The organism is Massilia sp. PWRC2 (assembly GCF_049896725.1).
Classification (GTDB): domain Bacteria; phylum Pseudomonadota; class Gammaproteobacteria; order Burkholderiales; family Burkholderiaceae_D; genus JAFCUW01.
The window spans coordinates 235,435-347,286 of sequence record NZ_JAFCUW010000002.1; the positions used below are offsets into that span (position 1 = coordinate 235,435).

At 61.6% G+C, this 111,852-nt stretch carries 115 protein-coding genes and 1 tRNA gene (1 of these 116 only partly in view); 80 read left to right on the top strand and 36 right to left on the bottom strand.

The annotated features are described in order from the left end of the window. Positions 1–323: 323 nt before the first annotated feature. The 11 genes from ACP7BZ_RS05815 to ACP7BZ_RS05865 form a co-directional block, all read right to left on the bottom strand. On the bottom strand, positions 324–689 hold the full coding sequence (locus tag ACP7BZ_RS05815; protein WP_426110976.1) for a hypothetical protein: 366 nt from the start codon (positions 687–689) through the stop codon (positions 324–326). Next, on the bottom strand, positions 689–886 hold the full coding sequence (locus ACP7BZ_RS05820) for a DUF1382 family protein (RefSeq protein ID WP_426110978.1): 198 nt from the start codon (positions 884–886) through the stop codon (positions 689–691). Before ACP7BZ_RS05820 ends, ACP7BZ_RS05815 begins: the two co-directional genes overlap by 1 nt. Positions 887–911: 25 nt before the next feature. Continuing rightward, the gene (locus tag ACP7BZ_RS05825; RefSeq protein WP_426110980.1) at positions 912–1,166 is read right to left on the bottom strand and encodes a hypothetical protein; all 255 of its coding nucleotides are present in this window, start codon (positions 1,164–1,166) and stop codon (positions 912–914) included. After that, positions 1,163–1,549 carry a recombination protein NinB gene (locus ACP7BZ_RS05830; RefSeq protein ID WP_426110982.1) on the bottom strand — a complete coding sequence of 129 codons (387 nt, stop codon included), beginning with the start codon at positions 1,547–1,549 and terminating at the stop codon, positions 1,163–1,165. Before ACP7BZ_RS05830 ends, ACP7BZ_RS05825 begins: the two co-directional genes overlap by 4 nt. 2 nt (positions 1,550–1,551) lie before the next feature. Further along, a complete protein-coding gene (locus ACP7BZ_RS05835; RefSeq protein ID WP_426110984.1) occupies positions 1,552–1,797 on the bottom strand; it encodes a hypothetical protein in 246 nt (81 codons plus the stop codon). 2 nt (positions 1,798–1,799) lie between these two features. Continuing rightward, on the bottom strand, positions 1,800–2,414 hold the full coding sequence (locus ACP7BZ_RS05840; protein WP_426110986.1) for a lambda exonuclease family protein: 615 nt from the start codon (positions 2,412–2,414) through the stop codon (positions 1,800–1,802). Continuing rightward, on the bottom strand, positions 2,411–3,154 hold the full coding sequence (bet, locus tag ACP7BZ_RS05845) for a phage recombination protein Bet (RefSeq protein WP_426110988.1): 744 nt from the start codon (positions 3,152–3,154) through the stop codon (positions 2,411–2,413). Before bet ends, ACP7BZ_RS05840 begins: the two co-directional genes overlap by 4 nt. Before the next feature lie 273 nt (positions 3,155–3,427). Continuing rightward, positions 3,428–4,417, bottom strand: coding sequence for a DUF7666 domain-containing protein (locus ACP7BZ_RS05850; RefSeq protein ID WP_426110990.1), 990 nt, complete (start codon positions 4,415–4,417; stop codon positions 3,428–3,430). Positions 4,418–4,491: 74 nt separating this feature from the next. After that, entirely contained in the window at positions 4,492–4,773 is a 282-nt protein-coding gene (locus ACP7BZ_RS05855) for a hypothetical protein (RefSeq protein ID WP_426110992.1), read from the bottom strand. Between the two features lie 583 nt (positions 4,774–5,356). Beyond that, positions 5,357–5,578: a hypothetical protein gene (locus ACP7BZ_RS05860; protein WP_426110994.1), complete on the bottom strand. Its 222-nt coding sequence runs from the start codon at positions 5,576–5,578 to the stop codon at positions 5,357–5,359. A gap of 22 nt (positions 5,579–5,600) precedes the next feature. Beyond that, complete coding sequence (locus tag ACP7BZ_RS05865; protein WP_426110996.1) at positions 5,601–6,248, bottom strand: LexA family protein; 648 nt, start codon at positions 6,246–6,248, stop codon at positions 5,601–5,603. 70 nt (positions 6,249–6,318) lie between these two features. Here ACP7BZ_RS05865 and ACP7BZ_RS05870 point away from each other — a divergent pair, with 70 nt between their 5' ends. The 18 genes from ACP7BZ_RS05870 (at position 6,319) to ACP7BZ_RS05955 (ending at position 19,508) form a co-directional block, all read left to right on the top strand. Then, positions 6,319–6,549 carry a transcriptional regulator gene (locus tag ACP7BZ_RS05870; RefSeq protein ID WP_426110998.1) on the top strand — a complete coding sequence of 77 codons (231 nt, stop codon included), beginning with the start codon at positions 6,319–6,321 and terminating at the stop codon, positions 6,547–6,549. 402 nt (positions 6,550–6,951) lie between these two features. Beyond that, entirely contained in the window at positions 6,952–7,155 is a 204-nt protein-coding gene (locus ACP7BZ_RS05875) for a hypothetical protein (RefSeq protein ID WP_426111000.1), read from the top strand. Positions 7,156–7,195: 40 nt separating this feature from the next. Next, positions 7,196–7,933 carry a hypothetical protein gene (locus ACP7BZ_RS05880; protein WP_426111002.1) on the top strand — a complete coding sequence of 246 codons (738 nt, stop codon included), beginning with the start codon at positions 7,196–7,198 and terminating at the stop codon, positions 7,931–7,933. Continuing rightward, positions 7,930–8,376, top strand: a complete 447-nt coding sequence (locus ACP7BZ_RS05885; RefSeq protein WP_426111004.1) for a hypothetical protein — start codon at positions 7,930–7,932, stop codon at positions 8,374–8,376. Before ACP7BZ_RS05880 ends, ACP7BZ_RS05885 begins: the two co-directional genes overlap by 4 nt. A gap of 22 nt (positions 8,377–8,398) precedes the next feature. Next, entirely contained in the window at positions 8,399–9,286 is an 888-nt protein-coding gene (locus ACP7BZ_RS05890; protein ID WP_426111006.1) for an AAA family ATPase, read from the top strand. Between the two features lie 378 nt (positions 9,287–9,664). After that, entirely contained in the window at positions 9,665–9,964 is a 300-nt protein-coding gene (locus tag ACP7BZ_RS05895) for a Ref family recombination enhancement nuclease (protein WP_426111008.1), read from the top strand. Next, entirely contained in the window at positions 9,961–10,314 is a 354-nt protein-coding gene (locus ACP7BZ_RS05900; RefSeq protein ID WP_426111010.1) for a RusA family crossover junction endodeoxyribonuclease, read from the top strand. The genes ACP7BZ_RS05895 and ACP7BZ_RS05900 overlap by 4 nt, the downstream gene beginning before the upstream one ends. After that, a complete protein-coding gene (locus ACP7BZ_RS05905; RefSeq protein WP_426111012.1) occupies positions 10,311–10,982 on the top strand; it encodes a hypothetical protein in 672 nt (223 codons plus the stop codon). Before ACP7BZ_RS05900 ends, ACP7BZ_RS05905 begins: the two co-directional genes overlap by 4 nt. A gap of 21 nt (positions 10,983–11,003) precedes the next feature. Beyond that, positions 11,004–11,354: a hypothetical protein gene (locus ACP7BZ_RS05910; protein ID WP_426111014.1), complete on the top strand. Its 351-nt coding sequence runs from the start codon at positions 11,004–11,006 to the stop codon at positions 11,352–11,354. 113 nt (positions 11,355–11,467) lie between these two features. Beyond that, a complete protein-coding gene (locus ACP7BZ_RS05915; RefSeq protein WP_426111016.1) occupies positions 11,468–11,617 on the top strand; it encodes a hypothetical protein in 150 nt (49 codons plus the stop codon). A gap of 149 nt (positions 11,618–11,766) precedes the next feature. Beyond that, positions 11,767–12,183, top strand: a complete 417-nt coding sequence (locus tag ACP7BZ_RS05920; RefSeq protein WP_426111018.1) for a hypothetical protein — start codon at positions 11,767–11,769, stop codon at positions 12,181–12,183. A gap of 2 nt (positions 12,184–12,185) precedes the next feature. Continuing rightward, positions 12,186–14,372 (top strand): sialate O-acetylesterase, encoded by a 2,187-nt coding sequence (locus tag ACP7BZ_RS05925; RefSeq protein WP_426111020.1) that lies wholly within the window; start codon positions 12,186–12,188, stop codon positions 14,370–14,372. A gap of 123 nt (positions 14,373–14,495) precedes the next feature. After that, positions 14,496–14,687: a hypothetical protein gene (locus ACP7BZ_RS05930; RefSeq protein WP_426111022.1), complete on the top strand. Its 192-nt coding sequence runs from the start codon at positions 14,496–14,498 to the stop codon at positions 14,685–14,687. Then, the gene (locus tag ACP7BZ_RS05935; RefSeq protein WP_426111024.1) at positions 14,684–14,995 is read left to right on the top strand and encodes a hypothetical protein; all 312 of its coding nucleotides are present in this window, start codon (positions 14,684–14,686) and stop codon (positions 14,993–14,995) included. Before ACP7BZ_RS05930 ends, ACP7BZ_RS05935 begins: the two co-directional genes overlap by 4 nt. A gap of 13 nt (positions 14,996–15,008) precedes the next feature. After that, positions 15,009–15,290, top strand: coding sequence for a hypothetical protein (locus tag ACP7BZ_RS05940; RefSeq protein WP_426111026.1), 282 nt, complete (start codon positions 15,009–15,011; stop codon positions 15,288–15,290). After that, complete coding sequence (locus ACP7BZ_RS05945) at positions 15,277–16,629, top strand: phage terminase large subunit (protein WP_426111028.1); 1,353 nt, start codon at positions 15,277–15,279, stop codon at positions 16,627–16,629. The genes ACP7BZ_RS05940 and ACP7BZ_RS05945 overlap by 14 nt, the downstream gene beginning before the upstream one ends. Further along, positions 16,629–18,755, top strand: coding sequence for a portal protein (locus ACP7BZ_RS05950; protein WP_426111030.1), 2,127 nt, complete (start codon positions 16,629–16,631; stop codon positions 18,753–18,755). The genes ACP7BZ_RS05945 and ACP7BZ_RS05950 overlap by 1 nt, the downstream gene beginning before the upstream one ends. A gap of 12 nt (positions 18,756–18,767) precedes the next feature. Then, complete coding sequence (locus tag ACP7BZ_RS05955; RefSeq protein WP_426111032.1) at positions 18,768–19,508, top strand: hypothetical protein; 741 nt, start codon at positions 18,768–18,770, stop codon at positions 19,506–19,508. On the opposite strand, the gene ACP7BZ_RS05960 is transcribed toward ACP7BZ_RS05955, so the two are convergent. After that, positions 19,505–20,137 carry an HNH endonuclease gene (locus ACP7BZ_RS05960; protein ID WP_426111034.1) on the bottom strand — a complete coding sequence of 211 codons (633 nt, stop codon included), beginning with the start codon at positions 20,135–20,137 and terminating at the stop codon, positions 19,505–19,507. The two genes, ACP7BZ_RS05955 and ACP7BZ_RS05960, sit on opposite strands and share 4 nt — an antisense overlap. An 82-nt stretch (positions 20,138–20,219) precedes the next feature. On the opposite strand from ACP7BZ_RS05960, the gene ACP7BZ_RS05965 reads away from it, so the two are divergent. From ACP7BZ_RS05965 to ACP7BZ_RS06040, 16 genes are all read left to right on the top strand, one after another. Continuing rightward, positions 20,220–21,416, top strand: a complete 1,197-nt coding sequence (locus ACP7BZ_RS05965) for a P22 phage major capsid protein family protein (protein WP_426111036.1) — start codon at positions 20,220–20,222, stop codon at positions 21,414–21,416. A gap of 43 nt (positions 21,417–21,459) precedes the next feature. After that, positions 21,460–21,642 (top strand): hypothetical protein, encoded by a 183-nt coding sequence (locus ACP7BZ_RS05970; RefSeq protein ID WP_426111038.1) that lies wholly within the window; start codon positions 21,460–21,462, stop codon positions 21,640–21,642. Further along, positions 21,642–22,322 carry a hypothetical protein gene (locus ACP7BZ_RS05975; protein WP_426111040.1) on the top strand — a complete coding sequence of 227 codons (681 nt, stop codon included), beginning with the start codon at positions 21,642–21,644 and terminating at the stop codon, positions 22,320–22,322. The genes ACP7BZ_RS05970 and ACP7BZ_RS05975 overlap by 1 nt, the downstream gene beginning before the upstream one ends. Beyond that, on the top strand, positions 22,322–23,740 hold the full coding sequence (locus ACP7BZ_RS05980; protein WP_426111042.1) for a hypothetical protein: 1,419 nt from the start codon (positions 22,322–22,324) through the stop codon (positions 23,738–23,740). The genes ACP7BZ_RS05975 and ACP7BZ_RS05980 overlap by 1 nt, the downstream gene beginning before the upstream one ends. Beyond that, positions 23,737–24,168: a hypothetical protein gene (locus tag ACP7BZ_RS05985; RefSeq protein ID WP_426111044.1), complete on the top strand. Its 432-nt coding sequence runs from the start codon at positions 23,737–23,739 to the stop codon at positions 24,166–24,168. The genes ACP7BZ_RS05980 and ACP7BZ_RS05985 overlap by 4 nt, the downstream gene beginning before the upstream one ends. Beyond that, positions 24,169–24,513: a hypothetical protein gene (locus tag ACP7BZ_RS05990; RefSeq protein ID WP_426111046.1), complete on the top strand. Its 345-nt coding sequence runs from the start codon at positions 24,169–24,171 to the stop codon at positions 24,511–24,513. Further along, on the top strand, positions 24,513–24,977 hold the full coding sequence (locus tag ACP7BZ_RS05995; protein WP_426111048.1) for a hypothetical protein: 465 nt from the start codon (positions 24,513–24,515) through the stop codon (positions 24,975–24,977). Before ACP7BZ_RS05990 ends, ACP7BZ_RS05995 begins: the two co-directional genes overlap by 1 nt. Beyond that, on the top strand, positions 24,974–25,768 hold the full coding sequence (locus tag ACP7BZ_RS06000; protein ID WP_426111050.1) for a hypothetical protein: 795 nt from the start codon (positions 24,974–24,976) through the stop codon (positions 25,766–25,768). Before ACP7BZ_RS05995 ends, ACP7BZ_RS06000 begins: the two co-directional genes overlap by 4 nt. 8 nt (positions 25,769–25,776) lie before the next feature. Further along, positions 25,777–27,120 carry a hypothetical protein gene (locus tag ACP7BZ_RS06005; RefSeq protein ID WP_426111052.1) on the top strand — a complete coding sequence of 448 codons (1,344 nt, stop codon included), beginning with the start codon at positions 25,777–25,779 and terminating at the stop codon, positions 27,118–27,120. Continuing rightward, positions 27,120–29,210, top strand: coding sequence for a hypothetical protein (locus ACP7BZ_RS06010; RefSeq protein ID WP_426111054.1), 2,091 nt, complete (start codon positions 27,120–27,122; stop codon positions 29,208–29,210). The genes ACP7BZ_RS06005 and ACP7BZ_RS06010 overlap by 1 nt, the downstream gene beginning before the upstream one ends. A gap of 184 nt (positions 29,211–29,394) precedes the next feature. Next, complete coding sequence (locus ACP7BZ_RS06015) at positions 29,395–31,710, top strand: right-handed parallel beta-helix repeat-containing protein (protein ID WP_426111056.1); 2,316 nt, start codon at positions 29,395–29,397, stop codon at positions 31,708–31,710. Positions 31,711–31,730: 20 nt separating this feature from the next. Further along, positions 31,731–31,898 carry a hypothetical protein gene (locus tag ACP7BZ_RS06020; protein ID WP_426111058.1) on the top strand — a complete coding sequence of 56 codons (168 nt, stop codon included), beginning with the start codon at positions 31,731–31,733 and terminating at the stop codon, positions 31,896–31,898. A 14-nt stretch (positions 31,899–31,912) separates the two neighbouring features. Beyond that, positions 31,913–32,311 (top strand): glycoside hydrolase family protein, encoded by a 399-nt coding sequence (locus ACP7BZ_RS06025; RefSeq protein WP_426111060.1) that lies wholly within the window; start codon positions 31,913–31,915, stop codon positions 32,309–32,311. After that, positions 32,311–32,832, top strand: coding sequence for a hypothetical protein (locus tag ACP7BZ_RS06030; RefSeq protein WP_426111062.1), 522 nt, complete (start codon positions 32,311–32,313; stop codon positions 32,830–32,832). The genes ACP7BZ_RS06025 and ACP7BZ_RS06030 overlap by 1 nt, the downstream gene beginning before the upstream one ends. Before the next feature lie 2 nt (positions 32,833–32,834). Next, positions 32,835–33,086, top strand: coding sequence for a hypothetical protein (locus ACP7BZ_RS06035; protein ID WP_426111064.1), 252 nt, complete (start codon positions 32,835–32,837; stop codon positions 33,084–33,086). Continuing rightward, a complete protein-coding gene (locus tag ACP7BZ_RS06040) occupies positions 33,079–33,846 on the top strand; it encodes a metallophosphoesterase (protein WP_426111066.1) in 768 nt (255 codons plus the stop codon). The genes ACP7BZ_RS06035 and ACP7BZ_RS06040 overlap by 8 nt, the downstream gene beginning before the upstream one ends. A 580-nt stretch (positions 33,847–34,426) precedes the next feature. On the opposite strand, the gene ACP7BZ_RS06045 is transcribed toward ACP7BZ_RS06040, so the two are convergent. Both ACP7BZ_RS06045 and ACP7BZ_RS06050 read right to left on the bottom strand, forming a co-directional pair. Next, positions 34,427–35,431, bottom strand: coding sequence for a tyrosine-type recombinase/integrase (locus tag ACP7BZ_RS06045; RefSeq protein WP_426111068.1), 1,005 nt, complete (start codon positions 35,429–35,431; stop codon positions 34,427–34,429). Between the two features lie 130 nt (positions 35,432–35,561). Further along, positions 35,562–35,636: transfer RNA gene (locus ACP7BZ_RS06050), tRNA-Arg, on the bottom strand. Between the two features lie 251 nt (positions 35,637–35,887). Between ACP7BZ_RS06050 and ACP7BZ_RS06055 the strand changes: the two genes are divergently transcribed. The 23 genes from ACP7BZ_RS06055 to ACP7BZ_RS06165 all read left to right on the top strand — a co-directional run bounded on the left by ACP7BZ_RS06055 (position 35,888) and on the right by ACP7BZ_RS06165 (position 62,614). Beyond that, complete coding sequence (locus ACP7BZ_RS06055; protein WP_426111070.1) at positions 35,888–37,789, top strand: ATP-binding cassette domain-containing protein; 1,902 nt, start codon at positions 35,888–35,890, stop codon at positions 37,787–37,789. 61 nt (positions 37,790–37,850) lie between these two features. Further along, on the top strand, positions 37,851–38,543 hold the full coding sequence (locus ACP7BZ_RS06060) for a CAAX prenyl protease-related protein (RefSeq protein WP_426111072.1): 693 nt from the start codon (positions 37,851–37,853) through the stop codon (positions 38,541–38,543). A 142-nt stretch (positions 38,544–38,685) separates the two neighbouring features. Then, positions 38,686–39,684, top strand: coding sequence for a UDP-glucose 4-epimerase GalE (galE, locus tag ACP7BZ_RS06065; RefSeq protein ID WP_426111074.1), 999 nt, complete (start codon positions 38,686–38,688; stop codon positions 39,682–39,684). Positions 39,685–39,704: 20 nt separating this feature from the next. Further along, complete coding sequence (locus tag ACP7BZ_RS06070) at positions 39,705–40,871, top strand: sugar phosphate nucleotidyltransferase (protein ID WP_426111076.1); 1,167 nt, start codon at positions 39,705–39,707, stop codon at positions 40,869–40,871. Then, complete coding sequence (locus ACP7BZ_RS06075) at positions 40,868–42,286, top strand: mannose-1-phosphate guanylyltransferase/mannose-6-phosphate isomerase (protein ID WP_426111078.1); 1,419 nt, start codon at positions 40,868–40,870, stop codon at positions 42,284–42,286. The genes ACP7BZ_RS06070 and ACP7BZ_RS06075 overlap by 4 nt, the downstream gene beginning before the upstream one ends. Before the next feature lie 263 nt (positions 42,287–42,549). After that, complete coding sequence (locus tag ACP7BZ_RS06080) at positions 42,550–45,570, top strand: ExeM/NucH family extracellular endonuclease (protein ID WP_426111080.1); 3,021 nt, start codon at positions 42,550–42,552, stop codon at positions 45,568–45,570. Positions 45,571–45,581: 11 nt separating this feature from the next. Next, positions 45,582–46,205 (top strand): NF038129 family PEP-CTERM protein, encoded by a 624-nt coding sequence (locus ACP7BZ_RS06085; protein WP_426111082.1) that lies wholly within the window; start codon positions 45,582–45,584, stop codon positions 46,203–46,205. A 202-nt stretch (positions 46,206–46,407) separates the two neighbouring features. Then, positions 46,408–47,109, top strand: a complete 702-nt coding sequence (locus tag ACP7BZ_RS06090) for a winged helix-turn-helix domain-containing protein (RefSeq protein WP_426111084.1) — start codon at positions 46,408–46,410, stop codon at positions 47,107–47,109. Positions 47,110–47,126: 17 nt separating this feature from the next. Next, complete coding sequence (locus tag ACP7BZ_RS06095) at positions 47,127–47,906, top strand: LuxR C-terminal-related transcriptional regulator (RefSeq protein WP_426111086.1); 780 nt, start codon at positions 47,127–47,129, stop codon at positions 47,904–47,906. 262 nt (positions 47,907–48,168) lie between these two features. Then, complete coding sequence (locus ACP7BZ_RS06100) at positions 48,169–48,606, top strand: hypothetical protein (protein WP_426111088.1); 438 nt, start codon at positions 48,169–48,171, stop codon at positions 48,604–48,606. A 311-nt stretch (positions 48,607–48,917) separates the two neighbouring features. Beyond that, a complete protein-coding gene (locus ACP7BZ_RS06105) occupies positions 48,918–49,646 on the top strand; it encodes an NF038120 family PEP-CTERM protein (protein ID WP_426111090.1) in 729 nt (242 codons plus the stop codon). A gap of 37 nt (positions 49,647–49,683) precedes the next feature. After that, positions 49,684–52,860, top strand: a complete 3,177-nt coding sequence (locus tag ACP7BZ_RS06110; RefSeq protein WP_426111092.1) for a S8 family serine peptidase — start codon at positions 49,684–49,686, stop codon at positions 52,858–52,860. 301 nt (positions 52,861–53,161) lie between these two features. Continuing rightward, the gene (gspG, locus tag ACP7BZ_RS06115) at positions 53,162–53,596 is read left to right on the top strand and encodes a type II secretion system major pseudopilin GspG (protein WP_426111094.1); all 435 of its coding nucleotides are present in this window, start codon (positions 53,162–53,164) and stop codon (positions 53,594–53,596) included. 17 nt (positions 53,597–53,613) lie between these two features. Then, positions 53,614–54,795: a type II secretion system F family protein gene (locus ACP7BZ_RS06120; RefSeq protein ID WP_426111096.1), complete on the top strand. Its 1,182-nt coding sequence runs from the start codon at positions 53,614–53,616 to the stop codon at positions 54,793–54,795. A 29-nt stretch (positions 54,796–54,824) separates the two neighbouring features. Further along, positions 54,825–56,483 (top strand): GspE/PulE family protein, encoded by a 1,659-nt coding sequence (locus tag ACP7BZ_RS06125; protein WP_426111674.1) that lies wholly within the window; start codon positions 54,825–54,827, stop codon positions 56,481–56,483. Further along, the gene (locus ACP7BZ_RS06130) at positions 56,476–57,324 is read left to right on the top strand and encodes a hypothetical protein (protein WP_426111098.1); all 849 of its coding nucleotides are present in this window, start codon (positions 56,476–56,478) and stop codon (positions 57,322–57,324) included. Before ACP7BZ_RS06125 ends, ACP7BZ_RS06130 begins: the two co-directional genes overlap by 8 nt. Further along, positions 57,321–57,887, top strand: a complete 567-nt coding sequence (locus tag ACP7BZ_RS06135; RefSeq protein WP_426111100.1) for a hypothetical protein — start codon at positions 57,321–57,323, stop codon at positions 57,885–57,887. Before ACP7BZ_RS06130 ends, ACP7BZ_RS06135 begins: the two co-directional genes overlap by 4 nt. Continuing rightward, the gene (locus ACP7BZ_RS06140; protein ID WP_426111102.1) at positions 57,884–58,456 is read left to right on the top strand and encodes a hypothetical protein; all 573 of its coding nucleotides are present in this window, start codon (positions 57,884–57,886) and stop codon (positions 58,454–58,456) included. Before ACP7BZ_RS06135 ends, ACP7BZ_RS06140 begins: the two co-directional genes overlap by 4 nt. Beyond that, on the top strand, positions 58,453–58,986 hold the full coding sequence (locus ACP7BZ_RS06145; protein ID WP_426111104.1) for a hypothetical protein: 534 nt from the start codon (positions 58,453–58,455) through the stop codon (positions 58,984–58,986). Before ACP7BZ_RS06140 ends, ACP7BZ_RS06145 begins: the two co-directional genes overlap by 4 nt. Then, on the top strand, positions 58,983–61,070 hold the full coding sequence (locus ACP7BZ_RS06150) for a secretin N-terminal domain-containing protein (protein WP_426111105.1): 2,088 nt from the start codon (positions 58,983–58,985) through the stop codon (positions 61,068–61,070). Before ACP7BZ_RS06145 ends, ACP7BZ_RS06150 begins: the two co-directional genes overlap by 4 nt. Next, positions 61,067–61,537, top strand: coding sequence for a type II secretion system protein (locus tag ACP7BZ_RS06155; protein WP_426111107.1), 471 nt, complete (start codon positions 61,067–61,069; stop codon positions 61,535–61,537). Before ACP7BZ_RS06150 ends, ACP7BZ_RS06155 begins: the two co-directional genes overlap by 4 nt. A gap of 5 nt (positions 61,538–61,542) precedes the next feature. Further along, entirely contained in the window at positions 61,543–61,929 is a 387-nt protein-coding gene (locus tag ACP7BZ_RS06160; protein WP_426111109.1) for a type II secretion system protein, read from the top strand. 1 nt (position 61,930) lies between these two features. After that, positions 61,931–62,614: a type II secretion system protein gene (locus ACP7BZ_RS06165; RefSeq protein WP_426111111.1), complete on the top strand. Its 684-nt coding sequence runs from the start codon at positions 61,931–61,933 to the stop codon at positions 62,612–62,614. A gap of 13 nt (positions 62,615–62,627) precedes the next feature. Here ACP7BZ_RS06165 and murJ read toward each other — a convergent pair whose 3' ends face one another. After that, positions 62,628–64,166, bottom strand: coding sequence for a murein biosynthesis integral membrane protein MurJ (gene murJ, locus ACP7BZ_RS06170; RefSeq protein ID WP_426111113.1), 1,539 nt, complete (start codon positions 64,164–64,166; stop codon positions 62,628–62,630). Between murJ and ACP7BZ_RS06175 the strand changes: the two genes are divergently transcribed. From ACP7BZ_RS06175 to ACP7BZ_RS06185, 3 genes are all read left to right on the top strand, one after another. Then, positions 64,123–64,305 (top strand): hypothetical protein, encoded by a 183-nt coding sequence (locus tag ACP7BZ_RS06175; protein WP_426111694.1) that lies wholly within the window; start codon positions 64,123–64,125, stop codon positions 64,303–64,305. The genes murJ and ACP7BZ_RS06175 overlap by 44 nt on opposite strands. Before the next feature lie 103 nt (positions 64,306–64,408). Further along, a complete protein-coding gene (rpsT, locus tag ACP7BZ_RS06180; RefSeq protein WP_426111115.1) occupies positions 64,409–64,675 on the top strand; it encodes a 30S ribosomal protein S20 in 267 nt (88 codons plus the stop codon). 241 nt (positions 64,676–64,916) lie between these two features. Continuing rightward, the gene (locus tag ACP7BZ_RS06185) at positions 64,917–67,145 is read left to right on the top strand and encodes an NADP-dependent isocitrate dehydrogenase (RefSeq protein ID WP_426111117.1); all 2,229 of its coding nucleotides are present in this window, start codon (positions 64,917–64,919) and stop codon (positions 67,143–67,145) included. Between the two features lie 102 nt (positions 67,146–67,247). Here ACP7BZ_RS06185 and ACP7BZ_RS06190 read toward each other — a convergent pair whose 3' ends face one another. Next, complete coding sequence (locus ACP7BZ_RS06190; RefSeq protein ID WP_426111119.1) at positions 67,248–67,799, bottom strand: pseudouridine synthase; 552 nt, start codon at positions 67,797–67,799, stop codon at positions 67,248–67,250. Between the two features lie 187 nt (positions 67,800–67,986). On the opposite strand from ACP7BZ_RS06190, the gene icd reads away from it, so the two are divergent. Together icd and ACP7BZ_RS06200 are read left to right on the top strand one after the other, a co-directional pair. Beyond that, positions 67,987–69,249 (top strand): NADP-dependent isocitrate dehydrogenase, encoded by a 1,263-nt coding sequence (icd, locus tag ACP7BZ_RS06195; protein WP_426111121.1) that lies wholly within the window; start codon positions 67,987–67,989, stop codon positions 69,247–69,249. A gap of 323 nt (positions 69,250–69,572) precedes the next feature. Further along, positions 69,573–70,976 carry a methyl-accepting chemotaxis protein gene (locus ACP7BZ_RS06200; RefSeq protein WP_426111123.1) on the top strand — a complete coding sequence of 468 codons (1,404 nt, stop codon included), beginning with the start codon at positions 69,573–69,575 and terminating at the stop codon, positions 70,974–70,976. A 187-nt stretch (positions 70,977–71,163) separates the two neighbouring features. Here ACP7BZ_RS06200 and ACP7BZ_RS06205 read toward each other — a convergent pair whose 3' ends face one another. Continuing rightward, positions 71,164–71,367, bottom strand: coding sequence for a cold-shock protein (locus tag ACP7BZ_RS06205; RefSeq protein WP_426111676.1), 204 nt, complete (start codon positions 71,365–71,367; stop codon positions 71,164–71,166). A 320-nt stretch (positions 71,368–71,687) separates the two neighbouring features. Between ACP7BZ_RS06205 and clpS the strand changes: the two genes are divergently transcribed. Together clpS and clpA are read left to right on the top strand one after the other, a co-directional pair. Next, the gene (clpS, locus tag ACP7BZ_RS06210; RefSeq protein WP_426111125.1) at positions 71,688–71,990 is read left to right on the top strand and encodes an ATP-dependent Clp protease adapter ClpS; all 303 of its coding nucleotides are present in this window, start codon (positions 71,688–71,690) and stop codon (positions 71,988–71,990) included. Then, positions 71,987–74,290 carry an ATP-dependent Clp protease ATP-binding subunit ClpA gene (clpA, locus tag ACP7BZ_RS06215; RefSeq protein ID WP_426111127.1) on the top strand — a complete coding sequence of 768 codons (2,304 nt, stop codon included), beginning with the start codon at positions 71,987–71,989 and terminating at the stop codon, positions 74,288–74,290. Before clpS ends, clpA begins: the two co-directional genes overlap by 4 nt. Before the next feature lie 263 nt (positions 74,291–74,553). On the opposite strand, the gene ACP7BZ_RS06220 is transcribed toward clpA, so the two are convergent. The 4 genes from ACP7BZ_RS06220 to prpR form a co-directional block, all read right to left on the bottom strand. Next, positions 74,554–75,258, bottom strand: coding sequence for an anti-sigma factor (locus ACP7BZ_RS06220; protein ID WP_426111129.1), 705 nt, complete (start codon positions 75,256–75,258; stop codon positions 74,554–74,556). Then, positions 75,255–75,821 carry a sigma-70 family RNA polymerase sigma factor gene (locus tag ACP7BZ_RS06225; RefSeq protein ID WP_426111131.1) on the bottom strand — a complete coding sequence of 189 codons (567 nt, stop codon included), beginning with the start codon at positions 75,819–75,821 and terminating at the stop codon, positions 75,255–75,257. The genes ACP7BZ_RS06220 and ACP7BZ_RS06225 overlap by 4 nt, the downstream gene beginning before the upstream one ends. 78 nt (positions 75,822–75,899) lie before the next feature. Continuing rightward, on the bottom strand, positions 75,900–76,463 hold the full coding sequence (locus tag ACP7BZ_RS06230; RefSeq protein ID WP_426111133.1) for a DUF3455 domain-containing protein: 564 nt from the start codon (positions 76,461–76,463) through the stop codon (positions 75,900–75,902). Between the two features lie 91 nt (positions 76,464–76,554). Then, entirely contained in the window at positions 76,555–78,171 is a 1,617-nt protein-coding gene (gene prpR, locus ACP7BZ_RS06235) for a propionate catabolism operon regulatory protein PrpR (RefSeq protein ID WP_426111134.1), read from the bottom strand. Positions 78,172–78,396: 225 nt separating this feature from the next. On the opposite strand from prpR, the gene prpB reads away from it, so the two are divergent. The 5 genes from prpB (at position 78,397) to ACP7BZ_RS06260 (ending at position 87,411) form a co-directional block, all read left to right on the top strand. Further along, entirely contained in the window at positions 78,397–79,281 is an 885-nt protein-coding gene (gene prpB / locus ACP7BZ_RS06240) for a methylisocitrate lyase (RefSeq protein WP_426111136.1), read from the top strand. Between the two features lie 56 nt (positions 79,282–79,337). Further along, positions 79,338–80,504, top strand: coding sequence for a bifunctional 2-methylcitrate synthase/citrate synthase (gene prpC, locus ACP7BZ_RS06245; RefSeq protein ID WP_426111138.1), 1,167 nt, complete (start codon positions 79,338–79,340; stop codon positions 80,502–80,504). Between the two features lie 28 nt (positions 80,505–80,532). After that, positions 80,533–83,127 (top strand): Fe/S-dependent 2-methylisocitrate dehydratase AcnD, encoded by a 2,595-nt coding sequence (gene acnD / locus ACP7BZ_RS06250; protein ID WP_426111678.1) that lies wholly within the window; start codon positions 80,533–80,535, stop codon positions 83,125–83,127. Between the two features lie 2 nt (positions 83,128–83,129). Next, complete coding sequence (prpF, locus tag ACP7BZ_RS06255) at positions 83,130–84,338, top strand: 2-methylaconitate cis-trans isomerase PrpF (RefSeq protein WP_426111140.1); 1,209 nt, start codon at positions 83,130–83,132, stop codon at positions 84,336–84,338. Positions 84,339–84,510: 172 nt separating this feature from the next. Next, complete coding sequence (locus ACP7BZ_RS06260; protein ID WP_426111142.1) at positions 84,511–87,411, top strand: EAL domain-containing protein; 2,901 nt, start codon at positions 84,511–84,513, stop codon at positions 87,409–87,411. On the opposite strand, the gene xth is transcribed toward ACP7BZ_RS06260, so the two are convergent. After that, the gene (xth, locus tag ACP7BZ_RS06265) at positions 87,387–88,172 is read right to left on the bottom strand and encodes an exodeoxyribonuclease III (protein WP_426111144.1); all 786 of its coding nucleotides are present in this window, start codon (positions 88,170–88,172) and stop codon (positions 87,387–87,389) included. The two genes, ACP7BZ_RS06260 and xth, sit on opposite strands and share 25 nt — an antisense overlap. Positions 88,173–88,609: 437 nt before the next feature. On the opposite strand from xth, the gene ACP7BZ_RS06270 reads away from it, so the two are divergent. From ACP7BZ_RS06270 to ACP7BZ_RS06285, 4 genes are all read left to right on the top strand, one after another. Next, on the top strand, positions 88,610–88,909 hold the full coding sequence (locus tag ACP7BZ_RS06270; RefSeq protein WP_426111146.1) for a hypothetical protein: 300 nt from the start codon (positions 88,610–88,612) through the stop codon (positions 88,907–88,909). Beyond that, positions 88,909–89,121 (top strand): DUF1653 domain-containing protein, encoded by a 213-nt coding sequence (locus tag ACP7BZ_RS06275; RefSeq protein ID WP_426111148.1) that lies wholly within the window; start codon positions 88,909–88,911, stop codon positions 89,119–89,121. Before ACP7BZ_RS06270 ends, ACP7BZ_RS06275 begins: the two co-directional genes overlap by 1 nt. Positions 89,122–89,273: 152 nt before the next feature. Further along, positions 89,274–89,747 (top strand): CreA family protein, encoded by a 474-nt coding sequence (locus ACP7BZ_RS06280; RefSeq protein WP_426111150.1) that lies wholly within the window; start codon positions 89,274–89,276, stop codon positions 89,745–89,747. Positions 89,748–89,834: 87 nt separating this feature from the next. Continuing rightward, positions 89,835–90,290: a hypothetical protein gene (locus ACP7BZ_RS06285; protein WP_426111152.1), complete on the top strand. Its 456-nt coding sequence runs from the start codon at positions 89,835–89,837 to the stop codon at positions 90,288–90,290. Positions 90,291–90,365: 75 nt separating this feature from the next. On the opposite strand, the gene ACP7BZ_RS06290 is transcribed toward ACP7BZ_RS06285, so the two are convergent. Next, positions 90,366–91,862, bottom strand: coding sequence for a leucyl aminopeptidase (locus ACP7BZ_RS06290; RefSeq protein WP_426111154.1), 1,497 nt, complete (start codon positions 91,860–91,862; stop codon positions 90,366–90,368). Between the two features lie 87 nt (positions 91,863–91,949). Between ACP7BZ_RS06290 and lptF the strand changes: the two genes are divergently transcribed. From lptF to ACP7BZ_RS06305, 3 genes are read left to right on the top strand one after another with little or no spacing between them, the layout of a single operon-like run. Beyond that, entirely contained in the window at positions 91,950–93,053 is a 1,104-nt protein-coding gene (gene lptF / locus ACP7BZ_RS06295) for an LPS export ABC transporter permease LptF (RefSeq protein WP_426111156.1), read from the top strand. Next, on the top strand, positions 93,050–94,219 hold the full coding sequence (gene lptG / locus ACP7BZ_RS06300) for an LPS export ABC transporter permease LptG (protein ID WP_426111158.1): 1,170 nt from the start codon (positions 93,050–93,052) through the stop codon (positions 94,217–94,219). Before lptF ends, lptG begins: the two co-directional genes overlap by 4 nt. Then, on the top strand, positions 94,219–94,608 hold the full coding sequence (locus ACP7BZ_RS06305) for a sirohydrochlorin chelatase (protein WP_426111160.1): 390 nt from the start codon (positions 94,219–94,221) through the stop codon (positions 94,606–94,608). The genes lptG and ACP7BZ_RS06305 overlap by 1 nt, the downstream gene beginning before the upstream one ends. Positions 94,609–94,618: 10 nt before the next feature. On the opposite strand, the gene cobA is transcribed toward ACP7BZ_RS06305, so the two are convergent. From cobA to ACP7BZ_RS06335, 6 genes are read right to left on the bottom strand one after another with little or no spacing between them, the layout of a single operon-like run. Next, positions 94,619–95,353, bottom strand: a complete 735-nt coding sequence (gene cobA, locus ACP7BZ_RS06310; RefSeq protein ID WP_426111162.1) for a uroporphyrinogen-III C-methyltransferase — start codon at positions 95,351–95,353, stop codon at positions 94,619–94,621. A gap of 8 nt (positions 95,354–95,361) precedes the next feature. After that, a complete protein-coding gene (locus tag ACP7BZ_RS06315) occupies positions 95,362–96,690 on the bottom strand; it encodes a sulfate adenylyltransferase subunit 1 (protein WP_426111164.1) in 1,329 nt (442 codons plus the stop codon). Continuing rightward, positions 96,690–97,628, bottom strand: coding sequence for a sulfate adenylyltransferase subunit CysD (cysD, locus tag ACP7BZ_RS06320; protein WP_426111165.1), 939 nt, complete (start codon positions 97,626–97,628; stop codon positions 96,690–96,692). The genes ACP7BZ_RS06315 and cysD overlap by 1 nt, the downstream gene beginning before the upstream one ends. A gap of 24 nt (positions 97,629–97,652) precedes the next feature. Continuing rightward, a complete protein-coding gene (locus ACP7BZ_RS06325) occupies positions 97,653–98,369 on the bottom strand; it encodes a phosphoadenylyl-sulfate reductase (RefSeq protein WP_426111167.1) in 717 nt (238 codons plus the stop codon). Between the two features lie 7 nt (positions 98,370–98,376). Further along, a complete protein-coding gene (locus tag ACP7BZ_RS06330) occupies positions 98,377–98,934 on the bottom strand; it encodes a DUF934 domain-containing protein (protein ID WP_426111169.1) in 558 nt (185 codons plus the stop codon). Continuing rightward, positions 98,927–100,612 (bottom strand): nitrite/sulfite reductase, encoded by a 1,686-nt coding sequence (locus tag ACP7BZ_RS06335; protein ID WP_426111171.1) that lies wholly within the window; start codon positions 100,610–100,612, stop codon positions 98,927–98,929. Before ACP7BZ_RS06335 ends, ACP7BZ_RS06330 begins: the two co-directional genes overlap by 8 nt. Before the next feature lie 202 nt (positions 100,613–100,814). Between ACP7BZ_RS06335 and ACP7BZ_RS06340 the strand changes: the two genes are divergently transcribed. Beyond that, on the top strand, positions 100,815–101,756 hold the full coding sequence (locus tag ACP7BZ_RS06340) for a CysB family HTH-type transcriptional regulator (RefSeq protein WP_426111173.1): 942 nt from the start codon (positions 100,815–100,817) through the stop codon (positions 101,754–101,756). A 9-nt stretch (positions 101,757–101,765) separates the two neighbouring features. Then, a complete protein-coding gene (locus ACP7BZ_RS06345; protein WP_426111175.1) occupies positions 101,766–102,416 on the top strand; it encodes a class I SAM-dependent methyltransferase in 651 nt (216 codons plus the stop codon). A gap of 82 nt (positions 102,417–102,498) precedes the next feature. On the opposite strand, the gene ACP7BZ_RS06350 is transcribed toward ACP7BZ_RS06345, so the two are convergent. The 6 genes from ACP7BZ_RS06350 to ACP7BZ_RS06375 form a co-directional block, all read right to left on the bottom strand. Beyond that, complete coding sequence (locus ACP7BZ_RS06350) at positions 102,499–103,554, bottom strand: porin (RefSeq protein ID WP_426111177.1); 1,056 nt, start codon at positions 103,552–103,554, stop codon at positions 102,499–102,501. Positions 103,555–103,680: 126 nt separating this feature from the next. After that, positions 103,681–104,793, bottom strand: a complete 1,113-nt coding sequence (locus tag ACP7BZ_RS06355) for an ATP-binding protein (protein WP_426111179.1) — start codon at positions 104,791–104,793, stop codon at positions 103,681–103,683. Between the two features lie 174 nt (positions 104,794–104,967). Further along, on the bottom strand, positions 104,968–105,729 hold the full coding sequence (locus ACP7BZ_RS06360; RefSeq protein WP_426111181.1) for a LytR/AlgR family response regulator transcription factor: 762 nt from the start codon (positions 105,727–105,729) through the stop codon (positions 104,968–104,970). An 84-nt stretch (positions 105,730–105,813) separates the two neighbouring features. After that, positions 105,814–107,184: a sensor histidine kinase gene (locus tag ACP7BZ_RS06365; protein WP_426111184.1), complete on the bottom strand. Its 1,371-nt coding sequence runs from the start codon at positions 107,182–107,184 to the stop codon at positions 105,814–105,816. A gap of 191 nt (positions 107,185–107,375) precedes the next feature. Next, complete coding sequence (locus ACP7BZ_RS06370; protein WP_426111186.1) at positions 107,376–108,641, bottom strand: nitronate monooxygenase; 1,266 nt, start codon at positions 108,639–108,641, stop codon at positions 107,376–107,378. A 167-nt stretch (positions 108,642–108,808) separates the two neighbouring features. Continuing rightward, the gene (locus ACP7BZ_RS06375) at positions 108,809–109,294 is read right to left on the bottom strand and encodes a YajQ family cyclic di-GMP-binding protein (protein WP_426111187.1); all 486 of its coding nucleotides are present in this window, start codon (positions 109,292–109,294) and stop codon (positions 108,809–108,811) included. 134 nt (positions 109,295–109,428) lie between these two features. Here ACP7BZ_RS06375 and murB point away from each other — a divergent pair, with 134 nt between their 5' ends. Together murB and ACP7BZ_RS06385 are read left to right on the top strand one after the other, a co-directional pair. Continuing rightward, on the top strand, positions 109,429–110,460 hold the full coding sequence (gene murB, locus ACP7BZ_RS06380; RefSeq protein ID WP_426111189.1) for a UDP-N-acetylmuramate dehydrogenase: 1,032 nt from the start codon (positions 109,429–109,431) through the stop codon (positions 110,458–110,460). A gap of 303 nt (positions 110,461–110,763) precedes the next feature. Next, positions 110,764–111,315, top strand: coding sequence for a DUF4755 domain-containing protein (locus tag ACP7BZ_RS06385; RefSeq protein ID WP_426111191.1), 552 nt, complete (start codon positions 110,764–110,766; stop codon positions 111,313–111,315). A gap of 175 nt (positions 111,316–111,490) precedes the next feature. Here ACP7BZ_RS06385 and ACP7BZ_RS06390 read toward each other — a convergent pair whose 3' ends face one another. Further along, a protein-coding gene (locus tag ACP7BZ_RS06390; protein WP_426111194.1) for an argininosuccinate synthase crosses the window boundary here: on the bottom strand, positions 111,491–111,852 show its 3' portion. 871 nt of this gene lie beyond the right edge of the window; 362 of the gene's 1,233 nt are visible here — the last part of the coding sequence; its start codon lies beyond the right edge, outside the window — the gene reads right to left on this strand; it ends in the stop codon at positions 111,491–111,493.

A 111,852-nucleotide genomic window follows, 5' to 3' on the forward strand; every position in this document is an offset into this window, starting at 1 on the left:
CAAGCGCACCGTCTCGGCTGGCGCGCCAGCAAGGGCAGCGCGGGCTTCCTCCACGCAGCAGTTCACATCGTCAGCCACGTAGTAGCTTTCGCGCTGGCCTTCGCCCGGAATAGCTCGCAGGCGCAGCTTCATCGCGTCGAGTTGGTCGCACAGCTTCAGCAGGACGGATGCCGCTACATCAGCGCCGACAGGGGCGGCATGAGCGATTGCGGCGCGGGCCATCCATGCGTCATGGGGGCTGATATACGCATGCTTCCTAGCCTCGACTCTGTACCAGTCTTTGAAAAGCCTGTGCTCGGCGTCAGCGACAGTTGCGGGGTTTTTCATGTTGATTCCTTATGGCGGCGAGCGCCTTTGTATTGTGGATTTGGCTTTGCCAGCACGCCGGGCTTGGCGAATTCAATTAAGAATTTCCAATTCAGCTTGGTATTCATCACGACCGGGCCGGCGTTGTTGTCGATAGTCCCAAGCGCGGGCGGCACGGCGAGGCTGTCCATTAGCGCGCAAGGAATGGCAAAGCTGTCGTAGCCGTTATGGTAATACTCAAGGTCTGCGGCGACCTCCGCCTCGCTGTACTGGCCCGCCCATGACAACGGCCACGCATAGCCTTTGTTGTCAGGCCGCCAGAAGGTGATGTAGGGCTGTTCGCGCTGCGTATGCTTTACGCTGACCACGTAGAAGGCACTCATCACGCCCCCTCGCCAGTTGGCTTGTTGGCTACATGAGCGGCAGGTTCGTCCGCCATCTGCTCTATTTGCGCCAGCTTGCCGAGCGCTTGCGCCACCAAGTCGCGCTGCTCAGCGTCGTTTGCCACCGGCATCGGCACGAAATTGACGCCCATCTTGCTGAACTGGTGCGCGAGTTCAAGCGCCTTGCGCAATTGCACTGGGGAGGCTCGTTCGATCATTTCGTCACCTCGCTGGCTGGCTGCTGGTAGGGCGGCTGTCAAGGTAGCGGCTTTGCCCCATTGTCAGCCCACAGCTTGAGCAGGCGATTGCGTCATCGCCTACGCTTCCCGCTACCGGGGCAGGCATCGCGCGGATTGCGTCAAACACTCGTGCAGCCTGCCCGATGATCGCGCTATCCTCGCTCGGCTCGATCATGCGCGCCAGGTGGGCCATTTCTTGCACAGCAGCCATGCGGGCGGCTGAATATTGGTCGGTCATGCTATCTCCTTTGTATTTTCAAACTCGACGCCGTGCTGTGCGCCGAAGGCATAAATAAGCTCGATTAATTCTGACAACTGCGCCTTGCTGTACGTTTTCGTACGCTCGCCAAACACGACGAACCCGCCATCAATTCCCGGCGCCGTGCGCTGCTTGCGTAGGCTGGCGGTCAGAATGTCTTTCCAGTCCTCGCTGGTCAGCTTTACGCCGTACCAGACAACTTGCTTTGCGAGGCGGTCCAAAAGGGGCCACATGAGGGCGTTCTGTTCCAGGCTGCGCGTCGGCTCGCAGACGGTCACGCACATGCCAAAGTCAGCTTCTGCGACGCAGCGAAGGGCATTCTGCCTAGCCTGGTTGTGCACAAGGATGAATGTGCGCTTCATAATCAGAATGGCGGCAAGTCGTCGTTAGCCATCGGAGCCGCTGCCGGTGCTGCCTGCTCCTGCTTGTCCATGCGTTTGAACGACACGGACTGCCAGCGGCCTTTTTGGCCGTCCTTCGTCCATGCGTCGAAGAAGTACATCACGCCGTCGATCATTGCCTTGCCAGTCATGTTTGGCTTGTTATCGCCTTCGGTCTTGCGCTCGTTCTTGAAGAGGGAACCGGAGTTATCTTTTTGTTCGTAAGCCATGATTAAGCTGCTTTCTTGAGTGAGTTGATTTGTGCGTCTACTTCGGCCAAAAACTTGACCACTTCGGCTTCCAGGTGCGCGATGTATTTCTCGTCGCGCTCGATTCGCTGCACGTACAGACGAAAGTCGGCTGTAGCACGTGGGTCATACGAGATGAAATCCCACCAGTCGCGGCCAGTGACCCACATGCAGCCTTGGACCTGTGCGATGTGCGCCTTCGGCATCCCGTCGCGCCACGTGGCCATGTGAATCGCGCTATTAGCAGGGCACTTGCTTTCGTAGCCGCCCTTAGTGCCGATCAGACCATCAGGCGAGCAGCCTACATAGGCAATCGTCGGGTGCTTGACGAAATCCGATTCGGTGACAATGTTCGCCGTCTCAACTTCGTAAGCAGCGCGTGCCAGCGGTTCGGCTTCTTTGCCCCATTGCATCGCTTGACTTGATGCCGACTCGGTGGCGCGCCCATAAATGCGCTCTGTCGTCAGCCGCATCAAGTAATCTTCGCGGCTTTTCAGTGGTACGCCTTTGGCGCTTACTGCGAGAATGTCTGCAAAGCACGACGCCGTAGCAAAGCCCAATCGCTCATTGAGCCACTCTTGCGAGCCTTGGTTACTCATGCTGCCCCCTCGATTACTTTGTCGGTACGGTCCTTAAAGGACTGGATTTGCGCTGGCGTGAAAGATTGGCGCTCGGCTTTGGTCAGCTTTGCCCATGCTTCGCTAAACGCGTCATAGCCCCGGTCTGCCTCCGCTTCGATCTTCGCTACCAGCTCGTCGCTGGCCGGCGCTTGTGCTGCCTGCGCCTCTTGTGCAATGTCTACAGGGCTTTGCTTCATCTGGCGGCCCGGTGCGTCAGCGATGCGCTCGGCTTCGTCCTGGTCGAAGATGCCCACATAGCCGAACGCAAGCCGCGCACATTGGATCAGTGCCTTGTGACGCAGCATCCGCTTAGGGTGCGACTGCCACGGCGCTACAGGGCGCTTGCACTCGCTCAGGTACTCTGTGACACGGACTGGGTGCGCACGGTCTTTGCGGAAGATGATGCAGGTGCACGACTCAGCATCCTGCTCAAAGTCCATTCCGTCGAACATTGGGTTTTCGTTGATGATGCGCGCCCAGCCATCGACACCGACGACCGGGACGATTCCGTTGTTACGGTCAGGGAAAGCGTAGATTTCCTTAGTCCATGGGTTCAGGCGGTATTGGTTCGCCACGATCAGCAGCGCCGACATTTGCGCATCCGATACCTGCCCCTTAAAAGCGGTGGCCTTGAGGACGTTGATCAGGTCGGCCGACTCGGGGATATTGAAGATGCCGGCCAGCTTTGACACTTGCTGCGCCACGAGGGAGTTTGACATTTGAAACCTTCCTGCCGGGACTATGCCGGCGTGAGTTTTACTGCTGAGACTGAGTTACATGCTCGCTCTGGTCGCCAAACTCAGCGCACAGCCCTAAAAACAGTGTTACGGCGAGCACGGCGATGACTGCGCGCTGGGCAATGTCGCGGATCACAGCAGCACCAAGATCAGCATGACCACCACGCACACGCCGCAGATGGCGGTGCTGGCCTGGTGGCTGTCGGTGATTTCGATCTTGCCGAGTAAAAGGTTGCGGATCATGGCGCGCTCCAATTAAGCTTCGTATTCGGCAAACTCGCCGGCTTTATCAAGCACGTACCAAACGCCAGCCTTGATGCCGTTGTCTCCTACTTTGCTGGCGCGGATATGGATCAGGTTGTAGTCGTCATCGCGGTAGCACAAGACGATGGCGCCCGTTTCGCCGGCCATTGCGCGGCCCTCATAGCCGCAGGCCATGGCGACGGAGTGCTTGCCGGTGCTGCTGGCCGCGCCTCGGTCGCCGGTGCTGCTGGCCGCGCCCTGGTCGCCGGTGCTGCTGGCTGCGCCTTGGGTGCCGGTGCTGCTAGCCGCGCCTCGGTAGCCGGTGCTGCTGGCCGCGCCTTGGGTGCCGGTGCTGCTAGCCGCGCCTTGGGTGCCGGTGCTGCTAGCCGCGCCTCGGTCGCCGGTGCTGCTGGCCGCGCCCTGGTAGCCGGTGCTGCTGGCCGCGCCTCGGTCGCCGGTGCTGCTGGCCGCGCCCTGGTAGCCGGTGCTGCTGGCCGCGCCTCGGTAGCCGGTGCTGCTGGCTGCGCCTCGGTAGCCGGTGCTGCTGGCTGCGCCTTGGTCGCCGGTGCTGCTGGCCGCGCCTCGGTCGCCGGTGCTGCTGGCCGCGCCCTGGTTAACGCCTGAGAAAGCAGGTGACACCGGGTCAATCGGCAGGCATCGCTTCACCGTGTATTCGATAGCGGCCTTAATCAGCCCCGGCAAGCCGATTTCCATCTTTACTGTCAGCGACTTGCTGGCCACCTTCGTGTCACCGTTTGCTTCGCGGCTAAATGGGCCGCGCTGCTCAACTACGGCGAAGCGATTGCCAGCCGGTGCGTAGTAGTCAAAGACGTTCAGCGGATACGCGCAAGCATGAAAGCCGCCATGGCAGGCTTTTACCTCGCCCTCATGTACAACCGTCTCGCCGACTGCGAATTGGAAATCGCGGCATTTCAGGTCTTTATCGAAGCCCTTGTAAGAAACGATTACTTCGTCGTCGGCAGGCGTGGTTTGATCAGTCATGCAGTTCTCCGTGTCGTTGTAGGGTGCCGGCATCTCACCGGCTCGGGCTGCTAGAGCGGCCTCGCTTGAGGAAATTAGTAGTGCTGCGCCTGCGAGCGGTAGATGCCAGCCCACGTGTGGTTGCCGCAGTCGGTCATCTCGACAAAGTGGCTCAGGTCGTCAAGCTGCTTGCTGCTCAGAAGGACGCTAATGTCTTGCTTGGTGCCGGCGATCATCACAGCGCCGACATACACTTCGCCGTCATCATCGCGGGTGCCGTACAGGTCGAACGACAGGCCGTCGTCGTGGTGGAAGTTGCGAACCAGGCAAACGCCGAGGTCTTTGGTGGTCAGTGCTGCAAGATCGTTTGTGCCCATGCTGCTCTCCTGGTGGTCGCCGCTGTGTGTGGCTGCGGTATGGGAGATACTTTAGCAAACACTAAACAGCAAGTCAAGCGTTCACTAAACAAATAGGGTAAAATAATTTCATCGCACAAATCCTTGGGCGAAAAAAAGCCCCGACTGGCGGGGCGATGGAGGTGTTTATGGTTGTGCTACCAAAAGGAACGCTTGTTAAGGTCGGCGGGATGCCATTCCGCCTGCTGTCCGATGTCCAGACTGAAGGCCTACAAAAGAACTACGACATGGCGATTAGCCAAGGGCAATCTTGCGGTCCCGCTCGACACCAGGCAGTGTGCGCGTCTCGCGGGCCGGCAGAGACTTGCTACTGTCAAACCTCTATGACCGCTTCAACTCTTTGAGAGTGTCGGTTTTAATTGCAATAGGGTCGATTTGCATGCCAAGGGATCGATGACAGTGTGAACAGTCGTAGCTAACGACATTCCATCTCATGCTGGGTGAATCCCCTGTAATGGGCGACACGTTGACATGGCTGAGTTGCTTGTTACAGTAAGGGCAAAAAGTCATATTTTCTCCATTTTCCGCGCCAACATGGGCGGGATTATTGAACTTCCACGCTTGATGGGCACGACGTTTTGAACACGCGCCAGAAGGTCTGCCCGCCATACATGTACTGACAGTTCCAGGCAGACTGATACGTCACCGTTTGCACCATTTCTTGGCGACCGGTCCAGTTAGCGGTGGCCGCGAGTGCGGGGCAAGCAACAGCGGCCAACATCGTAATACCAATTATTTTTTTCAAAACATTCTCCAATTGCGGCATGATGGCGTGCCGTTGCGCCCTTTTAGCCCGCCCTACGATACCGCTTACGATGCTCAATCATCACGCCGATAACTTGTAGCTTCGTCTCGTCGCTGCGCAGGGTAGGGAAGTCATCATTCAGCGGGACTAGCTCAAATATCTCGTTCCCACTGGCATCAACTCCACGCGGCCTGTACTTCTTGAACGTGGCCTGACTTCCGCCATTCTTTGCAACGACGAAGTCACCTGGGTTCGGTGCCAGCTCAGGGTCAATAATTACCCTGTCTCCCGGTCTGAACTCGGACATCATCGACAGACCCTCGATATCTAGCGCAAATGCCCATTTCGATAGCTTATCGTCGGTGTACTCGACCGCATAGCCATCGCCTGGCTCGTATGGTGAGTCCATGTCCCGCATCGCACCCGCCTGTACTGCTGAAATTACTGGGATCGCCCGCGCCCCAACCGATGCTGAAGTAACGTTTTCATCAAAAACAGCGTCCAACCCCTCCGGAATGCGGTCAAGCCAGCCATCCCCCATTCGGTACTGCGCCTCTAGCCTTCGTGCAACCTTCTCTCCGAACGACCCCACACCTTTCAGCTGTGAAAATAAAGACTTTTCCTTGGTAGGCGTCCCGTTTGTAGCAAGCCAGCGACGCAGGTTCGCGCGGCGAATTTCAATAATGTCCATAGCGTAAGTTTAGCTTTTTCTAAATTAGTATTCACTTGACTTTATGTTTAGCATTCACTAAACTGAAGCCATGGACCTCAAAACTTATACATCCGCCGAGCGCGGGCGAGCAACGACTCTGGCCGCTGAGCTAGGCGTATCTCTTTCTTATCTTTCTCAGATGGCAAATGGGCAATGCCCAGTCTCGCCAAACCGATGCGTCGCCATCGAGCGCGTGACAGGCGGGGCAGTGACCCGGCCCGAGCTGCGCGACGACTGGCGCTCCATCTGGCCTGAACTGATCGAGCAATCACCCCCTTGACACCTCAACTGCGCGCCGGTTGCTTCGTCGCGTCCAAATAGTTGCAGTAAATAAATTGATTCACGTAACACCTTTCCACGCAACCCGCCTTACCTGGAGAACGAAATGAACGAAACCAGCCGCACCGAAATCATCCGCGTCCGAGTCCGCCCTGAGCAAAAGTCCAGCTTTGCTAAATGCTCTGCTGCTTTGGGCCTTCCGACAGCCACTCATGCCTACAACCTCATCGTTAGCGCGATGGCACATGTTAGGCCGCGTGACGACCGCCGGAAAGGGGCCACTCGTAGGCCAGTTCACTTTCCAAATCGCGAGACGTTCGCAATCCGGTGCAGCCGGAGGCAGGTTTAAGGGCTTTCGACTACGAGGCCAGCTCACCACAGACAGCGGTTAAAAGGACACAAGATGGAACGAACATCAGAACAAGTAGGCAACGACAAGCCAACGAGCAAATTGGCAGTAATGGCGTTCAAGGTCGCTGACCAGAGCCGGGTTTGCATCAGCTGCTTTGGTGAAGCGCGGCGGCAAGCAGATGGCCGCCTGGTAGCGAATGTCGACAAACTCGTTGAGGCTGTCGATGAGTACCGCAAGTCGAGTGTGCAGCCATGACGCCCGCCATCACTAGCCTGATGGCGCGGGGCGGCGTGTAATGGCCGGCGAGTGGATCAAGGTACGCACCAACCTGTGGGATGACCCGCGAGTGTCGCAGCTTTGCGATATGACCGACTCGCCAGAGGCAATGGTTGTTGGCGGCCTGTACTGGCTTTGGTCGGCAGCAGACGAGCACACCGAAACCGGCTTGATGACTGGCCTTAGCACTTCCGCTATTGACCGCAAGACCGGCATTAAAGGATTTGGCGAGGCACTTGTTGCTGTCGGCTGGCTCGCAGATCATCCCGAAGGCGTCCGCCTTACGCACTTTGAAGAGCATAACGGCGTCTCTGCAAAAACGCGCGCGCAGACTGCAAAGCGTGTTTCTGCACACAAGGGTAACGCAAAGGTAACGCCAGCACCGTTACCAGAACAGCAGGACACCGTTACTAGTGCGTTACCTAGAGAAGAGAAGAGAAGAGAAGAAAAGAAAGAAGCAAAAACGAAGGCGTCGGCTACGCCTCCCGATACTCCTTTCGATCCAATCGAAGAACTGAAAGCCAGAGGCGTATCGGCACAGCTTGCCCAAGACTGGCTCAAGGTCCGCAAGGCTAAGCGCTGCCCACTGACCCTGACCGGGCTACAGGAAACAATCGCCTCCGCTGACTCCGTTGGAATGTCGCTGTCGCGTGCTGTGACCGTGTGCTGTAGACGGGGTTGGGCTGGATTTGAAGCCGCATGGCTTAAACCCGAGGACCGCGCCGAAGCCGGCCCGCCAAAAAAGGACTGGCAATGATCGCCCAAAACGCAGGGCCGGTCATCCGTGCCCGTGAACGTGGAATGAAGCCGGCAGAGATGATTTGCATCTCACTGGTTGGCACGATCTGCACCGCCAATCACCCGACCTACGCAGACCCGGCCAAGGAATACGACTGGCGTTGGGTGCGCGACCTAGACGTGTGCGTGTGGGTTGGCGCTGCCATGGATTGGGTCGAGACCGTCAAGGCGATCGCACTGTGCAAGCCGGAACACCTGAGCATTTGGAACTCGTACGAGCATTGGGGCGCACAAGCCTTCCTCCGCCCGACGATGGCCGATGTGGAAATGTGCAAGCCGGTTTCGCAGTGGGCATATGAGCTGGACTTCCTCCCGTGGATGGATTTTCAGAACGATGATTTTTTAATTGGCCGCTCCTATGCGCGCACTTCGACCGGGATGCCGTATGCACTTGATACCTGACACTATAAATTTCCAGCAGTACATGGAAGAGCCGGAGCATCACAACGTGCGCCCCGCCTCCGACTGGCTGCAAGACACGATAGACGCTTTCCACCTGCCGCCCGACACCACGCCAGTGCCGGGGATGCTGTGGCAGAAAACGCGGGACAAGGTGAAGTTCCGACCGGGCGAGGTTTCGCTGTGGGCTGGCATCAACGGCCACGGTAAATCCATGTTCCTGTCGCAAGTCGAGCTTGACCTTTGCCAGCAGGGCGAGCGGATTATGTCGGCCTCGTTTGAGATGCGTCCCGTAAAGCAGATGCACCGCATGAGCCGCCAGGCCTATGCCGACCGCCTGCCCACTGAGGCATGGTTGCATACGTTTTCCCGCTGGACCGATGGCCGCCTGTGGATGTACGACCACGTTGGCGCCGTCGAGTGGAAAAAAGTCATCGCCGTAATGCGCTACGCCATCGCCCACTTTGGGATCACCCACTTCGTCATTGACAGCCTGATGAAGTGCGTGAAGGGGGAGGACGACTACAACGCGCAGAAGGATTTCGTGAACGAACTGTGCGCATTCGCTGTAGCCCACAACGTGCACATCCACCTCGTCCACCACGTGCGCAAAGGCGAGAGCGAACACAAGGCGCCGGGCAAGTTTGACATCAAGGGCGCCGGCGCAATCACTGACATGGTGGACAACGTGTTCATCGTGTGGCGCAACAAGCTGGCCGAGCAAGAGAACGTCGAAAACAAGGGCAAGGGCAAACCAGACTGTGATTCTCCAACCTGCATCCTCGAATGCGCCAAGCAGCGCAACGGCGAGTTTGAGGGGAAATTCGGCTTTTGGTTCGACGTTGATTCGCAGCAGTACCTGGAAGTGCAGGGCCAAACACCAATCCGCTATCGAATGGAGAAACGATCATGACTCAGCATAAGGAGCCCTGCGGCATGTGCCACCACTTCAGCACCAAAGCCGAACCAGAGTACGCAGCTATTGGCATGGGCATATGTGACGCTCGCACGCAGCTGGGCAAAGGCATCGAGCGATTCCACGCAACCGCGCGCTCCTGCGTGCTGTACGGCGCTGGGCTGAATGTAGCGGCTAGGCGTGCGTTTCTGGTCAAGCATCGGGAGATGGAAGCATGAATAACGCCGGCACTACCCGCTCCCCTCATACCCGCTACACCGGGCCAGATACAACCGTCCGCGTTCGCGCTTGCACGGGTAGTTGCGGTCGCCGCCCATCGGTGGGCCAGTTTATCGGCGCCGGGACCGTGTGCAAGCTCTGCCGCGCGAGGGCGAAATGAAGCGTGCCACTACTGCTGCCGAGCGTCGCCACCTTGGCCGAGTCGCTGCCATGCCGTGCTGCCTGTGCCGACACTTGGGACTCGGCGCTACACCTGCCGAAGTACACCACGTGCGCGCCCGCCACGGCTGGGGCAGATCGTCGCACGAGGACACGATACCGCTTTGCCCGACGCACCACCGGGGCCAGCCAGGCGGCGTGCATGACTTCGGGCAGGACGAGTTCGCCGCGCACTACGGCATCAGCGAAATGGACTTGCTCGATATCGTCAGGCGTGAATTGCAGGTGGCCGCATGATCGCGCTGACCCTGCCCATGCCGCCTACGATCAACACGGCCTACGGACATACCAAGGGGCGAATGTATATCAAGCACGCTGGGCGCGCTTACCGCCTTGCAGTCGCCGAGATCGTCGCCGCAGCGGGCCACCCCAAGCTTACCGGCCGCTTGGCGCTGTTCGTAGCAGTGCACCCAGCCACGCGAGCAAAGCAAGACCTCGACAACCGCAGCAAAGCCCTGCAAGACGCTCTGACGCACGCAGGCGTATGGCTAGACGACGAGCAGATAGACAGCCTCCACCTGGTGCGGCGCGAAGTCGTCAAGGGCGGGATGGTCAAGATTGTGATAACTGAATTGGAGACAGCATGAGCATCCTCGAACCCCCATTGCTTCGCACACTCGGCACCCGCCGCCGCTATGAGCGCCTAATCGCTGCCCTTAGCGAATCGCCATGCGCCCGCGAGGAGCTGGACGCCAAAATCTTCTGCTTAAAGACGGCATCAATCGCCATGCTCGCCAAAGTGATGACGCCACCGCACCGCGAAGTGCGTATTTGCAAGTGGCTGCGCACATCGGGCCAATTCTGCCCCGTCTACGCACTCGGCACCAAAGAGGACGCACCAAAGCTAAAGAAGCGTACGGCAAAGCAGCGCCACTACGATATCAAGGCCAATGCCGAGCTACACGGCAAGCGCTTGGCAACCGCGCTGGAAAAGAAGCGTATCGAGCGGGCGCAGAAATATCCTGGCCTGCTAGACGATATGGTGCTGTACGTGCGCTTGATGAACCGGTGCTGCACCAAAGATGCCGCCAGCCACTTCCGCATTGCCGTCTCGACAGCAGCCGCCACGCTGCGCGAGCTGGAAGAAAGTAAGCAGGTAATGCGTATCTCCGATAAGGAGTCGCGCGGCATCATCTGGGCGGCTTACATCGAACCATCGGCTCGCAACGGCATGGGCACGGTGCAACGCTTCGCGCGACGGTGGAGAGCGCCCAAGGTGGAAAAGCAAGGCATTTTTGCAGCACTTGGACTTTGACGACAACCAAAAAGAGACACTATGACCAAAATTGCCGCCGTTGAAATCCAAGTAGCTCCCGAGCCGATGACGCCGTATCTGCGCATTATGAAGATTTGGACAAGCTGGATATCCCTCGCTGATCGCCAGGAGGCCGGGGGATGGTCTCACCCGCAAGATGCAAAGGAGTTTATGCGCTGTGGGGAGGCAGTCGACGTAATGATTAACGACCTCCCGCGCGTCTGTAAGTGGGCGATCCACAAAGCGCAGGGCATCGCACCGGGAGTGTGGCGCTTTCCCGATACCTCTTTCGCTGATGCGCTGTTGGATGCCGAGGAAAAACTTACGCCCAAGATGAGGAATAATATTGACACAAGGCGCTATTTCCCCTAGGATACCTGTGCTAGATGCATTAATTGCGTCTAAAACGTTACTAAACAGATAGTTTTGAACATTTGAAGCCCCGCGCCGAAAGGTCTGCGGGGCTTTTTGCATTGGAGCCGCACATGAGATACGTCCGCCGCTGCTCCACGCTACCCGATCCCACCAGCTCGACCACTGCCACTGTATGCGCTGCTTGCCTGACGCTGCTGTGCGCTGCTTACACGGCTGCGCTGGTCGTTGTCATTGGCACCGCTTATCTGGTGCGCATCTAACAGCGTCACCCCGTTCACCCCGTGAGAGTCAGCTATCTGATAAGCCGCTTGACAGCGCGCGCTTGCACGGGGCAACTAATCTCCTGCATCGCTTGCGATGTTTCGCCCGCCTCTTGTGCGGGCTTTTTTATTTGTAGCGCCGAGGGCACATGACGATTACCGCAGCATTCCCCAATCAGGCCAAGCTCGACGCGCTGGTCCTCCTGTGCCCGCCCGGCAACACGTACAAGATCGCCCTGTACACGAGCGCTGCCACGATTAGCAAGGCCACGACCGTCTACACCGCAACAGGCGAAGTCGTCGGCACTGGCTACACCGCAGGCGGGCAAGTGCTGACCGGCATCACTCAGTCGCTCGACACCGACACGGCGATCATGGATTTTGCAGACCCATCGTGGGCTAGCTCGACCATCACCGCACGCGGCGCGCTGATCTATGACGCGACGAACGGCAACAAAGTGCGCGCGGTCTTGGACTTTGGCGCAGATATCGTCACCACCGCCACCCTGTTCGCCGTCGCGCTTCCCGCTGCGACTGCTGCAACTGCTGTCATCCGGATTGCTTAAATATGATCGCTGACCGCGTAAAAGACACGTCGACATCGACCGGCACCGGCAATTTTGTGCTGTCCGGCACCCCCGCGACTGGCTTTCAAGCTCTGTCCGCTATCGGCGCTACTGGCTCGACGTTCGGCTACGTCATCGACGGCGGCGCAGAGTGGGAAGTCGGCACAGGAACGATCACCGCCACCAACACTTTCTCTCGCTCGCCCACGGCCAGCTCAAATGCGGGTGCCCTGGTGTCGTTCAGCGCCGGCACGAAGACCGTCTTTCATAGTGTAACGGCCAAGCAATTTGGCGCTGGCATAGTAGACCCAGCCGATGTTGGATTCGATATCATCCTGCTTGCTGGTCAGTCCAACATGGCGGGGCGCGGTACGTACGATGCGCTTGTTGATATTGGCAGCGACCGCATCATGCAGTTCGGCGGGTTCAGCAGTGATGCGCGCTACCGTACTATTTTCTCCGGTGCTGATCCGCTGCACCAAACTGAAGCTGTAGAAACAGGGTTGGTAGGACCAGCAACGATTGCCGCCCGCACCTATTGCGCGGCTCGCCCATCGAATCGTCGCGTGCTGCTGGTCCCTACCGCAGTTGGTGGGACTACCTTGGTTGCGCTTACGCCAGGCTGGGCTCCGGGCAATCCAGGCGGATCGCTTTACGAGGGCGCAATCGCACAGGCAAATTTGGCAGTAACTGCCGCGCTTGCACTGTATCCGAACAGTCGATTCGTCGGCACATTGTGGCATCAAGGCGAGTCTGATGGTGACAATGCGGTATCGCAGGCATCCTACACCGCTGCGCTAAAGCTGCTGGTCGCTGGTTTTCGCTCGCGCATTACCGGCGCAGCTGGGTCGTGGTTCGTCATCGGCGGGCTGTGTCCAGAGGGCATTACAGCAACGCCAGCACGCGCAGGTATCAAGGCTGCACACATTCAGGTAACTACCGATCTGGACCGCTGCGCGTATGTGGATGGCCCCTCTGGCATGGCGGATACGAATCACTACACAGCGCCAGGCATACGTATTCTCGGCGCCCGCATGGGCGTGGCAGTAGATGCCGCTCGCAACTATACTGCCCCAGTCGTAGCTGCAGCGGCCGTCACCCTTGTGGCGAGCGGGACCACTGGCATAGTCGGCACACCCGTGACAATTACGGTTGGCACTGACCGACTCCTGACTGGTGCGCAGTCTGTCAGCGTCGCCGTCAGTCATGTGCTCGCTGGCGCAGTTACAGGCAGCCCAGTTACCCTTAACGCTGCCACGCCAACAGCGGCAGTTTCCGTTGCCGAAAGTGCTGTCGGCTCCGATACAATCACGGCAGTATCAACTGGCACACCGACGCTGGCCGGCGCAAGCGTCGGCTATACGGTCACAGCATCGGCCACTGTACCTGCAACGATGTCCGCGCCAGTAGCTACCGCAGGCGATGCCACGGCGAGTATTGCATTCACCGCGCCATCAAGCGGCGGCAGCGCTATCACCAGCTACACCATCACACCATATATCGGTGCGACCGCTCAGGCAACGCAGACCACAACGACGCTCACTAGTCCGTATGTCGCCACTGGCCTGACGAATTCGACAGCCTATACCTTCAAAATTCATGCGAATAATGCTATCGGCTCTGGTGTTGATTCGCTCGCATCGGGCAGTGTCATGCCTGTTGCTGTAGTCACTTATGCGACCTGGAACCCAGCAGATAAAAACGCGAATGTTGTTTTAAGTAACGGGAACAAAACGGTTGCAGGAACAGTGGGGGCTGGTGGTGCATTTGAATCTATTCGCTCTACAGTATCTAAGACTGCGGGTAAATGGTACTGGGAGACGACCATCGGCGCTGTACCCACGCTCATTGGTATTGGCCGTGCTACCGCAACCTTGAGCGACTTCGCCGGTAACAATGCTGATAGCTGGGGTTATTACCATACCGGCAGCGTTTATAACGCAGCATCGCCAACAACGGTCGATGCTTATGTTGCAGGCGATGTGATTGCAATTGCCCTTGATATGGGCGCTGGGACTGTTGCGTTCTATAAAAATAACGTGCTGCAAGCGACAAAAACTGGCGTCACCGGTACGCTGTTTGCTATGGCAACCGTCAAGGATGGCGCCCCACCAGGCTCATTCACGACCAACTTTGGCGCATCGGCATTCGCTTATACGCCTCCTAGTGGATTTGTTGGGCTGCAATAACCGATGCCATCATTCGGCCCAATCTCAAGCGCGCCGGTAGGCAGTAGGCCAGATTCGCCATCAGCAGCCACCGCATATCCTGCCGGCGTTTCCGCTTTCGCAGCAGTCGGCACAGCTACCGCAATGGGTGGCGCTGCTGCACCTGGTATCGCTTACCCGCTGGGCGTGGTGGCTTATGCGCAAGTCGGCACGTTCTACCCGATAACGGTGACGCTAGCCAATTTCAACATGAGCACCATCATGCGCTTTGCCCCTATCAACCGTCACGCAACGATGTCAAACGCGGCGCTCAACCTCACAGGCAACCTTTTATGAACGTTGGCGAATACGGCATCAGCTTCAATTTCAATCAAAACTTCACCATCAGCGGCTTCACGACCCTGAGCCTGGCAATCACGCGCCCTGATGGCAGCGTCATCACCAAGACCAATCCGGCTGTCTCTGTAGGCAGCGTCGCGCTGGTCACGCCCAACGATGGCACGTACGCAGCAGGACAGTATGCGGTGTACGTGTTCGCTGATGGCGACCTGAGCTTGCCCGGCGACTACAAAGCACGGCTCACGTACACGGACGCAAGCAAGCGGCTGATTGGTGAGCTTGTCGTGTTCACGGTGAATGCGTAAGCAGGAAAGAATCATGCCAGACGAAAAACAAAGGGCCAAAAAGGTTATGCCCGTGTCTCCCGGTCGCCCCAAGGGAGTGCCCAACAAGACCACGCAGACAGCCAAGGATGCGATTGCCGCCGCTGCTGAAGCATTGGGCGGCGCTGCACGCTTGACCGCTTGGGCGCAGGAAGATCCATCGAACGAGCGCGTGTTTTGGGGAACGATCTATCCCAAGCTCCTGCCATTGCAGGTAACGGGTGAGGGTGGCGGGCCGGTAGTTATTCAAGCGTCGGCATTGGATGAGCGCATTTAAGCTCAACGCCAAGCAGCAGGAGGCACAGCATATCCTCGCGGGTGACGCTACTCACCTGATGCTGTTTGGTGGAAGCCGCAGCGGTAAGACATTCCTGCTCGTTCGCAACGTGGTCATGCGCGCATTGAAAGCGCCAGGCTCGCGCCATGCAATTCTGCGCTTCCGCTTCAATGCGGTAAAAGCGTCGGTCGTGATGGACACCTTCCCGAAGGTGATGGCAATTGCCTTCCCCGGCGTGAAGTGGGAGCTGAACAAGACGGATTGGTTCGCAACGGTAGACGGCGGCTCGCAAATCTGGTTTGGTGGCTTGGACGACAAGGAGCGCACCGAGAAGATTTTGGGTATGGAGTTTGCAACGATCTACCTTAACGAGTCGTCACAGATTCCGTGGGGGTCGGTCGGCGTCGCAGTCACTCGCTTGGCGCAGCTTGCCACGCAGGTGATTAACGGGCGAGACAACGTGCCACTCAAGCCGCGCATGTACTACGACTGCAACCCGCCGTCGAAAGTGCATTGGTCATACATGCAGTTCATTGAGAAGCGCGACCCCGAGTCAAAGAAGCCGATTGCTCGACCTGGTGACTACGCGTTCTTTCAAATCAACCCGATGGATAACGCCGAGAACCTTTCGGCGGGCTATCTTGAAACGCTGCAAAACCTGTCGCCACGGCTACAAAAGCGATTCCTCAAAGGGGAGTTTGCCGACGCTAACCCACACGCGCTGTTTCACGACGAAACGATTGATAAGTGGCGCGTAACTGATGGCGTGATACCCGATATGGTGCGCGTCGTGGTCGCTGTTGACCCTTCAGGATCGGGCGACTCGGACAACGCGGACAACGACGCAATCGGTATCTGCGTGGTGGGGCTTGGCACAGATGGCAATGCCTACTTGCTTGAGGACTGCACTGTAAAGGCTGGCCCTGCAACATGGGGCAAGGTTGCAACGGACGCATTCGACCGGCACGCAGCCGACATTGTTGTTGGTGAGATTAACTACGGCGGCGCAATGGTGCACCACGTAATCAAGACAGCAAGACCACGCACGCCATACAAGCAGGTCACAGCAACACGGGGCAAGGCAGTACGAGCGGAACCATTCTCGGCGCTGTATGAGCAAGGCAAAGTACGCCACGTTGGTGAGTTCCGCGATATGGAGGATGAGCTTGTAGCGTTCTCCACCTCTGGCTACATGGGCGAGTCGTCGCCTAACCGTGCTGATGCGCTGATATGGGCGCTCACCGAGATATTCCCGGGGATGGTCAAGGACAAGCGCGAGAAGGTCAAGTTAAAGCCGCTCGCCAGCCTGGCAGTCGGTAATCAATCATGGATGGCCTAATGGCAAAGCAAAACGATAAGACCGATGAACTGATTGCCAAGGCCAAGCGCCGCTTTGCGCGCTGCGAGGACCGCGAGTCGACCACGCGCCTGCTGTGGAAAGCTGACCTCAAGTTTGCCAATGGCGATCCAGACAACGGCTATCAGTGGGATGAGGCGATGGCACGCCAGCGCACGCAAGATCGCCGCCCGTTCCTGACCGTCAACAAAGTCAAGCAGCACAATCGCCAGATTACCAACGACGCACGCCAGAATAAGCCAGCGGTTCGCGTGTATCCAGTGGACGATGGTGCCGACAAGGACACCGCCGAGGTTTTTAACGGCGTGATCCGCCACATCGAGTCGAACAGCAGCGCCGATACCGCCTATGACACTGCCGGCGAGTTTGCCGTCGATGCTGGGCTTGGCTACTGGCGCATCATTACTGACTACGCCGACGAGAAGTCGTTTGACCAAGAGATTTACATCAAGACGGTGAAGAATCCGCTCAACGTGTATTTGGACCCTGACATTCAGGAGGCAGACGGCAGCGATATGCGCTTTGCCTTCGTGTTTGAGGATATGCCAAAGGAAGTATTCGAGGAAAAGTACCCTGACGCTGAGCCGGTGTCGTGGACTTCGCCTGCTGGTGATTCGTGGATGAGCAAGGAAACGATCCGCGTTGCCGAGTACTACGAGATTGTCGAGGTCAAGGATACGCTGTGCCTCGATGCGAACAGCGGCGAGACGTTCATGCTCTCCGAGGTCGAAGACAAGGCGATGGCAAAGCAGATCAAAGCCGATCAGTCCTTCCGCAAGCGAGCAGTGTCGAAGCGCACATGCAAGTGGTATCTGATCGCAGGCGACCAAATCCTCGACCAAACCGACTGGCTCGGAAAATATATCCCCATCGTCCGCGTGGTAGGCGACGAGGTAGAGATTGACGGCAAGGTTGACCGCAAGGGCCACACGCGCGCCATGAAGGATGCGCAACGCATGTACAACTACAACAGCAGCGCAGCCATCGAGTATGGCGCATTGCAGACCAAGACACCGATCATTGCCGCAGCAGAGGCGATTGAAGGCTACGAACATGTATGGGATCGCGCTAACACTGAGAACCTAGCCTACTTGCCGTGGAATGCTCACAGCGAGAATGGCGAGCCTATCCCGATGCCGCAGCGCATGGTGGCGCCTGCGCCCGCACAGTTGTTCTTGCAAGGTATGCAGACCGCCAGTGAAGAAATGAAAATGGCTAGCGGCCAGTACGACGCCAGCATGGGCGCCAAGTCGAACGAGACCAGCGGACGCGCCATCGTTGCTCGCCAGCGTGAAGGGGACACCGCGACATTCCACTTCATCGATAACATTGCCCGCGCTATCAAGTACACCGGCAAGATTCTCGTTGACTTGATCCCGAAGATTTACGACACCGAGTCGATCAAGCGGATGCTTGGCGAGGACGGCACGCAGGACGAGGTAAAGCTTGATCCGAACCAGCAGCAAGCCATGACCGAGAAGCAGGGGCAGGACGGCAAGATTGAGAAGATTTATAACCTCGCAGTCGGCCGTTATGACGTAACAGTATCGGTCGGCCCATCCTACGGTAGCAAGCGCGCCGAGGCGTTCCAGGCTATGACCGAGATGGCAAGCCGCAGCCCTAACCTGATGGCGCAAGCTGGCGACCTGATCTTCAAGGCCGCAGACTTCCCGATGGCTGACAAGATTGCCGAGCGCTTGGAGAAAGCATTGCCGCCTGAGCTGCGCGACGAGGACGAGGGCAAGCCGCAGATCCCGCCAGAAGTTCAGCAGCAGATGCGGCAAATGCAGCAGCATAACCAAGAGCTTGAAAAGAACATGCAGCAGCTTGGTGAGCAGTACAACGAACTGAAAAGCAATGCTGGCGCAGCAGCAGAGGACCGCCGCATTAAAGCGTACATGGCGCACACCGCACGCCTTGCTGTCATCAAGGACAAGCTCACGCCTGAACTGGCCGCGCAACTGGCCTACGAGGTCGGGCTTGATGTCCGGCAGGACGACATAGACGGCATGACCGAACAAACCGAACAGCCCGCTAACGCGGGTTTTTTTTCGCCTGAACAAGGTGCGCAAGAACCGACTTCGCCCGGCACTGGCGATGCTCTCTAACTTGGTAAATCCATGACCCTAGAAACAGAAACTGCGACCCCGGCAGACGCGCAAGCGGAACAGGTGCAACAGGTCGAGCAAGTGATTGGCGAGGAAGCGACCACCGAGCAAGCGCAGGAAGAAACGCCAGAGCAGAAGGAGGAAGCGGCAAAGAAGGAGCCGTGGTTCCAGAAGCGCATCGGTGAATTGACCCGCGAGAAGTACGAAGCGAAACGGCAAGCTGACGCCACCGCGCAGGAAGCCCGCGAACTCCGCGAGCAGATCGCACGGTTTCAAGCCGGCGACCAATCAGAAGCAAATCCTAATGACGTGCGCTCGCTCGTCCAGCAGGAAGCGCAAAAGATGGTTGCTGAACAGTCGTTCAACGAGTCTTGCAACAGGGTTCACGCGCAGGGCGTCAAGGAGTTTCCCGACTTCGACGCGGCTCTCGCAAATCTTCACATGGTCGGCATGAACCGGGATTTCCTGGAACTCGCTACCACCAGTGATGCAGGGGCAAAGCTCCTTCACTACCTTGGCAACGACTTGGACGAGGCCGCACGCATTACCGCCCTTTCGCCCGTACAGATGGCCCGCGAATTGACCAAGCTGGAATACAAGCTCGGCCAGCCAGTCGCCGCCAAACCTGTCTCAAAAGCCCCCGCGCCAGTCAAGCCGATTGGCGCCAATGGAAGCACCGACACCGGTCTGCGCGACGACTTGCCGCTCGATGAGTGGCTACGCCGTCGCAACAAAGAACGTGGTCTCAACTAACTAGGAAACAGCATTCTGTAATTAGGGAAATTCTTTGATAGGCAGCGCTTACGCAGGCTGTGGGGTTTTTCTCCAAGCGCTCTACCGGCTTCGGAGAAGGACCTATATGCAATTCCATCCACTTCACATGCTGCGGCATTGGGGCTGTTCTCCTGCATCTTGAGGATAGCTTGCTCGCTATGAGTTTCGCCAACCTTACGGGGCGGCGGCTTACACCCGAGACGCAGAGAAGCTTCGCGCTGCTTCTGCTTAGTCTCATCCGATGCCGCTTTACCGGTCCTGTACTCACGCAATTTTTGCTTGGTCGCCTCAGTTCTCTGATAGCGGCCTGCGTGGTCGTGGTGCTCGGTCATGTGTTGCTTCGGCGTGACCCACGCAAGGTTGTCGGCTCGATTGTCGGCCTTGTCGTGGTTCAAGTGGTGGACGTGGTTTGCACCCTCCGGCTTCACCAGCCAGCAGGTCGCAACCATACGGTGGGCAAGTATTTTACCGCCGACATGCATATAGCCATCGAGCCTGATTGTTGGCTCGACAGGCTTCAAAAATCGAAGGAATTTTCCCTCGCGTGACACCGCATAAATGTGGCTGAAGAACCGGTATTCGGTTCCGGCTATGTAGGTGCTTGGCATGTGGGTTCCTCTCTGTGGTGGTGGGAGCATAGTAACAGAGGCTGGCGTAAGAAACAAACCTTTTAATTACCAAGGAATAGACATGGCCAATTCGATTCTCACCCCCACCGCAGTGACGCGCGAAGCCCTCGCCGTCCTGCATCAGAAACTCAACTTCATCGGCTCGATCAATCGCCAATACGATTCGTCGTTCGCCAAAGACGGCGCCAAGATTGGCGATTCGCTGAAAATCCGCCTGCCGAACGAGTACACCGTGCGCTCGGGCATCAACATGGCGACGCAGGACACCACCGAGCAATCGACCACGCTGCAAGTTGCCAGCGTCAAGGGTGTTGACCTGAACTTCAGTTCGCAAGACCTGACGATGTCGTTGCAGGATTTCAGCGCACGTATCATCCAGCCCGCAATGTCAGTGCTGGCCTCGACTATCGAAGCCGACGCCCTGTCTATGGCGAACGATGTGTACCAGGTCGTCAACAACATCGGCTCTGCCATGACCATGCGCGCAGCCCTGAACGCCCGCAAGCAACTGGTGGACGCACTGGCCCCCGGCGATGCCCGCACGCTGCTGCTGAACACGCAGGATAACGTGGACTTGGTGGATGCTCTCAAAGGTCTGTTCCAAGACGGCACGCAGATTTCGAAGCAGTACCGTGAAGGCAAGGTTGGCACCACCGCTGGCTTTGGCGACATCTTCGAGAACACCCTGCTGGGTTCCTCGCAGACCGGCACCGCTGCTGCCGCTACCGGCTACACCGTAAACGGCGCTGTGACCGCTAACGGCTCGTCCACTGTCGTGCTGGCGACTGGCGCAACCACGTTCAAGAAGGGCGATGTCATCACCTTTTCGACCACCAACCGCGTGCACCCCGAGACCAAGATTGACACGACTGCGCTGCAACAGTTCGTCGTGACCGCTGACTATGCAGGCGGTGCCGGTACGCTGTCGTTTGCCCCGGCAATCTACACCACCACCGGCCGTCAGAACGTCGTCGCAACCGGTATCGCCAACGGCGCCACCGTTGCCAAGGTCGGCACCGCGTCGGGCGTCTACAAGCCGTCGCTGGCCTTCCACAAGGATGCCTTCACGTTCGCCACCGCTGACTTGATCCTGCCAGAAGGCGTGGACTTCGCTGCCCGCGAGGTCATGGACGGTATCTCGATGTCGATGGTTCGTCAGTTCACCATCGCCGACCGCAGCTTCCCATGCCGTCTTGACGTTTTGTACGGATACCGCACTCTGCGCGCTCAACTTGCCTCGCGCATCCTGAGCAACTAAGCACCGCGCCCCGGCTCACGAGGCCGGGGCATTTGGAGGCTACATGCACCAAGAATTCCCCAAAGTTTTGTACCTTGCCGGCGATCCAGAGGGCAGCTATGTGCTTGCCGTCGACGCCGAGCAGGAAGACCGCGCCCGCACTGCTGGCTATGCCGCTGTTGGCGAGGTGTCAGCGCCAGAAGAAGCACAAGCCCGCCGCACTCGTGGCCCGAACAAGGCGAAATAATGACCACTGTTGCCACAATCATCGAACTCGCGCTAAAAGACTTGGGCATTGTTGGCGAAGGTCAGACCGCATCGGGCCAGACGCTTGACGATGCCTTGACCACGCTCGGGCAGATGCTCGCCATGTGGCAAGCCGATGGCCTGTATGTGTACGCCCAAAAGGTTATCAGTGTCCCACTGACTGGCCTTGCGTCGTATAGCATCGGTGAAGGCGGCGCAGTCAACGTGCAGCGCCCGAACAAAATTGACTCGGCAACGCTGGTCATGGACCAGAGCATCTACCCGGTCGAGTGCGTCAATTCGCTGACCGACTACGAGCGTATGCGCCGCGACAATGGCGCCACGCCTCGCGCAATCTACTACCTGCCGTCCTACCCGCTCGGCTCAGTCCAGCCAATCCCCGCCTCGATGGTGGGCGAACTGCGCATGGTGACGCGTATTGACCTGCCAGAGTACGCCGGCGCCACTGACGATATCGGCTTCCCGCCAGAATATGCCTTGGCGCTGCGCTATAGCCTCTGTGAGCATCTTTCGGCCACGTTTGGCACTCCACTGCGGACCGACATTCCGGCGCTTGCTGGGCGCTCTCGCAAGATCATCAAACGCAACAACGTCCGCATCCCGAAATCGCAGATGCCTGACGCTGTGATGCGCAACGGCTACTACCAGGGGCGCCGCTAATGCCCCGCGTGATCCTGCAAACGGCGTCGTATAGCTCGCGCTCGCTGATCGCCAGTGCGCAACGCTGTATCAATCTGTACGGCGAAACTAACCCTGTTGACGCATCCGCGCCAATGACGTTCTACGGTACGCCCGGGCGCAAGCTGTTCTCGACCATGCCCGGCACCGATGGCGTGCGCTGCCTGTTCCAGGCATCCAACGGCGAACTGTACGCAGTGCGCGGCGCTGTGCTGTATCGCTATGACGGTGCGGCATGGCTCACCACTGCCAGCCTAGCCAGTTACACCGGCCCGGTCTATGCGGCTGACAACGGAATCTCTGCGGTATTTGTAGATGGCACGACGACAGCGCCCACTGTGCTGTTGGCCGACCATACGACCGGCGTGATGTCGGGCGATGGCTGGTATGGATCGGACTTCGTGGAGTTCGCTAACGGCTTCTTCATCTTCAACAAGCCAAACAGCCAGCAGTTCTACATTACAGGCGCCTACGATCTAACCGTGGATGCGCTCGATTTTGCATCTTCGGAATCGCTGCCCGACAACATCGTGCGCCACATTCGTGACCATAACGACTTGATCCTGTTTAACGAGAAATCGACGGACGTTTACGGTGTAAGCGGCGCTGCCGACTTCCCGTTTTCGTTCCGCGATGGCTCGACAATGGAGATTGGCTGCGCTGCCAAGCACTCGCCGGTAAAGATGGACAACAGCGTTTTCTGGCTTGGCAACGACGAGCGCGGCGACGCGATGGTGTGGAAGATGCAGGGCTATCAGCCTCAGCGCGTCTCCACTCACGCGCTAGAGGAGGAAATGCGCACCTACGCGACCATCGCAGACGCGCAAGCCTACAGCTACCAGCAGGCCGGCCACTCCTTCTACGTGCTGACTTTCCCGACTGCCGGCAAGACGTGGGCATTCGATGCCGCCACGCAGCAATGGGCGGAGCGCGCATATCGCAGCGATACCAATCAGCTTGGCCGCGTGCGTGACAACTGCCATGCGTTCTATCAGCGCAAGCACCTGGTGGGCGATTGGGAGAACGGCAACGTGTATGAGCTTGACCTTGACACGTACCAGGACAACGGGGCGCCTATCACGCGCTTGAAATCGTTCCAGCACATGAGCGCGGACGGTGCGCGCCAGTTCTTCGACAAGCTAACGATCGATATGCAGGCGGCCACCGCGTCAAGTGCCGAGCCTGACCCGCAAGTCTATCTGCGCTGGTCCGATGACGGCGGCTTTACGTGGTCTGCGATGCTCACAGCGTCGGCTGGCAAGGCGGGCCAATACCTGCACAAGCCTAACTTTAACCGGCTCGGCATGGGGCGGGATCGCGTGTTTGAGGTATCGACCGCCGCTAACGCCAAGATCGCGTTTCAGGGCGCATTCATCGAAGCGCGCAAGGGTACGTCATGAGGCAGTCTGTCGCGTCACTTGATGAAGTGGCGATGTCTGCCATGGGCTTCGACCGGGTGACTATCGCCACCTTTCGCAACATTGTGCGCATCGTCGGCAAGGCGACAGACACTGCCACCGTGCCGGATATTGCCGCTGATGTGGACACGACCACTACCGCTGTGACGGCACTGCAACTGCTGGCCGTTGCGCTTCAACTGGCTGTCAAGGAGCTAGAGGCAGAGGGCGCCGACCTGCCACTACCCGCGCCTGACCGCGCATTGCAGCGCCGCGCCGACGAGCTACAGGCCGAGCTTGAGCGCGTCACGGTGGATAACGCCCGACTCGCTAGAGCCGTCGAAGAACTGCAAGCCGACCAGCAGCAAATCGGCATCGAACAGAACAGAATTTCCCGCCGCATCACCGATCTAGAAAACGGAGTCAACTAAATGGCAATGACCTATCAAAAGCTGTTCGAGCCGGTATTGCTCACCGCTACAGCCGCGACCATCTTTACTGTACCCACCGGCTCGGCCTCTACGCTGCTCAAGGGCGGCTTGGTGCGCCTGACCAATACCAGCGCCGCAGCGGTTGACGTAACGCTCTACACGGTGCCTCTGGCTGGCTCCAATGGCGTATCGAACAGCATGTTCCCAACGAAGTCTGTACCAGCCAAGGACTACATTGATGTACAGGTGCCGCAGATGAAGGCGGGCGATTTCCTGCAAGGATTTGCCGCGACTGCGGGCGTGGTCAACATTCAGCCGATTGCCGGCGCCTACTTTAGCTCGTAATGGTCATCAATCCTGTTGCGAACTACGGCGCCGGCCTGCCAGCGGCGACGCCAGCCATGCGGGCGCGCGTCGAGGCCATACAAGCCGAGATGGTCAAGCATCCTCAATACGAGCCAGAGACGACGCACACATTCCACGCCGGCATGTACTGCCGCCAAGTGTGGCGCGCTGCTGATGTGACGATCGTTGGCAAGGTCCACAAGTGCGAACACTTTTACTACGTGGTCAGCGGGACTGTCCTAATTACGACAGATGACGGTGTACAGCGCATCACCGGCCCACATCTGCTGTGCAGTAAGCCGGGGACTAAGCGCGCGGTCTACAGCGAGACAGACGCGCTCTGCGTGACATTCCACCGCACCGATGCAACGACGCTTGAGCAGGCCGAGGCCGAAATGATCGAGCCTGAGCCAGATAGCCAATTTTTGCTTGGCAATAAACTTAAAGTGAAGGAGCTAACATGACATTTGTTGCGGCAGCAATTGCAGGTAGTGCCCTTGTTGGCGCATACGTATCTTCTAAATCAGCCGGCAAAGCCGTTGACGCACAGACCAATGCCGCCAATCAAGCGGACGCTACCACGCGCGACCAGATGGCCGCACAGGAGCGCTTGGCAGCGCAGGCACGTACTGACAACGAGCCGTGGCGCCTCGCTGGTGGTGCGGCGCTCAATAAACTGGCAGCAGCGCCCGACTTTTCATTCAGTGGTGCCAATGTCGGCAGCGATCCCGGCTATCAGTTCGGCATGAGCGAGGGCATGAAAGGGCTGACTAACTCGGCCGCAGCGCGTGGCGGCCTGCTCTCTGGCGCCGCCCTGAAGGCTTCGACACGTTACGCGCAGGACTACGCCGGCACTAAGTTTAACGAGTCGTTCGGGCGAGCGCTGCAAACGGATACTGCCAACAAAAACCGCTTGCAATCGCTCGCCGGTATCGGGCAGACCGCAGTGGGGCAGAGCCAGCAGGCCGGGCAGACTCTCGGCGGGCAGTTGGGCGCGGGCAATCAGGCGATGGCACAGAATCAGTTAGGCGTCGGTAACGCTCGTGCATCTGGTTACCTTGCCAATGGAAATGCACTAACAGGAGCGCTTAACCAAGGCGTGAGCGCTTGGAATCAGTACAACGGTGGCACCCCACAAACTGACTATGGTGCCATTCGAAATAGTTCCAGTAGTTATCTTAGCCCTAATAACTATAACTATCAGCCCGGTACTCAGGCAATCAATGGTAATGCCCTTCAAACTGTGAACTGGTAAGGAAAAAAATGCCCATCGACACCAGCATTTACAACGCGCTTCTGCAAAAGCCGAAAAGCGTGCAGGAGTACGACAACGAAGCGCAAACCGCGCAGAGCAACCGGCTCACGCTGCAAATGAGTCAAGCCAAGATGGGCGAGTATCAGCGTGGCATCGCACAGGAAAACACGCTGGCCGATGCTTACCGCAACTCTGTGGGCGCTGATGGCTCTATGGACCGCAACAAGCTATACACCACGGTTGCATCATCGGGCTTAGGCGCAAAGCTGCCGGGCATCCAGAAGGGTTTCGCAGATACCGACAAGGCGCAGGGCGAGATCGCCAAGCAAAAGGTGGAACTGCTCGACGCCAAGCTCAAACAATCGCGCGCCATGCTCGACAGCGTAACCACACCTGAGCAATACCTTGCGTGGCATGAGGCAAACCACAAAGACCCGATCCTTGGCCCTGAGCTGGCATCGCGTGGCATTACGGCAGAGCAGGCGCGCGCGTCGATCATTCAGGGCACATCTACGCCCGAAGGCTTCCGCACGATGCTGCAAAAGTCTGCCCTCGGCATCGAGGAGTACACCAAGCAGAACAAGCCATCCGTCCATGTACAAAACCTTGGCGGCACTAGCCAAGTGATGTCTACGCCGGGCTTGGGTGGGGCGCCTACTATGTTGAGTAGTTCCGCGATCACGCAGAGCGCAGACAGCAAGGCATCCAATGCGCGCGCTGCTGCCGACTCTGCCGCCTCCCGTGCGCAGTCTGACAGTCATTTCAACATTGCCGAGAAGCGGGCGAACGATCAAGCCGCAGCAGGCAAAGTGCCAGCCGGCTACCGTGCGAACGCCGATGGCTCTATGTCGTTTATTCCAGGTGGCCCGGCTGATCCGGCAGCGGGCGGCGGCAAGGCGCCTACCGAGTTCCAAGGAAAGTCCGCTGCATTCGGCGCACGCGCTGAACAGGCCGACAAGCTTATCACCGGCTTGACTGGCAAATATAGTCCAAGCCGCGTGAACGCTAAAATGACAGCTGAGGACATGCCATTGATAGGCGGAATTGCTGGCTCTATGGCAAACGGCCTCATGAGTTCAAGTGAGCAGCAGGCGGAACAAGCACAGCGCGATTTCGTCAACGCTGTGCTGCGCCAAGAATCGGGCGCCGCCATTGGCGCAAGCGAGTTTGACAACGCGAAGAAGCAATACTTTCCACAGCCGAATGATGGCCCAGAAGTGATTGCGCAGAAGGCCGCAAACCGCAAGCTGGCTATCAAAGGCTTCCAGAACAACGCGGGCAAAGCTGCATTTTCAGCAGATAAACCGGCAGTGGCAGCGCTCCCTAGTGGCTGGTCTGTGGAGGTCCATTAATGCCGACATTCAAATTTACCAGCCCTGACGGCAAGCAGTACACCGTCAACGGGCCGGATGGCTCGACCGAGGCGCAGGCATTCCAGATGCTGCAATCGCAGATGGCCGCGCCAGCCCCGAAGCAGACGCCGGCTAAGCCATTTGGCGAGCAAATGAACGACGCTGTTAGCGATATTCCACGCGTGCTTGGCCGGACTGTGCGCGCTGGCTTGCAGGGCGTAGGCGGGATGGTCGATCTGGTCACGTCACCTATTCGCGGCGCTATGAATCTGCTTCCCGGCGTCAACATCAAGCCAGGTATGGGCCGTGTTGCGGCTGATGCGCTCGGCCTGCCAAAGCCGCGCCCCGGCATGGAAAGTGCCGTCGATTCGGCAGCTGAAATGCTCGCCGGCGCAGCACTCCCCATTACTGCGGGCGCAGGGCTGGCGCGCAATGCAACTGGTGTCGCGCAGGGCGTCGGCAAGGCGCTTGCTGCCAACCCATTGCAGCAACTCGTCTCTGCCGGCGCTGCGGGCGGGGCTGGCGGCTACGTGCGCGAGACTGGCGGTAACGATACCTCTCAGTTTCTAGCGTCAATGGCGGCTGGTGTGGCTGCGCCTATGGCGATGAACAAGCTGTCACAAGCAGCCGGCGCTGTGGGTCGCATGGGCGGACGTTCCGCGCCAGCACCGGCACAGATCGACATTCAAATCAGCAACGCATTGCAGCCAAGCGGCATGACCTTGGGCGACCTGCCGGAAGCTGTGCGCGCAGGAATGCGCAAGGACGTTGCCGACGCCTACAAGATTACTGGGCAGACTTCGCCCGATGCTATCCGCCGCTTGGCAGATTACCGCCTCGTGGGCGCAACCCCTACTGCTGGCGGCCTGACGCTTGACCCTGCCATCGTAACGCAGCAAAAGAACCTCGCCAAGCTGGGGATCAACAGTAGCGACGTAGCAGCACAGCGACTTGGGCAGACCGAGAACGCGAACAATCGTCTGCTGATCGGTGGCTTGAACGAGCTTGGCGCAGGAACGGCAGATACCGCTATCGTTGGCGGGCGTAAGGTGATGAATGCACTTTCTAACCGCAATGATGCCGCTAAGAGCCTAATTGATGCCCGATACACGGCCGCACGCGCAACCGATGGTCGCAGCGCAGCACTTGACCCGAGCGCATTTACTAATCGTGCAAACGACGCGCTCGACCAGGCGCTATTGGGTGGCAAGTTACCCGCAGACGTGCGCAACCTGCTGAACAAGGCGGCAACTGGGGATATGCCGCTGACTGTCGATACCGCCGAACAGTTCAAGGCACGCATTGGTGACTTGCAGCGCGCCTCTGCTGATGCAAGCGAACGCAAGGCGCTTGGCATGGTCCGTCAGGCTCTTGATGAGACCCCGCTAATTGATGGGCAGGGACAGGGCGCTATCGACGCATTCAACAAGGCGCGCGGCCTCAATCGCGCATGGATGGGCATTGTTGACAAGACGCCGGCGCTTCAAGCTGTGCGCGACGGGATCGAGCCTGATAAGTTTGTGCGGGACTTCATCGTAGGCGGCGGCACGAAGGCAAATGTCGCCGACATCGCCGCGCTTCGCCAGTCCGTCAAGGCTAGCCCCGAGGCTATGAAGGCGGTCAAAGAACAGATTGTGGCGCACCTGAAGGCTAAAGCACTGAACGGTGCTGCCGATGAGGTGGGCAACATGAGCCAATCAGCTTATGACAAGGCGCTCAAAGCGATTGGCGACGAGAAGCTTGCCATGTTCTTCGCACCGGCTGAAATCAACCAGATGAAGGCTATCGGCCGGGTTGCGAGCTATGAGCAGTTCCAACCGAAGGGCACCGCTGTAAACAACTCCAACTCAGCCGCAGCGGTCGGGAATATTTTTGACCGGATCGCCGGTAGCTCAATGCTTGGGAAAATACCATTCGGGAAAATGTTGCAGGAGCCGGCGCAAAACATCTCGCTTGGCATCAACTCAGGGCGCGCGCTAAGTGTGCCAAACGCCCTTACAGCAGCAGCGCAGCGGCAGGCAGTACCGCATGGGCTGGTGATGTCGCCGGCACTCTTGATGGGCAGCGACGACAAAAACCGCAAGAAATGATGCTATTTCTTGTCTCGCCCTAGCCATGCGGTAATTATCATCGCAATAAATGCGCCGGCCATGATTGGATCGACTCCCATTCTTCCCTCCTGTAAATAGCACTCAATTCTAGCCCACTTCTCACCAGGTGGGCTTTTTTACATCAACAGCCCGCCACGTTGCGGGCTTTTTCTTTGGGGCCTAAATGCCAACACCTTCCCTCATGCCGTCGCCACGCCAGGCATTCACTGATAGCAATGGCAAGCCCCTTGCCAATGGCATGGTTTTCACCTATGCAGCGGGCACCAGTACGCCGCTTGCTGCCTATCAAGATGCTGCCGGCCTGATCGCCCACGAAAACCCGATTCGCCTTGATGCACGCGGGGAGGCGACCGTTTATTTCATCGGAAACTACAAGATCGACGCTAAGACATCAGCAGGGCGGCAGTTGACCGGCTACCCGGTAGATAATTTCTCCGTTCCTGACTTGTCGGCAGCAGCGACAGCCCTTGGCGATTCGCTGTTAACTGGGACGGGCGCAGACCAGATTGGGTTTTTGCAGGACGGCTCAGGAGCGCAAGCGCGTGGCACCGGTGCCAAGGCGCGTGACCAGATCAGTATTCTAGACTTTATCCCGAAAGTGCAGCACGCCGCAATTCTTAACGGCACATCGACGTTCGATGCTACTACCTATGTGCAGCGTGCCATTGACCAAGCCGGATCACTGCGCCGCCTTGTATGGCTCGGCACGGTCTGCACTCGCCTGATCAGCAGCGGCGCTTCGGTCGACTGGTTGTTTGACTCCGGTGCCAAGATTAAGCAGGTGCCGGCCGTCTACATTGCAGGGTCGGCCCACGTATCGCTTACCGGCCCGAGGGTCCGCCTTGAGGGCTATACCGGCGATGGCAATCAAGCTGGCATGGCATCGGGGCAGGGTAGCAATGGCCTACTGGTGTCAGGCGTCAGTCCGACGCTGATCAATGTCATCTCGAACAACTACAACGGTCGCGGGTATGACTTCAACAGCGTGTCGACCGGCGCCCGCCGTGCGCTGCATATCGACTGCTCGTTTGACGACAATGCCGGCCTAGGCATGCAGACATCGCAAGCGGCGTTTGCCGACTTCATGGGCTGCACCTTCGACCGCAATGGCTACGGTTTCCAGAAAACGCGCGCGAACTATGCGGACATTTCGCACGGCTTCGTCGCTTTTGGTACGGCGCTACGCTACCGGAGCCACCACATCAATTTCAATACCTGCTGGGCGCGCGATAACGGGCGGGATGGCTTCAACGTGAACCAGGGCAGCTACGCCATCAGCTTTAACCAGTGTGTTGCACATGGTAACGATGACGGCGGATTTACGATTGCCAGCGATGCTACCAGCTCCGGCCTGCCGGGTGAAAGCGAAGCCTGCTATGACATTTCGTACATCGGCTGCGAGGCTTATAACAACTACTCGTCAGGCTTGGCGGCCTATCAGGCAACGCACAATCTTAAAGTCATTGGTGGCCGGTACTACAACAATCACCGCCTCGCTGGCAATCAAGCCGCTGCATCGTCCTACTATAACGGCATCTACATCGCCAACGGCTCCACCGGCCATAGCATCGATGCAGCTTGCTACGACGATCGCCAATACCGCGCAGTGACGGCCGTATCGGGTGGCGTGGTTACGGCTACCGGATGGGTACCTGGTGCAATGAATTCCTACCCTAAAGTGGGCGTATATCGCGGCACCGATGGCGTGTTCAAAGGGTATGGGAAAATCACGGCAGAGTCAGCCGGCAGCGTCACCATCACGCCGACGACTGTCGATGGCGTCGTGGTAGCAAACATCGTCTCCGGCGATTACATCACGCAAGCAGTCCAGCACAACGGCATTTTCTGCGACAACAACACGCAAGGGGCGATTGCTTGCGACGGCGCCGGCCACCGACCTGGTGCACAAGGTACGACCGGGTTTAATGTTTACTCGGGCGGCTTCACCTTTGGGCAAAACGTTGTGCTGCCGAAAGAGCGTACCTCCAACACTGAGTTGATGACCAATCCCGGCTTTGAAACTGACACGACCGGATGGACGTACAGCCTGCCCGGTGGCGGCACTCAGACATATCACACTGGCGTATATCGTCGCTCCGCTGGCTCACTACAACTCACCGCAGGTACGGGCCAAGCAGACGCCGATTGCTCGGTCATCAGTGGCGCATTGCAGGCTATGTTTGGGCAGTTTGTTGATGTCGGCATGTGGGTCTATGCCACTGGGCGGGGTGATGCCGAGTGCACGCTTTATTGGCTCGCTGGCGGTCCAAGCCTGACCACAAAGGTAATTCACCCAGGCGGCGGCTGGCGATACTTGCGCATAAGCGCGCAAATCCCAGGCAACAGCACGAGCGTGTTTCTTCGCCTATCTGTGCCCGCTGGTAAAACTGCGTGGTTCGACTCAGGCCGATTCCGCACCGTCGATGTAGCGATGGACCCTCGTGACTATACCTTCCCAACCCGCGCGCTCCCACTGTAAGCAGCTAACCGAAAGCAAATATGCCACTCGACCAAAATCAGCAAAAAGAGGCTGTCAAACAAGCCATCCGTGAGTGGATGGATGACGCCTTCACCACATTTGGGAAATGGACGTTTAAGGGGCTAATGGCCGCAGCGTTTGCCGGCTGCGTCTATCTCGCGCTCAAGGGCAATGGGTGGACGCGATGAACCGGGCAAAGCTCATGGCGCAACTGACCATTGACGAAGGCCGGCGCGACCGAGTTTACACAGATTCGGTGGGCAAATTAACGGTCGGCGTAGGCCGCAATATCTCGGACCGCGAATTCTCGCAAGACGAAATCGACTTGATGCTATCGAACGATATCGCCTTGGTGGAAGCCGACCTTGACCGCACGATGCCGTGGTGGCGAACGATGACCGAGGCGCGGCAGGGTGTGCTTGCCAACATGGCTTTCAACCTCGGAATCAGCCGCTTGGCTGGCTTTAAAAACACGCTGGCATACATGCAGGCGGGCCGCTACGACGCAGCCGCAGCGGGCATGTTGGACAGCCTATGGGCAAAGCAGGTAGGCGCACGCGCTGACCGGCTTGCCAAGATCATGCGCACAGGGGAATACTGATGGACTGGAAAGCACTCGTTGCAACCGTGGCGCCGTGGATCGGTACGGCATTAGGCGGGCCACTTGGCGGCGCTGCTGTCGGCGCGGTGGCTGACGCTCTTGGCTTGAGCGACAAGACCGAAGCCAGCATCAAGGCGGCGCTATCAGGTGTCACGCCTGAGCAGATGCTAGCCCTGAAAACTGCTGACCAAGCTTTCGCCATGAAGATACAGGAATTGGGCTATGCGAACGTGGAAAAGCTGGCGGCTCTCGCGGTGGACAATACCAAGGACGCGCGCGGGATGCAGGTGCAGACCCGCAGTCGTATTCCTGCCGTGCTGGCGGTCATCATCACTTGCGGCTTCTTCGGAATCCTCGTCGGCATGTTGCGGGGCGACCTCAACGCCACCGACAACCAGGCTCTGCTGATTATGCTTGGAGCGCTTGGGGCTGCATGGGGCGCCGTGGTCAACTTCTTCTTCGGCAGCACCGCAGAGAGTGGCCGCAAGACCGAATTGCTCGCGCAAGCGCCGGCTAAGTAGCCATGCGAACTAACTGCCTGTTCTTCGCCGTGCTGCTCTACCTGCGGCGCTGGCGAAGGGCGATCCGCCCCGGCATCTTCGCGCGCAAGTCCGATTCTGGCTGGTTCCCGCACTTCGTCTATCAGGAGACGCGCGCCGGCCGCATACGTCAGATCAGCTACAAGCCACTTCACCCGACCGCACGCACTTGCCCGCCTCCAATCTTTCTCGGCTCCGCACGATGGGGCGACAAAATTAAAGGACCGCATGACTAAGATTCTTTTCATCCCTGACAGCCAAGTTAAGCCGGGCGATGATTTCGAGTTCCTGCGCTGTATTGGCCGCTACATCGTGGAAAAGCAGCCGGATATCATCGTCCACGCCGGCGACTTCGCGGATATGGAAAGCCTGAGCAGCTATGACAAGGGCAAACGGTCCTACGAGGGGCGGCGCTACAAAGCCGACATTCAAGCCGCACATGAGGGCATGGAAGCGCTACTAGGCCCGCTGCGTGAGCATAACGAGCGGCGCATACAGAGCAAGAAGCGCCCGTATCGCCCGCGCATGGTCCTGACGCTGGGAAACCATGAACACCGGATCAATCGCACGGTGAACGACGAGCCTTTGCTTGATGGCACGATTTCCACCGACGATCTGAACTATGAGGGCTACGGGTGGGAGGTCTATCCGTTCCTAGAGGTCGTCGTGATTGAGGGTATCGCCTTCAGCCACTACTTCACCACAGGCGCAATGGGCCGGCCCGCGTCAACTTCTGCTGCTATGCTCAACAAAAAGCACATGAGCTGTATCGCCGGCCATCAGCAGGGCAGGCAGTCATCGACCGGCGTCAAAGCAGATGGTCGCCAGATCACCGCCATCATTGCCGGTTCCTGCTACGAACACGCTGAGGACTATCTCGGGCCACAGGGTAACAAGCACTGGCACGGCATCATTATGCTACACAACGTAGTCGATGGGGAATTCGATGAAATGTTTGCTCCGTTGAGCTACATCAAGCAGAAGTACGCAGCATGACCGCCTGTCCCTGCGGCTCGACGCCCACGCTCACCGAGTCAGTGCAGCCCGGCATACGCATCATGCGCCTAGAGTGCGCCTGCGGGCGTCATGGGGCGACGCTGATGTACACGCGACCGGATGACCGTGCGAGGATGGCGCAGGCGGCGTGGGATGGGTGGCGGCTCACTATGGGGCTATAACAGTATACCCATGTGATTCTAGCAGCGACTTTGCGGCGCTAATTCTTGAAGCCATTTGCGCTTTTTGCGTCTGCGCACGACGCTCAGCCAGCGTCATTGCATCACGGCGAGGCGGCACATACTCTTTCTTGCCTATACGGTAATGATGCACGACTAGCTTGGCGTAGCGGTCCCCGCTGTCAGGGTTCGGGCCATCAAACACCTCAACCGCGCCAGACTCTAGCAAGCGTTCGCGTGTTAGCCCATTGAGCGTATGTCCTGCGGCCCTTATCTGATTCAGTGTTGCTGGGCCATTGGAAGCCAAGAAGGCTAGCAGCTTGTCTATCTTTGTCTCCCGCATTACTTCAATCTCCACTTGTTGTAAAGTTCCAGCCCGGTGGTGCCGGCCACCACGCCAATCATAGACGTTTAGCTATCTCAGCCGCTGTCTCATTGTAATAAATCTGCAAGTTCTTCAAGTCTCGATGCCCCACCATCCGCGCCAGTTCCAGCACGTTAAGCTTGCGCGCCAGCCGCGTGATTGCCTCGTGCCTGGTATCGTGAAACGTCAGGTCGCCCACTAGCGCCTGATCACGCCCCTTGCGAAAGAGCGCGTCTAGCCTGCTAGGCGTCAGCCCAAAATACAGCGGGCCGGTATCGGGTAGCTGCGCCAGCAGTTCCAGCGCACGCCCTGACAGCGGGACATCGCGCTTCGTGCCGTTCTTCGTCATGGGGAGATGGGCCACACTCCCCACCACTAGCGCCCGGGTAAGCGCACATATCTCCCCAGCACGCATGGCTGTCTCAAGCGCAAACAAGAAGGCGACTGCCACGAGGTCCGACTTCGTGCGCACCGCGCCGGCATAGCCCAGCGCCTGCAAAATGTTCTTGATATCGTCATCACTGAACCGCTTATCACGCGCGGCAGGGGAGGCTGGCCGGCTGACATCGCTGATCGGGTTGGCGGCTATCCACTTCCATTCCCGGCGTGCCGTGGTGAAAACATGCGATAGCAGGGCCAGATCACGGTTGATTGTTGAGCCAAGGACCGGATCACGGACTTTTGCCACGCCGGCAAGGCATGTGTCGCGCCACTTTGCTATGACATCAGAGGTCACATCACATAGGCGCATCTTCCCCAGCGCGGTATCGCCCGCCATGTTCTGCGCCAAGAATGCCAGCCGCGTTCGCTCCCATGCTGCGCCCCTCTTGCGAGGCGAAACCGTTTCTAAATAGCGGTCGAAGGCATCTTGCACCGTCTTGCCTGTGTCGATGCCGGTCTGTACGATCCGCCGCATCTGCGCCTCGCGCTCGACTGCCCACGCTTGCGCCTCCGCCTTGGTCGCCCTAACAGCAGAGTCGCGCTGTCCCTTTACCGATATCTGGACGCGCCAGCCGGTCTTTTGCTTCGTGATTGATGCCATGTATTCTCCCGTGGGGAGATTGTAGGGGAGGGAATGGGGAGTCGCTACAGATTAAACGTGTTGATATGTATTTTTTTATCCTAGCTCCCATAGGGGAGCTAGATATATATCAACACTAAAAACGACTACATGGTCCCCCCGACAAGAATCGAACTTGTATCCCACGCTTAGGAGGCATGTGCACTATCCATTGTGCTACGGGGAGGACGCGGTCGCTGATGGCGGAGCCGGCAGCGCAGCAGGGCAAGCCTGCAATTGGTCGATCGCGACGGCGCGCGGCCGTCCGGTGTCGTCAATCGCGCTCATTATAGCCGACCTTTCCTGCCTTTCGGCACTTGGGCGGCCGCACCCGGTACAATGCGCACTTCGATAAACGCACTTGGATCAACCCCTGCGCTCGCGCAGCCTGTCACGGTTCCCCCGCTGACAGCGTCGCGCGCCCAGGCACCTCATACTATGGCAGTCATTTCCCTCTCGTCGGCGCAACTTGCGTTCGGCCACGTCGCCTTGCTCGATCACGCCGAGTTTTCCCTCGAAACCGGCGAGCGTGTCGGCCTGATCGGTCGTAACGGTACCGGCAAGTCGTCCTTGCTCAAAACAATCTCTGGCAAATTCAAGCTCGACGATGGCTTGCTGGTGATGCAGCAAAACATCAAGATCGCCTACGTCGAGCAGGAACCGACCTTCGACCCGGCCAGTTCGGTGTTCGACGCCGTCGCCGCCGGTATGGGCGAGCAGGCCGCCTGGCTGGCCGAGTACGAGGCCCTGACCGGCCAGTTCGGTCAGGGCGACGATGATGCCTTGATGGAGAAAATGCACGACCTGCAAGTCAAGCTCGATGCCAGCGATGGCTGGAGCATGCAAAACAAGGTCGATACCACCCTCGACCGCCTGAGCCTGGCCGGTGAATCGCTGATGGGTACGCTCTCGGGCGGTATGCAAAAGCGCGTGGCGCTGGCGGTGGCGCTGGTGTCGGCGCCCGACGTCTTGCTGCTCGATGAGCCCACCAACCACCTCGATTTCCGCTCCATCATGTGGCTCGAATCGCTGCTGCGTGATTTTAAAGGCTCGGTACTGTTCATTACCCACGATCGCAGCTTCCTCGACAACGTCGCCACCCGCATCATCGAACTCGATCGCGGCAAGCTGCTGTCGTATCCGGGCAATTTCTCGGCCTACCAGACCCGCAAGGCCGAGCAGCTGGAGATCGAAGAAGTCGAAGCGGCCAAGTTCGACAAGTTTTTGGCGCAGGAAGAAGTGTGGATCCGCAAGGGCGTCAAGGCGCGCCGCGTGCGTGACGAAGGCCGCGTGCGCCGCCTCGAAGCACTGCGGGCGCAACGTGCCGTGCGCCGCGACCAGCAGGGCCAGGTCAACCTGGTGGTGACCTCGGGCGACCGCTCCGGCAAGATCGTGGCGGACCTGGAAAACGTCTGCAAGCGCTACGGCGACAAGGTAATCGTCGATAATTTCAGCGGCACCATTTTACGGGGCGACAAGGTCGGCCTGATCGGTGCCAACGGCGCCGGCAAGACCACCCTGCTCAAGATGATCCTGGGCGAAGAAACGCCCGACAGCGGCAAGGCCAAACTGGGCACCAAGCTGCAGGTGGCGTATTTCGACCAGATGCGCGCCCAGCTCGATGAAGAAGCGAGCCTGATGGAAACCATCGCCCCAGGCAGCGACTGGGTCGAGATCAATGGCGCCAAGAAGCACGTGATGAGCTATCTGAACGACTTCCTGTTCGCGCCCGAGCGCGCCCGTTCGCCCGTCAAGTCGCTCTCTGGTGGCGAGCGCAACCGCCTGCTGCTGGCGCGCCTGTTCGCCAAGCCAGCCAACTGCCTGGTGCTCGACGAGCCGACCAACGACCTCGACATCGATACCCTCGAGCTGCTCGAAGAGCTGCTCGAAGAGTACACCGGCACCGTGTTCCTGGTCAGCCACGACCGCACCTTCCTCGACAACGTCGTCACCCAGGTCATCGTTGCCGAAGGCGAGGGCATGTGGCGCGAATTCGTCGGCGGCTATACCGACTGGGAGCGCGTCAAGGCGCAAATGCCGGCGGCCGCCAAGGCCGTTGCAGCAAAAGCGGCGCCGGCTGCCGCGGCTGCCAAGGAGGCCGTCAAAAAGGTCAAGCTGAGCTACAAGGAACAGCGCGAACTGGAAGAGCTGCCGCTCCTCATTGCCAGCCTGGAAGACGAACAGTCGGCCATCACGCTGCAATTAAATGGTCCTGATTTCTACAAAACCAATCCGGCCGACGCCCGCCGGATTAACGAACGCTTCGCCCAGATCGATGAACTCTTGATCGATGCGCTGGAAAAATGGGAAATCATCGAAAAGCGCTCGAAAGGTGATTGATTTTTAAAGCAGGGTAGCGCCATTGCAGGGACGGCTGGCCGTCCCTTTTTTTAAAGGTCCCATGAAGCCTGTCACCACCGTGCCTTCACGCTGGCCGCGCGCCGCCGTCGCCCGCTGCCTGCCGTTCCTGATCTACATGGCATTTCTCGCCCTCAACGAGCTGCTGGCCAGGCTCGGCTGGAGCGCCGCGGACACCCGCTGGCTGTACGCGGTGCGGGTCGGCGCGGTGCTCGCCGCGCTGGCGCTGTGCTGGCGCGATTATGACGAGCTGCAGCGCTGGGATCTGACGCTGCCGGCAACCCTGTGCGCCAGCGCCGCTGGCATCGTGGTGCTGGTGCTGTGGCTGAACCTGGGCGCCGGCTGGATGACCATCGGTAGCGCCGCCGGCTTTGATCCCAGCGCTGCCGATGGCCACATCGACTGGCCGCTGGCAGCGGTGCGCATCGGCGGCGCCGCCCTGGTGGTACCCGTCATGGAAGAACTGTTCTGGCGCAGCTTCGTCATGCGCTGGCTCGACCATCCACGCTTTACCACCATCGACCCGGGCGCCGTCAGCGTGCGCGCGATTGCCATCAGCGCATTGCTGTTCGGCTTTGAGCACAACCTGTGGCTGGCCGGCATCGTCGCCGGGCTGGTCTACGCCGTTCTGTATCGCTGGCAGCGCTCGCTGTGGGCGGCTGTGCTGGCCCATGCCGTGACCAATGGCCTGCTCGGTGTCTATGTGGTGGCCACCGCCAGCTGGCAGTACTGGTAAGGCCGGGCGGACGCCCATTTTGGCGCCAACGCATTACAATAATCCTTCTTGCAACATTTCGCACGCTGTCAAGCAGCCCGCAGCCCGCCCGCGGTCAGCACGCCGCGGTGTTTCCACAGCTTTTTTTTATGAGCGCTCTCACATGAATATTCTCGTTACCGGCGGCATGGGTTACATCGGTTCGCACACCTGCGTCGAATTACTGCAGGCCGGCCACACCGTGGTCATTCTCGATAATCTGTGCAACAGCAGTGCCGCCGTCCAGCAGCGCATCGAGCACATCGCCGGCAAGCCGACGCTGTTCGTCAACGCCGACATCCGCGACCGCGCCGCCGTCGAAGCGGTTTTTCGCGCACACCAGATCGACGCCGTGATCCACTTTGCCGGTCTGAAGGCGGTCGGTGAATCGGTCGAGCAACCGCTGCGCTACTACGACAACAACGTCACTGGTGCCATCGTGCTGTTCGAGACCATGCAACAGTTCGGCGTGCAAACGCTGGTGTTCAGTTCGTCAGCGACCGTGTATGGCGACCCCGCTTCAGTCCCCATCACCGAAGAGTTTCCCCTGTCGGCCACCAATGCCTACGGCCGCAGCAAGCTGATGATCGAAGAGATGCTGCGTGACCTGGCGCGCGCGCAGCCGTCGTGGCGCATTGCGCTGCTGCGGTATTTCAATCCGGTGGGCGCCCATGAAAGTGGCCTGATCGGCGAAACCCCGAACGGCATTCCCAACAACCTGGTGCCGTATGTGGCCCAGGTCGCCCATGGCCAGCGCGCCGCACTGTCCGTGTATGGCGACGACTACCCGACGCCGGACGGCACCGGCATGCGCGATTACATCCACGTGGTCGATCTGGCCATCGGCCACGTCAAGACGCTGGCCAAGCTGGCGACAGGCCCAGGCGTGCTTACGTACAATCTGGGCACGGGCCGCGGCGTGAGCGTGCTGGAGATGGTCAAGGCGTTCGAGCAAGCCTGCGGCAAGCCGATCGCCTACCGTATCGTCGCGCGCCGTCCCGGCGATATCGCCAAGTGCTATGCCGACCCCAGCCGAGCGCGCGATGAGCTGGGCTGGACTGCCGAACGCGATATCGCGCAGATGTGCGCCGATTCATGGCGTTACCAGTCGATGGAAAAATAATGTAACTATGAAGGAGTAACATGAAAGCCATGATTCTGGCAGCAGGCAAGGGCACCCGGGTGCGTCCCCTGACCTATGATTTACCGAAACCGATGATTCCCTTGCTGGGCAAGCCGGTCATGGCCTACCTGATTGAACACCTGGCCAAATATGGCGTTACCGACATCATGGTCAACGTCAGCTACCTGCACGAAAAAATCGAAGAGTATTTCGGTGAAGGCGACCAGTTCGGCGTGCAGATCGGTTATTCCTTCGAAGGCTACACCAAGGATGATGGCGAAGTGGTGCCGATGCCGATCGGCTCGGCCGGCGGCATGAAAAAAATCCAGGAATTCGGCGGCTTTTTTGATCAGACCACCATCGTCCTGTGCGGCGATGCGCTGATTGACCTCGATCTCAAGTCGGCGCTGTTCGAGCACAAGCGCAAGGGCGCGCTGGCGTCCGTCGTCACCCGCGAGGTGCCGTGGGACAAGGTATCGAGTTACGGTGTGGTGGTGGCCGACGCCGACGGCCGCATCACCGAGTTCCAGGAAAAGCCGGACCAGGCGGTCGCCAAATCGAACTTCATCAGCACCGGCATCTATATTTTTGAACCGCAAGTGCTGGACCTGATTCCATCCGGGGTCACATTCGACATCGGCGCCGACCTGTTCCCCCTGCTGGTCGAGCGCGGCGTGCCCTTCTATGCGCAGCGGCGGCCCTTTAACTGGCTCGATATCGGCAGCGTGTCCGATTACTGGGACGTGCTGCAAAACGTGCTGATGGGCGAAGTGGCACACATGGACATGCCCGGCATCCGCATCGAAGAGGGCCTGTGGGTGGGGCTCAATACCAGCATCGACTGGGAGGGCACGGTGATCGAAGGCCCGGTGTATATCGGTTCCGGTTGCCGCATCGAAGCCGGTGCCCACATCATCGGCCCCACCTGGATCGGCCATGGCAGCCACATCTGTAAAGATGCCGAGGTGGTGCGCAGCGTGTTGTTTGAGTATACTCGTGTGCTGTCAGAGGTGAGTCTGTTCGAAACCATCGTTTTCAAAAACTACAGTGTCGACCGGCATGGCGAAATGAAGCACGTCTCGGAATATTCGTCGGAGGAGTGGGTCAACGCCCGCGACCGCCGCAACAAGCGCCGCAATGATGGCGCCGATGAGTCCAATCATAACTACACGAAAGAGCGTTCATGAAGATTTACCCGGTTATTCTGTCCGGCGGCGCCGGCACCAGGCTGTGGCCGTTGTCGCGCGCCGTCATGCCCAAGCAATTGTTGCCGCTGGTATCAGACCGGACCATGTTGCAAGAGACGGCGCTGCGGGTGGCCGACTGGCCCGAACTGATGGCGCCGGTGGTGGTGTGCGGTAACGAGCACCGTTTCCTGGTCGCCGAACAGCTGCGCGAAGCGGGCGTGGCGCCGCTCGGCATCCTGCTTGAACCGGTGGGCCGCAACACCGCGCCGGCGGTGGCCGCTGCCGCCAATTATTTGCTGGCCATCGATCCTGAGGCGGTCATGCTGGTGTTGCCGGCCGACCACGTCATCACCGACCGCAGTGCCTTCGCCGCCGCCGTTCAGCACGCCGCCGCGCTGGTGGGGCAGGGCGCCCTGGCCACCTTCGGCATCGTGCCGACCGGCCCGGAAACCGGTTACGGTTATATCCGCCGCGGCGACGCCGTCGGCGGCGCCGGCAGCGGTTACGCCGTCGAGCGCTTCGTTGAAAAGCCCGACCGCGCCAGCGCCGAAAACTTCCTCGCCGATGGCAATTACTACTGGAACAGTGGCATGTTCCTGTTCCGCGCCAGTACCTACCTGGCCGAACTGGCGGCCTTCAAGCCGGCCATCGCCGCCGCCGCCGAGGCCGCCACGCGGCTGGGCTACCGCGATCTCGACTTTTGCCGCCTGGACGAAGCCGCTTTCACCGCCTGCCCGTCGGACTCGATCGATTACGCCGTCATGGAACGCACCAGCCATGCCGTGGTGGTGCCGGCCGCGATCGGCTGGAGCGATGTCGGCTCATGGTCGGCCCTGTGGGATGTCCAGCAGCACGATGCTGACGGCAATGCCCTGCGCGGCGATGTCTACCTCGATGGCGTGTCGAACTCGCTGATCCGCGCCGAAAGCCGCATCGTTGCCGCCATCGGCGTCAAGGACATCATCATCGTCGAAACCAATGACGCCGTGCTGGTGGTCCACAAGGATGCCGTGCAACGGGTCAAGCAAGTGGTCGACCACCTGAAGCTGAAGGAACGCACCGAACACCTGCACCACACCAAGGTGTATCGTCCGTGGGGGCACTACGAGGGCATCGATGTGGGCGACCGTTTCCAGGTCAAGCGCATCACCGTCAAGCCGGGCGAGAAACTGTCGCTGCAAATGCACCATCACCGTGCTGAACACTGGGTGGTCGTCAGCGGCACCGCCCGCGTCACCTGCGGCGACACCGTCAAGCTGCTGTCGGAAAATGAATCGACCTATATTCCGATCGGCATGAACCACCGACTGGAAAACCCCGGCAAGCTGCCGCTGCACATCATCGAAGTGCAGTCGGGCAGTTACCTGGGCGAAGACGACATCGTGCGCTTCGAAGATATCTATCAGCGCGCCTGAGTGTGCAGCGTGTGCCGGGGATGAGGTCGGTTTAAAAAAGCAGCTTCGGCTGCTTTTTTTTGGTCCATCCAATCGCCTGTTGACACCGTTGCACCAGCACGGCGAGGTGATTGATCTGAACGGATCAAGGTGCGGTCATGAAGCTGTCATTACATGCAATTAAGATCATTTTTTCTTTATGACAGTCGAATTGCCGCGCTGCGCGATCGCTCTGACGTAACACCAAACCCTCCACCGAATCCCTCCTTCTCAGGAACGCACTCATGAAAAAGCACGTGTCGATTTCAAGCCCAGGTCGCCTGACCCTGCTGGCAGCCTTGCTGGCAGGCATAGCGGCGCCGCTGATGGCCGCCGAATCGAGCAGCACTGTGGTGATCAGCCAGGTCTATGGCGGCGGCGGCAATTCCGGCGCCAAGTACACCAACGACTTTATTGAACTGTTCAACCGCAGCAGCTCACCGGTGTCGCTGGCCGGTATGAGCGTGCAGTACGCCGCCGCTGGCGGCACCAGCTGGACCAACAAGACGGACCTGAATCCGGTGACCCTGCAGCCAGGCCAGTACTACCTGATCCAGGAAAGTTCGAACGCGGCGGTGGGGGTGGCATTGCCAACGCCCGACCAGAGCGCGACCATCGCGATGGCGGTCGGCTCCGGCAAAGTGGCGCTGGTCAGCAACACCACGGTGCTCAGCGGCGCCAACCCGGTCGGCGGCGCCAGCGTGCTCGACCTGGTCGGCTATGGCGCTGCCACCGGTTTCGAAGGCAGCGGCCCCACCGGCACGGTTGCCACCTCGACCACCTCAGCCCAACGGCTGGCACAGGGTTGCACCGATACCGATAACAACGCCACCGATTTCGCCACCGTGGCAGTCGCACCGCGCAACAGCGGCACGACGCCGCACTCCTGCGTACCAAGCGCGCCGCCGATCGTTGCAACATGCAACGCGTTTAGCACCGTGCTCGGCGTGGCCGGTAGCGGTTCGCTGTCGGCCGTCGATGCCGACAGCATCGTCGATGGCGTCGCCATCCTCAGCGGCGCGCCAGCGGGTATCACCCTCGGCACCTTGACCCCATCGAGTGCCGCCGGCCAGGAGGCGACGGTGGCGCTGAACGTGGCCGCGTCGACCGCCGCCGGCGCCTACCCGGTGGTGGTCAACTTCACCAACAACGTCAAACAGGAAACCAGCTGCAAGGTGATCGTCACGGTGCAGGGTCTGGCCGAGGTCACCCACAAGATTTACGAGATCCAGGGTGCCGGTGCCAGCTCGCCTTACCCCAACTCGGTGCAGACCACCGAAGGGGTTGTCACTGCCAAGTTGTCGACCGGCTTTTTCATCCAGGACGCCATTGGCGACAACGATCCGACCACCTCGGACGCCATCTATGTCTACACCGGCAGCGTAGCGCCGACGGTGGCCATCAACGACATCGTGCGCGTCACCGCCACCGTGCAGGAATACACGCCGACCGGCGCCGCGGCGTCGCTGACCGAGCTGGTCAATCCAACCGCGATCGTCAAGCAGGGCACCTCGGCTGGCATCACGCCAACCAACATCACGCTGCCGCTGGCCGACTTCGGTCCTTACCAGGGCATGCTGGTGCGTTTTGCGCAGTCGCTGACCGCCTCGCAGGTCGAGTTCCTCGGTGACCGCGGTGAAATCAGCCTGTCGTCGGGCCGCCTGGAAGTGACCACCAACCGCTACCGCGTCAACACGCCGGAAGAGCTGGCCCTGCGTGCAGCCAATGCGCGCAACCTGATCGTGCTCGATGACGGCATCTTCGTCGCCCCGCCGGTGATTCCCTACATCGGTGCCGACAAGACCGTGCGCGCCGGCGACAGCACGCGCGATTTGACCGGTGTGATCGACCTCAATACGGTCGGTGGCACGCCCACCAAATCGCTGTACAAGTTGCAGCCGACCCAGCCAGTGACCTTCTCGCGCGACAATCCCCGTCCAAGCGCCCCTGGTTTTGTTGCCGGCAACGTCAAGGTGGCCAGCGCCAACGTGCTCAACTTCTTTACCACCTTCACCAACGGTGCTTCGGTGTTTGATGCGGCCACCACCCAGGGTTGCAGCCTGGGCAGCAGCGTCGCCAAGTCGAACTGCCGCGGCGCCGACAACCTCGCCGAATTCACCCGTCAGCGCGACAAGATCGTCAACTCGCTCAAGCTGATCGATGCGGACGTCGTCGGCCTGATGGAAATCCAAAACAATGGCGAAACGGCCGTCACCTACCTGGTCGACCAGCTCAACGCGGCGTATGGCGTGCCCACCTACGCGGTGGTGCCCAAGCCGTCGTTCAGTGGCACCGATGCGATCCGCGTGGCGATGATCTACAAGCCGTCCAAGTTGACCCTGTCGGGCGCGGCCATCACCGATCCGGACCCGTCGAACATCAACAACCGCGCGCCGATGGCGCAAACGTTCGTCGTCGCTGGCAACGGTGGCAAGTTCTCGCTGATCGTCAATCACCTCAAATCGAAGGGCAGTTGCCCCGCCTCCGGCGACATCGACCTCGGCGAAGGCTGCTTTACCAACCAGCGCAAGGCGCAAACCGCGCGCCTGCTGAACAACTTCATTCCACAGGTGCAGGCGGCGGCCGCTGACATGGATGTGCTGCTGATCGGTGACTTCAACGCTTATGGCATGGAGTCGCCGATTACCCAGATGACCGACGCCGGCATCGTCAACGAGCTCGAGCGTTTCGTGCGGCCATCCGGTCTGCCGTATTCCTATGTGTTCGGTCACTCGGCCGGTTACATCGACCATGCGCTGACGACGCCATCAATGTCGGCCCAGGTCGTGGGGGCTTCCGAGTTCCATAACAATGCCGATGAGCCGAGCGTGATCGACTACAACCTCGACGGCAAAACCGAGGACCTGTATGTCAACAATGCGTATCGTGCATCGGACCATGACCCAGTGACCATCACCCTCAACGTTGCAGCGCCGGCGCCCACTTTCAGCGACGTCACCGCCAGCTTTGCCGTCACCCGCTCGGGCTTCACGATGAACCGCGTTACCCTGAAATACACCGGCACCCTGACCTTCACCAACAACACGGGTGCGGCGATCCAGGGACCATTCCAGGTGCGCCTCGATGACCTTAGCAGCGGTGTGACCCTGGACAACAAGAGTGGTGATAACGGCGCTGCACCTTACATTACTGTGAGCAACGCATCACTGGCACCGGGCGAAAAAGCGACCATTACCACTACCTTCTCGAATCCATCCAAGGGTGGCATCGGCTACACCACGAAAATCTTCACCGGCAAATTTTAAGGAAATCCATCATGTTCAAACTTCCCCGCATGTTCACCAGCGCCGTGCTGGCGCTGTCCCTGCTCACCAGCAGCGCCATGGCGCTGGCCGGTCCGACCTACCACGTCACGCTTGACACCAGCGCCTACAGTGGCAGCAACGGCAATATCGATTTCCTCTTGCTCGCCGCCAATGGCGCAACTGGCGCCAGTGCAGTGGTATCGAATTACGTCGGCCAGCTCGGCGCCAGCGCCGATGCATTCGGCGCCGTCGCCGGCGCCTTGCCAGGGCCGCTGACCTTGACGAATGCCGACGGCACCAACGAGTTTTACCAAAGCGTGATTTTTTCTAAGATGATCAGCTTTGACGTCGCCTTCTTTGGCGACTTTCTGAACACTGTCGGTGCCGATGCCAGCAGCTTTACGATCGCTCTGCTCAATCAGGCCGGCGACGCCTACCTGGGCACCGGACCGGGCATCAATCAGGTCGAATTTTCCCTGACGCCCATGTCGAGCGGGCTCGCCGGCAGCGTGATGTTCACGGCAACCGACGCCGGCGCGAACGTTGCGGTGGTACCGGAGCCGTCGGCGCTGCTGCTGATGGTGGCCGCGATCGGCCTGATGGGGTTGATGCTGCGCCGTCGCGCGCAAGGCTGACGCAAGAACGGCTGGCGTTCAAAGCACACAGCCGTGTCGGCAACGACACGGCTGTTTTTATTTGGCCATTTATTCGCCCAAGCTCTGAATCGCCAAATAAAATCGTATTGTCAAATCCTTGCGGATTGGTGCATAGTGAAACTGCAGTTGTGCAACGGACACATAGTTGTTGCAACTAATATGTTTTACTTGAGGCTGTTCCATGTCCGCATACCTGCTCGTCGTTGAAGCGGATTCTTCCGCTCAGGAATTGCTCCGCTTTCACCTGGCGCGTGCCGGGCACCGGGTCAGTTGCGTTGCCGACGCCGAAACGGCGCTGGCGGTGCTGGCGGTGGTGGCGGTGCCCTTGCCCGACATGGTGCTGCTGGAGTGGGACTTGCCGGGCCAGTCGGGCCTGAGCCTGATCCGCCGCCTGCGCGCCCATGGGCGTGCGCGCGATCTGCCCATCATCATGGTCAGCGCCCGCGACAGCGAACACGATACCGTGCTGGCGCTCGAAGCGGGCGCCGACGATTTCATCAGCAAACCCTTTGGCGAACGCGAAATGCTGGCGCGCATCCAGGCGCTGCTGCGCCGGTGCCTGCCGCAAGCGGCCTGCGATACCCTGCAACTGGCCGGCTTGCGGCTCGATCCCAGCACCCACCGCGTCACTGCGGGCGCCCGCCAGATCGCATTGGGACGTATCGAATTTCGCCTGCTCAATTTCCTGATGCTGCACCCCCAGCGCGTGCACAGCCGCGCCCAGCTGCTCGACCAGGTGTGGGGCTGCGACGTCTTTCTCGACGAGCGCACCGTCGACACCCATGTCGGTCGCTTGCGCAATGCGTTGCAGCCTAGCGGTCACCAAGAACACATCGAAACGGTGCGCGGCAGTGGCTACCGGTTTGTCGGCCACGCTGCCTGACGGCGCACGCCTGCGCGATGGAAGCGGCCGTCATTCTCAGCCTGCGCGAGCAGGAATACCTGCTCGGCGCCATCGAAGCGGCCGTGCGGGTGCGTGACCTGCGCCAGTTTTTTTTGTGGACGCAGGGCCAGTTGCAGGCGCTGTTGCCGCACCAGTTGATGTTGTGCCTGCAGTTCGATGGCAGCGGCCGTCTCACGCGCGTCGAGCCGGTCCATGGCGGCCGGCTCGATGCCGTCACCCTGCGCCTGCTCACCGATGGCGATCATGGCCTGGCGGCGCGCCTGGCCGCCCATTGTGGCGACAGCGAGCGGCTGCCTGCCATCAGCGCTGGCGGCCGACGTACGGGCGACGCCAGCCTGGGGCGTTTTCGCCGCGAGCTGCAGCAACTCGGATTCGATCACCTGGTGCTGCACGGCAGCGGCGCGCTCGCTGGTGGCGCCACCGCGTTTGCCCTGTGCGGCTGGCCAAGCGCCCCCACCACCCGCCATGCGTATTTTATGACGCTGCTATTGCCCCATTTGCACCTGGCCCTGCTGCGCGTGAGCGCGGCCGGGCAATCGCTGTTGACGCCATCGGTGGCGGCGGTCATCGCCCGGCCGCTCAGCTTGCGTGAACTGGAAATTCTCGGCTGGGTGCGCGAAGGTAAAAGCAATTTCGAGATGGGCCTGATTCTCGGTCTCAGTCCCCTCACCGTCAAAAACCACTTGCAACGCATTTACCGCGCGCTGGGGGTAAGTAACCGCACCCATGCGCTTGCGCGCTGCCTGAGCTTGCAGCTGCTCGATGCGCCCAGCTAAATCGCGCCACCACCGCATTCCCCGCTGGCAGGTGCTGCGATGTTTCCATCTATTTTGATACAGGAAAACTGTTAATACGGTATTGCTGCCTGCAGGCGGCTGTTTTATTCTGTGATCGCGCCACATCAGCCGCGCATTGCGATTATTACTTTTTTGCAATATTGGGTGGCAGCGTTCACCTTGTCGTTCCTTGCTGTGCCGGGCGTTTATCCGATGTCACGTTTCGCTTGACGCCAGCAGGGACGGCCACGAAGATAGCCTGATGAAAAAATCTCTTATCGTTCTATCCTTTCTGCTCGCCGCTTGCCAGGCATCGCCTGTGGCGCCGCCGGCGCCCGTCCCGGCAGTCAGCGCGCTTGCAGCGGCGGCTGCGGTCAGCGCGGACGAGGATGCGGCAGCCTTGTTGCTTCGGCTGCGCACCTTGACCGCAGACAATTCCTGCACGCGCGACGCCCAGTGCCTGACGGTTCCGATTGGCGCCCGTGCGTGTGGCGGGCCCGAAGCCTTCCTCGCCTATTCAACGGCCGCTGGCGTCAAGCCGGACGCGGTCGCTGCAGCAGCGCAGCGCTTTTCGGCGGCGCGCGCCGCCGTCGTTGCCCGCGCCGGCCTGCTGTCAACCTGCATGGCGATCGTGGACCCGGGGGCGCTATGCAACGCCGCTCTCTGTCAATTGCGCACGCCCGCCAACGACCGGCGTTGATACTGTGACACAAAACATTCCACTATAAAAACTATTTATACCAATTTGCAATTTCGCGATAGCGCCATCCAGAGAAGCCGACAAAATTTAATTTTGTCGGCTTTTTTTACACCTTGCCTGCCCATGTCGCATGTTGGTGACTTAGTCCCTTGATGTTGTGGAACTTTTCTTTCAGGCACGATATATGCTTGGTAAAAGTTACGAAAACAGTATGGTCGCATACGGTTTTTCAGAGGGATAAAGCGGGTGGATTCTGGCCGCCACGGCGGTTCAGACAATTAAAAAATGACTCACTAAAGAATGGGGAAGTCGTGGCTACTTTCGTAAGCAAACTCAAGCGCAGTTCGAATCAACTCTTGCAGACCCTGATGTTCGCCGGTGTCCTTGGCGCTGGCGGTATGGCACAGGCCGATGTGCTCAACTTTGAAAACCTCACGCTGGACTCGCCGTTCTTGTACGACAGTATGGAATTTATATCGGGTAAGTTCTTCGTCGATACCTACACCGGTTCCGGCGACGGCTTTGCCGCGACCCTGTTCGATGGCAGTGCCAGCGACCAGTGCTTCCTGCAATGTCCTGTCAACAACCCCACCAATTATCTCGGCGTAATGGACGACAGCTATATCTATTTCGGCCTGACCAGCGGCTTGAATATGCGCGTCACCTCGCTGGCAGCGAGCTTCATCGGCTCCGGCAATCCGTCCTACCCGGCCCGCGCCGGCGTCCTCGTCATGCAAGGGTTTACCGCGCTCGGCGCACTCGCTGGCAGCGCCATCCAGGTTTCGCTGGCAGGGCCGAATTCGAGCGGGAATTTTAATTTCGCTAACTACAATCTGGGCGCCTTCGGCAATACCGACGTCAATTTTGTACGCATCCTTGGCTATGCCTGCGATGCCACGACCTGCTCGCGTGCCACCGGTCTGTCGAATTTCGCCATCGACAATATCAACGTTACCGTGATTCCTGAGCCTGCCTCGATCGCCCTGTTTGGCCTGGCTGCCGCTGGCCTGATCGCTGCCCGTCGCCGTCGCGCCGTTTGATGCGCTGCTTGTCGTTTCCCCAAATTAGAGAGCTCTCATGAATTTCAATTTGCGTCCGATTTCCTTCGCCGTCGCAGTGATGCTGGCCGGCGCCGCACTGAGCACCCAGGCGCAGGAAGTGCGCCGTGCGTACATCGTCCAGTTGCAGGACGCCCCTGCGGCCAACTATACCGGTGGCACCAACGGCATTCCTGCCACCCAACCGGCACCCGGTCAGCGTTTCAATTACGTCAGCCTGGAAGTGCAAGACTATGTCCGCTATCTGGGCGATAAGCAGGCGGCCGTCATCGCCACCGTCGCCGATGCGCCCCTGATCGCCACCTATGATGTGGTGCTCAATGGCTTCGCTGCCATGCTCACCGATGATCAAGTGCTGGCACTGAAAAACAATCCTGCCGTCGCCGATATCCAGGCCGACGTCGCCCGTCATCTCGATACCGTCTCGACGCCGCGCTTTCTCGGCTTGAGCACCAGCGGTGGCCTGTGGTCGCAATACGCCGGCGGCGCCCTGGTCAAGGGCGAAGACATGGTCATTGGCGTGGTCGACGGCGGTATCTGGCCGGAAAATCCAGCGTTCGCTGACCGCGTCGATGGTAGCGGCGTGCCCACCTTCGATGCGGCCGGCAGCCTCGCTTACACCAGCCCGCCGGCAAGCTTCAAGGGTTCGTGCGTGGCCGGGCAGGGGTTTAGTCCTCTGCTCCATTGCAACAACAAGCTCATCGGCGCGAAGTTTTTTGCTGACGGCTTCCAGGCCGCCGGCTTGCCGGTCAACTGGAGCGAGTTCCTCTCGCCGCGCGATTCTAACGTCGGCAGCAACGGTTCGAGCAGCGGCCACGGCGGACACGGCGATCACACCGCCTCGACCGCCGCCGGCAATGCCAATGTGCCGCTGGTGCTCGCCGGTGTGCCGATGGGTTTTGCCTCCGGTATCGCCCCGCGCGCGCGCGTGGCGGCCTACAAGGTGTGCTGGACCTACAACGATGCCACCGCCACCGATGGCACCAATGCCACCAACAGCTGCTTCAATTCCGATTCGGTCAAGGCCATCGATGAAGCGGTCAAGGATGGCGTCAACGTCATCAACTACTCGATCAGCGGTTCGCAAACCAGCGTCAACGATCCGGTCGAGCAGGCGTTTTACCGCGCTTCGCTGGCCAATGTGTTCGTCGCCGCCTCCGCCGGCAACAGCGGCCCGGCCAACGCCGTCGCCCACATCAGTCCATGGCTGACCACGGTGGCAGCCTCGACCCACGACCGTAACTTCCAGGCCGATGCCAACCTGGGCAACGGAAGCTCCTACCACGGCGCCTCGGTCAACACCGTCGCCGTGACCAACAAGGCGCTGGTCGCCGCGGAAGCGGTCGGTCTGGGCGGCGTCAGTGCCAGTCTGTGCAACAGCGACGCCGCCGCCGCCACCACCGCCGGCCAGGCCCTGCTCGATCCGGCCAAGGTGGCGGGCAAGATCGTCATCTGCACCCGCGGCACCAACGCCCGGGTCGACAAGTCGCTGGCAGTGCTCAACGCCGGCGGTGTCGGCATGATCATGGCCGACAACGGTGCCGGCCTGGTGTCCGAAGCCCATTCGGTGCCGACGGTGCATATTTCGGCCGCTGATGGCGCTGCCGCCAAGGCGTATGCCGCCGCTGCGGGCATCAATGCCACCGCATCGATCACGCCGTTCTATGCCGGTATCAAGCCAGCGCCGATCATGGCGTCGTTCTCGTCGCGTGGTCCGAACATGGGTGACAGCAACGTCCTCAAGCCCGATCTGACGGCGCCTGGCGTGGACATCCTCGCCAGCGTTACCCCTGCCTTGAGCGCTGCCCAGCACGCCCAGGTGGTCGACGGCACGCTGGTGCCGCCAGCGGCCTACGATTCGTACCAGGGCACCTCGATGTCGAGCCCGCACGTCGCCGGCCTCGCCTTGTTGCTGCACCAGGCGCACCCGACCTGGTCGCCAGCGGCCATCAAATCGGCGCTGATGACCACCGGTTACACCACCCTGAACGACGGCCTGGCTGGCGATCAGAATGGTTTGCTGCCATGGGCGCAAGGTGCGGGCCACGTCGACCCCAACAAGGCCACCAATCCTGGCCTGGTGTATGACGCCGGCCGCGCCGATTACGTCGCCTACCAGTGCAAGGTCAACAAGCCGGCCGTCTCGCCCGCCAGCGATTGCACCCTGTACCCGACGCTCGACGAAACCTACAACCTGAACCTGCCATCGATCACCGTTGGTGCGCTGATCAACACCGTCACGGTCACCCGCAAGGTGACCAACGTCAGCGGTTCGACGGCGACCTTCAGCGCCGCCGCATCGGTGCCATCGCATACCGTGGTCGTCACCCCGGCAACGCTGGAACTGGCGCCCGGTGCCTCTGCCAGCTTCACCGTGAAAATGACGCCGGCGGCGACCGCAGTCGCCAACCAGTGGTACTTCGGTAACCTGACCTGGACTGGTGCCGGCGCCACCGTGCGCAGCCCGATCCAGGTTCGTGCCGGCAAGTCGATTGTCGCACCGGCCGAATTTACCAGCGACCGCGTTTCGGGTAGCAAGGTGTTCGCTGTCAAGGCGGCCTTCAGCGGCAAGATGGGGGCGATCAAGGGTGGTTTGAAGGAAGTCACGCTGGGCGATGCGGCGACCCTCACGCCTGCAGGCTTGACTGCGGCCGCACTCAAAGCGGCTTGCCAGGCTGGCAGTTCGACAGCGTCGGTGAAGGTCTACCCGGTCACCATCGCGGCCGGCACCATCGTCGCCCGCTTCGCCCTGCGCAACGAGGATGTCAGCGCGGTCGGCGACGACAACGATCTGGGCCTGCTGGCGCCGAGCGGTACCTGGACGTATTCCGGTAACGACGGCAGCAACGAGTCGGTGCAAGTTGCCGCCCCGGCCGCAGGCATCTACAAGGTGTGCGTTGCCGCCTGGGGTGGTCAGCCCAGCATGAGTCACCGCTTGTCGTCGTGGGTGGTGACCCCGGCTGACATCGGCGGCAAGCTGACGGTGGCGGTGCCCGCCAAGGTGGTGGCGAACAACAACGCGGCGCTGGGCTTGAGCTGGTCCGGTCTGGAACTGAACAAGCGCTACCTTGGTGGTGCCCAGTTCACCGACCTCAAAGGCGATGTGCAAGCGACCACGGTCCTGCGCATTGAAACGGGAACCGCTTCGGTGCCAGCGGCAATGAGCGATCGCGCTGTGGAAAAGCTGAAAGACTAAGCCGAATGCAGCCCGGTTCCTGATCGCTGCGGCGCCGGGAACCGGGTTGCCAGGCCGCCACTGCGTTCCCTACCGCGCCCCCTACCGGGCGCGGTTTTTTTTATCGATGGCGCTTGTGTCGGCGGGCCGACACAAGCATCATTAAATTGCATATTTTACATTCCTCATTTGAAAGAAATATTGTGGGTGCGCTACGTTGCATGGTAGCCTTATCAGCTGGGAACGGTCGGGTTGGACTGCTCCCCGCAGTGACCTTCACAGTCACATCGAATCTCGCAACAGACATCAAGGAGCTGGTCGGATGCATGCAGTACTGAAACCAGGCCGTGGCCGCCGTAGCGCCGGTTTTACCCTGCTTGAGCTGCTGGTGGTGATCGTCATCATTGGCCTGCTCGCTGCCTACGTCGGCCCCAAGTATTTTTCGCAGCTGGGCAAGTCGGAAGTGACGATTGCCCGTGCCCAGATTGGCGCCTTTGAAAAGTCGCTCGACACGTACCGGCTCGATGTCGGTCGCTATCCCAGCACCGAAGAGGGCCTCGGCGCGCTGCTGACGGCGCCCGCCACCGCTGGCGCCCGCTGGAACGGTCCGTATCTGAAAAAGGCGCTGCCGCCCGATCCGTGGGGCCACCCGTTCCAGTACCGCGCGCCGGGCACCAAGGGTGACTACGAGATCGTCTCGCTGGGCCGTGACGGCCAGCCCGGCGGCAGCGGCGAAGACGCCGACATCACCAATTAAGCGGGACGGATCGCAACATGCAGTTTGATGTGCGCGCCATGAGCGCCGACGCCGCCATTGCCGAACTGCGGATCGACGCCCTCGACGAAGCCGATGCCCGCCGCCAGGTCGAAGCGCGTGGGCTGTTCGTCGCCGCCGTCAAGCGCCGTGATGGCGGCGCCAGGGGCAGCGGTGGCGGCATCTCGCTGGTGCTGTTCAGCCAGGAGCTGCTGGCCCTGCTGTCGGCCGGGCTGGGGGTGGTCGAAGCGCTCGAAGCGCTGCTGGAAAAGGAAGCCAACGGCGCCCTGGCCAACGTGCTGGCGCGCCTGCTCGCCGGTCTGCGCGAAGGCAAGCGCTTTTCCAGCGTGCTGGCCGAGCAGGGCGAGCGTTTTCCGCCCCTGTACATCGGCATCGTCAAGGCGGCCGAAGGCACCAGCGACCTGCCACGCTCGCTGGCGCGCTACATCGACTACCAGCAGCGCATCGATGGCGTGCGCGGCAAGATCGTCAGCGCCGCCATCTATCCGGCCATTTTGCTGATGGTCGGCGGCGGCGTCAGCATGTTCCTGATCACTTACGTGGTGCCGCGCTTCGCCGAGGTCTATCAGGGCGCCGGGCGCACCCTGCCATTCATGTCGCGCCTGTTGTTGTCATGGGGCCAGTTCGCCGCCGGCCACAGCCTGCTGCTGGTGAGCGCGCTGGCCACGCTGGCGCTGCTGCTGGTGCTCGCTGGCCGTCACCTGCTGGCGCAGGGCGGCATCGGCGCCGTGCTGGCACGCCTGCCGGGCCTGCGCGAACGGGTGCGCATCTACGAGCTGTCGCGCCTGTACCTGACGCTGGGCATGCTCAGTGAGGGCGGCATCCCGGTGGTGCAGGCCATCGATACGGTGCAGGCGATGGTAACGGCGAAGATGGGCGCCAGCCTGCAGCAGGCGCGCCTGGCGGTCGAATCGGGCTTGCCCTTGTCGAGCGCGTTCGAAGCGCACGGCCTGACCACGCCGATTTCGCTGCGCATGCTGCGGGTCGGCGAGCGCACCGGTGAGATGGGGCCGATGCTGACGCAGTCGGCGGCCTTCTATGACGGTGAAATCAGCCGCTGGATCGACCGCTTTACGCGCACCTTCGAGCCGCTGCTGATGGCGGCAATCGGTCTGATCGTCGGCGCCATCGTGGTACTGCTTTACATGCCGATCTTCGATCTGGCCGGAGACATGTCTTGAACGCCGCCACCCTGACCTTTGATGCCGCCATGCTGGCGCGCGCGCGCGCCGCCTGTGCGCAGGACGGCCGCAACCTGGTCGACGAACTGCAGCGCGAGAGCGGCGTCGAGGTGCGCGATGTCGTGCGCGCGCTGGCCGCGCCGTTTGGCATGGCGGTGGCGGAAACAGCCGACATGCTGGCGTTTCCCCCCGCGTTTGATCTGCTGCCGCTGGCGCAAGCGCTGGCCCGCCGCTGCGTGCTGCTGCGCAGCGCTTCGCGCGAACTGATCGGCATCGTCGCCGATCCGTTTGACCTGGACCTGCAAACCTGGCTGTCTGCGCGTGCCGGTGCCAGCGCGCGCGCGCCCCTGCAAACGCGGCTGGCGCTGGCGGCCGACATCCAGGCATACCTTGGCAAGCACGAAGCGTCGGCGCGCGCCGTCGACACCCTGCTGCCCGGCGTACAGGATGGCAAGCGCGAAGGCAAGACCAGCGCCGTGCTGTCGTTCGCCTCGGTCAACGAGGCGGCCAGCCCGGCCGTTCGGCTGGTCAATTCGACCCTGTACGATGCCTTGAAAGCGGGCGCCTCCGACATCCACCTCGAGAGCACGGCGCTGGGCCTGGCCGTCAAGTACCGTATCGATGGCGTGCTCGATCACGCCACCTCGGTCACCGGCATCGAAGTGGCCGAGCAAGTCATCTCGCGCCTGAAGGTGCTGGCTGAACTCGATATCTCCGAGCGCCGCATTCCGCAAGATGGCAGTTTTCGGGTCGAGTCGAACCAGCGCGAGATCGACTTGCGGGTGTCGATCATGCCCAGCATTCACGGTGAAGACGCGGTTATCCGCATTCTCGACAAGCGCGCCATGATCGAAGCGTATGGCGCGCTGACGCTCGAAGCGCTCGGTTTTGACGCACCGTCTCTGGTGACCTTGCGCGCTCTGGCGCAGGAGGCCTACGGCATGCTCCTGGTGACGGGGCCGACCGGTTCCGGCAAGACCACCACGCTGTACGCGGCGCTGACCGAAATTAACAACGGCCGCGAAAAGATCATCACCATCGAAGACCCGGTCGAGTACCAGCTGCCCGGCATTTTGCAGATCCCGGTCAATGAAAAAAAGGGACTCACCTTTGCCAAGGGCTTGCGCTCGATCCTGCGCCACGATCCCGATAAAATCATGGTGGGCGAAATCCGCGACCGCGAGACCGCCGAAATCGCCGTGCAGTCGGCCTTGACCGGCCACCTGGTGCTCACCACCGTGCACGCCAATAATGTGTTCGACGTCTTCGGCCGGTTCACCCACATGGGCATCGATCCCTACGCCTTTGTGTCGGCCTTGAACGGCATCTGGGCGCAGCGCCTGGTGCGCACCAATTGCCCCCATTGCGCAGTAAGCTACCGCCCCGACGACGTCGAACTGGCCTCGGTCAACCTCGAACGCAGCGCCGTGCAGACCTGGGAATTCAAGCACGGCAAGGGTTGTGGCGACTGCCGTGGCACCGGCTACAAGGGCCGCCGCTCGATCGCCGAGATTCTTACCCTGAACGACGAAATTCGCGAGCTCATTGTCGACAAGAAGCCGATCCGCCAGATCAAGGCGGCGGCCTACGCCAACGGCACCCGCAGCCTGCGCCTGGCTGCCCTCGACCTGGTGCAGCGCGGCCTGACCACGATTACCGAAATCCGCCGGGTGACCCTGCATGCGTAAGCTGTTCGCTTCCCTGTTTGCTGGCCTACCCGGTTGCCCGCCTGGTGCGGCCTTGCGGCTGGGCGTCACCGCCAACGCCATCGCCCTGGTGGAAACGCGCCGCTGGCAGCGCGATGCCCGCGTACTGGCCGAGCTGGCGCTCGATCCGGCGCTGGCGCTGCCGGCCGCGCTGCTGGCCGCCGCCGGCAGCCTGTTTGATACGGTGCGCCGCGATGGCTGGCCGTTGACGGTGGTGCTGGCCGATGACTTGGTGCGCCTGTGGCACGTCACGCCACCGGCCGGGTGCAGCCGGCTGGCCGACCTGCAGGCGGCGGCCGCGCTGCGGTTTCAGCAGCTCTATGGCGAGCCTGCTGCCAGCTGGCAGCTCAGCGCCGACTGGCAGCTGGACCGGCCGTTTCTGGCGGCGGCAGCGCCACGGCCACTGCTCGCCAGTGTGCAGCAGGCTGGCGCGGCGCACGCCATGACGGTGCTGGAAGTGGCGCCGCAGTTTGTCGTCATGCTCAATCGCTGGCGTGCCAGCCTGGCACCGGGCGACTGGTTCGGCGTGGTCCACGACGGCGTGCTGACCCTGGGCGTATGCGATGGCAACGGCGGTGGCGCTCTGCTCGCCCTGCGCGCGCTGGCCAGCGGCGCCCACCCCAACGGCGCCGCCCTGCGCGAGCAGGTGGCGCGCGAAGCCTTGCGCCTGAACCTGCCGGCGCCAGCGCGCCTGCGCCTGTGCGGCAGCGTGCCGCCGGCCTGGCACGCGGTCGACGGCTGCACGGTGCTGGGGGCGGCCGCAGGCAGCGCGCCCGAGGCGTCGCCGGCGCTGCAGCTGGCCGGTTGCGGGAGCCTGTCATGAAGCGCACCGTGATCGATTTTGCCGCACCGTCGCTGGCGCGCAGCTGGTACCGCCTGGGACCGCGCGGCGCGCTGCTGCTGGCCGCCGGCGTGCTGCTGTGCGGCGCCGCCATCGCGCTCGGCATGCACATGCTGGCGCGCCAGCGCGCCCTGCAAGCGCAGGTGGCAGCGCTGCGCGCGACCGCTCAAGCGCCTGCTGCTGCCAGCAGCGTGGCCGCGGCAGTGCTGAAGCCAGCGCCGGGCGCGGCGCGTGTCGACGCCATCAATGGCGCCATCCTGCAATTGAATCTGCCGTGGCCGGCGCTGCGCGCGGCGATCGATGTGGCCACCCCGGCCACGGTGGCGCTGCTGGCGCTGGAGCCCGACGCGCGCCGCCGCAGCCTGAAAATCAGCGCCGAAACGCGCGATCCGGATGCCATGATTGATTACGTTGCCCAGCTCAAGCGCCAGAGCCTGTTTGGCGAAGTGCTGTTGCTGCGCCATGAGATCAACGAGCTCGATCCAAACCGGCCGCTGCGTTTTGAAATCGAAGCGACCTGGAACACCCGCGGGAGCACGCCATGAACGCTGCATGGTTAGCGCGCCTGTTCTTGCGAAGCCGCCTGTGGCTGCGGGCGCGCGGTCCGCTGCGCTGCGCCAGCGTGCTGCTGGCGGCGGCCGGCATCATCACGCTGGCGTCGCTGCTGCCCCTGCGCACGGCGCAAGACGACCGCGCGGCAGCGGCGCTGCGCCGCGCAGCCATTGCATCGGCAGCGCCAGCGGCGCTGCCGGCCGTCGCCACGGCAGCGCCACCCGCCAGCGTCAACCTGGCGCAATTTCAGGCCGTGCTGGGCGAGCGGCGCTACGTCGAACAGCAGGTCGGCACCCTGTTCGCGCTGGCCGCCAAACAGGGCCTGGTCCTCAGCCAGGGCGAATACAAGGCGGTGGTCGAGCGCAATGGCGGCTTTGCCACTTATCAGGTCAACCTGCCGGTGAAAGGCAGCTATGGCGCCATCTGGCAGTTTGCCATGGCGGCGCTGGCAGCGATGCCATTTGCCTCGCTCGACGACATCAGTTTTAAGCGCGACAGCATCGGTCAACCGGGCGTCGAAGCGCGCGTGCGCCTGACCCTGTATTTGCAGGAGAGCCCATGAAAGCGCGCCACCTGGCTCTCGGCGCGGCACTGCTGGTCGCTGCCGCCTTCGCCATCTTCGGCGACCGCGCGCCTGCCGACGACGTCGTCGAAGCGGCGCCGCGCCGCGCTCCCTCGAGCACGCCCGCAGGGAGCGTGCTGGCCCAGCCGTCGCCGCGCGCCAGCGCCAGCGCGCCTGCGGCCCCGGTGCTGCTGGCACTGGTGCCGCGCGAGATACTGATGGAGGAGGGCGCCGCCACTGGCAGCGCCTTCAGTGTGCAGACCTGGACGGCGCCACCGGCGCCGCCACCAGCACCAGCACCCCCACCGCCGCCGCTGGCGCCGCCGCTGCCGTTCGTCTACCTCGGCAAGGTGCTGGAAAACGGCGCCTGGGAGGTGTTTCTGGCGCGCGGCAGCGAGACCCTGATCGTGCGCACGCAGATGGTGGTCGATGGCGTCTACCGCATCGATGCCATCGCGCCGCCGGCAATGACCATGACTTACCTGCCCTTGAAGCAGGTCCAGCAGATTAATATTGGAGTACCCGAGTGAAGCGATCCGATGTGCGTGCCGCCCTGGCTGTCCTGACCACGCTGGCGCTGTCCGGCTGCGCCGGCCAGATGGCGTATAACGATGGCCAAAAACTGGTCGCTGCCGAGCAGGTCGAGGCGGGCCTGCTCAAATACCGCGAGGCGATCGCCGCTGAACCGGGTAACGGCCAGTACAAGGCGGCCTACCTGCAGGCACGCGACCGCGTTACCATGCGCCTGACCGAGCAGGCCGAACGTGAACTGGCGGACGGCCGAGCCGAGCCGGCCATGCAAAGCCTGCGGCGCGCGCTGTCGATCGATCCGGCCAACGAGCGCGCCCGTGCCGGCTTGCGCCTGCTGGAAGCCGACGGCCGCCAGGCGATCCTGCTGGCCGACGCGCAAACGGCGTTCGAGCGCAAGGATTACGAAAGTGCGCGGCAAAAGCTCAATGCCATCCTGGCCGAACGGCCGGCCCACGAGGCGGCGCGCCTGCTGCTGGCCCAGGTGGTCGAGAAAACCCTGGCGGCGTCGCCCGATGCCTCTCTGGCGGCGGCCTACAAACTGCCGATCAATATCGAGTTCCGCGACGCTACCCTCAAGCAGGTGTTCGAGGTCATCTCGCGCCGCTCGGGCTTGAACTTTTTGTTCGACAAGGACGTCAAGACCGACCAGCGCACCTCGATCTTTTTGAAGAACAGTACGGTGGAAGCGGCGGTCTACTATCTGCTGGTGAGTAATCAGCTCGAGCAGCAAATCATGGATGGCAATACCATCCTGGTGTTTCCGAATGTCGCCGCCAAGCTCAAGGAATACCAGGAGATGACGGTCAAGACCTTCTTCCTCGCCAATGCCGACGCCAAGAACGTCGCCAACACCCTCAAGACCATTTTGAAATCGCGCGACGTCGTCGTCGACGAAAAGCTCAACCTGGTGATCCTGCGCGACAGTCCGGAAGCGGTCAAGCTGGCCACCCGCCTGATCGCCCTGCAGGACGTCGCCGAGCCGGAAGTGGTGCTCGACGTCGAGATCCTCGAGATCAAGCGTACCCGCCTGCTCGACCTGGGCATCGGCTGGCCCGGCAGTGTCTCGCTGGCACCCCTGACCAGCGCCAGCGGCGCCGGCATCACCATCGACACCCTGCGCAACCTCAATGGCGGCACCATCGGTGTCACCGGTATCGGCGCCACCATTACCGCCAACAAGACCGACGGCGATTCGAACACCCTGGCCAATCCGCGCATCCGCGTGCGCAACCGCGAAAAGGCCAAGGTCGTCATCGGCGACAAGGTGCCCGTCATTACCACCATCATCACGCCCGGCACCAGTGGCGGCTTCGCCTCCGAATCGGTCAGCTATGTCGACGTTGGCCTGACCCTCAACGTCGAGCCGACCATCTATCTGAATAATGAAGTGGCGATCCGGGTGGCGCTGGAAGTGTCGAACCTGGTCGACTCGGTCACCACCAAATCGGGCTCGGTGGCGTACCGCATCGGCACCCGCTCGGCCACCACCATGCTGCAGCTCAAAGATGGCGAAAACCAGGTGCTCGCTGGCCTCATCAGCAATGAAGACCGCAGCAATGGCAGCAAGGTGCCGTTCGTCGGCAGCCTGCCCATCGTCGGTCGCCTGTTTGGCGTCGGTCACGACAGTTCGGACAAGAACGAGATCGTGTTGTCGATCACGCCGCACCTGGTGCGCAATATCCAGCGCCCGGCGCTGAATGCGTCGGAATTTAACGCCGGTACCGAAGGCAGCTTCCGCCGCCGTCCGGAGGTGCCGGTCAAGGTCACCTTGCTGCCCGGGCAAAGCGCAGCGCCAGTCGGGCCGGGCGCGGTCGGTAGCGCCGGTGGCGGCGCCCCGGTACCCGTCTCGCCCAACACGGCAACGCTGGCGACGCCGCCGACCCGCCTGACCGAGCCGGCGCCGGTGACGGCGACCACGCGCCACACGGTAACACCAGTGGCGGCGCCGCCTGACGCCGCAGCGGCCAACGCACCAGTGCAGCTGCCCAGCGCCACCCTGCCCAACCTGGCGCCGGCGGTGAGCTTGCCGCCGGCGCCATCGTCCGCTGCGGGTGCCACCGTCGTCCCCATCCCGACGCCATGAAAGCACGCGGCTTCACGCTGATCGAACTGCTGGTGACGCTGGCCATCCTGGCCCTGCTCGGCACGATCGTCGCGCCGGCCGCACAGGTGACCATCCAGCGCCGCCATGAGCAGGAGCTGCGGCTGGCGCTGCGCGAGATCCGCGCCGCCATCGACGCTTACAAGCGCGCCAGCGACGAAGGGCGCATCGGCAAAACCATCGGCGCCAGCGGCTATCCGCCCAAGCTCGAGCTGCTGGTCGACGGCGTGGTCGATTTGCGCAGCGCGCGGCGCGCCAAGGTGTTTTTTTTACGCCGTCTGCCGCGCGACCCGTTCAGTAGCGACGCCGAGCGCGCCGATGCCGACACCTGGCTCAAACGCAGCTACGCCAGCGAGGCGAACGACCCACGCGAGGGCGACGATGTGTACGACGTCATGTCCAGTTCCGAGCGCACCGGGCTCAATGGCATCGCTTACCGCCGCTGGTGATGACGATGCCCCCACTCCCATCGCGCCTGCGCGGCTTCACCCTGATCGAACTGCTGGTGGTGCTGGGCATCGTCGCGCTGCTATTGACGCTGGCCGTGCCGCGTTTTTTCCCCAGCATCGACCGCGCCAAAGAAACCATCCTGGCCGACAATCTGCGCAACACCCGCACCGTCATCGACCAGTATTACAGCGACACCGGGCGCTATCCCGACTCGCTCGAGCAGCTGGTGGAAAAAAAGTATTTGCGCGCGCTGCCGATCGATCCGATCAGCGACAACGCCACCAGCTGGATCGTGGTGCCTCCCGAAGATGGCAGCAAGGGCGCCGTCTATACCATCCGCAGCGGGGCGCCTGGCAATGACCTGAGCGGCAAACTGTACGCGGACTGGTAGCATGAGAGCACCTGGGCAAGGGCGGGGGCAGGGCGGTTTTACCTATCTCGGCATGATCATCCTGGTGACCGTGCTGGGCTTGGTGGGCGCTGCCACCCTGAAAATCGATGCCCTGTTGCGCCGCGCTGCCGCCGAGGAAGAGCTGCTGGCGGTCGGCACCGCCTTTGCCGACGCCCTCACCAGTTACGCCGCTGCCACGCCGGCGGGGCAGCCGACCCAGCCGCCAACCTTGCTGGACCTGCTGCGCGACAGCCGCAGCCCGGCCATCCGCCGCCACCTGCGCAAGGTGTTTATCGATCCGATGACGGGCACCACCGACTGGGGCATCGTCTGGCTGGGCGACCATCAGGGCGTGCTGGCGGTGTACAGCAAGTCGTCCGTGCAGCCCCTGAAAATTGCCAATTTCGATGCGCGGCTGGCCGGCTTTGATGGTCGCCAGCACATGTACGACTGGCGTTTTGTGGCCAGCGTGCCGGCGCCGCTGCTGCCTGCTGCAGTGCCGGCGCCCGGGCCGGGGGCAGCCCCAATCCCAGCGCTGCCCTCGCTGTTTGCGGTGCCGCCGCCAGCAGCGGCGCCAATGCCAGTGCCGGTCGAGCCGCCCGTGGCCGAGCCGCCCGCGGCCGATCCCCTCAGCGCCGACGACGGCCAGTCAGAGACGCCGACTGCGCGTCCGCCGCCGCGCTGACAAAGGCCGCGGACTAGCCGGCGCGCCGCTTGAACTGGCTGACCCTGAAGCCGAGCGCCAGCAGGACGATAAAATACAGCGCCGCCGCGAGCGCGATAATGGCGAACAGTGCCGCCGCCCGCAGCCAGGCGTGGGCGTGCATGGCGGGCCAGTCGATCAGCGACTGGCCGTACCAGCACAGAACTCCCATCGCCGTCACCGCCAGCAGCAGGCGCAGCAGGAAGCCCGGCCAGCCCGCCTGCGGCGTATAAATGCGGCGCCGGCGCAGGCCGATGTACAGGCACAGCGCGTTCAGGCAGGCGCCCAAGCCGATCGACAGCGCCAGTCCCGCCACTTGCAGGCGCGGCACAAACAGGTAATTCATCAGCTGCGTGGCGATGAGCACAGCGACGGCGATGCGCACCGGCGTCTTGATGTCCTGGCGCGCATAAAATGCCGGTGCCAGGGTCTTGACCAGGATGATGCCGACCAGTCCGGCGCTGTACGCCATCAGGGGCAGGCGGGCGGCGGCCAGGTTGGCGGCGTTGAATTTTCCGTAGTGAAAAAGGGTGGCGATCAGCGGTTCAGCCAGGGTGGCCATGCCAACCGCTGCCGGCAGGGCCAGCAAAAACGTCAGGCGCAGCCCCCAGTCGAGCAGGGCGGCGTATTCGACGGTGTCGGCTTCCGCATTCGCTTTCGATAGGCTGGGCAGCAAGATGGTGCCCAGCGCCACCCCCAGCATGGCGGTGGGAAATTCCATCAGGCGGTCGGCGTAAGACAGCGCCGACACGCTGCCAGTCGCCAGGCTCGACGCGATCTTGGTGTTGATCATCAGGCTGATCTGCGCCGCCGAGACGGCAAATACCGCCGGCCCCATCTTGCGCAGCATGCGCCGCACGCCGGGATCGCGCAGGCCGGTGAGGGGGTTGAGCGCCAAGCGCGGCAGCATGCCGATCTTGCGCAGCGCGGGAATCTGCAGACCCACCTGCAGCAGGCCGCCGACCAGCACCGCGATGGCCATGGCGTAGATGGGCGTATTCATCAACTGCACCAGGAACAGCGAGGCGAGAATGAAGGCGACGTTGAGCAGCACGGGGGTGAAGGCAGGAATCTTGAACTGGCGCCAGGTGTTGAGCACGCCACCGGCGAGGGCGACGAAGGACATGCAGGCGATGTATGGGAACATCAGGCGGGTCATCCACACCGCTTCGGCGTTTTTGTCGAGGCCGTCGGCAATCAGCCAGATCAGCGCAGGGCTGAGGACGATCCCCACCAGGCTGGTGAGCACGGTGGCCCATACCAGGGTGGTGGCGACATGGTCGACCAGCACCTTGGTGGCGTCGTGGCCGTTCTGCGTCTTGTATTCCGAGATGATGGGCACGAAGGCCTGGGCGAAGGCGCCCTCGGCAAACAGGCGGCGCAACAGGTTGGGAATGCGGAAGGCGACGATGAAGGCGTCCGAGTAGGCCGAGGCACCGAAGGCGCGCGCAAACAAGCTCTCGCGCAACAGGCCGGTGACGCGGGACAGCATGGTCATGCTGGAAATGGCAGCTAGGGTTTTGAGCAAGTTCATGGCGCAGGATTATATCCCGGCAACAGTGCGCGCGGACGGCCCTGCCGGCCTGCTGCGCATTTTTGAATTGCCCGTCGCGCAATTAGTCGTTATAATCGAAGGCTGTACAGAATTCTGTTACGCAGACACATTTGTTTGACAGGCACTGGTTTGACAGCGCGCACGTCCCGGAACGCAGGGCGGGCGGTCCTGCCAAACGCTTGTGTTTGCAAACGCAACTTGACCCCGTTTTAGGAAATTCCATGGCAAATACCGCACAAGCACGCAAGCGCGCTCGTCAAGCAGTTAAGCAGAACGCTCACAATTCGTCGCAGCGTTCGACCCTGCGCACCGCTATCAAGGCAGTGCGTAAAGCGATCCAGGCTGGCGACAAAGCCGCCGCGACCACGATTTTCCAGACTTCCGTGTCGAAAATCGATAGCATCGCTGACAAGAAAATTATTCACAAGAACAAAGCAGCCCGTCACAAGAGCCGTCTGGCAGCTGCCCTGAAAGCACTGTCGGCCTAATTGGCGATCGTGCGCGCGGCTGCCCGCCGCGCCGGCAGTCTTTGATGTAAATATTGCTTGAAAGACCCGCCCGATCCTTGATCCGGCGGGTTTTTTCGCTTCTGTTTCGCCGGCTATGGTCCCATGGGCGGGTCGCGTGGGATAATAGCGAAGGACCAGCCTGCCCCGAGCACGTGCGGGGCGGCCGTCATTGTTCGTTTCACCCATCGCGACCGTTGTCGCGATCACCAAGGAAAAGCGCATGAGTAGTGATCAGACCATCATCTATACCCTGACCGACGAGGCGCCATTGCTGGCGACCCACGCCTTCCTGCCAGTTGTGAGCGCCTTCGCCAAGGCCGCCGGCATCACCATCGCATCGAGCGATATCTCGGTATCGGCCCGCATCCTGGCGACCTTCCCGGAGCGCCTGGCGCCCGAGCAGCGCGTGCCGGATGCCCTGCTCGACCTGGGGCAAAAGACCCTCACGCCCGATGTAAACATCATCAAGCTGCCCAATATCAGCGCCTCGGTGTCGCAGCTGGAAACGGCCATCAAGGAATTGCAGGGCAAGGGCTACGACATTCCCGACTACCCGGCCGAGCCAAAGACGGACGAAGAAAAAGCCATCAAGCTCAAGTACGGCAAGTGCATCGGTTCGGCAGTCAATCCGGTCCTGCGTGAAGGCAACTCCGACCGCCGCGCTCCGCGCGCCGTCAAGGAATATGCGCGCAAGAACCCCCATTCGATGGCGAAATGGTCGGCTGCCTCGCGCACCCATGTCTCGCACATGACCGAAGGCGACTTTTACCATGGCGAAAAATCGCTGACCGTCAAGGGTGACCGTGAAGTCAAGATGGAATTGATCACCGCCAGCGGCAACACCATCGTGCTCAAGCCGAAGGTCAAGCTGCTCGACGGCGAAATCATCGATTCGATGTTCATGAGCCTCAAGTCGCTGCTCAAGTTCTACGAAGAGCAGATCGAAGACGCCAAGGACACCGGCGTGATGTTTTCGCTGCACGTCAAGGCAACCATGATGAAGGTGTCGCACCCGATCGTGTTCGGTCACTGCGTGCGCATGTTCTACAAGGAAGCGTTTGCCAAGCACGGCGCCCTGTTCGACAGCCTCGGCATCAACGTCAACAACGGCATGGCCGATCTGTACAACAAGATTGCCGATCTGCCCGTCTCGCAGCGCGATGAAATCATCCGCGATATCCACGCCTGCCAGGAACACCGTCCGGCGCTGGCCATGGTCGATTCGGCCAAGGGCATCACCAACTTCCATTCGCCCAACGACGTCATCGTCGATGCCTCGATGCCGGCCATGATCCGCGCCGGCGGCAAGATGTACGGCGCCGATGGCCGCCTGAAGGAAGTCAAGGCGGTGATCCCCGAGAGTACCTTTGCGCGGATCTATCAGGAAATCCTCAATTTCTGCAAATGGCATGGCGCTTTCGATCCCAAGACCATCGGCACGGTACCGAACGTCGGCCTGATGGCCCAGCAAGCCGAAGAATACGGCTCGCATGACAAGACCTTTGAAATCAGCGAAGCGGGCGTGGCCAATATCACCGACCTGGCAACGGGCGAAGTGCTGCTGAGCCAAAACGTCGAGCAGGGCGATATCTGGCGCATGTGCCAGGTCAAGGATGCGCCAATCCGCGACTGGGTCAAGCTGGCCGTGGCCCGCGCGCGCAATTCGGGCATGCCGGCCGTGTTCTGGCTCGACCCGTACCGTCCGCATGAAAACGAGCTGATCCACAAGGTGCGCACCTACCTGAAAGACCACGACACCACCGGTCTGGACATCCAGATCATGTCGCAGGTGCGCGCCATGCGTTACACGCTCGAACGCCTGATTCGTGGCCTCGACACCATTTCCGTCACCGGCAACATCCTGCGCGATTACCTCACTGACCTGTTCCCGATCATGGAACTGGGCACCAGCGCCAAGATGCTGTCGATCGTGCCGCTGATGGCCGGTGGTGGCATGTACGAAACGGGTGCCGGTGGTTCGGCGCCGAAACACGTGCAGCAACTGGTCGAAGAAAACCACTTGCGCTGGGATTCGCTGGGCGAATTTTTGGCGCTGGCGGTGTCGTTCGAAGACCTCGGTCTGAAGACCGGTAATGCGCGCGCCAAGATTCTGGCCAAGACGCTCGATGCTGCCACCGGCAAGCTGCTCGACAACCGCAAGTCGCCATCGCCGAAAACGGGCGAGCTCGACAACCGCGGCAGCCAGTTCTATCTGTCTATGTACTGGGCGCAGGAACTGGCCGCGCAGACGGACGACGCCGCACTGGCAGCGCAGTTCGCGCCGCTGGCCAAGTCGCTGACCGACAACGAAGCGACCATCGTCGCCGAGATGCTGGCAGTGCAGGGCAAGCCGGTCGATGTCGGTGGTTACTACAAGCTCGATGAAGCAAAAGTGTCGGCCGCCATGCGTCCGAGCCCGACCTTCAATCACGCCATCGACGGCTTTTAAGCGTCGCTGATTGCTCTGTGCGGGCGCTGCGGCGCCCATTAAAAAAACCCGCCCGGTGCAGACCGTGGCGGGTTTTTTTTGTGCCGGGCCCGGCGGCCTGATTCATACGTAGGCGGGCACGATCACATGCTCGCCCGGCATCAGCGGGTGGGTCGCCAGCGAAAACGGCCCGATGCTGCTGCGCACCAGCCGCAAGGTCGGCACGCCGACCGCCGCCGTCATGCGCCTTACCTGCCGGTTCTTGCCCTCTTGTAAAGTGATGGCGATCCAGCTGGTCGGCTTGTCCTGGCGCGTGCGGATCGGCGGTTGCCGTGGCCACAGCCAGTCGGGGGCGGCAATCTGCACGGCGCGGCAGGGCTTGGTGGTAAAGTCGCCCAGATCGAGTGGCGCCTGCAGGCGCGCCAGGGTGGCGGCGTCGAGAACGCCATCGACCTGCACCAGGTAGGTTTTCGCTTCCTTGTGATCGGGGTGCGCGATTCTGTGTTGCAACATGCCGTCGTCGGTCAGCAGCATCAAGCCCTCGCTGTCGGCATCGAGACGGCCGGCCGGGTAAATATTCGGGATGCTGAGGTAGTCGGCCAGCGTGGCACGGCCCGCTTCGCCGCTGAACTGGCACAGGACCTGGAAGGGTTTGTTAAAGAGAATCAGGGGCATACAGTCCAGCGTAAATGATGGGGCCGCGGTCGCTTCAGCGGAGCGGCTAAAAGGATAGCACCTCGCAAACGACTGGTGCATAATGCAAAACACTTTATCTTATGTCTTATGAAAGACCGGCCCCGCTGACGGTGTTCGCCAGCGTCCCCTTTTATACGACGCACGACCGATCCTGGCAGGAGAGCCCATGTACCAACATATTACCGTTCCGGCCGATGGCCAGAAAATCGCCGTCAATGCCGACTTTTCGCTGACGGTGCCGCACAATCCCATCATTCCCTATATCGAAGGCGATGGCACCGGGGTCGATATCACGCCGGTGATGATCAAGGTGGTCGATGCCGCCGTCGCCACCGCTTACGAGGGCGCGCGCAAGATCAGCTGGATGGAAATTTTTGCCGGAGAGAAAGCCACGGCCGTCTACGGCCCCGACGTCTGGCTGCCCGACGAGACGCTCGCTGCCGTCAAGGATTACATCGTCTCCATCAAGGGGCCGCTGACCACCCCCGTCGGCGGCGGCATCCGTTCGCTCAACGTGGCGCTGCGCCAGCAGCTCGACCTGTACGTCTGCCTGCGCCCGGTGCGCTATTTCACCGGCGTGCCTTCGCCCATGAAAGAGCCGGAAAAAACCAATATGGTGATCTTCCGCGAAAACTCGGAAGACATTTATGCGGGCATTGAATACGCAGAGGGCAGCGCCGGCGCCAAAAAGCTGATCGATTTCCTCGTCAATGAAATGGGCGTGACCAAGATCCGCTTTCCAGACACTTCCGGCATTGGCATCAAGCCAGTATCGATCGAGGGCACCGAACGGCTGGTACGCAAGGCCATTTTGTATGCGATCGACAATGACAAACCCTCGGTGACGATTGTCCACAAGGGCAACATCATGAAGTACACCGAGGGTGGCTTTCGCGACTGGGCGTATGCGCTGGCGCAGAAGGAATTCGGCGCCGAGCTGATCGACGGCGGACCGTGGATGAAACTGAAAAACCCGAAAACGGGGCGCGATATCGTCATCAAGGATTCGATCACCGACGCCTTCCTGCAACAGATCCTGCTGCGCCCGATTGAATACAGCGTGATCGCCACCCTTAATCTGAATGGCGACTATATTTCCGACGCGCTGGCCGCCCAGGTCGGCGGCATCGGCATCGCCCCGGGCGCCAATCTGTCCGATTCGATCGCCATGTTCGAGGCCACCCACGGCACCGCGCCCAAGTATGCGGGCAAGGATTACGTCAATCCCGGCTCCATGATCCTGTCGGCCGAAATGATGTTGCGCCACATGGGCTGGCTGGAAGCGGCTGATCTGTTGATTGCATCGATGCAAAGGGCGATTGCCTCGAAGCGCGTGACCTATGATTTCGCCCGCTTGATGGAGGATGCCACCCAGGTCTCGTGTTCCGGATTTGGCGAGGTGATGATCGAGATGATGAAACAAAAATAAGGCTGCGCGTCGCGCGCAAGTCAGGCCGACCGGCCACGCAGCCCCGGGCACATTCTGCCCGGGGCTTTTTTTATTGATTGAATATTGTCAATAATTTATTGTTGGTGCCGTTTGTCGTTGCTCATTTACAACTTTATCGCCAATTCTAGCGGGATCAATGATGTCTTTGGCCATGCCCCTTATACTGTCAAGCTGCTTCCCTGGGGCAACTATCGCTGTCGAAACCGTGCGCCGCGATCGTCTTGCCCCGATTTTTTCCGATTACAATGATGCCAAATACACTACAATCTGAGCTGCAAAAGCAGGCTCGTTCCGCCGATCACATGATGCTCTACATACTGTGGGGGCTGTTGGCGGTGTCGCTGGCACTGGCCAGTCTGCATGACACCTGGCGCTGGTGCCTGCTGGTCGGCTTGCCGGCGGCGGCGCTGCCGAGCGCCCTGATCGTCTTGCGTAGTGGGCGTCGCAGTACGGCGATGGTGGTGGCGGCGGCGCTGATGGTGTTTGCGGCCTTGCACATTCATCAGGCCGACGGCATGATCGAAGTGCACTTCGGTATTTTCGTGCTGCTGGCGTTTCTGCTGTGTTACCGCGATCCGCTGGTGGTGGTGGTGGGCGCCGCCGTCATCGCGGTGCACCACCTCAGTTTTAACTATTTGCAGGAGCTGGGCTATGGCGTGCGCTGTCTGAGCGAGCCGGGCTTCGGCCGCGTGGTCATCCACGCGACCTATGTGATCGTCGAAACGGCAGTGCTGTGTTATCTCGCCGTGCTATTGCGGCGCGAAGCGGTGCAGGCGGCCGAGCTGGGTGTGCGGGTGGCGGCGATGTCGGCTGGCGACGCCGGCACCATCGATTTGCGCCATGGCAGCGCCGCCAACAGTCCCGCCGGACTGGCGCTCGACACCATGATCGGCCGTCTGCATGCGGCCGTCAGCCAGGTGCAGCAGGGCGTCGGTGCGATTGCCGGCGCGTCCCAGGAAATCGCCGAGGGTAACCAGGATCTGTCCAGCCGCACCGAGCAACAGGCGCTGTCGTTGCAGGGCACCATCGCCACCATGGGCACGCTCAGCGAGCGCGTGCGCCAGAGCGGGGCCGATGCGCGCCGCGCCAGCGCGCTGGCGGTATCGGCGTCCGGCGAAGCGGTACGCGGCGGCGCAGTGGTGGCCGAGGTGGTCGACACCATGGCGTCCATCAACGAGTCGTCGAAACGGATTGTCGACATCATCGCGGTGATCGATGGCATCGCCTTTCAAACCAATATCCTGGCCCTCAATGCTGCCGTGGAGGCGGCGCGCGCCGGGGAGCAGGGACGTGGTTTTGCCGTGGTGGCGTCCGAGGTGCGCAACCTGGCGCAGCGCTCGGCGGCGGCGGCCCGGGAAATCAAGCAGCTGATCGGCGACTCAGTCGGTCGGGTGGCCGCTGGCACCGCGCTGGTCGACGCTGCCGGCGCCCGCATGCAGGAAATCGTCGCCAGCGTGGCGGGCGTGTCAGCCCTGATCGGCGACATCAGCGCCGCCAGCGCCTTGCAGGAAGGCGATATCGATCGTATTCACGAAGCCATCGGCCAGATGGACGGCGTCACCCAGCAAAATGCAGCGCTGGTCGAACAGGCGGCAGCGGCAGCGTCGTCCCTGCACCAGCAGGCTGCCAGCCTGGGCGGTATCGTCGAACGCTTCACCTTGCAGGCGGCGGCGCCGGGGAATCTGCGGCTGAGCAACGACGGTTGAGCAACAGCGGTTGAGCAACTGCGGCTGACCCGGGCCACCCTGACAGCACTGCCAGTGTTGCGCGGCGCGCTTTTGTGCACTAACGAAAACAGGCCCGGATCGCCGCCCCGGCGCGCAGCCAGGCAGCAACGACAGGCGAAAAAAAACCCCACCTGAGGGCGGGGTCTTTTACAGTCCGGCTTGCTGCTTAAGCATTCTGGATGTTGGAAGCTTGCTTGCCTTTAGGGCCTTGCGTGACTTCGAATTGTACTTTTTGACCTTCTTTGAGGGTCTTGAAACCATTCATGTTGATTGCGGAAAAGTGCGCGAACAGATCTTCGCCGCCATCATCAGGAGTAATGAAACCAAAGCCTTTGGAATCATTGAACCATTTAACTATACCTGTTGCCATAAAAAGAACTTTCAAAAAAAACCAATCACACGAGCCATCAAGCAAGAAGCTTCTTGCCCCCTCCTCAGCCTGCTCACTTCTTATCAACCACACACCTACCGCGGACTGATATCTGCATTGTTGGCGGAATGACTATTGAAGTCAAGCGCTTTTAAATCGCACTTGTTTTTTTTGCCACATGCGTCATAAATCCAACTCTTGTTTTATCCAAACGGGTCGCCATCTGCGCTACAGGCGGAAAACGCGTAAGATGGAAAACATGTGTAAAAGTGCCGCTGTTGATGCGGCGCGACCTGAGTGAAAGCATTAGAATAAAGCGTATGGCAACCAAGCAAGATACCGAGCAATTACTGGAGCGGCAGGTGGTCAAACCTCCGCCGATGTACCAGGTGGCACTATTGAATGACGACTACACGCCGATGGAATTCGTGGTGGCCGTCATCCAAGAGTACTTCAACAAGGATCGGGAAACGGCTACGCAGATCATGCTTTCCGTACACCGTCATGGCAAAGGCGTGTGCGGGGTGTTTTCCAAAGATGTCGCGTGTACCAAAGTGGAGTTTGTATTAACGCATGCGCGTAAGGCAGGGCATCCCCTGCAGTGCGTGATGGAGGAAGTATGATTGCGCAGGAACTGGAAGTCTCGCTACACATGGCGTTTGTCGAAGCCCGGCAAGCACGGCATGAATTCATCACCGTTGAGCATTTGCTGCTGGCGCTGCTGGACAACCCATCGGCCGCCGAAGTCCTGCGCGCCTGTGCGGTCAACATCGACGATTTGCGCAAAACGCTGACCAATTTTATTGGCGATAACACCCCCACCGTGCCCGGCACGGGCGAGGTCGACACGCAGCCCACGCTGGGTTTCCAGCGTGTGATCCAGCGCGCCATCATGCACGTTCAGTCTGCATCGAACGGCAAGAAAGAAGTTACCGGCGCCAACGTGCTGGTGGCCATCTTTGGCGAAAAAGATTCGCACGCGGTGTACTACCTGCACCAGCAGGGCGTGACCCGTCTGGACGTGGTCAACTTCATTTCGCACGGCGTGCGCAAGGACCAGCAGGCCGATGCCGCAAAAACGTCGGAAGGCGTGGAAGAGGCGCAGGTCGAAGGCCAGCCGAAAGAAAGCCCGCTCGACCAGTTCACGCTCAACCTGAACAAGGCGGCCGCCGAAGGCAAGATCGATCCACTGATCGGCCGCGAGGAAGAAGTCGACCGCGTCATCCAGATCCTGTGCCGGCGTCGCAAGAACAATCCGCTGCTGGTCGGCGAAGCGGGCGTGGGCAAGACCGCCATCGCCGAAGGGCTGGCCTGGAGAATCACCCAGGAAGATGTGCCGGAAATCCTGCAAAACGCCGTCGTGTTTTCGCTCGACATGGGTGCGCTGCTCGCTGGCACCAAGTACCGCGGTGACTTTGAACAGCGCCTGAAGGCCGTGCTCAAGCAACTCAAGGACACGCCCAACGGCATCCTGTTCATCGATGAAATCCACACCATCATCGGTGCCGGTTCGGCCTCTGGCGGTACGCTCGACGCTTCCAACCTGCTCAAGCCGGCGCTGGCCAACGGCCAGCTCAAATGCATCGGTGCGACCACGTTCACCGAGTATCGCGGTGTGTTCGAAAAAGACCACGCACTGTCGCGGCGCTTTCAGAAGGTCGACGTCAACGAGCCGACCGTCGAACAAACCATCCAGATTTTGCGTGGCCTGAAATCGCGCTTCGAAGAGCACCATGGTGTCAAGTATTCGGCCTCGGCCCTGACTACCGCAGCCGAACTGGCAGCGCGCTTCATTAATGACCGCCATTTGCCGGACAAGGCCATCGACGTCATCGACGAAGCAGGCGCAGCCCAGCGCGTGCTGCCCAAGTCGAAGCAAAAGAAAACCATCGGCAAGGCGGAAATCGAAGAAATCATCGCCAAGATCGCCCGCATCCCACCGCAAACGGTCAACCAGGATGACCGCAGCAAGCTGCAAACGATCGACCGCGATTTGCGCAACGTCGTCTTCGGCCAGGATCCGGCCATCGATGCGCTGTCGTCGGCGATCAAGATGGCGCGCGCCGGTCTCGGTAAACAGGACAAGCCGATCGGCTCATTCCTGTTCTCCGGTCCGACCGGTGTCGGCAAGACCGAGGTGGCCAAGCAACTGGCTTTTATCCTTGGTATCGAGCTGATCCGCTTCGACATGTCGGAATACATGGAACGGCACGCGGTCTCGCGCCTGATCGGTGCGCCACCCGGTTATGTCGGTTTCGACCAGGGCGGTCTGCTGACCGAAGCGATCACCAAGAAGCCGCATGCGGTGCTGCTGCTCGACGAAATTGAAAAAGCCCACCCGGACATTTTCAACATCCTGCTGCAGGTGATGGACCATGGCACGCTGACGGACAACAACGGCCGCAAAGCCGACTTCCGCAACGTGATCATCATCATGACCACCAATGCGGGCGCCGAAAGCTTGACCAAGCGCTCGATGGGCTTTACCGACTCGAAAGCGGCCGGCGATGAAATGGCTGACATCAAGCGCATGTTCACGCCTGAGTTCCGTAACCGTATCGATGCCACCATCAGCTTCCGTGCGCTCGACGAAGAGATCATCCTGCGCGTGGTCGACAAGTTCCTCATGCAACTGGAAGAGCAGCTGCACGAGAAAAAAGTCGAAGCGATCTTTACCGAGAAGCTGCGCAAGTTCCTCGGCAAGAAGGGTTTTGATCCGCAGATGGGCGCGCGACCGATGGCACGCCTGATCCAGGACATGATCCGCAAGGCGCTGGCCGACGAGCTGTTGTTTGGCCGCCTGATCAACGGCGGCAAGATCGTGGTCGACCTCAACGAGAAGGATGAGGTGCTGATCGAGTTCCCCGAAGGCGATTCGCTGCCGCCACCGACCTCGCCGCCCGAAACGGTCGAGATCGAATAAGCAGGCCGTAACGCAAAAAACCCGCCAACGTCAGTCTGGCGGGTTTTTTTATTGCAAGCGTGCACACCGCAAGCGTGCGCGGCAGGGGTACGCGCGTCGCGCGCTGCCTGTACCCTTTTTCAAGGCGCTCTCCACGTTAAGTCGTGAACCGCGCGTGGTGGTCGAAAATTGACGGCGATCGTCGCGTCACCGGATATCGACTGCGCAAAGTGGAAAGCAAACTCTTCAATATCTAACGGTGACAGCGCCTTTTTCAAAAACACCTACATCACCTTGACGGCCCGTCCGATGAACTGCACCGGCCCGGTCGGCTTGTCGAGCGGCGAACCCTTGACCGGCTCCAGCGTCAATTCAAACAACTGGTTCGGCTCGATATTTGGCAATGCATCGAGGGCAATCGTGATCGTCTGCCCCGGCTTGACCAGCCCCAGCGATACCGGCCGGCGCCAGCCGTCGGCCTTGGTCCAGAACTGCAGCGACTTATCGGCCGGTACGGCGGCGGCGGCCAGCGGCACCAGGTTCAGCTGACGCGAGGCGCCCGTCTGCACCACGTAACCAGGCGCCTTGTCTTGCGGCGCCACCAGCACCACCATGTATTGCGGTTTGACATCGCTGGTCGCCAGCCGTCCCGCCAGCGTCACCGCCAGCACGGCGGTGGCCAGCATCGAGCCGGCGGTCAACATGCGCCACAGGCCCAGACTGTTCCACATGGGCTGCCTGAGGGTGGCGGCGGCAGGCGCTGCGCTGGCGCTGCGGGCAATGCGCCGCCATAATCCGTGCGATGGCGTCACCGGCGCCACCAGTGCCGTCAAGGGCAGCAGGTCGGCTTGCCACTGTTGCACCGCCAGACGCAACGCCGGTTCCGAGCGCAGGCGGCGCTCGATGGCGGCGCTGGCCGCGGGCGCGAGCGTGCCCAGCACGTATTCGCCCGCTTCGGCCGACACTTCATCGTCGCTTGGATTGCTCATGACAGGCACACTTTCAAGGACGCCAGGCTGCGTTTGATCCACGATTTGACGGTGCCCATGGGGGCATCGACGCGCACCGCGATTTCGCTGTGCGACAGGCCATCGATATAGGCGTGTAACAGGCAGTTGCGGCGCACCGGTTCGAGCTGCGCAAGGCAGCGGCCGATCTGCCCCGGTGTCGAGGCAAACGCAAAGCTGTCGCTGATGTCGGCCCAGCGCTCCATCGACACCTGTGCATCGAGGGCGGCGGCGGTGGCGTCGTCGACAGCCACTTCGTGGCGGCTGGCGCGCACCGCGTTGAGTGCCAGGTGACGGGTAATGGTGTAGATCCAGCCACGCGCGGCCCCGCGCAAGGGGTCATAGCTGGCCGCTGCCGTCCACACTTTAATAAAGGCGTCGTGGACGATGTCTTCGGCGAGCGCGGCGTCGACCACGATGCGGCGGGCCACCCCCAGCAGGCGCGCGCCTTCCTGGTCGTACAGCCGGCGCAGGGCCGACTGGTCGCCCTTGGCGCACGCGTGCAGGGCTGCTTCATAATCGAAGGCGTCGACAGGATTCGGCAAGGGCAGTCCGTAAAAAAGTGTGAATTTTCTCGCGGGAATCCTAACATAGATCATGCCAACGCCAGGCGCCGATCGAACTCAGACTGCCTTGTAAAAAATATAGTCACCCTGGTAAGGCACCACCGTGCGCTGGCCACGGGTGTCGGCGCTGCAACCGGTGGCAGGCGCTGCGCCGCCCTGCAGGGCCACGCGCTGGATGTAACTGATGCCCATCATGGCGCCGGGGTTGACGGCAGGGTTGGCTTTGACCAGCTGGAACGGGATATTGCCGGGGCCCGAGGGGGCCACTGCCACCTGGGTGCCGCTGACCTTGGAACCGTCGGTGGCCTGCCACGTCGCCGGCGGGCCGGAATACGTGCCGACAGCTTTGCCATGGCGGTCGGCGAGGGTGGCTTTGGGGCCGACGAAGGTCCATTCCACCTGGCCGGGCATGTTCGCCTTGTCCTTGCACTCGTAGGTCAGTTCACCGGTCGCATGGGTTTCCATGGCCACCATGTGGCCGCTTGGGACCTTGACGGTGTCGGGCAGGCTGGTTTGCGAAAAGCTGGCATGCGGCGCCATGCTGGTGCAGGCGGACAGGGTTACCACGGTTGCCACGGCGGCGGCGAGGCTGAGCATGGAAGGCAGGCGGGTCTGGTTCATGGTGTGTTCCTTGTAGGTGGAAGGCGGCGCCACATGGCCGCTCCTGCAAGTACTACCCACGGCAACAGTGCTTGGATGCAGTCGAAGCGCTTTATTTTTTTTCGATGCGCCCCGACGCGTCCCGCTGTTGGTGCTTCAGCCGCCGCCACAAGGTCGTGCGGCTGATGCCGAGATAAGCTGCCGCCTCGTCGCGACGGCCGTCAAAACGGGTCAGCAGCGCCTCGATCGACTCGGGCTGAGCTGGCGCCGCCGCCGTGCGCGCCAGCTCCGGCGCCACCTTCAGCAAAAAGCCCTGGGTCAGTGCCTGCAGCGGCTCGGCCGCCAGGTACAGGGCCACGCGCTGCGCCACATTATTGAGTTCGCGAACATTGCCGGGCCAGTCGTAGTGCTCGAGCAGGCCGGCACACGCCTGTACTTCGGCGTGCAGATTGGGGTGGGGACGCGCGCCCAGCGCTGCCAGCGCGTGCTTGAGCGCCCACTCGGTCAGCGGCGCCACGTCGAGCGCGCGCGCGCGCAGGGGCGGCAGCACCAGCCGCAGCACCGCCAGCCGGTAATACAGGTCGGCGCGAAAACGGCCGTCGCGCACGCGCTGTTCGAGGTCGCAGTGGGTGGCGCTGATCACCCGCACGTTTACCGCGATCGGCCGGGTGCCGCCGACCCGCACCACTTCGCGCTCTTCCAGCACGCGCAGCAGGCGCGTTTGCAGGGGCAGCGGCATTTCGCCGATCTCGTCCAAAAACAGGGTGCCGTGATTGGCCGCTTCGAACAGCCCCGCATGGCCACCGCGGCGCGCCCCCGTAAACGCCCCTTCCTCGTGGCCGAACAGTTCCGATTCGAGCAGCGACTCGGCCAGCGCGCCGCAGTTGACGGCGACAAAAGGACGATTCGCCCCAAGGCTGCGTGGCCCTTCGCGGTGCATGGCTTGCGCCGCCAGTTCCTTACCGGTGCCCGTCTCACCCTCGATCAGTACCGTTGCCGGCGATTTGGCGAACAGCACCACCGCCTGGCGCAGCTGTTCCATGGCCGCCGAATCGCCCTTCAAATCGTTCAGGCCATGGCGCGCGCGCAGGGTATCGGTGACCACCGTGCGGCGGCCGCGGCGCGCGTCGGCGGCGGTTTGCCGCGCCAGTTCAAGTGCATCGTCAAACGCCTGGCGGATCGATGCCGCCGAATAGACGAAGACGCCGATCAAGCCGGCTTCCTCGGCCAGGTCGGTAATCAGGCCGGCGCCGACGATGGCGGTGACGCCTTCGGCCTTGAGTTCATGGATGCGGTCGCGCGCATCCTGTTCGGTCACATACGTACGCTGGGCGATGGCCGCGCCAAAGGTGGCGGAAAAATCGGCCAGCGCCGGCAGCGCCGCCTGGTAGCTGATCACGCCGATGCGCGCGGCCACTTTTCTCGCCCGCGCCAGCGCCGCCATCATGTCGTAACCGCTGGCGCGCGCCACCACCACCGGCGCCGACAGCCGGCCTTTCAGATAGGCCGCATTCGAGCCGGCGGCGATCACCACATCGCAACGCTCGCTGGCCATGCGCTCGCGGATGTGGCGGGCGGCGGCATCGAAGCCGAGATTGATCGGCTCGATCGTCGCCAGGTGGTCGTACTCGAGGGTGATGTCGCGAAACAGGTCGGCCAGGCGCGATACCGACACCGTCCAGATGACGGGACGGTCGAGGTCTTCGGTGGCAGGGGCAGGGGAGGACATGACGCCATTCTACGCCACTGGTGTTTCATGTTTCAAATTGGCTGCACCATGAAACGCTATCTGCAACACGCGGCGCCGGCAAGCGCCGTGCCCCTCTCGCCTTGGTGTTTGATTTTAAACAGGTTTTCGCCAGTGACCGGGGTGATGTTGCCGCCAGATTGCATGGCACGCCACTTGCAATGGCTTCTGCATAGCCTGTTCACGTAGCATTTTTGGAGAATACCGATGAGAGAATCACGAGGCGCGCTGTTTCGCCGTGCCGTGCTGGAAGAATCGCCGCTGCAAGTCGTTGGCACCATCACCGCCTACACCGCCCGCATGGCCGAGCGTTCCGGCTACAAGGCGATTTATCTGTCGGGTGGCGGCGTCGCCGCCAATTCGCTCGGCTTTCCCGACCTCGGCATCAGCACCCTCGATGACGTCATCACCGATGCCCAGCGCATCACCGATAGCTGCGGCCTGCCGCTGCTGGTCGATATCGACACCGGCTGGGGCGGCGCCTTCAATATCGCCCGCACCATCCGCCACATGATCCGCGCCGACGTCGCCGCCGTCCACATGGAAGACCAGGTCTCGGCCAAGCGTTGCGGCCACCGTCCTGGCAAGGAAGTGGTCAGCACGGGCGAAATGGTCGACCGCATCAAGGCTGCCGTCGACGCCCGCCACGATGAGAGTTTCGTCATCATGGCGCGTACCGACGCCCTCGCCGTCGAAGGGCTCAACGCCGCCATCGACCGCGCCTGCGCCTACGCCGAAGCGGGCGCCGACATGATCTTCCCGGAGGCGATCAACCAGCTCGAGCAGTACCGCCAGGTGCGCGCCGCCGTCAAGGTCCCGATCCTCGCCAACCTCACCGAATTTGGCGCCACCCCCCTGTTCACGCTCGACGAGCTGCGCGCGCATGATGTCGATATCGCCCTGTACTGCTGCGGCGCCTATCGCGCCATGAACGCCGCCGCCCTCAATTTCTACACCACCCTGCGCGCCGAAGGCACCCAGAAAAGCGTGGTGCCGACCATGCAGAGCCGCGCCGACCTGTACGACTACCTCGGCTACCACGAATACGAACAGAAGCTCGATGCGCTGTTCGCCCAGGGCAAAGAGAAATAATATAAACGATTTACATAGAAGCGCCGCACCATACCACCTCACTGGAGCAGACCAGCATGACCGATACCACCGCAGCAAAAGAGCCAGTCGCCTTCAAGCCAAAAAAATCTGTCGCCCTGTCCGGCGTCGCTGCCGGTAACACGGCGCTGTGCTCGGTCGGCAAGACCGGCAATGACTTGCACTATCGCGGCTACGACATCCTCGACGTCGCCACCAGCAGCGAATTCGAAGAAATCGCTTACCTGCTGGTGCACGGCAAACTGCCGAACGGCGCCGAACTGCACGCCTATAAAACCAAGCTGAAAAGCCTGCGCGGCTTGCCGCAGGCGGTCAAGTCGGCGCTCGAAGCGCTGCCGGCGGCGGCCCATCCGATGGATGTGATGCGCACCGGCTGCTCGGTGCTCGGCTGCACGCTGCCGGAAAAGGACGATCACAATGTGCCGGGCGCGCGCGACATCGCCGACCGCCTGATGGCCTCGTTCGGCTCGATGCTGCTGTACTGGTACCATTTCAGCCATAACGGCAAGCGCATCGAAGTCGAGACCGACGACGATTCGATCGGCGGCCACTTTCTCCATCTGCTGCACGGTAACAAGCCATCGGCCGCCTGGGTCAAGGCGATGCACACCTCGCTGATCCTGTACGCCGAACACGAATTTAACGCTTCCACGTTTACCGCCCGCGTCATTGCCGGCACTGGCTCGGACATCCATTCGGCGCTCACCGGCGCCATCGGTGCGCTGCGCGGCCCGAAACACGGCGGCGCCAACGAAGTGGCGCTGGAGATCCAGGAACGCTACGAAAACCCCGACGAAGCCGAAGCCGACATCCGCCGCCGCGTCGAGAACAAGGAAGTGGTGATCGGTTTCGGTCACCCTGTGTACACCGTGTCTGACCCGCGCAACGTGGTGATCAAGGAAGTGGCGCGCCAGCTGTCGATTGAAGCCGGCTCCACCAAGATGTTCGACATCGCCGAGCGGCTCGAAACGGTGATGTGGGACGTCAAAAAAATGTTCCCGAATCTGGACTGGTTCTCGGCCGTGTCGTACCACATGATGGGCGTGCCGACGGCCATGTTCACGCCGCTGTTCGTCATCGCACGCACCTCGGGCTGGTCGGCCCACGTGATCGAGCAGCGCATCGATAACAAAATCATTCGCCCAAGCGCCAACTACGTCGGTCCTGAAGACTTGACGTTCACGCCGCTGGCCGAGCGCAAATAAGGTGACACAACCCGTGAACCATCCCATGATGAATACGACCCATCGGAAAGCGCTGCCCGGCACCGCGCTCGATTATTTTGACGCCCGCGCAGCGGTCGACGCCATCGAAGCGGGCGCCTACGACAGGCTGCCCTACACCTCGCGCGTGCTGGCGGAAAACCTGGTGCGCCGCTGCGATCCCGACACCCTGGTCGCTTCGCTGCGCCAGCTGGTCGAGCGCCGCCGCGACCTCGATTTTCCGTGGTTCCCGGCGCGCGTGGTCTGCCATGACATTCTCGGTCAGACCGCGCTGGTCGACCTGGCGGGCCTGCGTGACGCCATCGCCGCCCAGGGAGGCGATCCCACCCTGGTCAACCCGGTGGTGCCGACCCAGCTCGTGGTCGACCATTCGCTGGCGGTCGAATGCGGCGGGTTTGACCCCGACGCCTTCGCCAAGAACCGCGCCATCGAAGACCGCCGCAACGAAGACCGTTTCGATTTCATCGAGTGGACCAAGAAGGCCTTCAAAAATGTCGACGTCATCCCGCCAGGGAACGGCATCCTGCACCAGATTAACCTCGAGCGCATGAGCCCCGTGATCCAGGTCGGCGATGGCGTCGCCTATCCGGATACCCTGGTCGGCACCGATTCGCACACGCCGATGGTCGACGCCCTCGGCGTCATCGCCATCGGTGTCGGCGGCCTGGAAGCGGAAAGCGTGATGCTGGGGCGGGCCTCGTGGATGCGCTTGCCCGACATTATCGGCGTCGAGCTGACCGGGCGCGCGGCGCCCGGCATCACCGCCACCGACATCGTGCTGGCGCTCACCGAGTTTCTGCGCAACGCGAAAGTGGTGTCGTCGTATCTTGAATTTTTCGGCCCCGGTGCAGCCAGCCTGACGCTGGGCGACCGCGCCACCATCTCGAATATGGCGCCCGAATTTGGCTCGACGGCGGCGATGTTTTATATCGACGAACAGACCATCAAGTACCTCAAATTAACTGGCCGCGAAGACGATGCCGTCAAGCTCGTCGAGCTGTATGCCCGCACCACCGGCCTGTGGGCCGACAGCATGAGCAATGCGGTCTATGAACGGGTGATCAGTTTTGACCTGTCGACGGTGGTGCGCAATATCGCCGGACCGTCCAATCCGCACAAGCGGGTGCCGACCTCGGAACTGGCCGCGCGCGGCATTTCCGGTATCGTCGAAAACGAAGCGGGCAAGATGCCCGATGGCGCCGTCATCATCGCCGCGATCACCAGCTGCACCAACACAAACAATCCCCGCAACATGATCGCCGCCGGCCTGATTGCCCGCAACGCCAACCGTCTCGGCCTGTTACGCAAACCGTGGGTGAAGTCGTCGCTGGCACCGGGCTCGAAAACCGTCGCCCTGTACCTTGAAGAAGCGGGCTTGATGACGGAGCTCGAAACGCTCGGCTTTGGCGTCGTCGGCTTTGCCTGCACCACCTGCAACGGCATGTCCGGAGCACTCGATCCCGTCATCGAGCAAGAGATCATCGCGCGCGACCTGTATGCCACCGCAGTCCTGTCGGGCAACCGCAATTTCGACGGTCGCATCCACCCGTACGCCAAACAGGCGTTTCTGGCGTCGCCGCCGCTGGTGGTGGCGTATGCGATTGCCGGTACCATCCGCTTCGATATCGAAAAAGATGTGCTGGGATTCGCCGCCGATGGCCGCGCCATCCGCCTGGCTGACATCTGGCCGGCTGACGAGGAGATCGATGCCATCGTCGCCGCCAGCGTCAAGCCGGAACAGTTCCGCAAGGTGTATATCCCGATGTTTGCCAGGCAGCCTGACGATGGCATCAAGGTCAGCCCGTTGTACGACTGGCGTCCGCAAACCACCTACATCCGTCGCCCGCCGTACTGGGAAGGCGCGCTGGCAGGTGAGCGCACGCTGCACGGCATGCGTGCGCTGGCGCTGTTGGGTGACAACATCACCACCGACCACCTGTCGCCATCGAACGCCATCATGCGCGATTCGGCCGCCGGTGACTACCTGGCGAAGATGGGTTTGCCGGAAGAAGATTTCAATTCGTATGCCACCCACCGCGGCGACCACCTGACGGCGCAGCGCGCCACCTTTGCCAACCCGACCCTGAAAAACGAGATGGTGATCGAAGACGGCAAGGTCAAGGCCGGCTCGCTGACCCGGGTCGAACCCGAGGGCGTGGTCACCCGCATGTGGGAAGCCATCGAAACCTACATGCAGCGCAAGCAGCCGTTGATCATCGTCGCTGGCGCCGATTATGGCCAGGGTTCCTCGCGCGACTGGGCAGCCAAGGGCGTGCGCCTGGCCGGCGTCGAGGCCATCGTCGCCGAAGGCTTCGAACGGATTCACCGCACCAACCTGGTTGGCATGGGCGTGCTGCCACTGGAATTTAAGGTGGGCGTGAACCGCAAGACGCTCGGCTTGGATGGCAGCGAGACCTACGATGTGACGGGCGAGCGGCTGCCCCGCGCCGAGCTGATTTTGACCATCACGCGGCGCAACGGCGACGTCGAACAGGTGCCGGTCACCTGCCGCCTCGACACCGCCGAAGAAGTGTCGATTTATGAGGCGGGCGGCGTGCTGCAGCGCTTTGCCCAGGACTTCCTCGAATCGACCAAAGGGATCTGACAATGGCATACGCTCCCCAAATCAAGATTGCCGCCACCTATATGCGTGGCGGCACCAGCAAGGGCGTGTTTTTCAAACTGGCCGATTTGCCCGTCGCCGCGCAGGTAGCAGGAGCGGCGCGCGACGCCCTGCTGCTGCGGGTGATCGGCAGCCCTGATCCCTACGCCAAGCAGATCGATGGCATGGGCGCTGCCACCTCCAGCACCAGCAAGACAGTGATCGTGGCGCCGTCGACCCAGCCCGGGCATGACGTCGACTACCTGTTCGGCCAGGTGGCGATCGACGCCCCGTTTGTGGACTGGAGCGGTAATTGCGGTAACCTGTCGGCAGCGGTGGGACCGTTTGCCATCAGCGCCGGCATGATCGATGGCGCCCGCCTGCCGCGCGACGGCGTCGCCACCATCCGCATCTGGCAAGCCAACATCGGCAAGACCATCATCGCCCATGTACCGATGACGGCCGGCCAGGTGCAGGAGACGGGCGACTTTGAGCTCGACGGCGTCACCTTCGCCGCCGCTGAAGTGCAGCTCGAATTCCTCGATCCGGCAGCGGACGAGGAGGGCAGTGAGGCCGACGGCCCGGCTAACATGTTCCCGACCGGGAATCTGGTCGATCAGCTTGAGGTGCCCGGTGTCGGCACTTTCAGTGCAACGATGATCAATGCTGGCATCCCCACCATATTCGTCAACGCCGCCGACATCGGCTACAGCGGCAGCGAGCTGCAGGACGCCATCAATGGCGATGCGAAGGCGCTGGCGCGCTTTGAAACCATCCGCGCCTACGGTGCCCTGCGCATGGGCCTGATCAAGCATATCGATGAAGCGGCGCGCCGCCAGCACACGCCGAAAGTCGCCTTCGTGGCGCCGCCGGCCGCTTACACGGCGTCGAGCGGCAAGCAGATCGCCGCCGGCGACATCGATTTGCTGGTGCGCGCCCTATCGATGGGCAAGCTGCACCATGCCATGATGGGCACGGCGGCCGTGGCAATCGGCACCGCCGCCGCCATTCCGGGCACCCTGGTCAACCTGGCCGCCGGCGGCGGTGCCCGCACGGCGGTGCGCTTTGGTCATCCATCGGGCACTCTGCGGGTGGGGGCCGAAGCGGTCGTTGAAGGGGGGATCTGGCGGGTCAACAAGGCCATCATGAGCCGCAGTGCACGCGTGCTGATGGAGGGATGGGTGCGCGTCCCGGGCGGCGCGGCTGGTCCCTGATCTGCCGTGATTTTTGCAGCACGACGATAAAAAGCGGCGCCCGTTGGCGCCGCTTCTCATGTATGGGACTATCTTCACTGCCCCGCTGCAGTCCAGCTTTCGCTGGCATCGCGGCGCGCATCAGTCTATGATCAAGCCAAGAGCGGCCCCTGCAAGCTGCCGGACAAGAGACATGGATCGAACCCCACCTCACAGCACGGTGCTGGAAACAGCGTTGGCGCTGATCGGCGCGCCGGCCTGCGCCTGCGATGGCAATGGACGCATCAGTGCAGCCAACGCCGAACTGGCGTTGCTGCTGGGCGGCGCCGTCATTGGCCGCGCGCTGCACGATTTTTTTGTCGCTGGCGACGTCGACAGTGCTGCCCTGCTGCGCGAGGCGCTAACGGCGCCGCACCACTGGGATGCGTTGATGCGCGCTGGTGGCGAGCAAGTGGCGGTGCACCTGCGTGCCAAGCCGCTCGCCACCGGCGGGCCCGGCTGCACCATCGTCGTGACCGACATCAGCCACTTTGAACGCAGCCAGGCGGCGTTGCGCCAGACCCTGCTCGAACAGAAGGCCATCCTCGACAACGCCTCGGTCGGCATCCTGTTTTCCAAGGCGGGCGCGGTGATGTCGTGTAATCCCCGTTTCGCCCAGATGTTCGGCTACAGTCAGGATCAACTGCTGGGCCAGGCGGCGGCCATGCTGTTCGTCAGTGCCGATGACTACCGCGCATTCGGCGCCATTGCCGGCCCCGTGCTCGCCAGCGGCGCTCCTTTCGAATGCGACGAGCACCAGTTCGTGCGGCGCGATGGCGGCGTGCTGTGGTGCCGCGTGCGTGCCAAGGCGCTCGACCTCGAGCGTAGCGGCGAAGGCACCATCTGGATCCTGGAAGACGTCACCGACAGCCGGCAGAACCTGGTCGAAGTGCAGGCCATCATGACGAACGCCTCGGTGAGCATACTGTTTACCAAAAATCGCCTGATCACCCGCTACAACCGCGGTTTTGCCGAGATGTTCGGCTACCGCGACGACGAGGCCCTGGGCCTGCCCGGCCGCGCGCTCTATCCCAGCGACGACATCTACGATGCGGTCGGCGCCGGCGCCTGGCCGCTGCTGTCGGCCGCGCGGCCGTACCAGACCGACGTGCGCATGCAGCGCAAGGATGGCAGTACCCTGTGGGCGCAGTTGATCGGCTATGTCGTCAACCCGGCCGAGCCGGCCGCCGGCACCATCTGGATCATCGAGGACCGCACCGACCAGAAGCACGCCGAAGAGGCGTTGCGCAACACGCTGCTGGAGAACCAGGCGATTCTCGACAATGCGGTGCTGGGCATCGCGGTGGTCGAACACGGCTGCAACCTGCGCAGCAACGCCAAGATGGAGGAACTGTTTGGCTATGGCGCCGGCGCCATGGCTGGCCTGCCGGTGCGCGCGCTGTACCCGAATGCGGCGGCGTGGCAGCGCGCGCGCATCGACACCGGCCGCGATTTTGCCAAAGGCCGGGTCAGCACCTGCGAAATCGAACTGGCGCGGCAGGACGGTTCGCTGTTCTGGGCGCGCCTGTCAGGGCGGCCGTTCGACCTGGCGCGCCCGCACGAGCGCTCGGTATGGCTCATCGATGACGTCACCGCGCGCCGCCAGGCGGCCGACGCCGTGCGCCGCGCGCGCGACGGCCTCGAGCTGCGGGTACAGGAGCGCACCGCCGAACTGGCTGGCGCCAATGCCTTGCTGCAGGCGGAGATTGCCGAGCGCCGCCAGGCCGAAGCGCGCGTGCACCATATGGCCTATCACGACAGCCTGACCGGACTGCCCAACCGCGCGCTGCTGGCCGACCGGCTCGAACGCGCCATGCGCAGCGCCGCCCGCAGCGAACGCCAGCTGGCGGTGATGTTCCTTGATCTCGACCGCTTCAAAACCATCAACGATTCGCTCGGCCACCAGACTGGTGATCACCTGCTCAAGGAAGTGGCCAGCCGCCTGTGCCGGGCGGTGCGCGCCAGCGACACCGTGGCGCGCCTGGGCGGCGACGAGTTCGTGGTGCTGGCACCCGGGGTGCGCGATGGCGTCGAAGCGGCCGCCGTCGCCGAAAAAATCATCGAGGCGCTCGACGCGCCGTTCCCGTTCGAGGGCCGGCTGCTGCATGTGACGCCGTCGATCGGCATCGGCCTGTATCCAGATGACGGTGTCGACGTCGACACCCTGATGCGTCACGCCGACGCCGCCATGTATCACGCCAAGGCCAGCGGACGGAATAACTACCAGTTTTTCACGCACAAGATGAACCAGGCGGCGGCCCAGCACTTCGACCTCGAGAGCAGCCTGCGACAGGCGCTGGCCAGCGAACAGTTCGAGCTGTTTTACCAGCCGATCGTCGACACCGGCACGCGCCGCCTGCACTCGCTCGAAGTGCTGCTGCGCTGGCGCCGTCCCGATACCGGCCTGGTGCTGCCCGACCGCTTCATCCCCATCCTCGAAGAAAACGGCTTGATCGTGCCGGTGGGCGAGTGGGTGATCCGCCGGGCCTGCGAACAGAGCATGGCGTGGCAGCGCGCTGGCCTGGGCGCTGTGCCGCTGGCGGTGAACCTGTCGCCGCGCCAGTTCATCCACCGTGGCCTGATCGCCTCGATCCGCCGCACGCTCGAGGTCACCGGCATCGATCCCGGCCTGATCGAATTTGAAATCACCGAGACGGCGCTGATGCAGCACGGCGAACAGACCCTCGAGATCCTCGGCCAGATCAACGCCATGGGCATCCGCCTGTCGATCGATGACTTTGGCACCGGTTATTCGAGTCTGGCCTATCTCAAGCGCTTCCCCGTCAGGAAGCTCAAGATCGACCGCGCCTTCGTCAAGGACCTGGCCACCAGTGCCGAGGACCGCGCCATTGTCGGCGCCATCATCGCACTGTCGAACAGCCTGCAACTGGCGGTGGTGGCAGAAGGGGTCGAGACGGAGCAGCAGTTTGCCCTGCTGGCGGCGGCCGGCTGCACGTATGCGCAGGGCTACTTGTTTTCACGACCGGTGCCGGCGGACCAGGCATCGAGGCCGGCCTGGCGCCAGCTCAGTCAAGTTGCTGATTCGGGCGGTTGATCGAGCGTCGCCGTGACCGGCGCGTGATCGGACGGCTGCTCCCAGGTGCGCGGTTCGCGGTCGATGGCGCAGGCGGTGCAGCGCGCCGCCAATGCGCCGGATAACAGGATATGGTCGATGCGCAGGCCGCGGTTGCGGCGAAAGCCCATCATCCGGTAATCCCACCAGGTAAACGATTTATCCGCTTGTTCGAACAGGCGGAAAGCGTCCTGCAGTCCGAGCGCGCCGAGCGCCGTCAGCGCCGCCCGCTCGCGTTCGGAACAGTGGATCTGGCCGGCCCACTCGAGCGGGTCGTGGACATCGCGGTCTGCTGGCGCGATGTTGTAGTCGCCCAGCACGGCCAGCTGCGGATGCCGGACCAGTTCTTCGGCCAGCCACTCGCGCAGGGCGGCCAGCCACGACAGCTTGTAGGCATATTTGTCGGAGTCGACCGCCTGGCCGTTCGGCACATAGGCGCAGATGATGCGCATGCCGCCGGTGGTGGCGGCGAGCAGGCGCTGCTGGGGATCGTCGAAGTGCGGATTGTTGCGGACGACGTCGGTGAGCGCGGTGCGCGAGAGGATGGCGACGCCGTTATAGGTTTTCTGGCCGCTGAACACCACCTGGTAACCGGCATCATTAATTTGAGTCAGCGGGAACTTATCATCGGTGAGCTTGGTCTCTTGTAAACACAATACATCGACCGGATGGGTTTGCAGCCACTGCAGTAAGTGGGGCAGGCGTACTTTAAGGGAATTAACATTCCAAGTTGCTAGGTGCATGGCGAACTCACATTCAATGCTGGGGTAGAAGGAATGGCCGGGCGGGGCCGACATAATCGTGTCGTGGAATAAATACAGCTGATTAAAAAAAATTATTGTCTTTTTGTTCCCGCCGGGCTTAATCTGTGGCAAATTGTAACAAACCACTGACAAGTGGTTGAAAGTAGCCTATTGTTACTGACAGGGTATCGAATATTGCATCAACACAACGCGCGGTGTAGTATTGCTACTGCGAAAGAGTTAGCTGATGATGTCTGTGTTTTATCCTCCTGACAACAAGCAACACGACAGCACGACGATAAACTGTTGAAATTTCTCCAAGGGATGATACTATTGGGAAATGTTGTATTTTCCGTAGTATGAAACGCGATCAGAGCGTATAAAGGATAAAAATGCGCAGTGCATTCGAGGCATGGGCACAACGTGACGGGCACATTGTGCGTCGCCGTGAAGACAAGCCCGAGGAATACCTGGTGTTCGAGACCCAGCGTCGCTGGGTGATCTGGCAAGCGGCACTGGCCCATGGCAAGGCGGCAGCAGCAGCGCCCAAGCCGCCCGCCAAGCCGGCCAAGGAAATTCAGGCGGAAGAAGCGGCCATGCGCAATCGGGTTCTCAATGAAGTGCTCGACGCCTTCAGCGACCTCGATGATGCTGCCGGCATCGAAGCGGCCTTGAAGGTCATCCAGAGTCTGAAGAAAAAGCAAAAAGCACTGGCGGAACAAAAAGCCGACATCTGATGCCGGCTTTACCGCAGCGCTACCGCCATTACAAGGGCGGGCTTTACGAGCTGGTCTCCATGGCCACGCTCGAGGCAGATATGTCGCCGGTGGTGGTGTATCGCGCTGCCGACGGCAGCGTCTGGGTGCGTCCTGCTGCCGTGTTCTTTGAAACCGTCTGCGTCGATGGCGCATCGGTGCCGCGGTTTGCGCCGCTTGAACCTGTAGAATAAGCAAGGCAAAAATGGGACAGGCACCCTTCGGCGCCAGCCCTCCCTGGGGCAGTCGCCGCAGGGAGGACTGGTGCGAAGTCGCCTGTCCCATTGCGCCGTACACCAACGGCATCCCCGCCTGGCCGTCTCCCTATTCATTTACAGGAAAACTCATGCGCATTTCTCTTGCCGCCCTCGCCATCGCCGCCAGCTTTACCATGGCGGCCGCCCTGGCCGAAACCATCGGCTCGGTCGACACTGCCTTTAAACTGATCGGCCCCGATCACAAGGTGGTGGTCGAAGTGTTCGATGACCCGAAGGTCGCTGGCGTCTCGTGCTACCTGTCGCGCGCCAAGACGGGCGGCATCAAGGGGGCCATCGGCCTGGCGGAAGACAAGGCCGAGTCGTCGGTCGCCTGCCGCCAGGTCGGCGCCCTGAGCTTCACCGGCAAGGTGCCACGGCAAGAGGAAGTGTTCAGCGAACGGGCCTCGATCTTTTTCAAGCACGTGCGGGTGGTGCGCATGGTCGATGCCAAGCGCAACGCCCTCATTTACCTGGTCTACTCCGACCGCCTGGTCGACGGCAGCCCGAAAAACAGCGTCACCGCCGTGCCGGTGCCGGGCAACCAGCCGATTCCCGTCCAATAATCGATTGGCGCCTCATGATTGCCGGTCCGCTGCCGTAAACAAGACAGGCGGTCCATTCGGTACCGCCACCACCGAGCGGACCCTATGATGCATCTTGTGCATACCATGCGCACCCTGCTGCTGTGCACGGCCCCATTGGCCTGCGCCGGCTGCGCCACCCTGATTGACTCCGGCGTTCAGGAAGTCGAGGTGCGCACCGTGCTCGAGCACCGTGAAGTCGCTGGCGTTGGCTGCGTGCTGAGCAACCGCCACGGCCGCTGGTTCGTCACCACCCCCGGTCGCATCAACATACGCAAAAGCGATGACAGCTTGCAGGTCGATTGCGGCCGCACTGGCCTGGGCAGCGCGCTGACAGCGGTGCCGTCCGAATATGGCGACGTCAAGCTGATCGGTAACATCGTGTTGAGCAGCGGCTTCGGTTATCTGCTCGACACCCGCTCCGGTGCCGGCTTTGATTATCCCCCCGTGCTCACCATACTGATGCGGCCCGAGCGCGGCGGCGCCAGGGCGGCAGCAGCAGAGCGGGGCAGCACGATCTATTAGTCGATCAGTTGAGCGCAATAAAAAGGGCGGATCCGAGGATCCGCCCTTTTTTGTTGCCGATGCTGCCGTGGCGATTTACGCGCGGTTGATCAGGAAGGTCGACAGCAGCGGCACCGGACGGCCAGTGGCACCCTTGGCGCCGCCCGATTTCCAGGCGGTGCCGGCGATATCGAGGTGGGCCCAGGCGTAGCTGCGGGTGAAGTTTTCCAGGAACGCGGCGGCCGTGCAGCTGGCGCCGCCCGGGGTGCCGATATTGCCCAGGTCAGCAAAATTCGACTTGAGCTGGTCGTTGTAGGCTTCGCCAATCGGCAGGCGCCAGGCGGTGTCGCCCGCCTGCTTGCCGGCGTCGAGCAATTGCTGCACCAGGCCATTCGAGGCGGCGTCGTCGCGGGCGAACAGGCCACTGTTGTGGTGGCCCAGGGCGACGATGCAGGCGCCCGTCAGGGTGGCGATGTCGACTACGGCAGCCGGGTTGAAGCGCTCGGCATAGGCGAGGGCGTCGCACAGCACCAGGCGGCCTTCGGCGTCGGTGTTGAGCACTTCGATGGTCAGGCCGGCCATCGAGGTGACGATGTCGCCCGGCTTGGTGGCGCGGCCGGACGGCATGTTTTCGCAGGCGGCGATGATGCCGACGACGTTCAGGTCCAGGCCCATCTCGCCGATCGCACGGAAAGTGCCCAGCACCGAAGCGGCGCCGCACATGTCGTACTTCATTTCATCCATGCCGGCACCGGCCTTGAGCGAAATGCCGCCGGTGTCGAAGGTGATGCCTTTGCCGACCAAGACCACCGGGGCATCGTTTTTCTTGCCGCCCATGTGCTTGAGGACGATGAACTTGGGCGGCTCGTCGCTGCCATTGGTGACCGACAGGAAGCTGTTCATTTTCAAGGCTTCGAGCTGCTTGCGGTCGAGCACTTCAACGTCGAATTTGTACTCTTTGCCCAGCTTTTTGGCGGTGTTGGCCAGGTAAGTGGGGGTGCAGACATTGGCTGACAGGTTGCCCAGCTCTTTGGTCAAGTCCATGCCGCGGGCGATCGCCTGGGCCTGGGCCAGCGCCAGTTTGGCCTTGGCATCGACGGCGTCGACCGCCAGCAGCAGTTTTTTGACGCCCGTGCGCTCCGGGTCTTTCTTGCTTTTCTGGCCATCGGTGCGGAACTGCGCTTCGTGGGCGCCAATGACGATGGTGTGGATCGCCCAGGCCAGGTCGCGGCCTTTCACTTCGGTCAGTGGAAATGCGATAATGGCGTCGCTGGCGCCGAGCTGGCCGAAGCACTTGAGGGTGGCGTGGACGGCCGTGGTGAAGGCCTTGTCAGTCACAGCGTCAAACGCGCCCATTCCCACCAGCAGCACACGGGCGGCGCTCACGCCGCCTACGCCGCGCAGCAACAGGCTGGTGCCGGCCTTGCCGGTGATATCGCCGGACTTGATGGCGGCGCTGATGTCACCGCTCTGATCGAGGGCGGCAGCAGCGGCCGACAGCTTTTTATTTTCGTACACCGCGACTGCGACACAGCCGGTTTTTGCCGACAGGATGGGGTTCTTGGTGTCGTATGCTTTTATGCTAAAGTCCATTGGATTCTCCGTTTCGTTTGTGACGCGCACTGCTCAACCTGAGATTATATCTGCCGAATGATTTTTCAACGCGCCCTTCGACGGGAAATGGCCAGTTCCGCTGGCGCCACCTTCACGGTGCTGTTCTCGATATTCGTCACCTGGACCCTGATTTCCATCCTCGGCCGCGCCGCCGGTGGCAAGGTGGCGTCGAGCGACGTGGTGGCGCTGATCGTGTTTGCCGTGCTTGGCAACCTGCCCACCATCATCATCCTGACCGCGTTTATCAGCGTGCTGGCCGTGGTCACGCGCAGTTACCGCGATTCCGAAATGGTGGTGTGGTTCGCGTCCGGCCAGTCGCTGGCCAGGTGGATCTGGCCGGTGATGTCGTTTGGCTTGCCGCTGGTGCTGCTGACCGGCGCGCTCAGTTTCGTCGCCACGCCGTGGGCCAAGATGAAGAGCAATGAATTCGTCCAGCGCTTTGAAAAACGCGAAGACTTGAAAAAAGTCGCACCCGGCCAGTTCCGCGAATCGGCCGGCACCAACCGCGTGTTTTTTGTCGAGGGCGGCGCCGATGCCACCAGCAACAATGCGGTGCAAAACGTCTTCGTCAACACCATCGAAAATGGCATCAACACGGTGGTGGTGGCCAGGCAGGGCGTGATCGAGCCCGATGGCAAGGGCGGCCAGTTCCTGGTGCTCAAAAACGGCCGCCGCTACCAGGGCACGCCCGGTCAGGCCGATTTTCAGACCATGGAATTTGCCCGCTACAGCATGCGCGTGGCCACCAAGGTGCCGGTGTTAGGCGCCGACCAGCCGGTCGACAACATGTCGACGGCAGCGCTGTTGCTGCTGCCAAACCGCTATACCCAGGCCGAACTGTTGTGGCGCATTGCCTCGCCCGTCATGTGCGTGCTGCTGATGCTGCTGGCCATTCCGCTGGGCTTTGTCAATCCGCGCGCCGGCAGCTCCGTCAACCTGATCCTGGCCGTGCTGATCTTTTTCACCTACAGCAATCTGGTCAAGCTCACCGAAGCGAGCGTCAAGCAGGACAAGCTGCCGTTCGCCACCGGCTGGTGGCCGGTGCACCTGCTGGTGTTGCTGGCGGCGGTCGGCCTGTTCGCCTGGCGCTTGAATGTCAATCACCGCTACCACCCGCTGGTATTGCTGGCCGCCTTTAAACGGGGCCGGGCTGGCGGAGGACGCGCATGAAAATCCTGCAACGCTATTTTGCCGTCAATATCCTGCAGGCGGTGTTGTTCGTGCTGATCGCTTTTCTGGCACTGACCGCCTTCATGGACTTGACCGCCGAACTGCCGGCAGTCGGCCAGGGCGGCTACCTGATCCAGCACGCCTTTTTGTACGTCGGCTTGCTGCTGCCCGGCCACGTCTATGAAGTGATGCCGGTGGCGGCGCTGATCGGCACCATTTACGCCATGTCGCAGTTTGCCGCCAGCTCCGAATTTACCATCATGCGCGCCTCGTCGATGTCGACCCTGCAGGCGCTGGCGATGGTCATCAAGATCGGCGTGGTATTCGTGCTGCTGACCTTCTTTTTTGGCGAAGTGGTGACCCCGCGCACGGCGCCGCTGGCGGAAAAACTCAAGCTCAGCGCCAAGGGCGCCACCGTGTCGCAGGCGTTTCGCACCGGTATGTGGACGAAGGATGTGGTGCACGCCGACGCCAGCGCCGGCGTGGTGACCGGTTCGCGCTTTTTCAATGCGCGCCAGTTCAAGCCCGATGGCCAGCTGGTCGACGTCAAGCTGTACGAATTCGATACGCGCATGCGCATGCGCTCGCTCGTCACGGCGGCCAGCGCCACCTTCGAAGGCAATAACACCTGGCGCCTGCTCGACGTCACCGAGACGCTGTTTGGCAACCGCCGCGATGACGCCGCCGCCGTCGATGCCATGGGCAAGGGGATTGTCGGCCTCGACAGCAATGTGGTGTCGACCCGCAAGCTGCCCAGCATGCAACTGGTGTCGGAAGTGACGCCGAAAATCCTCGCCGTGTCGTCGGCCGATCCGGACCGCATGTCGGCCAATGAGCTGGCCGTCTACACGCGCCACCTGGCCGACAACAAGCAGGAAACCGACCGTTTTAAGATCGCCTTCTGGAAAAAGCTGTTTGATCCGCTGGCCATTTTTGTGCTGATGACCCTGGCCCTGCCGTTTGCTTACCTGCAAAGCCGCAGCGGCGGCGTCAGTCTGAAAATTTTTATCGGCATCATGATGGGCGTGAGCTTTTTGCTCGTCAACACGCTGTTTTCGCACCTTGGCATGTTGACCACCTGGCCGCCCGTGATCACCGCCATCGCTCCCAGTTTGTTATACCTGCTGCTGGCGCTGGGCGCCCTGTGGCGGGTCGAAAGGCACTAATGACACCAATCACCACAAGCGAACGCAAGTCGCTGATCCTGTTTGCCCACGGCGCCCGCGCCGCCTCGTGGTCGGCGCCGTTCGAACGGCTGCGCGACGCCACTGCCGCGCGCCTGCCGGAAGTCGACGTCGCCCTGGCCTTTCTTGAATTGATGGAGCCGCGCCTGCCGGCCGAAGTGGCGCGGCTGGCCGCTGACGGGATCGGGGCGATTACCATCGTTCCCGTGTTCCTGGGCCAGGGTGGCCACCTGCTGCGCGATCTGCCGCTGCTGGTCGAGCAGCTGCACCGCGATCACCCGGCGATTGCCATCACGGTCGCTGGCGCGGTGGGCGAAGACCCCGGCGTGCTCGAAGCGATGACGCGCTACTGCGTCGGCGCGCTCGTATAAGACTGCGCGCTTAGTCCGGCGCGCGCTCGGCTTGCTGGCCTGCGCGCAGGCGCAGCGCTTCACCGATCATCACCAGCACCGGGCCGTGCGCCACCGTCAAGCCCTCGGCCAGCTGCGCCAGATCGATGCGCACGATGCGCTGTTCAGGGCGACTGCAGTTCTCCACCACCACCACCGGCGTCTGCGGCGCGCGACCATGGCCCAGCAGGCGCTGCGCCGTGGCGATCGCTTCGCGGCCGCCCATGTACTGCACCAGGGTGTCGGCGTCGGGGGTGACGGGCATCGGTTCGGCGTGTTCGGGCGCGGTGCTCGAGGTGAACAGGGCGACGCTGCGGGCGACGCCACGGCGCGTCAGCGGCGCCTTGGCAGCTGCTGCTGCTGCGAGCGCGGTGGTGATGCCGGGGACGATATGGTAGGCGACGCCGGCGTCTTCCAGCGCGCTCAATTCCTCATCGGCGCGGCCGAACAGCATCGGGTCGCCGCCCTTCAGGCGTACCACCACCTGGTACTGCGCCGCGTAGTCCAGCAACTGCTGGTTGATCCAGTCCTGGCGCGCCGACTGCTGGCCGCAGCGCTTGCCCACATCGACCAGCAGCGCCTGCGGGCACAGCGCCAGCATCTCGCCCGAGACCAGGGCGTCATGCAGCACCACCTGGGCCTGCGCCAGCAGGCGCGCACCACGCACGGTGATCAGGTCCTGGGCACCGGGACCGGCGCCGATCAAATAGACTGTACCGTTGGCCATGCGGCGCTTCAGGCGGGCAGGCGGATCATGCCGGCGGCCACCGTCTGGTGCGTCACTTCATCGATGAGGATGAAGGCACCGGTGGCGCGGACGTCGTCGTAAGCATCGACCGCCAGCATCTGCTGCACGGTCACGCCGATGCGGGCGATGTCATTGAGTTTTAGACCATCGGCCGGGTGACGCTGCTGGGTGTTGATGTCGAGGATGCTGTCGACACTGGTGACGCGCGCCGCGCTCTGGCGGGTGCCGTGCTTGATCCAGTATTTGCGGCGCACATCGAGCGGCTCGTCGGCCATCCAGCAGACATCGGCCACCAGCTGCTTGAGCAGGGTTGCCGGCCGTGCGGCGCTGGCGAGCATGTCGCCGCGCGAGATGTCGAGATGTTCTTCGAGCAGCAGGGTGACCGACTGGCCCACCACGGCCGACTGGTGCGAGCCGTCGAAGGTGACGATGTCGCGCACGGTGGCGCTCTGCCCCGAGGGCTGCACCACCAGCTGGTCGCCGACACTGACCTGGCCCGCTTCGATGCGGCCCATGTAGCCGCGAAAGTCGTTCGCTTCATGGCCATTGTGACGGGCGACTAACTGCACCGGAAAGCGCAGCGGCGCCTGGTGCGAGGCTTGCTGCACCGGCAGCGCTTCGAGCAGGGCGATCAGGGTGGGGCCGCGGTACCACGGCATCTTCGCGCTCGGCTCGACGACGTTGTCGCCCGACAGCGCCGACAGCGGAATCGGGGTGACGTCCTTCAGGCCCAGGCTGGCGGCAAATTCGCCGTACGCCTTGATGATGCGCTCGTACACCGTCTGGTCGTAATCGACCAGGTCCATCTTGTTGACGGCGACGATCACGTGCTCGATTTGCAGCAGGTGCGCCAGGGTCGAATGGCGCTTGGTCTGGATCAGCAGGTCGACCCTGCCATCGTCGTGCAGCTTGACTTTGGAGACGTCGATCAAAATGATGACGGCGTCGGCGGTCGAAGCGCCCGTCACCATGTTGCGGGTGTACTGTTCGTGGCCGGGGGTGTCGGCGATGATGAATTTGCGCTTGGGCGTGGCGAAATAACGGTAAGCGACGTCGATGGTGATGCCCTGTTCGCGCTCGGCTTCGAGGCCATCGGTGAGCAGCGCCAGGTCGACGGCGTCGCCGACGGTGCGCTTGTGCTTCGAGCGCGACATGGCATCGAGCTGGTCGGCGAAGATACCCTTGCTGTCGAACAGCAGGCGGCCGATCAGGGTGCTCTTGCCATCGTCGACCGAGCCGGCGGTGATGAAGCGCAGCAGGGTCGAGGTGGCATCGTCGTCGGTGACTGGTTGGGTTGCAGCGAGTTGCGCGTTCATCAGAAGTATCCTGCTTTCTTACGTTTTTCCATCGAGGCTTCGGACGTCTGGTCATCCATGCGGGTGGCGCCCCGTTCGGTGATCTGGGTGACGGCGGTTTCAGCGATGATTTCTTCGAGCGTGGTCGCCGTCGACGACACCGGGCAGGTGCAGGAGATGTCGCCAACCGTACGAAAGCGCACCACCTGGGTTTGCACCTGTTCGCCGTCGCGCGGCGGTGTCAGGTCGGTCAGTGGCACCAGCAGACCATTGCGGGGGATCACCTGGCGCTGGTGGGCGAAATAAATCGGCGGCAGCGCCAGCTGTTCGCGCTGGATGTACAGCCACACATCGAGTTCGGTCCAGTTCGAGATGGGGAAGACGCGCATGTTTTCACCGGGGTGCACGCGGGTGTTATACAGGTCCCACAGTTCCGGGCGCTGCGCTTTCGGGTCCCACTGGCCGAATTCGTCGCGGAACGAAAAAATGCGTTCCTTGGCGCGCGCTTTTTCTTCATCGCGGCGGGCGCCGCCGATGCAGGCGTCAAAGCCATGCGCGGCGATGGTTTCCAGCAGCGTTACCGCCTGCGCCGCGTTGCGCGAGTCGGTGGCCGGGTGGCGCAGGCGCACCGTGCCCTTGTTGATGGAGTCTTCGACCGAACCGACGATCAGGCGCTCGCCCAGTTCGGCGACGCGGGCGTCGCGGAAGGTGATCACTTCGGGAAAATTGTGGCCCGTATCGATGTGCACCAGGGGGAACGGGAATTTACCGGGCCGGAAGGCCTTTTCGGCCAGCCGCAGCAGTACCACCGAGTCTTTACCGCCCGAGAACAGCAGGGCCGGATTGGCGCATTCGGCAGCCACTTCGCGCATGATGTGGATGGCTTCCGATTCGAGCGCATCGAGGTGGCGCGCGTTCATGTCGGGCAGCACGCGCGGGATGTCAGTCAGAGTAGTCATGGAGTGCCTTGTCAGGTGGCGCCGTCAGGCGGCCACGGATTTGATGCGTATGAGTTTGCCGTCGACCATGTGCAGGCCGCACTCTTTTTGCTCGGGGTTTTCCCACCACCAGCGGCCGGCGCGCACATCTTCGCCCGGCTCGATGGCGCGTGTGCAGGGGGCGCAGCCGATCGACGGGAAACCCTGGTCGTGCAGGGCGTTATATGGCACGTCGTTGGCGCGGATATAGTCCCAGACGTCGCTTTCCTGCCAGTCGGCCAGCGGGTTGAACTTGACCATGGCGTGGGCAGCGTCGTCTTCTTGCACGGCCAGCTCCTGGCGGGTGCTCGACTGCGCGCGGCGCTGGCCGGTGACCCAGGCGCGCTGGCCGGCCAGTGCGCGGCCCAGGGGTTCCACTTTGCGGATGCGGCAGCATTCGCGGCGCATGTCGACGCTGTCATAGAAAGCATTGAGGCCGTGATTGGCGACGTACGCGGCCACCGCCTGTGCATTTGGATGATAAACGGCGATGTTGTAGCCATAGCGCGCGCGCACGGCATCGATGACGGCCACTGTCTCGGCATTGAGGCGCCCGGTGTCGAGCGAAAAAATGGCAATCGGCAGGCCCGCTTGTAAAATCAGGTCAGTGAGCACCATGTCTTCGGCGGCCAGGCTGGAGGCAAAGACCGCCGGCGAAAAATCGGCGGCGATGCGGGCCAAAGTGGCGCTGGTGGCGGCAACGAGGGAGGCAAGATCGCTCATGCGGGCCTCAGATGCCGGCGCCATGCTCGGGCGCCTCGGTGAGGGCCACGCGCTCGACACGCCGAAACAGCGGCAATGGCTGGTCGACCGAGGCCTGGTAGGTTTCGGAAAAATCGGTCAGCCCCTTGACCGCGTCGTCGATGCTGCGGTCTGGCCGGGTGGCGTAGGCATCGAAGCCGACCCGCCGCATGGAAAACAGCTGGTCACGCAAGACGTCGCCGATGGCGCGCAGCTGGCCCACGTAACCGAGCCGTTTGCGCAAATTGAAGGCGGTCGAATAACCGCGGCCATCGGTAAATTTGGGGAAGTCGACGCCGATGACGGCAAAGCGCTCGAGCTGCCCCTTGAGTACTTCGGCACGTTCGTCGGCGCCAAACCAGACGCCGATGTCGGTGCGCGCAGCGAGCGAGTCTTCCTGCGCCTGCCACACCGCCAGCGGCACCATGACCTTGCCAGCCGGGACAACAACGCTGTCGGCGCTGTCGCCTTCCTCGAGGCGCAGGACTTGCCAGTCGTCGGCAACCACGCGCTGGCCGACGATGATACGTTCGTGATGTTCAAGCATAGTGGTCTTCTCCAACGAGGCCGCCCTTGTGGATCGGGGTGGCGTAGACGAATTCTTTAAAGGGGGCGATGCCCAGGCGCTGCGCCGTTTCGGCGAAGCGTTCGCCTTCGAAGCGTTCGCGCACATACACCTGCAGCAGGCGGTCGATCACTTCCGGCATCTGGCCGCTGGAAAACGAGGGCCCGATGATCTTGCCGATGGCCGGCGCATTGCCCTGCGCGCCACCGATCGACACCTGGTAAAACTCGCTGCCATCCTTGTCGACGCCGAGGATGCCGATCGAGCCGACGTGGTGGTGGCCGCAGGCATTGATGCAGCCGGAGATATTGAGTTCGATGTCGCCGATATCGTGCTGGAAGTCGAGATTGTCGAAGCGCTCGGCGATGGCAGCGGCGATTGGCAGCGACTTGGCATTGGCCAGCGAGCAAAAGTCGCCGCCGGGGCAGCAGATGATGTCGGTCAGCAGGCCGATGTTCGGCGTGGCCAGCCCCTTCGCTTTGATCGCCGTCCACAGGTCGAACAGGCGGGCCTGCTCGACGTCGGCCAGCACCAGGTTTTGCTCATGCGTCACGCGCAGTTCGCCGAAGCTGTACTGGTCCGCCATGTCGGCCACAAAATCCATTTGCGCGGCAGTGGCGTCGCCCGGCGGCACGCCGGTTTTTTTCAGCGACAGGATGACGGCGGCGTAACCGGCGCGCTTGTGCGGCTTGACGTTGCGCGCGAGCCAGTTGGCGAACGCCTTGTCCGGGTGGGCGGCGCGCACATCGATATCGGCCAGCGCCCGGTAAGCGGGCGGCGCAAAATAGGCACTGACGCGCGCCAGTTCGGCTGCGGTCAGGGTCTCGGCGCCATCTTTCAGATCGACCCATTCGGCTTCGACCTGGCGGGTGAATTCTTCCACCCCCAGCGCTTTGAGCAGGATCTTGATGCGGGCCTTGTACTTGTTGTCGCGGCGGCCGTACTGGTTGTACACGCGCATGACCGCTTCGGTGTAGGTGAGCAGGTGCTGCCACGGCAAAAATTCGCGGATCACGCTGCCGAGGATGGGGGTGCGGCCCATGCCGCCGCCGGCCATGAACTTAAAGCCAATCTCGCCCGCGTCATTGGTGACCACGGTCAGGCCAATGTCGTGCACGGCAATCGCCGCGCGGTCTTCCAGGGCGCCATTGATAGCCACCTTGAACTTGCGCGGCAGGGCGATGAATTCGGGGTGAAAGGTCGACCACTGGCGCAGGATCTCTGCGAACGGGCGCGGATCGATGATCTCGTCGCTGGCGACGCCGGCAAATTCGTCGGCGGTGATGTTGCGGATGCAGTTGCCGGAGGTCTGGATGGCGTGCATTTCCACCGACGCCAGGTGGGCCAGGATGTCCGGCGTCTGTTCCAGTTCGACCCAGTTGAACTGGATGTTCTGGCGCGTGGTGAAGTGGCCGTAGCCGCGGTCGTAGTCGCGGGCGATGGTGGCGAACATGCGCATCTGCTGCGACGACAGCAGGCCGTAGGGCACGGCGATGCGCAGCATGTAGGCGTGGCGCTGCATGTACAGGCCGTTTTGCAGGCGCAGCGGCACGAATTCGGCTTCGCTCAGTTCGTCGCTCAGGCGGCGCCGGACCTGGTCGCGGTACTGGGCGATGCGTTCGCGTACGATGAGATGGTCAAACTGGTCGTAACGGTACATAAATCATCCTGAAAGTGGAGCCATGGCGGAACACGTCGATAGTCAGTGCCCCAAAGGTAGCAATATCATAAATAAAACGGCCTATATTCCAAAGGACTGAGAATTTATTTGCTTATATTCGTATCTGGCATAAGCATTCTTATAAAATGCGCTTGTCCCGACTGTCATCCTTGCCGGATGAAACCTGATCAGAAAAACAACCATGAATCTTCACCAACTACGTTTTGTGCGCGAAGCTGTGCGACAGAATTTCAACCTGACCGATGCCGCCAAGTCGCTGTTCACCTCGCAGCCGGGGGTGTCGAAGGCCATTATCGAACTGGAAGAAGAGCTCGGTGTCGATATTTTTACCCGTCATGGCAAACGGATACGGGGCTTGACGGAGCCGGGCCGGCTGGTGCTGCAGTCGGTCGAACTGATCATGCAGGAAATCGACAGCCTCAAACGGATCGGCAAGGAGTTCGCGGCGCAGGACAGTGGCAGCTTTACCATCGCCACCACCCACACCCAGGCCCGCTATATCTTGCCCCGGGTGGTGCAAGCGTTCATGCAAAAGTATCCGAAGGTGCGCCTGTCGCTATTGCAGGGCAACCCGCGGCAGATTGCCGAGATGGTCAAGGGCGATCTGGCCGACCTCGCCATTGCCACCGAGTCGATCGCGAATATCGATGGGCTCATCACCCTGCCGTGTTACCAGTGGGAGCACGTGGTGGTGGTGCCGCCCGACCATCCGCTGCTGGGCTCGAAGGCGGTATCGCTGGAAGAAATTGCCAGTTATCCCCTGATCACCTATGATTCGGCCTTCGCCGGGCGCAACAAGATCGACCACGCGTTCAGCTTGCGCGGCCTGAAACCGGACGTGCTGCTCGAAGCGATCGATGCGGACGTCATCAAGACCTATGTCGAACTGGGCATGGGGCTGGGCATCATCGCCGGCATGGCCTTCGACCCCGAGCGCGACAAGAATTTGCGCGCCATTTCCGTCGGCCACCTGTTTGGCACCAACGTCTCGCGCGTGGCAGTCAAGCAGGGCGCGTATTTGCGCAGCTACATTTATACTTTCATCGAACTGCTGGCGCCCACCCTGAACCGCAAGATGGTCGAATCGGCCATGAACGGCGCCAAGGAAACCTACGAGCTGTAAGACCTTACTATGATCACTGAACAATCCCCCCTGTATTACGCCAAGAATGCCGCCGAGCACGACACCATCTATGCCATGCCTGAACGGCTCGATGACCTCGAAGACATGAAGGAACGCCTCGCCGAGGTACTCGACGGCCACATCGTGCTCGAACTCGCTTGCGGGACCGGTTACTGGACCGAGGTGCTGGCCGCCTCGGCCGCCTCGGTGGTGGCGATCGACATCAATGCGGAAATGCTGGCGCTGGCGCGCGCCAGAGAGTTACCAGCCGATACCGTCAGTTTCCGCCAGGCTGATGCTTTTATGTTGCCCGATGACCTCGGCGAATTCACCGCCGTCTTCATTGGCTTCTGGTGGTCGCACGTCAAGCGCAATGAGCAGGAAAAATTTCTGGCGCAACTGCGCGCCAGGTTTGGCAAGGACACCTTGCTGGTGCTGCTCGACGATGTCTACGTCGAAGGCGTCAGCCCCACCGTGGCGCGTACCGATTTGGAAGGCAATACCTTCAAGATTGAAACGGCGCCCGATGGTGGCCGCTATGAAATTCCCAAGACCTATCCCTCCGACAGTTCTTTGAGGAAGCGGCTGGCCCATGCCACGCGCGAGATCCGCATCACCCGCCTTGCGTATTTCTGGCTGCTCAGCTGCCGGCTGAAGTAAGCGCAGAAGTGTGCAGCAGCAAAAAAACAGGCACCTCGCGGTGCCTGTTTTTTGTTGCGCAACCCCCTGGCGGGGGCAGTGCTTAGAATGCGTGACGCACACCAAGCGACAGTGCTTTTGGATCGCTGCCCGGCGCGGTGGTCGGTGGGGTGATGTTCGTGCTCGACGAATTCAAACCAAACGATGCCGTGTCGTTGTTGGCCAGCTGGGCGTACGAAGCGTACAGGTTGGTGCGCTTCGACAGGTTGTAGGTGTAGGCCAGAGCGACTGCATTGCCCTTGGCGTTGCCTGCTTCGACCTTGTTTTGCTGGAAGGTGACGAAGAACTTGTTGGCGTTCATGGTGTAGGTGCCACCGATGTTCAACTGTTCGAACTTGTTGTTGGCAGCCGTAGGATCGGCCACCAGGTAGCCACCCTTGACTTCGAAGTCGCCAAATTTGTAGGCGGCGCCGAAGGCCATTTCCTTGTCCTTGCCAGCGGCCAGGCGGTTGTATTCATGGTAACCAAGACCGAGGTACAGGCCGCCGTTGGCGTATTGCGCTGCAATGCCGCGCAGGTTCAGGCTGTCAGCGGTGACGGGCAGGCCCGGCGCGCTTGGCGCGACTGGCGACGTCTGTTCACCGGCGCTGTAGGCGGCCAGTACCGAGAAGCCGCTGTAAGCGTTGCTCTTGTAGTTGACCGAGTTCGACAGGCGACGGGTCAGGCGACCGGTCGAGCCGAAGGCCGACAGGTTGCTGCCGTAGAAGCCCTGGCCGAACGGATCGCTGGCGGCAGCGATGGCGGCGATCGGCGAGTATTCACGGCCGATGGTGAGGGTACCGAATTCGCTTTCCAGACCAACCACCGAGCGGCGGCCGAACAGGGCGGTATCGCCCACGCCGGTGTCGAGCGCGTAGCCCGCTTCGAGGTTGAAGATGGCTTTCAAACCGCCACCGAGGTCTTCGGTGCCGCGGAAGCCGAAACGGCTGCTCGACTGGTTGCCGGAGTTGAGCTGCAGCGTTTTCTTGCCGTTGACGGCGCCCGTGTCTTCTTTCGACAGAGCGGCATCTAATACGCCGTAGATGGTGACGTTCGATTGGGCGGCGGCGAGCAGCGGGGCAGCCGCGATGACAGCGATTGCCAGGCGTTTGAATTGCATGTGAATCTCCAGGTTGAATTGCGGGTGGTTCACCATGAACACCCGTGATCGACCGTGATGATAGCGAAGCAGTATGTCCGGTTGATGACAAGAACAAAATCTTTGTGACGAAAAGAACACGTTTGCTTAGTCCAGCCGGACTAGCAGGGGCAGCACGATATCGATGCGGGTACCAGGCGGATCGTCGCTGTGGATGCTGATGTCGCCGTTCATATTGAGCACCCGTTCGCGCATGCCCACCAGGCCCAGCGAGGCCGCCTTGTCGAGGTCGCCAGGCTGGATGCCGCGGCCATCGTCGCGCACCGTCAGCAGCACTTCGCCATCGACGCGGTAGAGGGTGATGGTGACCTGCGAAGCATGGGCGTGGCGGGCGATATTGGTCAGCGCTTCCTGGACGATGCGAAAAATGGCAATGCTGGCGGCGTCGCCCAGGCGCAGTTCGGCTTCGTCGGCATACACGGTGCAGGCAATGCCGTAGCGCTCGACAAACTCGTTGCGCAAACCCTGTAGTGCAAAGAACAGGCCGCCTTCATCGAGCGCGCGCGGGCGCAGGTTGCTGGCGATGCGGCGCAGCGAAGTGATGGCGGTGAGCAGGTTTTGCTCCATGCCATCGAGCAGCTTGCCGAGGTCGCGTGTCCGCTCCTTGCGCAGCAGGCTCAGATCCATGCGCAGGGTGGCCAGCAACTGGCCGAGGTCGTCGTGCAGTTCGCGGGCGATGTGGGCGCGTTCTTCTTCGCGGATGGTTTGCAGGGCGGCCGACAGCTGGCGCAACTGCGTGTGTGAACGGCTCAGCTTGTCCTGGTCGGCGCTGCGGCCACTGATGTCGCGCAGGATGATGGTGTGGAGGGGGCGGCCGCCTTCCAGCACGGTCGAGGTCGACCCTTCGATGGGGAAGGTGCTGCCATCGCTGCGGATGGCGGAGACGGGATAGTCGGTGGCGCGGCGGCCGACCCGGCCGGTGTCGCCGAAATACGGCGCCAGCCCGGTCTCGCCGAGCGGCAGCGGCGACAGGTAACGGTCCAGCGGCGCGCCGCGCATGGCCGCCACGCTGGTGCCGAACAGGGCGGCGGCCGATTCGTTGGCGATGACGATGGTGCCGTCGCTGGTGGTGGAGATGATCGCTTCGGTGGCGTGGGCGATGATGTCGTTGCCGTGGTCGTAGTCAACGGCGCGCGCGCGCTGGCGGCCGAAGGCGTAGCCGGCGGCCAGCAGCAGTGCGGAAGAGAGCAGGGGCTTCATCAGTCGAACGGTGAAAAACAGGGGGCCGGAAAGAGAATGTCGTTCAGTGAGGAGCAATAGGGGACTGGCCGCGCAGGGTGCCTGTCCCATGTATGCGTCACAAAACAGCATCCGCCTGATACGAGACCATTGTTGCCGTCCGCCCGTTGGCGCCGTTGAGGCGGCGCAGGCGTGCTACATCTGCTTGAACAGGTGCAGAAAGCTGCGGCTGACTTCGAGCTTGTCGGATTTCCCCTTGATCATCACCAGGTGGCGTCCCCGCAAATCGCGGGTGACGCCTTCGATGGCGTTGACGTTGACCAGGGTGGCGCGGTGGATTTGCCAGAACAGCGCAGGGTCGAGTTCTTCGGCCAGGTCGCGCACCGGTTTGCGGATCAAGGCTTCGAACTTGTCGGTCTGGACGCAAGTGTATTTTTCATCGGAGCGGAAAAATAAAATATCTTCCACCGGGATCATGCGCAAGTCCTGGCCGATGCTGGCCTGGATCCATTGCAGATAGGCGGGCTTGGGCGCCGCCATTTTTTCCGCCAGTTGCGACAGCATCTGGGTGACGCTGTCGTTGACCAGCGCCTTCGGCTGCCCCAGCCGTTCCTTCAAACGCTCGACCGTCACCTGCAGGCGTTCCTGCTCGGGCGGCTTTAACACGTAATCGACGGCGCCCCGCTCGAACGCTTCGACGGCGTACTGGTCGTAAGCGGTGACGAACACGATGTTGCTCTGGTTGCCGATCTGGCGCGCCGCTTCCATGCCATTGGTGCCCGGCATGCGGATGTCGAGGAAGGTCAGATCCGGTTTCAGCTGGCGCACCAGCTCGACCGCTTCGTCGCCATTCTTGGCCTCGCCCACGATCTCCAGCTCGGGCCAGACCTCGCCCAAGCGCATGCGCAACTGGTCGCGCATTAATCTTTCGTCATCTGCAATTATCGCGGTAGGCATGGGGCGTCTTGTGAGTCGATCAGGAGTGCCGATTATTCAATACATTGGCGCTTTGTGCAATGCCGTCGCGCCGTCGACCGAGGATCATGCCTGGCGCGAGACGTGATACGGTACTTCGACGGTGGCGATCACGCCGCTGGGGAGGTTGGCGGCGATGTGCAGCTGACCCTGTTCGCCATGCAGCAGTTTCAGGCGCTCGCGGATGGTTGGCAAGCCCAGGCCCGTGCCGTCGCTGGGCACCACGCCAAAGCCGACGCCGTCATCGCTGACGATCACCCGCAGCTTGCCGCTCTTGACCTCGGCCAGCACGCGCAGGGTGCCGCCTTCGGGCTTGCATTCGAGACCGTGCTTGATGGCGTTTTCCACCATCGATTGCAGCATCATGGGGGGGAACTCGGCGCTGCGCAGGGTGTCCGGAATCTGCAGGTCGACCGCCAGGCGCTCTTCCATGCGCATTTTCAGCAGGTTCAGGTAAGCCGTCACCATGTCCACTTCGCGGCCCAGGTTGGTCACCACGGCGTTGTCTCGCATCTGTGGCAACACTGCGCGCAGATACTGGATCAGGCTGCGCTGCATGGCCGAGGCGCGCGGCGGATCGGTCTGGATCAAGTGTTCGACCGAGGCGAGCGTGTTGAACAGGAAGTGCGGCTCGACCTGCGCCTGCATCATCTGCATTTTCGCTTCCGACAGCTGGCGCTGCATCGATTCGCGCTCGACGGCGGCGTTGGCCGTTTGCGTCAGCGCCTCGGCCCGCTTCTTGCCACCGACCAGCGCCTTCATGGCAAACAGCGCCAGCACCAGCAGCGTGACGAAACTCTTGAACCAGGTCGAGGCCTGCTTGTGATAGCGCGATACTTTCGCTTCGGCGGCATCGTCGACCGCTTCTTCGATGGCTTTGGATAATTCTTCGCCGATTTGCGGCGGCAGCGGAATGTGCACTTCCTCGCCGGCAGCGGCAGCAGCGCGGGCGGCGGCGATGGCCTCGGCCTTGGCGGCGCTGGCCGCCGCGCGCGCAGCCTGGGCCGCCTGCCGCGCTGCCGCCGGTGGTGCGGGCGGTGCCGGTGGCACATCGGCAGCTGCCGCTGGCGCCGGCGGTTCGGCCGCTTCCGGCGGCTCCGGCGCTTGCGCCTCCGCCGGCGGCTCCGGCGCTTCCACCACCGCTGCGCCCCGCTTGGCCTTGCTGCGCGGATTGAAGCGGATCCCGCTGTCGTCAATGACAATATTGGTGTCCGGCTCTTTCTTGGCCTTGCGGTCGGCGCGCACCACCACTTCTTCTTCGCTACTGGAAAACAGTTCGTCCTGCAAAATTTTGCCGGCGATCAGGGCAAGGGCGGCGAACAAGAAGAACTTCCACCACGACAGCTGGCTGACCCAGGTGGCGGTGGCGTCGAACAGGCGCAGCAGCGATCCGAAGATGCCGTTCAGGGGAGAGGATGGGGTGCGCGGAGATTGCATGGGGTCGGTGTCATTCAAAAGGCGGCAGGTGCGCCTGCCAATGGTGCCAGCATAGCCCCTGGCAGTGCCGCCGCGCCGCGTCACTGCGACAGCCGGTCCATTTGTTGCACCAGTCTGCCGAATACGAACAACAGGCGAGCAGAAAATAAACAGCCACGGCGAACCGTGGCTGTTGGGCGATGCCAGCCGTCTTAGACGGTGACAATTTCCTGTTTCTCCGGCAAGGCAATCTGGTGATCGACGCTGAACTGGTAATCCTTGAACACGTGTTCCGCGCTGAGCAACTGGTAGCTGCCGTCGGCCAGTGTGTGGGTGGTGTCTTTCAGGCGCGAGGTGGTTTGCCCGCAGGTCCAGCAATTAAAATTGCGCATATGCGTGCACAGGCAAGTCTTGTCCATCACCGAAATATTCTTGGTGTCGGGATTGGCCAGCACTTCGCGGTTGTACGCATTGATGTATGAGCAATTGCCGGTGGCGTCGAGCAGGTAGCCGTACGATTCGCAACCGGGACGGATGCCGGAACCGATCGCCGGCGTGCTCTTGAGCATGCGCATCGGGTAGCCGGTGGGCGAAATACCGTTGACGATGATGTCGTCGTCGGTGGCGCGAATGTATTCTTGCTTGACGTCATCGGGCAGGCCGCACTCGTGCGTCATGGTGAAGCGCGTCGCCACCTGCACGCCGCCGGCGCCTTTTTCCAGAAATTCGACGGCATCGGTGCCGGTGAACACGCCGCCGGCGGCGATCAGAGGAATTGTCAGCCCTTCGGTTTTCATGAAGGCATGGATTTCATCCATGATGGTGTGCAGGTCGTAATTCGCCCAGTCGAGGCCGAAACCAAGGTGGCCGCCGGCCAGTGGGCCTTCAACGATGATGTAGTCGGGCGCGCGGTCGAGTTTGCTGACCTTGCGCAGGAATAATTGCAGCGCGCGCACCGACGAGACGATGATGCCCAGCTTGGCATCGCGGAAGCGCGGATGCTCGGCGATCAGGGCAAACGAACCAAGGTGCAGGCCGGCGGACATGGTGATGCCATCGATGCCAGCGTCGAGCGCGGCCGTCAGACGGGTGCGCAGGGTTTCTTTCGGCGAATTCATGGTCAACTTTTCCATGCAGTTGACAAATACCAGGCCATCGCCCCGTTTCGCTTCCATGGTCGCGCCCACATGCAAGATGGTCGCTTCGGCCAGGCGGGCCAGGTCGAACTGCACCACCGCCTTGTCCATATTGTTGATGTTGAACTTGTAGGTCTTGGTTTTTTCTTTGACGAAGCTGGTGTCAAACTTGCGGTCCGACACGTCTTGCACCATAGCGTCGGAAATATGGCCAATGCCACCCAGGCGGGCCGCTTCCAGCGCCAGTTCCGAGGTCGAAATATCGACGCCCATGCCGCCGATCATGATGGGCACGTATTCCTTGTTGCCCAAGCGCAGGCGGAAATCATCAACACGTTTCATTGCTATCCTTAAAACACCACAGCGGTTGTAGTACCTCGGCATGCCTGACGGCGCTGCGCACGCGCAATTCTACCTCAAGCCCATGACCAATTCGCGCGGGGCGCACCCGGGCCAGCCTTGCCACCGGGTCAAAAGGGTGGCAAGGCTGGCTGACCGGCTGCCGCCGTTCAGTCCCGGAAGTTGTTAAATTCCAGCGGCAGATCCGGCACATCCTTGCGCAGCATCGCCATGGCGGCCTGTAAATCGTCGCGCTTGGCGCCGGTGACGCGCACGGCATCGCCCTGGATGCTGGCCTGGACTTTCAGCTTGCTATCCTTGATGACGCGCACGATTTTTTTGGCATCGTCGGTTTCGATGCCATTTTTAACCTTGATCACTTGCTTGACCTTGTCGCCGCCGATTTTCTCGACCTTGCCATCTTCGAGGAAGCGCACATCGACCTTGCGCTTGCCCAGCTTGTTGACGAGGACGTCGCGGACCTGGTCGAGCTGAAACTCGGCGTCGGCGTAAGCCGTCAGTTCATGTTCTTTTTGCTCGACCTTGGCCGAGCTGCCCTTGAAGTCGAAGCGGGTGGTGATTTCCTTGTTCGATTGCTCGACCGCATTTTTAACTTCAACCATGTCTGCTTCGCAGACGACATCGAATGATGGCATTGTGTTCCCCTGTGTGCTGATGCTCAATGGCGATATTTTAACGGACAACCGGCTGCCGCCCTAATCGCTGGCCCCCGAATTGCCTGAACAGGGCTGTTTTGACCTTATAATCGGCCCACCACTCTGATTCTGCCATGCACCCTGACCTCACCATCGCCACCGATTTTCCCTTGCAAGCATGGAATACCTTCGGCATTGCCGCCCGCGCAGCGCGCTATGTGCGGGTAACCAGCGTCGAGGTGTTGCGCGCGGCGCTGGCCGATCCGGCGCTGGCAGCCATGCCGCGCCTGTTGCTCGGTGGCGGCAGCAATATTGTGCTGACCGGCGATGTGAAGGGCGTGGTGCTGCACATGGCCATCATGGGCAAGCAGGTATTGCCGGACACGGTAGACGGCGCCACCATCGTGCGCGTGGGCGCTGGCGAAGCGTGGCATGGGCTGGTCGAATTTACCCTGCAGCAGGGCCTGGGCGGGCTGGAAAACCTGGCGCTCATTCCCGGCACCGTGGGCGCCTCGCCGATCCAGAATATCGGCGCATATGGCGTCGAAGTCAAAGACGTGTTGCATAACGTGACGGTGTTCGACAGCGCCAGTGGCCAGTTGCGCACGCTCGATGCCGCTGCCTGCCGCTTTGGCTACCGCGACAGCGTGTTCAAGCAGCCCCTTGGCGCCGGCCTGATCGTGGTCGAGGTGCAGTTTGCCCTGCCGCTGGCGTGGCGGCCCCAGCTCGCGTACGCCGAGCTGGCCAATGCCGTGCGCGACGCCGGCCTGCTTGAGCCAAGCGCGCGCCAGATCGCCGACCTGGTGATCGCCATCCGCCGCCGCAAGCTGCCCGATCCGGCCGTGATCGGCAATGCCGGCAGCTTCTTTAAAAATCCTGTGGTGTCCGGGCAACGCTGCGCTCAATTGCTGGCCGCGCATCCGGCCTTGGTCCATCACCCCCAGGCCGACGGCACTGAAAAGCTGGCGGCCGGCTGGCTGATCGATCAGTGCGGCTGGAAAGGCAAGGCGATGGGCGCTGCCGGCGTCTATGCAAAACAGGCGCTGGTGTTGGTCAACCACGGTGGTGCCAGCGGCGCCGAGGTGGTGGCGCTGGCGCGGGCGATCGCCGCCGATGTGTGGCAGCGCTACGGCGTGCAGCTCGAGACCGAACCGGTGTTCGTCTGACCCCTGCGGCGGCGCTGCCGGTATGCCTGGCCACGGGTCCTCCGCTTGACTTGCCGGGTTTGCCAGGCGACCACCGTCCAGGTGGTCGCCAGCCATCATTGCCAAAATTAATTTGTGTCTTTCCGGGCAGAGTTTCGTATGTATAATAATTGTCAATTGCTAAAATTGATACATTATGCGCACCCGGACCGCGCCGCCCTGGCCGGCGTGGTCTTAACAATCCTGGATCAAGTAGCAGCACTGGCGCGCCATGGCACCGGCTGGCGCACGATTTTTTGATTTCCCCCTGATAGGACGCCTCGTATGAAACCAGTTCCAAAAAGCGCATTGATTACCGGCGGTATCGGCGTGGTGATGTTGCTCATTTTTCATGGCATCCTGAGCCTGATCGGTGTCGGCTTGCTGGCGTGGGCGGCATGGCTGTGGTTCGAGGGCGCCGCCGGCGCGCCGCCGGTGCCGAAGGAGTACACCGATCACCGCGGCCTGATGGCGCCGTTGAAGTTCAACTATCTCGGCAAGCTCAGCGGCATCGCCCTGGATCCCGACAACAAGGTCTTGCATGCGTACCAGAACAAGGCGTATCGCGCCTATCCGTTCGGTGAAATCCGCAAGTGGAGTGCCAACGTGCAGAGCGGGGGCGGGATGGTGGGCGGTCACGGCAACCTTGGCACGGCGCTGGCGGTGACGGCGGCCAACACCCGCAACGCGCGCGCCAATATGGCAGCGACGGGCTTTTTTATCGAAGTACGCGATATCGATTTTCCGAAGTGGAAAATCGACTTTCCCGTCAAGGGCCTCGAGCAGACCCATGACCGTTGGATGGAAATTTTCCGCCAGTATGTGAACGAAACCTGAAGTCACGCACGGCGCTGCATGGTAAACCCCGGTCGCCCGCCGATGGTCGACCGTGCGAACCACGACGATCACGCGATGCCGCTGTAGCGCGCTGCCGCGGCACCTTCGGCGCGGGCGCAGCCGCCCGTAAAAAAGCCGCCCGAAGGCGGCTCTGCAGGGCGCCGCTGCGGCAGTGCTACTGCCCGCGGCGGGTACGCGCCTTGGCTGCAATGCGCATGCGCAAGGCATTGAGCTTGATGAAGCCGCCGGCATCGGCCTGGTTGTAAGCACCGCCATCTTCATCAAAGGTGGCGATGTTCATGTCGAACAGCGAATCGGTCTTCGAATCGCGGGCGACGACGATGACATTGCCCTTGTACAGCTTCATGCGCACCCAGCCGTTGACGGTGGCCTGGGTATGGTCGATCAGGGTCTGGATGGCGACGCGCTCGGGCGACCACCAGTAGCCGTTGTAAATCATCGAGGCGTAGCGCGGCATCAAGTCATCCTTCAAGTGCGCCACTTCGCGGTCGAGGGTGATCGATTCGATGGCGCGGT

Bases quoted from the DNA above. Each gene is read 5' to 3' on its own strand.
- ACP7BZ_RS05815 (WP_426110976.1), bottom strand. From the start codon at position 689: ATGAGTGCCTTCTACGTGGTCAGCGTAAAGCATACGCAGCGCGAACAG.
- ACP7BZ_RS05825 (WP_426110980.1), bottom strand. From the start codon at position 1,166: ATGACCGACCAATATTCAGCCGCCCGCATGGCTGCTGTGCAAGAAATG.
- ACP7BZ_RS05830 (WP_426110982.1), bottom strand. From the start codon at position 1,549: ATGAAGCGCACATTCATCCTTGTGCACAACCAGGCTAGGCAGAATGCC.
- ACP7BZ_RS05835 (WP_426110984.1), bottom strand. From the start codon at position 1,797: ATGGCTTACGAACAAAAAGATAACTCCGGTTCCCTCTTCAAGAACGAG.
- ACP7BZ_RS05840 (WP_426110986.1), bottom strand. From the start codon at position 2,414: ATGAGTAACCAAGGCTCGCAAGAGTGGCTCAATGAGCGATTGGGCTTT.
- bet (WP_426110988.1), bottom strand. From the start codon at position 3,154: ATGTCAAACTCCCTCGTGGCGCAGCAAGTGTCAAAGCTGGCCGGCATC.
- ACP7BZ_RS05850 (WP_426110990.1), bottom strand. From the start codon at position 4,417: ATGACTGATCAAACCACGCCTGCCGACGACGAAGTAATCGTTTCTTAC.
- ACP7BZ_RS05855 (WP_426110992.1), bottom strand. From the start codon at position 4,773: ATGGGCACAAACGATCTTGCAGCACTGACCACCAAAGACCTCGGCGTT.
- ACP7BZ_RS05860 (WP_426110994.1), bottom strand. From the start codon at position 5,578: ATGCCGCAATTGGAGAATGTTTTGAAAAAAATAATTGGTATTACGATG.
- ACP7BZ_RS05865 (WP_426110996.1), bottom strand. From the start codon at position 6,248: ATGGACATTATTGAAATTCGCCGCGCGAACCTGCGTCGCTGGCTTGCT.
- ACP7BZ_RS05870 (WP_426110998.1), top strand. From the start codon at position 6,319: ATGGACCTCAAAACTTATACATCCGCCGAGCGCGGGCGAGCAACGACT.
- ACP7BZ_RS05875 (WP_426111000.1), top strand. From the start codon at position 6,952: ATGGAACGAACATCAGAACAAGTAGGCAACGACAAGCCAACGAGCAAA.
- ACP7BZ_RS05880 (WP_426111002.1), top strand. From the start codon at position 7,196: ATGGCCGGCGAGTGGATCAAGGTACGCACCAACCTGTGGGATGACCCG.
- ACP7BZ_RS05885 (WP_426111004.1), top strand. From the start codon at position 7,930: ATGATCGCCCAAAACGCAGGGCCGGTCATCCGTGCCCGTGAACGTGGA.
- ACP7BZ_RS05890 (WP_426111006.1), top strand. From the start codon at position 8,399: ATGGAAGAGCCGGAGCATCACAACGTGCGCCCCGCCTCCGACTGGCTG.
- ACP7BZ_RS05895 (WP_426111008.1), top strand. From the start codon at position 9,665: ATGAAGCGTGCCACTACTGCTGCCGAGCGTCGCCACCTTGGCCGAGTC.
- ACP7BZ_RS05900 (WP_426111010.1), top strand. From the start codon at position 9,961: ATGATCGCGCTGACCCTGCCCATGCCGCCTACGATCAACACGGCCTAC.
- ACP7BZ_RS05905 (WP_426111012.1), top strand. From the start codon at position 10,311: ATGAGCATCCTCGAACCCCCATTGCTTCGCACACTCGGCACCCGCCGC.
- ACP7BZ_RS05910 (WP_426111014.1), top strand. From the start codon at position 11,004: ATGACCAAAATTGCCGCCGTTGAAATCCAAGTAGCTCCCGAGCCGATG.
- ACP7BZ_RS05915 (WP_426111016.1), top strand. From the start codon at position 11,468: ATGAGATACGTCCGCCGCTGCTCCACGCTACCCGATCCCACCAGCTCG.
- ACP7BZ_RS05920 (WP_426111018.1), top strand. From the start codon at position 11,767: ATGACGATTACCGCAGCATTCCCCAATCAGGCCAAGCTCGACGCGCTG.
- ACP7BZ_RS05925 (WP_426111020.1), top strand. From the start codon at position 12,186: ATGATCGCTGACCGCGTAAAAGACACGTCGACATCGACCGGCACCGGC.
- ACP7BZ_RS05930 (WP_426111022.1), top strand. From the start codon at position 14,496: ATGGGTGGCGCTGCTGCACCTGGTATCGCTTACCCGCTGGGCGTGGTG.
- ACP7BZ_RS05935 (WP_426111024.1), top strand. From the start codon at position 14,684: ATGAACGTTGGCGAATACGGCATCAGCTTCAATTTCAATCAAAACTTC.
- ACP7BZ_RS05940 (WP_426111026.1), top strand. From the start codon at position 15,009: ATGCCAGACGAAAAACAAAGGGCCAAAAAGGTTATGCCCGTGTCTCCC.
- ACP7BZ_RS05945 (WP_426111028.1), top strand. From the start codon at position 15,277: ATGAGCGCATTTAAGCTCAACGCCAAGCAGCAGGAGGCACAGCATATC.
- ACP7BZ_RS05950 (WP_426111030.1), top strand. From the start codon at position 16,629: ATGGCAAAGCAAAACGATAAGACCGATGAACTGATTGCCAAGGCCAAG.
- ACP7BZ_RS05955 (WP_426111032.1), top strand. From the start codon at position 18,768: ATGACCCTAGAAACAGAAACTGCGACCCCGGCAGACGCGCAAGCGGAA.
- ACP7BZ_RS05960 (WP_426111034.1), bottom strand. From the start codon at position 20,137: ATGCCAAGCACCTACATAGCCGGAACCGAATACCGGTTCTTCAGCCAC.
- ACP7BZ_RS05965 (WP_426111036.1), top strand. From the start codon at position 20,220: ATGGCCAATTCGATTCTCACCCCCACCGCAGTGACGCGCGAAGCCCTC.
- ACP7BZ_RS05970 (WP_426111038.1), top strand. From the start codon at position 21,460: ATGCACCAAGAATTCCCCAAAGTTTTGTACCTTGCCGGCGATCCAGAG.
- ACP7BZ_RS05975 (WP_426111040.1), top strand. From the start codon at position 21,642: ATGACCACTGTTGCCACAATCATCGAACTCGCGCTAAAAGACTTGGGC.
- ACP7BZ_RS05980 (WP_426111042.1), top strand. From the start codon at position 22,322: ATGCCCCGCGTGATCCTGCAAACGGCGTCGTATAGCTCGCGCTCGCTG.
- ACP7BZ_RS05985 (WP_426111044.1), top strand. From the start codon at position 23,737: ATGAGGCAGTCTGTCGCGTCACTTGATGAAGTGGCGATGTCTGCCATG.
- ACP7BZ_RS05990 (WP_426111046.1), top strand. From the start codon at position 24,169: ATGGCAATGACCTATCAAAAGCTGTTCGAGCCGGTATTGCTCACCGCT.
- ACP7BZ_RS05995 (WP_426111048.1), top strand. From the start codon at position 24,513: ATGGTCATCAATCCTGTTGCGAACTACGGCGCCGGCCTGCCAGCGGCG.
- ACP7BZ_RS06000 (WP_426111050.1), top strand. From the start codon at position 24,974: ATGACATTTGTTGCGGCAGCAATTGCAGGTAGTGCCCTTGTTGGCGCA.
- ACP7BZ_RS06005 (WP_426111052.1), top strand. From the start codon at position 25,777: ATGCCCATCGACACCAGCATTTACAACGCGCTTCTGCAAAAGCCGAAA.
- ACP7BZ_RS06010 (WP_426111054.1), top strand. From the start codon at position 27,120: ATGCCGACATTCAAATTTACCAGCCCTGACGGCAAGCAGTACACCGTC.
- ACP7BZ_RS06015 (WP_426111056.1), top strand. From the start codon at position 29,395: ATGCCAACACCTTCCCTCATGCCGTCGCCACGCCAGGCATTCACTGAT.
- ACP7BZ_RS06020 (WP_426111058.1), top strand. From the start codon at position 31,731: ATGCCACTCGACCAAAATCAGCAAAAAGAGGCTGTCAAACAAGCCATC.
- ACP7BZ_RS06025 (WP_426111060.1), top strand. From the start codon at position 31,913: ATGGCGCAACTGACCATTGACGAAGGCCGGCGCGACCGAGTTTACACA.
- ACP7BZ_RS06030 (WP_426111062.1), top strand. From the start codon at position 32,311: ATGGACTGGAAAGCACTCGTTGCAACCGTGGCGCCGTGGATCGGTACG.
- ACP7BZ_RS06035 (WP_426111064.1), top strand. From the start codon at position 32,835: ATGCGAACTAACTGCCTGTTCTTCGCCGTGCTGCTCTACCTGCGGCGC.
- ACP7BZ_RS06040 (WP_426111066.1), top strand. From the start codon at position 33,079: ATGACTAAGATTCTTTTCATCCCTGACAGCCAAGTTAAGCCGGGCGAT.
- ACP7BZ_RS06045 (WP_426111068.1), bottom strand. From the start codon at position 35,431: ATGGCATCAATCACGAAGCAAAAGACCGGCTGGCGCGTCCAGATATCG.
- ACP7BZ_RS06055 (WP_426111070.1), top strand. From the start codon at position 35,888: ATGGCAGTCATTTCCCTCTCGTCGGCGCAACTTGCGTTCGGCCACGTC.
- ACP7BZ_RS06060 (WP_426111072.1), top strand. From the start codon at position 37,851: ATGAAGCCTGTCACCACCGTGCCTTCACGCTGGCCGCGCGCCGCCGTC.
- galE (WP_426111074.1), top strand. From the start codon at position 38,686: ATGAATATTCTCGTTACCGGCGGCATGGGTTACATCGGTTCGCACACC.
- ACP7BZ_RS06070 (WP_426111076.1), top strand. From the start codon at position 39,705: ATGAAAGCCATGATTCTGGCAGCAGGCAAGGGCACCCGGGTGCGTCCC.
- ACP7BZ_RS06075 (WP_426111078.1), top strand. From the start codon at position 40,868: ATGAAGATTTACCCGGTTATTCTGTCCGGCGGCGCCGGCACCAGGCTG.
- ACP7BZ_RS06080 (WP_426111080.1), top strand. From the start codon at position 42,550: ATGAAAAAGCACGTGTCGATTTCAAGCCCAGGTCGCCTGACCCTGCTG.
- ACP7BZ_RS06085 (WP_426111082.1), top strand. From the start codon at position 45,582: ATGTTCAAACTTCCCCGCATGTTCACCAGCGCCGTGCTGGCGCTGTCC.
- ACP7BZ_RS06090 (WP_426111084.1), top strand. From the start codon at position 46,408: ATGTCCGCATACCTGCTCGTCGTTGAAGCGGATTCTTCCGCTCAGGAA.
- ACP7BZ_RS06095 (WP_426111086.1), top strand. From the start codon at position 47,127: ATGGAAGCGGCCGTCATTCTCAGCCTGCGCGAGCAGGAATACCTGCTC.
- ACP7BZ_RS06100 (WP_426111088.1), top strand. From the start codon at position 48,169: ATGAAAAAATCTCTTATCGTTCTATCCTTTCTGCTCGCCGCTTGCCAG.
- ACP7BZ_RS06110 (WP_426111092.1), top strand. From the start codon at position 49,684: ATGAATTTCAATTTGCGTCCGATTTCCTTCGCCGTCGCAGTGATGCTG.
- gspG (WP_426111094.1), top strand. From the start codon at position 53,162: ATGCATGCAGTACTGAAACCAGGCCGTGGCCGCCGTAGCGCCGGTTTT.
- ACP7BZ_RS06120 (WP_426111096.1), top strand. From the start codon at position 53,614: ATGCAGTTTGATGTGCGCGCCATGAGCGCCGACGCCGCCATTGCCGAA.
- ACP7BZ_RS06125 (WP_426111674.1), top strand. From the start codon at position 54,825: ATGCTGGCGCGCGCGCGCGCCGCCTGTGCGCAGGACGGCCGCAACCTG.
- ACP7BZ_RS06130 (WP_426111098.1), top strand. From the start codon at position 56,476: ATGCGTAAGCTGTTCGCTTCCCTGTTTGCTGGCCTACCCGGTTGCCCG.
- ACP7BZ_RS06135 (WP_426111100.1), top strand. From the start codon at position 57,321: ATGAAGCGCACCGTGATCGATTTTGCCGCACCGTCGCTGGCGCGCAGC.
- ACP7BZ_RS06140 (WP_426111102.1), top strand. From the start codon at position 57,884: ATGAACGCTGCATGGTTAGCGCGCCTGTTCTTGCGAAGCCGCCTGTGG.
- ACP7BZ_RS06145 (WP_426111104.1), top strand. From the start codon at position 58,453: ATGAAAGCGCGCCACCTGGCTCTCGGCGCGGCACTGCTGGTCGCTGCC.
- ACP7BZ_RS06155 (WP_426111107.1), top strand. From the start codon at position 61,067: ATGAAAGCACGCGGCTTCACGCTGATCGAACTGCTGGTGACGCTGGCC.
- ACP7BZ_RS06160 (WP_426111109.1), top strand. From the start codon at position 61,543: ATGCCCCCACTCCCATCGCGCCTGCGCGGCTTCACCCTGATCGAACTG.
- ACP7BZ_RS06165 (WP_426111111.1), top strand. From the start codon at position 61,931: ATGAGAGCACCTGGGCAAGGGCGGGGGCAGGGCGGTTTTACCTATCTC.
- ACP7BZ_RS06175 (WP_426111694.1), top strand. From the start codon at position 64,123: ATGGTCATGCTGGAAATGGCAGCTAGGGTTTTGAGCAAGTTCATGGCG.
- murJ (WP_426111113.1), bottom strand. From the start codon at position 64,166: ATGAACTTGCTCAAAACCCTAGCTGCCATTTCCAGCATGACCATGCTG.
- rpsT (WP_426111115.1), top strand. From the start codon at position 64,409: ATGGCAAATACCGCACAAGCACGCAAGCGCGCTCGTCAAGCAGTTAAG.
- ACP7BZ_RS06185 (WP_426111117.1), top strand. From the start codon at position 64,917: ATGAGTAGTGATCAGACCATCATCTATACCCTGACCGACGAGGCGCCA.
- ACP7BZ_RS06190 (WP_426111119.1), bottom strand. From the start codon at position 67,799: ATGCCCCTGATTCTCTTTAACAAACCCTTCCAGGTCCTGTGCCAGTTC.
- icd (WP_426111121.1), top strand. From the start codon at position 67,987: ATGTACCAACATATTACCGTTCCGGCCGATGGCCAGAAAATCGCCGTC.
- ACP7BZ_RS06200 (WP_426111123.1), top strand. From the start codon at position 69,573: ATGATGCTCTACATACTGTGGGGGCTGTTGGCGGTGTCGCTGGCACTG.
- ACP7BZ_RS06205 (WP_426111676.1), bottom strand. From the start codon at position 71,367: ATGGCAACAGGTATAGTTAAATGGTTCAATGATTCCAAAGGCTTTGGT.
- clpS (WP_426111125.1), top strand. From the start codon at position 71,688: ATGGCAACCAAGCAAGATACCGAGCAATTACTGGAGCGGCAGGTGGTC.
- clpA (WP_426111127.1), top strand. From the start codon at position 71,987: ATGATTGCGCAGGAACTGGAAGTCTCGCTACACATGGCGTTTGTCGAA.
- ACP7BZ_RS06220 (WP_426111129.1), bottom strand. From the start codon at position 75,258: ATGAGCAATCCAAGCGACGATGAAGTGTCGGCCGAAGCGGGCGAATAC.
- ACP7BZ_RS06230 (WP_426111133.1), bottom strand. From the start codon at position 76,463: ATGAACCAGACCCGCCTGCCTTCCATGCTCAGCCTCGCCGCCGCCGTG.
- prpR (WP_426111134.1), bottom strand. From the start codon at position 78,171: ATGTCCTCCCCTGCCCCTGCCACCGAAGACCTCGACCGTCCCGTCATC.
- prpB (WP_426111136.1), top strand. From the start codon at position 78,397: ATGAGAGAATCACGAGGCGCGCTGTTTCGCCGTGCCGTGCTGGAAGAA.
- prpC (WP_426111138.1), top strand. From the start codon at position 79,338: ATGACCGATACCACCGCAGCAAAAGAGCCAGTCGCCTTCAAGCCAAAA.
- acnD (WP_426111678.1), top strand. From the start codon at position 80,533: ATGAATACGACCCATCGGAAAGCGCTGCCCGGCACCGCGCTCGATTAT.
- prpF (WP_426111140.1), top strand. From the start codon at position 83,130: ATGGCATACGCTCCCCAAATCAAGATTGCCGCCACCTATATGCGTGGC.
- ACP7BZ_RS06260 (WP_426111142.1), top strand. From the start codon at position 84,511: ATGGATCGAACCCCACCTCACAGCACGGTGCTGGAAACAGCGTTGGCG.
- xth (WP_426111144.1), bottom strand. From the start codon at position 88,172: ATGCACCTAGCAACTTGGAATGTTAATTCCCTTAAAGTACGCCTGCCC.
- ACP7BZ_RS06275 (WP_426111148.1), top strand. From the start codon at position 88,909: ATGCCGGCTTTACCGCAGCGCTACCGCCATTACAAGGGCGGGCTTTAC.
- ACP7BZ_RS06280 (WP_426111150.1), top strand. From the start codon at position 89,274: ATGCGCATTTCTCTTGCCGCCCTCGCCATCGCCGCCAGCTTTACCATG.
- ACP7BZ_RS06285 (WP_426111152.1), top strand. From the start codon at position 89,835: ATGCATCTTGTGCATACCATGCGCACCCTGCTGCTGTGCACGGCCCCA.
- ACP7BZ_RS06290 (WP_426111154.1), bottom strand. From the start codon at position 91,862: ATGGACTTTAGCATAAAAGCATACGACACCAAGAACCCCATCCTGTCG.
- lptF (WP_426111156.1), top strand. From the start codon at position 91,950: ATGGCCAGTTCCGCTGGCGCCACCTTCACGGTGCTGTTCTCGATATTC.
- lptG (WP_426111158.1), top strand. From the start codon at position 93,050: ATGAAAATCCTGCAACGCTATTTTGCCGTCAATATCCTGCAGGCGGTG.
- ACP7BZ_RS06305 (WP_426111160.1), top strand. From the start codon at position 94,219: ATGACACCAATCACCACAAGCGAACGCAAGTCGCTGATCCTGTTTGCC.
- cobA (WP_426111162.1), bottom strand. From the start codon at position 95,353: ATGGCCAACGGTACAGTCTATTTGATCGGCGCCGGTCCCGGTGCCCAG.
- ACP7BZ_RS06315 (WP_426111164.1), bottom strand. From the start codon at position 96,690: ATGAACGCGCAACTCGCTGCAACCCAACCAGTCACCGACGACGATGCC.
- cysD (WP_426111165.1), bottom strand. From the start codon at position 97,628: ATGACTACTCTGACTGACATCCCGCGCGTGCTGCCCGACATGAACGCG.
- ACP7BZ_RS06325 (WP_426111167.1), bottom strand. From the start codon at position 98,369: ATGAGCGATCTTGCCTCCCTCGTTGCCGCCACCAGCGCCACTTTGGCC.
- ACP7BZ_RS06330 (WP_426111169.1), bottom strand. From the start codon at position 98,934: ATGCTTGAACATCACGAACGTATCATCGTCGGCCAGCGCGTGGTTGCC.
- ACP7BZ_RS06335 (WP_426111171.1), bottom strand. From the start codon at position 100,612: ATGTACCGTTACGACCAGTTTGACCATCTCATCGTACGCGAACGCATC.
- ACP7BZ_RS06340 (WP_426111173.1), top strand. From the start codon at position 100,815: ATGAATCTTCACCAACTACGTTTTGTGCGCGAAGCTGTGCGACAGAAT.
- ACP7BZ_RS06345 (WP_426111175.1), top strand. From the start codon at position 101,766: ATGATCACTGAACAATCCCCCCTGTATTACGCCAAGAATGCCGCCGAG.
- ACP7BZ_RS06350 (WP_426111177.1), bottom strand. From the start codon at position 103,554: ATGCAATTCAAACGCCTGGCAATCGCTGTCATCGCGGCTGCCCCGCTG.
- ACP7BZ_RS06355 (WP_426111179.1), bottom strand. From the start codon at position 104,793: ATGAAGCCCCTGCTCTCTTCCGCACTGCTGCTGGCCGCCGGCTACGCC.
- ACP7BZ_RS06360 (WP_426111181.1), bottom strand. From the start codon at position 105,729: ATGCCTACCGCGATAATTGCAGATGACGAAAGATTAATGCGCGACCAG.
- ACP7BZ_RS06365 (WP_426111184.1), bottom strand. From the start codon at position 107,184: ATGCAATCTCCGCGCACCCCATCCTCTCCCCTGAACGGCATCTTCGGA.
- ACP7BZ_RS06370 (WP_426111186.1), bottom strand. From the start codon at position 108,641: ATGAAACGTGTTGATGATTTCCGCCTGCGCTTGGGCAACAAGGAATAC.
- ACP7BZ_RS06375 (WP_426111187.1), bottom strand. From the start codon at position 109,294: ATGCCATCATTCGATGTCGTCTGCGAAGCAGACATGGTTGAAGTTAAA.
- murB (WP_426111189.1), top strand. From the start codon at position 109,429: ATGCACCCTGACCTCACCATCGCCACCGATTTTCCCTTGCAAGCATGG.
- ACP7BZ_RS06385 (WP_426111191.1), top strand. From the start codon at position 110,764: ATGAAACCAGTTCCAAAAAGCGCATTGATTACCGGCGGTATCGGCGTG.